The sequence below is a fragment of the Limnohabitans sp. genome (assembly GCF_040401495.1).
Classification (GTDB): Bacteria; Pseudomonadota; Gammaproteobacteria; order Burkholderiales; family Burkholderiaceae_C; genus Limnohabitans.
The window spans coordinates 258,729-346,762 of the sequence record NZ_JBBAOI010000001.1 but is presented as its reverse complement, the minus strand read 5'-3'; the positions used below and the strand labels follow the sequence as shown (position 1 = coordinate 346,762).

General features: G+C 54.8%; 88 protein-coding genes. 55 read left to right on the top strand and 33 right to left on the bottom strand.

The annotated features are described in order from the left end of the window. The 18 genes from AC9UEO_RS01760 to AC9UEO_RS01675 form a co-directional block, all read left to right on the top strand. On the top strand, nt 1-461 hold a 461-nt coding region (locus AC9UEO_RS01760), incomplete at its 5' end, for a YceD family protein (protein ID WP_509529076.1). An 87-nt stretch (nt 462-548) separates the two neighbouring features. Beyond that, complete coding sequence (rpmF, locus tag AC9UEO_RS01755) at nt 549-731, top strand: 50S ribosomal protein L32 (RefSeq protein WP_509529074.1); 183 nt, start codon at nt 549-551, stop codon at nt 729-731. An 88-nt stretch (nt 732-819) separates the two neighbouring features. Next, nucleotides 820-1,854 (top strand): phosphate acyltransferase PlsX, encoded by a 1,035-nt coding sequence (plsX, locus tag AC9UEO_RS01750; RefSeq protein ID WP_509529072.1) that lies wholly within the window; start codon nt 820-822, stop codon nt 1,852-1,854. Nucleotides 1,855-1,863: 9 nt separating this feature from the next. After that, nucleotides 1,864-2,865 carry a beta-ketoacyl-ACP synthase III gene (locus tag AC9UEO_RS01745; RefSeq protein WP_509529069.1) on the top strand — a complete coding sequence of 334 codons (1,002 nt, stop codon included), beginning with the start codon at nt 1,864-1,866 and terminating at the stop codon, nt 2,863-2,865. 1 nt (nt 2,866) lies between these two features. Further along, nucleotides 2,867-3,817 carry an ACP S-malonyltransferase gene (fabD, locus tag AC9UEO_RS01740; RefSeq protein ID WP_509529066.1) on the top strand — a complete coding sequence of 317 codons (951 nt, stop codon included), beginning with the start codon at nt 2,867-2,869 and terminating at the stop codon, nt 3,815-3,817. 5 nt (nt 3,818-3,822) lie between these two features. Continuing rightward, nucleotides 3,823-4,572 carry a 3-oxoacyl-ACP reductase FabG gene (fabG, locus tag AC9UEO_RS01735; protein ID WP_509529063.1) on the top strand — a complete coding sequence of 250 codons (750 nt, stop codon included), beginning with the start codon at nt 3,823-3,825 and terminating at the stop codon, nt 4,570-4,572. Between the two features lie 81 nt (nt 4,573-4,653). Next, on the top strand, nt 4,654-4,893 hold the full coding sequence (gene acpP / locus AC9UEO_RS01730; protein WP_509529060.1) for an acyl carrier protein: 240 nt from the start codon (nt 4,654-4,656) through the stop codon (nt 4,891-4,893). 15 nt (nt 4,894-4,908) lie between these two features. Further along, nucleotides 4,909-6,153, top strand: a complete 1,245-nt coding sequence (gene fabF / locus AC9UEO_RS01725) for a beta-ketoacyl-ACP synthase II (protein WP_509529058.1) — start codon at nt 4,909-4,911, stop codon at nt 6,151-6,153. A gap of 102 nt (nt 6,154-6,255) precedes the next feature. After that, a complete protein-coding gene (locus tag AC9UEO_RS01720; protein ID WP_509529056.1) occupies nt 6,256-7,797 on the top strand; it encodes a DegQ family serine endoprotease in 1,542 nt (513 codons plus the stop codon). A 465-nt stretch (nt 7,798-8,262) separates the two neighbouring features. Next, on the top strand, nt 8,263-10,071 hold the full coding sequence (lepA, locus tag AC9UEO_RS01715) for a translation elongation factor 4 (RefSeq protein ID WP_509529053.1): 1,809 nt from the start codon (nt 8,263-8,265) through the stop codon (nt 10,069-10,071). After that, entirely contained in the window at nt 10,071-11,072 is a 1,002-nt protein-coding gene (gene lepB / locus AC9UEO_RS01710; protein ID WP_509529095.1) for a signal peptidase I, read from the top strand. Before lepA ends, lepB begins: the two co-directional genes overlap by 1 nt. A gap of 2 nt (nt 11,073-11,074) precedes the next feature. Further along, on the top strand, nt 11,075-11,773 hold the full coding sequence (gene rnc, locus AC9UEO_RS01705; protein WP_509529050.1) for a ribonuclease III: 699 nt from the start codon (nt 11,075-11,077) through the stop codon (nt 11,771-11,773). Next, the gene (gene era, locus AC9UEO_RS01700; protein WP_509529049.1) at nt 11,749-12,696 is read left to right on the top strand and encodes a GTPase Era; all 948 of its coding nucleotides are present in this window, start codon (nt 11,749-11,751) and stop codon (nt 12,694-12,696) included. The genes rnc and era overlap by 25 nt, the downstream gene beginning before the upstream one ends. After that, entirely contained in the window at nt 12,659-13,453 is a 795-nt protein-coding gene (recO, locus tag AC9UEO_RS01695; RefSeq protein ID WP_509529047.1) for a DNA repair protein RecO, read from the top strand. Before era ends, recO begins: the two co-directional genes overlap by 38 nt. Then, nucleotides 13,450-14,184 (top strand): pyridoxine 5'-phosphate synthase, encoded by a 735-nt coding sequence (locus tag AC9UEO_RS01690; RefSeq protein ID WP_509529045.1) that lies wholly within the window; start codon nt 13,450-13,452, stop codon nt 14,182-14,184. Before recO ends, AC9UEO_RS01690 begins: the two co-directional genes overlap by 4 nt. Next, a complete protein-coding gene (gene acpS / locus AC9UEO_RS01685; protein ID WP_509529043.1) occupies nt 14,181-14,585 on the top strand; it encodes a holo-ACP synthase in 405 nt (134 codons plus the stop codon). Before AC9UEO_RS01690 ends, acpS begins: the two co-directional genes overlap by 4 nt. 3 nt (nt 14,586-14,588) lie before the next feature. After that, complete coding sequence (gene nagZ / locus AC9UEO_RS01680; RefSeq protein WP_509529041.1) at nt 14,589-15,701, top strand: beta-N-acetylhexosaminidase; 1,113 nt, start codon at nt 14,589-14,591, stop codon at nt 15,699-15,701. A 104-nt stretch (nt 15,702-15,805) separates the two neighbouring features. Then, nucleotides 15,806-16,057, top strand: coding sequence for a hypothetical protein (locus AC9UEO_RS01675; protein WP_509529038.1), 252 nt, complete (start codon nt 15,806-15,808; stop codon nt 16,055-16,057). Here the strand turns inward: AC9UEO_RS01675 and lysS are convergent. Then, nucleotides 16,054-17,586 (bottom strand): lysine--tRNA ligase, encoded by a 1,533-nt coding sequence (lysS, locus tag AC9UEO_RS01670; RefSeq protein ID WP_509529036.1) that lies wholly within the window; start codon nt 17,584-17,586, stop codon nt 16,054-16,056. The two genes, AC9UEO_RS01675 and lysS, sit on opposite strands and share 4 nt — an antisense overlap. A 61-nt stretch (nt 17,587-17,647) precedes the next feature. Between lysS and AC9UEO_RS01665 the strand changes: the two genes are divergently transcribed. Further along, nucleotides 17,648-17,896 (top strand): DUF3297 family protein, encoded by a 249-nt coding sequence (locus AC9UEO_RS01665; protein ID WP_509529033.1) that lies wholly within the window; start codon nt 17,648-17,650, stop codon nt 17,894-17,896. Between the two features lie 2 nt (nt 17,897-17,898). Here the strand turns inward: AC9UEO_RS01665 and accD are convergent, their stop codons facing one another. The 10 genes from accD to leuC all read right to left on the bottom strand — a co-directional run bounded on the left by accD (nt 17,899) and on the right by leuC (nt 28,689). Further along, on the bottom strand, nt 17,899-18,771 hold the full coding sequence (gene accD / locus AC9UEO_RS01660) for an acetyl-CoA carboxylase, carboxyltransferase subunit beta (protein WP_509529031.1): 873 nt from the start codon (nt 18,769-18,771) through the stop codon (nt 17,899-17,901). Nucleotides 18,772-18,830: 59 nt separating this feature from the next. Further along, nucleotides 18,831-19,640 carry a tryptophan synthase subunit alpha gene (gene trpA / locus AC9UEO_RS01655; protein ID WP_509529028.1) on the bottom strand — a complete coding sequence of 270 codons (810 nt, stop codon included), beginning with the start codon at nt 19,638-19,640 and terminating at the stop codon, nt 18,831-18,833. Next, nucleotides 19,637-20,920, bottom strand: coding sequence for a tryptophan synthase subunit beta (trpB, locus tag AC9UEO_RS01650; protein WP_509529026.1), 1,284 nt, complete (start codon nt 20,918-20,920; stop codon nt 19,637-19,639). Before trpB ends, trpA begins: the two co-directional genes overlap by 4 nt. A gap of 42 nt (nt 20,921-20,962) precedes the next feature. After that, nucleotides 20,963-21,637, bottom strand: coding sequence for a phosphoribosylanthranilate isomerase (locus AC9UEO_RS01645; RefSeq protein ID WP_509529024.1), 675 nt, complete (start codon nt 21,635-21,637; stop codon nt 20,963-20,965). Further along, entirely contained in the window at nt 21,634-22,443 is an 810-nt protein-coding gene (gene truA / locus AC9UEO_RS01640) for a tRNA pseudouridine(38-40) synthase TruA (RefSeq protein WP_509529093.1), read from the bottom strand. The genes AC9UEO_RS01645 and truA overlap by 4 nt, the downstream gene beginning before the upstream one ends. Before the next feature lie 5 nt (nt 22,444-22,448). Next, nucleotides 22,449-24,047, bottom strand: a complete 1,599-nt coding sequence (locus AC9UEO_RS01635; RefSeq protein WP_509529021.1) for a type IV pilus assembly protein FimV — start codon at nt 24,045-24,047, stop codon at nt 22,449-22,451. 144 nt (nt 24,048-24,191) lie between these two features. Next, complete coding sequence (gene asd, locus AC9UEO_RS01630) at nt 24,192-25,358, bottom strand: aspartate-semialdehyde dehydrogenase (protein ID WP_509529018.1); 1,167 nt, start codon at nt 25,356-25,358, stop codon at nt 24,192-24,194. Nucleotides 25,359-25,529: 171 nt separating this feature from the next. Then, a complete protein-coding gene (gene leuB, locus AC9UEO_RS01625) occupies nt 25,530-26,603 on the bottom strand; it encodes a 3-isopropylmalate dehydrogenase (protein WP_509529016.1) in 1,074 nt (357 codons plus the stop codon). Further along, nucleotides 26,600-27,259 carry a 3-isopropylmalate dehydratase small subunit gene (gene leuD / locus AC9UEO_RS01620; RefSeq protein WP_509529014.1) on the bottom strand — a complete coding sequence of 220 codons (660 nt, stop codon included), beginning with the start codon at nt 27,257-27,259 and terminating at the stop codon, nt 26,600-26,602. Before leuD ends, leuB begins: the two co-directional genes overlap by 4 nt. An 8-nt stretch (nt 27,260-27,267) precedes the next feature. After that, nucleotides 27,268-28,689, bottom strand: a complete 1,422-nt coding sequence (gene leuC, locus AC9UEO_RS01615; protein WP_509529012.1) for a 3-isopropylmalate dehydratase large subunit — start codon at nt 28,687-28,689, stop codon at nt 27,268-27,270. A gap of 97 nt (nt 28,690-28,786) precedes the next feature. Between leuC and rfbA the strand changes: the two genes are divergently transcribed. From rfbA to AC9UEO_RS01600, 3 genes are read left to right on the top strand one after another with little or no spacing between them, the layout of a single operon-like run. Next, a complete protein-coding gene (gene rfbA / locus AC9UEO_RS01610; RefSeq protein WP_509529010.1) occupies nt 28,787-29,659 on the top strand; it encodes a glucose-1-phosphate thymidylyltransferase RfbA in 873 nt (290 codons plus the stop codon). Between the two features lie 5 nt (nt 29,660-29,664). Continuing rightward, the gene (gene rfbC / locus AC9UEO_RS01605; RefSeq protein WP_509529007.1) at nt 29,665-30,216 is read left to right on the top strand and encodes a dTDP-4-dehydrorhamnose 3,5-epimerase; all 552 of its coding nucleotides are present in this window, start codon (nt 29,665-29,667) and stop codon (nt 30,214-30,216) included. A gap of 54 nt (nt 30,217-30,270) precedes the next feature. After that, nucleotides 30,271-31,590: a UDP-glucose dehydrogenase family protein gene (locus AC9UEO_RS01600; RefSeq protein WP_509529004.1), complete on the top strand. Its 1,320-nt coding sequence runs from the start codon at nt 30,271-30,273 to the stop codon at nt 31,588-31,590. A 1-nt stretch (nt 31,591) separates the two neighbouring features. Here the strand turns inward: AC9UEO_RS01600 and galU are convergent, their stop codons facing one another. From galU to AC9UEO_RS01560, 8 genes are all read right to left on the bottom strand, one after another. After that, nucleotides 31,592-32,461, bottom strand: a complete 870-nt coding sequence (gene galU / locus AC9UEO_RS01595) for a UTP--glucose-1-phosphate uridylyltransferase GalU (RefSeq protein ID WP_509529001.1) — start codon at nt 32,459-32,461, stop codon at nt 31,592-31,594. A 54-nt stretch (nt 32,462-32,515) separates the two neighbouring features. Continuing rightward, nucleotides 32,516-33,826, bottom strand: a complete 1,311-nt coding sequence (locus AC9UEO_RS01590; protein ID WP_509528997.1) for a citrate synthase — start codon at nt 33,824-33,826, stop codon at nt 32,516-32,518. Beyond that, nucleotides 33,813-34,142 carry an FAD assembly factor SdhE gene (locus AC9UEO_RS01585; protein ID WP_509528995.1) on the bottom strand — a complete coding sequence of 110 codons (330 nt, stop codon included), beginning with the start codon at nt 34,140-34,142 and terminating at the stop codon, nt 33,813-33,815. The genes AC9UEO_RS01590 and AC9UEO_RS01585 overlap by 14 nt, the downstream gene beginning before the upstream one ends. Next, on the bottom strand, nt 34,143-34,844 hold the full coding sequence (locus tag AC9UEO_RS01580) for a succinate dehydrogenase iron-sulfur subunit (RefSeq protein WP_509528993.1): 702 nt from the start codon (nt 34,842-34,844) through the stop codon (nt 34,143-34,145). Continuing rightward, entirely contained in the window at nt 34,845-36,638 is a 1,794-nt protein-coding gene (gene sdhA, locus AC9UEO_RS01575; protein WP_509528990.1) for a succinate dehydrogenase flavoprotein subunit, read from the bottom strand. Nucleotides 36,639-36,641: 3 nt separating this feature from the next. Further along, complete coding sequence (sdhD, locus tag AC9UEO_RS01570) at nt 36,642-37,007, bottom strand: succinate dehydrogenase, hydrophobic membrane anchor protein (RefSeq protein ID WP_509528988.1); 366 nt, start codon at nt 37,005-37,007, stop codon at nt 36,642-36,644. A gap of 15 nt (nt 37,008-37,022) precedes the next feature. Continuing rightward, nucleotides 37,023-37,454, bottom strand: coding sequence for a succinate dehydrogenase, cytochrome b556 subunit (gene sdhC, locus AC9UEO_RS01565; RefSeq protein WP_509528986.1), 432 nt, complete (start codon nt 37,452-37,454; stop codon nt 37,023-37,025). A gap of 122 nt (nt 37,455-37,576) precedes the next feature. After that, nucleotides 37,577-38,350, bottom strand: a complete 774-nt coding sequence (locus tag AC9UEO_RS01560; protein ID WP_509528983.1) for a GntR family transcriptional regulator — start codon at nt 38,348-38,350, stop codon at nt 37,577-37,579. Between the two features lie 129 nt (nt 38,351-38,479). Between AC9UEO_RS01560 and AC9UEO_RS01555 the strand changes: the two genes are divergently transcribed. The 4 genes from AC9UEO_RS01555 to AC9UEO_RS01540 are packed head-to-tail and all read left to right on the top strand — an operon-like array spanning nt 38,480 to nt 43,524. Next, nucleotides 38,480-39,466, top strand: a complete 987-nt coding sequence (locus AC9UEO_RS01555) for a malate dehydrogenase (RefSeq protein ID WP_509528980.1) — start codon at nt 38,480-38,482, stop codon at nt 39,464-39,466. Between the two features lie 21 nt (nt 39,467-39,487). Then, entirely contained in the window at nt 39,488-40,465 is a 978-nt protein-coding gene (locus AC9UEO_RS01550; RefSeq protein ID WP_509528978.1) for an HpcH/HpaI aldolase/citrate lyase family protein, read from the top strand. 19 nt (nt 40,466-40,484) lie between these two features. Continuing rightward, on the top strand, nt 40,485-40,922 hold the full coding sequence (locus tag AC9UEO_RS01545) for a hypothetical protein (protein WP_509528973.1): 438 nt from the start codon (nt 40,485-40,487) through the stop codon (nt 40,920-40,922). 16 nt (nt 40,923-40,938) lie between these two features. Beyond that, the gene (locus AC9UEO_RS01540; RefSeq protein WP_509528970.1) at nt 40,939-43,524 is read left to right on the top strand and encodes a bifunctional aconitate hydratase 2/2-methylisocitrate dehydratase; all 2,586 of its coding nucleotides are present in this window, start codon (nt 40,939-40,941) and stop codon (nt 43,522-43,524) included. Here the strand turns inward: AC9UEO_RS01540 and AC9UEO_RS01535 are convergent. The 4 genes from AC9UEO_RS01535 to AC9UEO_RS01520 are packed head-to-tail and all read right to left on the bottom strand — an operon-like array spanning nt 43,514 to nt 47,843. Continuing rightward, nucleotides 43,514-44,032, bottom strand: coding sequence for an ureidoglycolate lyase (locus AC9UEO_RS01535; protein ID WP_509528968.1), 519 nt, complete (start codon nt 44,030-44,032; stop codon nt 43,514-43,516). The two genes, AC9UEO_RS01540 and AC9UEO_RS01535, sit on opposite strands and share 11 nt — an antisense overlap. Then, nucleotides 44,032-45,453 carry a dihydropyrimidinase gene (gene hydA, locus AC9UEO_RS01530; RefSeq protein ID WP_509528965.1) on the bottom strand — a complete coding sequence of 474 codons (1,422 nt, stop codon included), beginning with the start codon at nt 45,451-45,453 and terminating at the stop codon, nt 44,032-44,034. The genes AC9UEO_RS01535 and hydA overlap by 1 nt, the downstream gene beginning before the upstream one ends. A gap of 34 nt (nt 45,454-45,487) precedes the next feature. Beyond that, nucleotides 45,488-46,855 carry a prephenate-dependent tRNA uridine(34) hydroxylase TrhP gene (gene trhP / locus AC9UEO_RS01525; RefSeq protein ID WP_509528963.1) on the bottom strand — a complete coding sequence of 456 codons (1,368 nt, stop codon included), beginning with the start codon at nt 46,853-46,855 and terminating at the stop codon, nt 45,488-45,490. A 10-nt stretch (nt 46,856-46,865) separates the two neighbouring features. Beyond that, nucleotides 46,866-47,843: a GMP reductase gene (locus AC9UEO_RS01520; RefSeq protein WP_509528960.1), complete on the bottom strand. Its 978-nt coding sequence runs from the start codon at nt 47,841-47,843 to the stop codon at nt 46,866-46,868. A 141-nt stretch (nt 47,844-47,984) separates the two neighbouring features. Here AC9UEO_RS01520 and AC9UEO_RS01515 point away from each other — a divergent pair, with 141 nt between their 5' ends. Next, nucleotides 47,985-50,372, top strand: a complete 2,388-nt coding sequence (locus AC9UEO_RS01515) for a UvrD-helicase domain-containing protein (protein ID WP_509528957.1) — start codon at nt 47,985-47,987, stop codon at nt 50,370-50,372. On the opposite strand, the gene AC9UEO_RS01510 is transcribed toward AC9UEO_RS01515, so the two are convergent. Next, entirely contained in the window at nt 50,369-51,145 is a 777-nt protein-coding gene (locus tag AC9UEO_RS01510; protein WP_509528954.1) for a BPSS1780 family membrane protein, read from the bottom strand. The two genes, AC9UEO_RS01515 and AC9UEO_RS01510, sit on opposite strands and share 4 nt — an antisense overlap. Nucleotides 51,146-51,148: 3 nt before the next feature. Next, nucleotides 51,149-52,099: a homoserine kinase gene (locus tag AC9UEO_RS01505; RefSeq protein ID WP_509528951.1), complete on the bottom strand. Its 951-nt coding sequence runs from the start codon at nt 52,097-52,099 to the stop codon at nt 51,149-51,151. 60 nt (nt 52,100-52,159) lie between these two features. Here AC9UEO_RS01505 and polA point away from each other — a divergent pair, with 60 nt between their 5' ends. Then, nucleotides 52,160-54,952: a DNA polymerase I gene (gene polA / locus AC9UEO_RS01500; RefSeq protein ID WP_509528948.1), complete on the top strand. Its 2,793-nt coding sequence runs from the start codon at nt 52,160-52,162 to the stop codon at nt 54,950-54,952. 4 nt (nt 54,953-54,956) lie between these two features. On the opposite strand, the gene AC9UEO_RS01495 is transcribed toward polA, so the two are convergent. Continuing rightward, nucleotides 54,957-55,487, bottom strand: coding sequence for a lytic transglycosylase domain-containing protein (locus AC9UEO_RS01495; RefSeq protein WP_509528946.1), 531 nt, complete (start codon nt 55,485-55,487; stop codon nt 54,957-54,959). A 224-nt stretch (nt 55,488-55,711) separates the two neighbouring features. Here AC9UEO_RS01495 and AC9UEO_RS01490 point away from each other — a divergent pair, with 224 nt between their 5' ends. Beyond that, nucleotides 55,712-56,515: a ZIP family metal transporter gene (locus AC9UEO_RS01490; RefSeq protein WP_509528944.1), complete on the top strand. Its 804-nt coding sequence runs from the start codon at nt 55,712-55,714 to the stop codon at nt 56,513-56,515. A gap of 5 nt (nt 56,516-56,520) precedes the next feature. On the opposite strand, the gene AC9UEO_RS01485 is transcribed toward AC9UEO_RS01490, so the two are convergent. The 3 genes from AC9UEO_RS01485 to AC9UEO_RS01475 are packed head-to-tail and all read right to left on the bottom strand — an operon-like array spanning nt 56,521 to nt 59,388. After that, a complete protein-coding gene (locus AC9UEO_RS01485) occupies nt 56,521-57,363 on the bottom strand; it encodes a sulfurtransferase (protein WP_509528942.1) in 843 nt (280 codons plus the stop codon). 3 nt (nt 57,364-57,366) lie between these two features. Further along, on the bottom strand, nt 57,367-58,263 hold the full coding sequence (locus tag AC9UEO_RS01480; RefSeq protein ID WP_509528940.1) for a DMT family transporter: 897 nt from the start codon (nt 58,261-58,263) through the stop codon (nt 57,367-57,369). Further along, a complete protein-coding gene (locus tag AC9UEO_RS01475; protein WP_509528937.1) occupies nt 58,264-59,388 on the bottom strand; it encodes an aromatic ring-hydroxylating oxygenase subunit alpha in 1,125 nt (374 codons plus the stop codon). A gap of 160 nt (nt 59,389-59,548) precedes the next feature. Here AC9UEO_RS01475 and xseB point away from each other — a divergent pair, with 160 nt between their 5' ends. The 19 genes from xseB to AC9UEO_RS01380 all read left to right on the top strand — a co-directional run bounded on the left by xseB (nt 59,549) and on the right by AC9UEO_RS01380 (nt 75,516). Continuing rightward, nucleotides 59,549-59,806: an exodeoxyribonuclease VII small subunit gene (gene xseB, locus AC9UEO_RS01470; RefSeq protein WP_509528934.1), complete on the top strand. Its 258-nt coding sequence runs from the start codon at nt 59,549-59,551 to the stop codon at nt 59,804-59,806. Next, complete coding sequence (locus AC9UEO_RS01465; protein WP_509528931.1) at nt 59,803-60,711, top strand: polyprenyl synthetase family protein; 909 nt, start codon at nt 59,803-59,805, stop codon at nt 60,709-60,711. The genes xseB and AC9UEO_RS01465 overlap by 4 nt, the downstream gene beginning before the upstream one ends. 22 nt (nt 60,712-60,733) lie before the next feature. Next, nucleotides 60,734-61,345 carry an NnrU family protein gene (locus AC9UEO_RS01460; protein ID WP_509528929.1) on the top strand — a complete coding sequence of 204 codons (612 nt, stop codon included), beginning with the start codon at nt 60,734-60,736 and terminating at the stop codon, nt 61,343-61,345. Nucleotides 61,346-61,480: 135 nt separating this feature from the next. Further along, entirely contained in the window at nt 61,481-62,386 is a 906-nt protein-coding gene (locus tag AC9UEO_RS01455; protein ID WP_509528927.1) for a polyprenyl synthetase family protein, read from the top strand. 2 nt (nt 62,387-62,388) lie between these two features. After that, nucleotides 62,389-63,564 carry a methyltransferase gene (locus tag AC9UEO_RS01450; RefSeq protein WP_509528925.1) on the top strand — a complete coding sequence of 392 codons (1,176 nt, stop codon included), beginning with the start codon at nt 62,389-62,391 and terminating at the stop codon, nt 63,562-63,564. 75 nt (nt 63,565-63,639) lie between these two features. Next, nucleotides 63,640-64,587 carry a chlorophyll synthesis pathway protein BchC gene (gene bchC / locus AC9UEO_RS01445; RefSeq protein WP_509528922.1) on the top strand — a complete coding sequence of 316 codons (948 nt, stop codon included), beginning with the start codon at nt 63,640-63,642 and terminating at the stop codon, nt 64,585-64,587. Then, nucleotides 64,587-65,588 (top strand): chlorophyllide a reductase iron protein subunit X, encoded by a 1,002-nt coding sequence (locus tag AC9UEO_RS01440; RefSeq protein WP_509528919.1) that lies wholly within the window; start codon nt 64,587-64,589, stop codon nt 65,586-65,588. Before bchC ends, AC9UEO_RS01440 begins: the two co-directional genes overlap by 1 nt. Nucleotides 65,589-65,593: 5 nt before the next feature. Then, entirely contained in the window at nt 65,594-67,123 is a 1,530-nt protein-coding gene (gene bchY / locus AC9UEO_RS01435; protein ID WP_509528916.1) for a chlorophyllide a reductase subunit Y, read from the top strand. Continuing rightward, entirely contained in the window at nt 67,123-68,595 is a 1,473-nt protein-coding gene (bchZ, locus tag AC9UEO_RS01430) for a chlorophyllide a reductase subunit Z (RefSeq protein ID WP_509528913.1), read from the top strand. Before bchY ends, bchZ begins: the two co-directional genes overlap by 1 nt. Next, on the top strand, nt 68,592-68,723 hold the full coding sequence (locus AC9UEO_RS01425) for a hypothetical protein (protein WP_509528910.1): 132 nt from the start codon (nt 68,592-68,594) through the stop codon (nt 68,721-68,723). Before bchZ ends, AC9UEO_RS01425 begins: the two co-directional genes overlap by 4 nt. Before the next feature lie 11 nt (nt 68,724-68,734). After that, nucleotides 68,735-68,884: a light-harvesting antenna LH1, beta subunit gene (gene pufB, locus AC9UEO_RS01420; RefSeq protein WP_509528907.1), complete on the top strand. Its 150-nt coding sequence runs from the start codon at nt 68,735-68,737 to the stop codon at nt 68,882-68,884. 33 nt (nt 68,885-68,917) lie between these two features. Then, nucleotides 68,918-69,145: a hypothetical protein gene (locus tag AC9UEO_RS01415; protein ID WP_509528905.1), complete on the top strand. Its 228-nt coding sequence runs from the start codon at nt 68,918-68,920 to the stop codon at nt 69,143-69,145. Between the two features lie 10 nt (nt 69,146-69,155). Next, nucleotides 69,156-69,356, top strand: coding sequence for a light-harvesting antenna LH1, alpha subunit (gene pufA, locus AC9UEO_RS01410; protein ID WP_509528902.1), 201 nt, complete (start codon nt 69,156-69,158; stop codon nt 69,354-69,356). A gap of 102 nt (nt 69,357-69,458) precedes the next feature. After that, nucleotides 69,459-70,292, top strand: a complete 834-nt coding sequence (pufL, locus tag AC9UEO_RS01405) for a photosynthetic reaction center subunit L (protein ID WP_509528900.1) — start codon at nt 69,459-69,461, stop codon at nt 70,290-70,292. 21 nt (nt 70,293-70,313) lie between these two features. Then, complete coding sequence (gene pufM, locus AC9UEO_RS01400) at nt 70,314-71,291, top strand: photosynthetic reaction center subunit M (protein WP_509528897.1); 978 nt, start codon at nt 70,314-70,316, stop codon at nt 71,289-71,291. Continuing rightward, complete coding sequence (gene pufC, locus AC9UEO_RS01395; protein WP_509528895.1) at nt 71,288-72,337, top strand: photosynthetic reaction center cytochrome PufC; 1,050 nt, start codon at nt 71,288-71,290, stop codon at nt 72,335-72,337. Before pufM ends, pufC begins: the two co-directional genes overlap by 4 nt. A 41-nt stretch (nt 72,338-72,378) precedes the next feature. Beyond that, the gene (locus AC9UEO_RS01390; protein WP_509528893.1) at nt 72,379-73,125 is read left to right on the top strand and encodes a hypothetical protein; all 747 of its coding nucleotides are present in this window, start codon (nt 72,379-72,381) and stop codon (nt 73,123-73,125) included. Then, on the top strand, nt 73,118-74,653 hold the full coding sequence (gene crtD / locus AC9UEO_RS01385) for a 1-hydroxycarotenoid 3,4-desaturase CrtD (RefSeq protein ID WP_509528891.1): 1,536 nt from the start codon (nt 73,118-73,120) through the stop codon (nt 74,651-74,653). Before AC9UEO_RS01390 ends, crtD begins: the two co-directional genes overlap by 8 nt. Nucleotides 74,654-74,691: 38 nt before the next feature. Then, nucleotides 74,692-75,516 carry a carotenoid 1,2-hydratase family protein gene (locus tag AC9UEO_RS01380; RefSeq protein WP_509528889.1) on the top strand — a complete coding sequence of 275 codons (825 nt, stop codon included), beginning with the start codon at nt 74,692-74,694 and terminating at the stop codon, nt 75,514-75,516. Here the strand turns inward: AC9UEO_RS01380 and AC9UEO_RS01375 are convergent, their stop codons facing one another. Together AC9UEO_RS01375 and AC9UEO_RS01370 are read right to left on the bottom strand one after the other, a co-directional pair. After that, nucleotides 75,517-76,287 carry an enoyl-CoA hydratase/isomerase family protein gene (locus AC9UEO_RS01375; protein ID WP_509528887.1) on the bottom strand — a complete coding sequence of 257 codons (771 nt, stop codon included), beginning with the start codon at nt 76,285-76,287 and terminating at the stop codon, nt 75,517-75,519. It abuts the gene before it with no gap. Continuing rightward, complete coding sequence (locus AC9UEO_RS01370; protein ID WP_509528885.1) at nt 76,284-77,474, bottom strand: amidohydrolase family protein; 1,191 nt, start codon at nt 77,472-77,474, stop codon at nt 76,284-76,286. Before AC9UEO_RS01370 ends, AC9UEO_RS01375 begins: the two co-directional genes overlap by 4 nt. A 62-nt stretch (nt 77,475-77,536) precedes the next feature. On the opposite strand from AC9UEO_RS01370, the gene AC9UEO_RS01365 reads away from it, so the two are divergent. From AC9UEO_RS01365 to AC9UEO_RS01335, 7 genes are read left to right on the top strand one after another with little or no spacing between them, the layout of a single operon-like run. After that, nucleotides 77,537-79,135, top strand: coding sequence for a 6-hydroxynicotinate reductase (locus tag AC9UEO_RS01365; protein WP_509528883.1), 1,599 nt, complete (start codon nt 77,537-77,539; stop codon nt 79,133-79,135). Next, the gene (locus tag AC9UEO_RS01360) at nt 79,102-80,022 is read left to right on the top strand and encodes a UPF0280 family protein (protein WP_509528881.1); all 921 of its coding nucleotides are present in this window, start codon (nt 79,102-79,104) and stop codon (nt 80,020-80,022) included. Before AC9UEO_RS01365 ends, AC9UEO_RS01360 begins: the two co-directional genes overlap by 34 nt. A gap of 5 nt (nt 80,023-80,027) precedes the next feature. After that, nucleotides 80,028-80,669, top strand: coding sequence for an amino acid synthesis family protein (locus AC9UEO_RS01355; RefSeq protein ID WP_509529091.1), 642 nt, complete (start codon nt 80,028-80,030; stop codon nt 80,667-80,669). A 17-nt stretch (nt 80,670-80,686) separates the two neighbouring features. Next, nucleotides 80,687-81,271 carry an amino acid synthesis family protein gene (locus tag AC9UEO_RS01350; RefSeq protein ID WP_509528879.1) on the top strand — a complete coding sequence of 195 codons (585 nt, stop codon included), beginning with the start codon at nt 80,687-80,689 and terminating at the stop codon, nt 81,269-81,271. Nucleotides 81,272-81,289: 18 nt separating this feature from the next. Beyond that, nucleotides 81,290-81,931 carry a bifunctional nicotinamidase/pyrazinamidase gene (gene pncA, locus AC9UEO_RS01345; protein ID WP_509528876.1) on the top strand — a complete coding sequence of 214 codons (642 nt, stop codon included), beginning with the start codon at nt 81,290-81,292 and terminating at the stop codon, nt 81,929-81,931. A gap of 13 nt (nt 81,932-81,944) precedes the next feature. Then, nucleotides 81,945-82,457 (top strand): (2Fe-2S)-binding protein, encoded by a 513-nt coding sequence (locus AC9UEO_RS01340; protein WP_509528874.1) that lies wholly within the window; start codon nt 81,945-81,947, stop codon nt 82,455-82,457. Further along, nucleotides 82,457-86,095, top strand: coding sequence for a molybdopterin cofactor-binding domain-containing protein (locus AC9UEO_RS01335; RefSeq protein WP_509528871.1), 3,639 nt, complete (start codon nt 82,457-82,459; stop codon nt 86,093-86,095). Before AC9UEO_RS01340 ends, AC9UEO_RS01335 begins: the two co-directional genes overlap by 1 nt. Before the next feature lie 15 nt (nt 86,096-86,110). Here the strand turns inward: AC9UEO_RS01335 and AC9UEO_RS01330 are convergent, their stop codons facing one another. Then, nucleotides 86,111-86,956 (bottom strand): DUF6671 family protein, encoded by an 846-nt coding sequence (locus tag AC9UEO_RS01330; RefSeq protein WP_509528869.1) that lies wholly within the window; start codon nt 86,954-86,956, stop codon nt 86,111-86,113. 9 nt (nt 86,957-86,965) lie between these two features. Beyond that, nucleotides 86,966-87,976, bottom strand: coding sequence for a sodium-dependent bicarbonate transport family permease (locus AC9UEO_RS01325; protein ID WP_509528868.1), 1,011 nt, complete (start codon nt 87,974-87,976; stop codon nt 86,966-86,968). Between the last annotated feature and the right edge of the window lie 58 nt (nt 87,977-88,034).

Sequence of the window (88,034 nt, the reverse complement as noted above, 5' to 3'; positions counted from 1 at the left end):
CGACCCAGAGTACGCCGCTGGCAAACTTGTCAAGGGTGGCTCAGGTCTCATTACCGCCCGCCCAGGGGCAATCGCCCGTGTGTGAGTGGCAGTTGCAAAGCCAACTTCGCCACCCCGACACACTCAAGCAACTGTGGCTAAACCTGAAAGCCAGCCTGTCGGTCGAGCAAACCTGTCAGCGTTGCCTCTTGCCCATGCAGGTCAATTTGGAGGTGGACAGGCATTTCCGGTTTGTGGCTGACGAGGCCACTGCGCTGGCCGAGGACGATGGCTGCGAGGAAGATTTGCTGTCGCCCGCCCCCGAATTGACCTTGCAAACCTTGCTTGAAGACGAGTTACTGCTGGCCATGCCCTTGATTCCTCGACACATCACTTGCGACGAGCCTTTGCCGCAGTCCAGCGACAACGATTTGCCCAATCCATTTGCTGCTTTGGCCAGCTTGAAGCTGGGTAAACAGTGAAAAACCCAGTTTCCGCTATAATCTTTGATTCTTTGCAGCAGGCTCATAGCCTCACCGCACAACCTTTTAGATCTTCAGGAGCCTGTCATGGCTGTCCAGCAAAACAAAAAATCCCCGTCCAAACGCGGCATGCACCGTTCACACAACGCACTCAACGTGCCTGGTTTGGCCCTAGAGCCCACCACGGGCGAGGTGCATTTGCGCCACCACATCAGCCCCACCGGCTTTTACCGCGGTCGCAAAGTACTCAAAACCAAGTCCGAAGCCTGATCGAGGTTTCGCTGAAAAGCCCGTCGCACATCGCATGGCGCGGGCTTTTTGCATTGCACGCTAGATTATTCAAACAGGTGAATCAACGGTGGTGACCTTGGCCGTCGACTGCATGGGGGGGGATCATGGCCCGTCCGTGACCTTGGCCGCTTGCAAGCAATTCTTGCAAAACCATCCTGACGCCCAATTGCTTTTGGTCGGCTTGCCCCAAGCCTTGACCCATTTCCATCATCCTCGTGCAAGCCTAGTCGCTGCATCTGAAGTGGTGACCATGGAAGACCCCCTCGAAGTTGCCTTGCGGCGCAAAAAAGACTCCTCCATGCGCATCGCTATTGAGCAGGTGCGTGACGGCAAGGCGGATGCGGCAATTTCTGCCGGCAATACCGGCGCCCTCATGGCCATTGCCCGTTATGTACTGAAAACCCTAGATGGTATTGACCGCCCAGCGATTGCAGGACAATTTCCTAATGCCAAGGGCGGTGCCACCACCATGCTCGACATGGGTGCCAATGTGGACTGCAGTCCTCAGCATTTGTTGCAATTTGCTTTAATGGGAACGGCCTTGGTTTCTGTTCTCAATGGCGATGAAAACCCCACAGTGGGTTTACTCAATATCGGCGAAGAAGATATCAAAGGTGGCGAAAATACCAAAAAAACAGCTGAATTGTTGCGATCTGCCGCTAAAAGTGGTGATTTGAATTTTTATGGCAATGTTGAAGGCGATGATATTTTCCATGGCACCGTCGATATCGTGGTGTGTGATGGTTTTGTTGGCAATGTCGCCCTGAAGGCCAGTGAAGGCTTGGCAAGCATGATCAGTGGTTTCTTGAAAAAAAGCTTTTCTGTCAACATTTTCACGAAAATTGCAGGCATCATCGCTTATCCTGCGCTAAGTGGCTTTAAAAGGCTGGTTGATCATAGGCGCCACAACGGCGCAGCCTTGCTGGGTTTGCGTGGTTTGGTGTTCAAGAGCCACGGTTCGGCAGATGCTTTGGCTTTTGAGGTGGCCTTGAGCCGTGCGTATGATGCAGCTCATCACCAATTGCTGGCCCGCGTGGAGCGCCGTTTGGCCCATGCCGCACCCTTGCTGGCAGCGGCCATGGCTGCAGAGACCATAGCCTGAAGCTTTGACATGACTGTTTACTCCCGCATTTCCGGCACCGGCAGTTACCTGCCCCCGCGCCGCTTGAGCAACGCCGATTTGGTCGCCCAACTGGCCGCCGATGGGGTGGAGAGCTCCGACGAATGGATCGTCGAGCGCACCGGCATTCGGGCGCGCCACTTTGCCGACACGGGTGTTTTTAGCAGCGATCTGGCCTTTGAGGCCTGCAAAAACGCTTTGCAAGCCGCGGGCAAGCGCCCGCAAGACATCGACCTCATCATCGTCGCCACCTCCACGCCCGACATGGTGTTCCCGTCCACCGCCTGCATCTTGCAGCACAAGCTGGCGCAACTCGATGCCGATGCGGCGGGCATTGCCGGTGCACCTGCTTTTGATGTGCAAGCCGTGTGCGCTGGTTTTGTTTACGCCATGAGTGTGGCCGACGCCATGATCCGCGCGGGCAATGCCCGACGTGCTTTGGTGGTGGGCTCGGAAGTGTTTTCCCGATTGCTCGACTTCAAAGACCGCACCACCTGCGTGTTGTTTGGCGACGGCGCGGGTGCGGTGGTGCTCGAAGCCTCGGACATACCCGGCATTTTGGCCACCGACATCCATGCCGACGGCAAGCATGTGGGTTTGCTGTGCGTCCCAGGCCACGTGCAAAACGGCCACATCTTGGGCGACCCGGTGCTGAAAATGGACGGCCAAGGCGTGTTCAAGTTGGCTGTGGGTGTGCTCGAAGGCACGGCACGTGCGGTGCTTGACAAAGCAGGGCTGACAGATGCCGACCTCGATTGGTTGGTGCCGCACCAAGCCAATATCCGCATCATCCAAAGCACCGCCAAAAAACTCAAACTTCCCATGGAAAAAGTCATTTTGACCGTGGCCGAGCACGGCAACACCTCGGCTGCTTCCATTCCCTTGGCGCTGGACGCTGGTGTGCGTTCAGGGCAAATGAAGCCCGGCCAATTGGTCATGCTCGAAGGCGTGGGTGGCGGTTTCGCTTGGGGCTCGGTACTTTTTCGCTATTGATATGAAGACATTTGCTTTTGTATTTCCGGGTCAAGGCTCACAGTCGGTGGGCATGTTGGATGCGTGGGGCGATAACCCCGTGGTGCGCGACACCTTGGCCGAGGCCAGTGCGGCTTTGGGCCAAGACTTGGGCCAACTCATCCATGCCGGCACCAAAGAAGATTTGGCCCTCACCACCAACACCCAACCGGTGATGCTGGTGGCCGCTGTCGCCGCTTACCGCGTTTGGCGCTCTGAGGGTGGTGCGACCCCAGCTTTTGTGGCGGGCCATTCTTTGGGTGAATATTCTGCTTTGGTGGCCAGCGGCGTGCTCAGCTTGGCCCAAGCCGTGCCTTTGGTGCGGCTGCGTGCCCAAGCCATGCAAGAGGCGGTACCCGTCGGTACCGGTGCCATGGCGGCGGTCTTGGGTTTGCCGTCTGATCAAGTTAATGCCATTTGCCAAGAAGCGCAAGCCAGCTTCGGCGCGGGCAGTTCTGAGGTGGTGCAAGCCGCCAATTTCAACGACCCCGGCCAAACCGTGATTTCCGGCAGCAAAGCAGGCGTGGACAAAGCCTGCGAGATGCTCAAGGCCGCCGGTGCCAAACGCACATTGCCGCTGCCCGTGTCCGCGCCGTTTCACTGTGCCTTGATGAAGCCCGCTGCCGAGCGTTTGCGTGTGGCTTTGGCCAATGTTCCCTTGCAAGCGCCCACCATCCCCTTAATCAACAACATCGATGTGGCCAGCCCCAGCAGCGCTGACGACATCCGCGACGCCCTCTACCGTCAAGCCTTTGGGCCGGTGCGTTGGGTCGAAGTCATTCGTGCCTTGCAGCAGCGCGGCGTGACCCATGTGGTGGAATGCGGTCCTGGCAAAGTGTTGGCCGGTATGACCCCGCGCATTGAGGCCAGTTTGCAAGCCGCCCCCTTGTTTGACCCCGCTACCTTGGTACAGGTGCAAACCCTTCTTTCTTGAAAACCATGACCACGCCAGACACCACCCCTCCTATCGCCTTGGTCACCGGTGCCTCACGCGGCATTGGCGCCTCGATTGCGCTTACCTTGGCGCAACAAGGCTTTCACGTCACCGGCACCGCCACCACGCCTGAGGGCGCGGTCCGCATCAGCGAACACCTGTCGGCGTTTGCCGGTTGCCAAGGCGCTTGTTTGCAAGTCAACGACGCCGAACAGGTGCAAGCTTTGGTCGACGGCATCGTCAAAGCATCAGGCGGCTTGCATGTGCTGGTCAACAATGCCGGCATCACCCGCGACACCTTGGCCATGCGCATGAAAGACGACGATTGGGACGCGGTCATCGACACCAACCTCAAGGCGGTGTTTCGCTTGAGCCGCGCGGTCATGAAACCCATGATGAAGCAGCGTTATGGCCGCATCATCAACATCACCAGCGTGGTCGGCGCCTCGGGCAACCCCGGCCAAGCCAATTACGCTGCTGCCAAAGCGGGCGTGGCCGGCATGACCCGCGCCTTGGCCAGAGAGCTGGGCAGTCGCCACATCACGGTCAACTGCGTGGCACCGGGCTTTATCGACACCGACATGACCGCCGGCCTGCCGCCCGAACAACAACAAGCTTTGCTGGCCCAAATCCCTTTGGGCCACCTAGGAAAACCAGAAGATGTGGCCCACGCCGTGGCTTTTTTGGCCAGTGTGCAGTCGTCTTACATCACTGGGCAAGAGATTCACGTCAATGGCGGGATGTTCATGGCCTGATACCTTGGTATAAGCCATTAGCAAGCCGTTTCGTCCGCGCGGCTAAAATCGTGGACTTCTAACCAACCCTTTGAGGGAAATATGAGCGATATCGAAACACGTGTCAAAAAAATCATTGCCGAACAACTCGGCGTGGAAGAGTCACAAGTCACCAACGAAAAAGCCTTCGTGGCCGATCTGGGCGCTGACTCCTTGGACACTGTGGAACTGGTCATGGCCTTGGAAGACGAGTTTGGCATTGAAATTCCAGACGAAGACGCGGAAAAAATCACCACCGTGCAAAACGCTATCGATTACGCACTGGCGCATAAAAAAGCCTAATTACCGAGGTTTCGCATGAGCCGTCGTCGCGTGGTCGTGACAGGCTTGGGCTGTGTGTCTCCGGTGGGAAACACAGCACAGGAATCCTGGACACGCATTTTGGCCGGTCAATCTGGCATAGACCGCATCACCCACTTTGATGCGTCCGCTTTCGCCTGCCACTTTGCCGGAGAGGTGAAAAACTTCAACCTCGACGCCTATATCTCACCCAAAGAAGCGCGCACCATGGACCGCTTCATCCATTTGGGGGTGGCTGCTGGCTTGCAAGCGGTGGCGGATGCGGGTTTGGCTACCGGTGAAGCGTTGGATGAAGAGGCTTCTCACCGCATAGGTTGCCTGATTGGTTCTGGCATTGGTGGTTTGCCGCTGATTGAAAACATGCGCGATGAACTCATGTCTCGTGGGCCACGGCGCATTTCGCCGTTTTTCGTGCCTGCCTCCATCATCAACATGATCTCCGGCCATGTGTCCATGCGCTGCGGCTTTAAAGGCCCCAATTTAGCCATCGCCACTGCCTGCTCTACAGGTTTGCACAGCATTGGTGAGGCTGGTCGCATCATCGAATACGGCGACGCCGATGTCATGGTTGCTGGTGGCGCAGAAGCCACGGTGTCGCCACTGGGCTTGGGCGGCTTTGCCGCCATGCGAGCCCTTTCCACTCGCAATGACGATCCGCAAAGTGCCTCGCGCCCTTGGGACCGCGATCGCGATGGTTTTGTGTTGGGCGAGGGTGCAGGCGTGGTGGTGCTGGAGGAGTATGAGTACGCTAAAGCCCGAGGCGCACGCATTTATGCCGAATTGATTGGCTATGGCCGCAGTGCCGACGCCGGGCACATGACTGCCCCCAATATGGACGGCCCACGACGCGCCATGCGCAGTGCTTTGGCCAATGCGCAGATCAACGCTGATCAGGTTCAATACCTCAACGCCCATGGCACCTCTACCCCGTTGGGGGACATCAACGAAACCCAGGCCATCAAAGCGGCTTTTGGTGACCACGCCAAGTCCTTGGTGGTCAGTTCGACCAAGTCCATGACCGGCCATTTGTTGGGTGGGGCTGGCGGCATTGAGAGTGTGTTCACGGTTTTGTCCTTGTATGACCAAAAAGCCCCCCCCACCATCAATTTGCACACCCCTGACCCCGAGTGCGATTTGGACTATTGCCCCAACACGGCCCGCGATATGAAAATTGAGGTCGCAGTCAAAAATAATTTTGGTTTTGGTGGAACCAACGGCACTTTGGTGTTCAAACGTCTTTAAAAACGCGAGATTGCCCCGATTTTGCTGAGGTGATGCCGGTACCTGATTACAGATGCTGACTTTTTCAAATACAACCACCTCTATTAGGTTTTGGAGCTAAACATGATGTTGAGCAAATTCAAAGACATGCGCATGGGCTTGTGGATGGGCGCTTTAAGCGTGACGGCTGTGCTTTGGAGTGCGCCTGCACTGCTGCCTTTGCAGTCTGCTTGGGCGCAGTCCAGTGGCGCGGTTCGTACCTTGCCCGATTTCACCGATTTGGTGGAGGCTGTGGGTCCTTCGGTAGTGAATATTCGGACATTAGAAAAAGCCTCTGCCAGTCCTGTGGCGGGTGGCCCCAACAATGGTGGCCCCAATAATGGCGGCCCCAACAGCGGTGGCCCCAGCGACGAAGAGTTGCAAGAACTGTTTCGCCGTTTTTTTGGCATGCCCCCGCCCGGCAAGCCCGGCACACCCGGTCAGCCCAGACAACCTAACCGCCCTCAGCAACAGCAACCCGAAGAGCAACCACGCGGTGTGGGGTCAGGCTTTATCTTGACCACAGATGGCTTCATCATGACCAATGCCCATGTGGTCGATGGTGCTGACCAAGTGATCGTCACACTCACCGACAAACGTGAGTTCACTGCACGCATTGTGGGCGCAGACAAACGCACCGATGTGGCCGTTGTCAAGATCGAGGCCAGTGGTCTGCCCCCTGTGAAAATCGGCGACCCCAACCGACTCAAAGTTGGTGAATGGGTGATGGCCATTGGTTCGCCTTTTGGTTTGGAAAATACCGTCACAGCTGGCATCGTCAGCGCCAAAGGCCGCGACACCGGCGACTATTTGCCATTTATCCAAACCGATGTGGCCATTAACCCTGGCAACTCGGGGGGGCCGCTCATCAATATGCGTGGCGAGGTGGTGGGCATTAACAGTCAAATCTATTCCCGCTCGGGTGGCTTCATGGGCATTTCTTTTGCCATCCCCATCGATGAAGCTGTGCAGGTCAGCACCCAATTGCGCGCTTCTGGCCGTGTTCAACGCGGTCGCTTGGGCGTGGGCATTGGCGATGTGAGCAAGGAAGTCGCCGAGTCCCTCGGCCTTGGTAAACCACAAGGCGCATTGGTCAGCAACGTCGAGGCGGGTTCCCCTGCCGACAAAGCTGGCATTGAAGCTGGCGACATCATTTTGAAGTTCGACGGTAAGAAGATAGAAAAATCGTCTGACCTGCCTCGCGCTGTAGGCGGCACCAAACCAGGCACCGCCAGCACAGTGACTGTGTTCAGGCGTGGTACCACCAAGGACTACCCCATCATGGTGGGCGAGTTTGAGCCTGACCGCACTGCTCAAAAAACCACCCCTGAAAAAACCACTCCGCCGAATGCAACCCAGTTGCTGGGTCTGACGGTCAGTGATTTGACCGATGCCTTGAAAAAAGAACTCAACCTCAAAGGCGGTGTCCGTGTGGATGCTGTGGCTGACCCGGCTTTGAAAGCTGGTATCCGAGAGGGTGACGTCGTCGTGCAGGTTGCCAACACCGAGGTAGCTGATGTGAAAGCTTTCACCCAACTGCTTACGCGCTTGGACAAAAGCAAGCCCATCAATGTCTTGTTGCGTCGGGGAGAGTGGGCGCAGTACACCGTGATTCGCCCGCGCTAAGCCCTTTGAATACAAAGGGTTTACCCTTGACGGTATTTGACGGATTCTCCCAACGCTATAAAAATATATTTTCAGTTTTCAGGTTTACCGCTAGGTCGCTTTTTTTAAATATAAAATCATCTAAAGAATTGATTCTAAAAATCTAAATTGATATAAAAAGACCGTAAATGACCACCATGCGAGATTCAGAAGACTTTCCCCCCAACGATCCACAGCTCACCCACAAGTTGTTCTGTTGTTTTCGCGCTGATTCTGTGGATAAATTGTGAATAATCTATGTGTCGTAGGGTCGCAACGTTGGCTTGAGGGGCTTGTAAGGGCTTTGGGCAAGTGCCTTTTTCCCTACAATGAAACCCCAACTATCGCAGTTGCCATAGATTGTTGGTTCCGGGCGCGTCATAACCTGACGCGCCCTTTTTTATGGTTTTCTCCTCTGTGAATTCAGATACTTAACAGCTTGCCTTGATGAACCACATCAGAAATTTTTCCATCATTGCGCACATTGACCATGGCAAATCCACGCTTGCAGACCGCTTGATTCAGCGCTGTGGCGGCTTGAGCGACAGAGAGATGCAAGCGCAGGTTCTCGACTCGATGGATATCGAGAAGGAGCGGGGGATAACCATCAAGGCGCAGACCGCTTCGCTGCGTTACAAGGCGAAGGACGGAGAAATTTACAACCTGAATTTGATCGACACACCAGGTCATGTGGACTTTTCTTATGAGGTGAGCCGCTCTTTGTCTGCCTGCGAAGGCGCTTTGTTGGTAGTCGACGCCAGCCAAGGCGTAGAAGCGCAGACGGTGGCCAACTGTTACACCGCACTCGACTTGGGCGTCGAGGTGGTGCCCGTGCTCAACAAGATGGATTTGGCATCGGCCGACCCTGAGAACGCCAAAACAGAAATTGAAGATGTGATCGGCATTGATGCCTCGCAAGCGATTCCCTGTTCGGCCAAAACCGGTATGGGTGTGGATGAGATTTTGGAGGCGGTGGTTGCCAGAATCCCGCCACCCAAAGGCAATCCCGATGCGCCCTTACGCGCCATGATCGTCGACAGCTGGTTCGACACCTATGTGGGCGTGGTCATGCTGGTGCGGGTGGTCGATGGCCGCTTGGCCAAAGGTGAGCGCTTCAAGATGATGGCCACCAATGCGGTCTACAACGCCGACAACTTGGGCGTCTTCACCCCTGCCAACGAGTCACGCGATTCGTTGGAAGCCGGTGAGGTGGGTTACATCATTGCGGGCATCAAAGAGCTGCAAGCTGCCAAGGTGGGCGACACCATTACCTTGGAGAAGAAGCTGCCCAATAACCTTGGGCCGGCAGAGCAAGCCCTGCCGGGCTTCAAGGAAATCCAGCCGCAGGTATTTGCAGGCCTGTACCCCACCGAGGCAAACCAGTATGACGCCCTGCGTGATGCTTTGGAAAAACTCAAGCTCAACGATTCTTCATTGCGCTATGAACCCGAGGTCTCGCAAGCCTTGGGTTTTGGTTTTCGATGCGGCTTTTTGGGTCTGCTGCACATGGAAATCGTGCAAGAGCGCTTAGAGCGGGAATTTGATCAAGACCTGATCACCACCGCGCCAAGCGTGGTTTATGAGGTGCTCAAAGCCGATGGCGAGGTCATCATGGTGGAGAACCCCTCCAAGATGCCCGAGACCAGCAAGATGGAAGAAATCCGCGAACCCATCGTCACCGTGCACCTTTACATGCCGCAAGACTATGTGGGCGCGGTCATGACCTTGGCTAATCAAAAGCGTGGTGTGCAGCTCAATATGGCCTACCACGGCCGACAGGTGATGCTGACCTATGAAATGCCGCTGGGTGAAATTGTTTTGGACTTCTTTGACAAGCTCAAAAGTGTCAGCCGTGGTTATGCGTCAATGGACTACGAGTTCAAAGAATACCGCGCTGCAGACGTGGTGAAGGTCGATATTTTGTTGAATGGTGAGCGGGTGGACGCCCTGTCCATCATTGTTCACCGCAGCCAGTCGCAGTACCGTGGCCGCGCAGTGGTCTCCAAAATGCGTGAAATCATCAGCCGTCAAATGTTCGATGTGGCCATACAAGCAGCGATCGGCGCGAACATCATTTCGCGCGAAACCATCAAAGCCTTGCGTAAAAACGTGCTGGCAAAATGCTACGGTGGCGACATCAGTCGCAAGCGCAAACTTTTAGAGAAACAAAAAGCAGGCAAGAAACGCATGAAACAAATCGGATCGGTAGAAGTTCCCCAAGAAGCCTTTTTGGCGATATTGCAGGTGGAAGATTGATCGCCGCCTTCACCGGCTTGGTGCTGGCCGCTTTTGTCGCTTACGCGGGTGCTTGGTACGCCGGCATTGTTGAAGGCAATTTTGCTTTGCTGTTATTGATGGCCACCACCGTCACCGGAGTTTATTGGGTGGCTGAAAAATTGTATTTTTGGCCGAATCGTCAACGCACCGCTCAAGCTTTGCAGGACCAATATGCCAAGCGTGAACAAGAGTTGATGCAACAAGGCATAGCCAAACCGCCAGAGCATCAGCAACTGGCGTCCAAAGTAGAAGAGATCTACCGCCAACCCTGGTGGCTGGATTGGACCGCAGGTTTGTTTCCTGTCATTGCCGCAGTCTTCATCTTGCGTTCTTTTTTGTTTGAACCTTTCAAAATTCCTTCCGGCTCCATGATCCCTACTTTGCATGTGGGTGATTTGATTTTGGTGAACAAATTCCACTATGGCGTTCGCTTACCCGTCATCAATAAAAAAATCACTGACGGCAACCCCGTGCAACGTGGTGATGTGATGGTGTTTCGCTACCCACCCAAGCCCAGCTTAGACTACATCAAGCGTGTCATTGGCGTGCCTGGTGACGAGATCGCTTATATCAACAAGCATCTCACCATCAATGGGCAACAAGTGGGTAAAACCGCCGTCCCAGAATTTTTTGATGCTGACAATATGCGCTACAGCAAGCAGTTCGAAGAGCCCATGCCAATTGGCAGCACACCTGCTGATATGAAAAACCTGCGGACCCACCGTTTGTTGAACGAAGAACGTGCGCCGGCTTTTGTGAGTGGCATAGATGACTTTGCCTACAAAGAAAATTGTACTTACAACGTCGAAGGTTTTATTTGCAAAGTCCCTGCAGGTCACTATTTTCTGATGGGTGATAACCGCGATAACTCCTTGGATTCACGCTACTGGGGCTTTGTGCCCGACCAAAACATCGTGGGCAAAGCTTTTTTTGTCTGGATGAATTTTGGCAATCCCAGCCGAGTTGGTGGTTTTGACTGACGATGACCGAGGTGCATGAGAAGCTGACCACCTCGGGCTTGCAAGACAGGTTAAAGCACCGCTTTGCCGAGCCAAAGTTGCTGGAGTTGGCGTTGACCCACCGCAGTTTCAGCAGCCAACACAATGAGCGCCTAGAGTTTTTAGGCGACTCGGTGCTCAATTTGGCGGTGTCTCGAATGCTCTACACAGCCTTGCGGGATCAACCCGAGGGTGACCTCTCCCGTGTACGCGCCAATTTGGTCAAGCAAGACACTTTGCACCGTTTGGCACTGGACTTGGGCTTGAGTGGCTTGATCCGTTTGGGCGAGGGCGAGATGCGCTCAGGGGGTCAACAGCGCCCCTCTATCTTGGCTGACGCCTTAGAAGCCATCATTGGTGCAGTGTTGATGGATGCGGGGTACGACGCTGCTGAAGGCTTGGTGCTGCGTTTGTTTGAGAAGGTGGCTATTTCCCCGACGATGTCCGCTGCTGCCAAAGACACCAAAACTGAATTGCAAGAGTGGCTACAAGCCCGGCGTATGCAACTGCCCATCTACCGTGTGGCAGGCACCACCGGTGCGGCACACCAACAAACCTTCGATGTCGAGTGCGAAATCGCTGAGATAAAGCAAGCCCAGCGCGGCATTGGTAATTCACGTCGCAGTGGCGAGCAAGCCGCCGCGGCCGCCATGCTCCAATGGCTGCAGGAGCATCCTTTATGACAGAACCTTTGATACCTGCAACGACTGGCAAACAACGCTGCGGTTTGGTGGCTATCGTGGGCAAGCCCAATGTGGGCAAATCCACCTTACTCAACGCCTTGGTAGGTCAAAAAATCAGCATCACCTCACGCAAAGCGCAAACCACACGCCACCGTATCACCGGCATACGCAGCGCAGGGGATACGCAGTTTATTTTTGTAGACACACCTGGCTTTCAAACCGACCACGCTAACGCCTTGAACCGTTCGCTCAACAAAACCGTCATGGGTGCTGTGAGCGATGTGGATTTGGTGTTGTTCGTGGTCAATGCGGGCAGCTTTGCAGCGGCAGATGCCAAAGTGCTGGCACTGTTGCACAAAGGCATTCCGGCATTGCTCATTGCCAACAAGCTCGATAAAGTGCACCGCCGAGAAGACATCGCCCCGTGGTTGCAAGACATGCAAACACGCCACCCGTTTGCGCAGTTCATGCCTATGTCGGCAAAAAACGCCAAGGACGTCGAGCGTTTGCTGACCCAGTGCCAAGCCTACTTGCCTGAACAGCCATGGTGGTACAGCGAGGACGAACTCACCGACCGTAGCGAAAAGTTTTTGGCCAGCGAGATCATTCGGGAAAAACTCTTTCGCTTCACGGGTGACGAATTGCCCTATACATCTACCGTCATCATTGATAAATTCAGCGAGGAGCCGGGCAAAACGGTGTCGCGCATGGTGCGCATTGCTGCCACCATCGTGGTCGAGCGCGATGGCCACAAAGCCATGGTGATTGGCGAGGGCGGCGAGCGGCTCAAGCAAATTGGCACACTCGCTCGCCAAGAGTTAGAAAAACTGATGGACGCCAAAGTCTTTATTGAACTGTGGGTGAAAGTGCGCTCGGGCTGGGCCGATGACGAGGCGCGGGTTCGCAGCTTTGGCTACGAGTAAAGCGGCAACTCTTCGGGTTTTGGATGAACCCGCTTTTGTGCTCCATCACTACGACTGGAGCGAATCCAGCCGCATTCTCGAAGTCTTCACCCGCCACCATGGGCGGGTGGCTTTGGTCGCCAAAGGCGCCAAACGCCCCACCTCCAATTTGCGTGCCGTCTTGCTGCCCCTGCAACCTTTGTCACTTTGTTATGGCGGCGACGCAGAAATTCGCACCTTGAAAAGTGCCGAGTGGGCGGGTGGTCATGTCATGCCCAGCGGCGAGGCTTTGCTGTCGGGCTATTACCTGAACGAACTCTTGTTGCGTTTGCTGGCACGTGACGATGCCCACCCCGCGTTGTTTGATACCTACCGCCAGACCGTGAAGGTATTGGCCAGCGGTTTGGACAACACCATCGCGCCTTTGTTGCGTTCCTTTGAGTTTCTGCTGCTGCGAGATATTGGATTTTTGCCAGACCTGTCGGTGCAAACCTTAACCTTGCAAGCGCTGCAACCAGAGGCCTGCTATGCCTTGTTTGCAGAAGGGGGGCTCAGAGCAGTTGAAGAGGGTGCTGCTTTGCGCGGCAGCCATTGGCTGCAGTTGCATGCTGCGGTTGCCACCGATGCGCCTTTAACTGCCTTGCTGCGGTGTTGCGCCGAGTTCGCACCCGAGTTGCGTAGTGCGTTGCAAACCCAGTTGCGCAACCTCTTGCACTACCATTGCGGCGTCAACAGCTTGCGCACCCGCCAAGTGATGATGGAATTGCAAGCTTTATGAACACCCATTTATCTGTCAACCTGAACAAAGTCGCGCTGGTGCGCAACACCCGTCACTTGGGTATCCCCAGCGTCACCCGAGCGGCCACCTTGTGTTTGCAAGCCGGAGCGCATGGCATCACAGTTCACCCCCGCCCCGACCAACGCCATATCCGCGACAGCGATGTGTTCGATTTGGCTAAATTGCTCAAAGCCTGGCCAGACCGTGAATTCAACATCGAGGGCAACCCTTTTCACAACCTGATGGCCTTGGTGGAACAGGTCAGGCCGCAGCAGGTGACCTTCGTGCCGGATGCCCAAGGCCAGTTCACCTCCGACCATGGTTGGCGCTTTCCCGATGACGCCAAGCGACTGCGACCACTCATCGCACAAGCCCAAGCTTGGGGCGCACGTGTCAGCCTTTTTATGGATGCAGACCCTGCAGCCATGGAGTTTGCAAAGGAAGTGGGCGCTGACCGCGTTGAACTGTATACCGAACCCTATGCCGCTAACCATGGCAGGCCCCAAGGCGCGGCGATATTGGCAAAGTTCGTTCATACCGCTCAGGCAGCGCTTACAGCAGGCTTGGAAGTCAACGCCGGACACGACCTGAATTTGGCCAATTTGCATGACTTTGTGCGGGCAGTGCAGGGTTTGAAAGAGGTATCGATTGGCCACGCCCTCATGGCTGATGCCCTTGAGAGGGGCTACACCGACACGGTGAAAGCTTATTTGGATTGCCTCAAGTCATGAGTCAAATTTACGGCATAGGCACCGATATTTGCGATATCCGTCGCATCCGCGCGGCCTTCGATCGCCACGGCGAGCGCTTTGCCCTCAAGGTCTTGAGCGACGCTGAAATGCAAACCTTTCGTGCTCGCAGTGCTCGTTGGCCAGACCGTGGTGTGCGTTTTTTGGCCACCCGTTTTTCGGTGAAGGAGGCGTTCAGCAAAGCCATTGGTCTGGGGATGCGCATGCCCATGACGTGGCGACATTGCGAGGTAGGACGTTTGCCCAGTGGCCAACCCACCATCGTGCTGCATGGTGCTTTGAAAGAGTGGTGCGCCAAGCGGCAACTGCGTGCCCATGTCACTCTGAGTGACGAAACCGACTACGCCACCAGCCATGTGATTGTTGAACAAACCGCTGCTTAAACCATGACGACTGAGAAACACGCCCCCTTGATTTTGGATATCGCTGGCACTTCGCTCAGCGACACCGACCGCCGCCGCTTGGCGCACCCGCTGTGTGGCGGCATGATTTTGTTTGCCCGCAACTGGGTAGACCGTCAGCAACTCACGACCTTGTGCGCTGATATCAAGCGTGTGCGACCAGATGCTTTGATTTGTGTGGACCATGAGGGCGGGCGTGTTCAGCGCTTTCGTAGCGATGGTTTTACCCATTTGCCGCCCATGGCCGAGTTGGGTCAACTGTGGTTAGAGGATGACAAAGATTTGCCTGGAAGTGGCGCTTTGAACGCCACCAACGCCGCCACCGCCTGTGGCTACATACTTGCATCCGAGTTACGAGCCTGTGGCGTTGACTTCAGCTTCACGCCTGTGTTGGACTTGGACTTCGGTACCAGCGGCGTGATTGGCGACCGCGCTTTTGCGCGGGACCCGCGCATGGTGGCTGTGCTGGCCAAGAGCCTGATGCACGGTTTGTTGCAAGCGGGCATGGCCAATTGCGGCAAGCATTTTCCGGGGCATGGTTTTGTGAAGGCGGATTCTCACACCGATATTCCCGTCGACAAGCGCAGTTTGAAGACCATCTTGCATGATGACGCCTTGCCTTATGCGTGGTTGACCACCAGTTTGACCAGCGTCATGCCCGCCCATGTCATTTACCCCAAGGTGGACGCGCGGCCAGCGGGTTTTTCCAAGCGTTGGCTCAAAGACATCTTGCGCCGCCAACTCGGCTTTGGGGGCGCTGTGTTCAGCGACGACTTGTCCATGGCTGGCGCACGTTTGATCGACGGCAAAGAGGTCAGCTACACCGAGGCCGCCGTGGCCGCTTTGCAAGCGGGCTGTGATTTGGTGCTGCTGTGTAACCAAAGCACCCCAGACAGCCCACAAGCTGGGCTGGCGGTAGACGAGTTGCTGGATGGCTTGGTTCATGCGCAAACCCATAATGCAAACCATTCCAAGTGGCAAGCCAGCGCGGTCAGCGAGCGACGGCGTTTAGCCCTTTTGCCCTCCCCCAAGGCCTTGGATTGGGCCACTTTGATGCAAAACCCCAGCTATTTGCAAGCTTTGAGCCTGTTGCCCTGAAAAAAGAGGGCGCAGACAGAGATCGGCACAAAGCCTGTCAAAGCGGTTAAAATAGACCCTCTTGCCCCGAAGACAACGGGGCTTAGCAGGACTAAAGGATACCCATGGCAACCAAATCTGGCAAAACCTCTGTTGACGAGAGTGGTCTTCGTTTTACCAGTCGTGAGAATGGCTCCCCCTTTGCAGGCATGGGAAAAATGGGCGAAACCATGTCATGCATCAAGTGCGGCATGCACAAACCCCGCCGTCAAGGTAGCCAACAGCGCTTTGCAGGCAGCTTGGCATTTTTCTGCCATGACTGCAAACCGCCAAAACCGGCTGTTCCCGCAACGCCTGCCGCGCCCAAGGCCGCTTAAAGCGCTTCTCGGCGCAGAGCGGGGAACAAAATGACGTCCCGAATGCTGGGACTGTCGGTCAAGAGCATCATCAAACGGTCAATGCCAATCCCACAACCTCCGGCGGGCGGCATACCGTATTCCAAAGCCCGAACGAAATCGTGGTCATAGAACATGGCCTCGTCGTCACCACCGTCTTTGGCGTTGACTTGGGCATGAAACCGCGCCGCTTGGTCTTCGGCGTCGTTCAACTCGCTGAACCCATTACCAAACTCACGGCCCGTGATGTAGAGCTCAAAACGCTCGGTCACCTCGGGGTGGCTGTCGCTGGCACGGGCCAAGGGTGAAATTTCCACCGGATGTTCACAAATGAAGGTGGGCTCCCACAGTTTGTCTTCCACGGTTTCTTCAAAGTACAGCACTTGCAGACCCGCCAAGCTGCGGGTGGAGAGTTTGTGCTTTTCTTCGGTGAAGCCCAGTTTTTTCAAGGCGTTGGTCAACCACGCGGCGTCGTCCACATGGTCGCCAGCCTCGGTGTGCTTCTGAATAGCCTCGCGGATGGTCAGACGGGCAAAAGGCTTGGACAAGTCCACAGGTTTTTTGTCATAGGTCAGCAGCAAAGTGCCCACGGCTTTGTCGGCAGCATCACGGATCAAGCTTTCGGTGAACTGCATCAGGTCTTGGTAATTCCAATAGGCCGCGTAAAACTCCATCATGGTGAATTCTGGGTTGTGACGCACCGAAATACCTTCGTTGCGAAAATTGCGGTTGATCTCAAACACCCGCTCAAAGCCGCCGACCAACAAACGTTTCAAATACAGCTCAGGCGCGATACGCAAAAACATCTCTTGGTCTAGTGCATTGTGGTGTGTGGCAAAAGGCCGTGCGTTAGCGCCCCCTGGGATAGGGTGCAGCATGGGCGTTTCCACTTCCAAAAAGCTGTGTTGCACCATGAACTCACGAATACTGCTAACAGCTTTGCTGCGTGCCATGAAGCGCTGGCGCGAGGTGTCGTCGGTGATCAGGTCGATGTAGCGCTGACGGTATTTGATTTCTTGGTCGTGGATGCCGTGAAATTTATCGGGCAGGGGACGCAGGCTTTTGGTCAGCATGCGAATGCTGCTGACATGCACCGATAACTCGCCGGTTTTGGTTTTGAACACATGGCCTTCAGCGCCCACGATATCGCCCAAATCCCAGTGCTTGAAGTCTTCGTAAATGTCGACACCAATCTCTTCGCCCTTCACATACACCTGCATACGCCCTGTGCTGTCTTGCAGCGTGGCGAAACTGGCCTTGCCCATGACGCGCTTCAACACCATGCGACCAGCAATACGCACCGTGTGTTTTTCTTCTGCCAGCACCTCGGCGGTTTTTGCGCCATGCGCGGTGTGCAAAGCGTCAGCGTGGTGCGCAGGTTTGAAATCATTGGGGAAAGCCACCGGACCGCCTTGGGCCTGGCGAGCACGCATGGCGCTCAATTTTTCGCGGCGTTCTGCGATGAGTTGGTTTTCGTCTTGGGGTTCGGGGGAGGTGGTGTTTTCGGACATGCAAGGATTCTAAGAGTTCGCAGACAATGCAAGCTGTTTAAGCAGAGCACACCGAAACACCATGAGCGACACGCCCACCCGCCCCGAACTCCCTGACCGTTTGTCTATCGATACCCGCAGCCCTCATTACTTGGAGGCGGTTTTTCACCACGACATCGGCATTCGCTTCAATGACAAAGAGCGACATGATGTGGAGGAGTACTGCATCAGCGAGGGTTGGATCAAGGTGCCGGCTGGCAAAACCTTGGACCGCAAGGGCAAGCCCCTGCTGATCACCTTAAAGGGCAGGGTAGAGGTGTATTACCGCTGAGCTTAGGCGACCGAATCCGCCGGTTGCTTGGTCAGCATGGCCAAAGCATTGGCGATGGCTTTGCGTAAATCGCGGCGGTCGCAAATCAGATCGAGCGCACCTTTTTCCATCAGGAACTCTGAGCGCTGGAAGCCTTCGGGCAGGGTCACCCGCACCGTGCTCTCGATCACCCGAGGACCGGCAAAACCAATCAAGGCCTTGGGTTCGGCAATCACCAAGTCGCCCATGAAGGCAAAACCCGCCGACACACCACCCATGGTGGGGTCGGTCAACACGCTGATATAAGGCAGGCCTTTTTGTGCCAAACGTGTGAGGGAAGCATTGGTTTTGGCCATTTGCATGAGAGACAGCAAGCCCTCTTGCATACGAGCGCCACCCGTGGCGGTAAAGCAAATGAAAGGAACTTTTTGTTCGATGGCAGTATGCACGCCACGCACAAAGCGCTCTCCCACCACCGAACCCATGGAGCCGCCCATGAAGTCGAACTCAAAACAAGCGACCACCACATTGATGCTGTGTACCGCACCACCCATGACCACGAGTGCATCAGTTTCGCCCGTGTTTTCAAGCGCCTCTTTCAAGCGGTCTGGGTATTTGCGGCTGTCCTTGAATTTCAGAGGGTCCATGGGCAACACCTCTTGCCCAATTTCATAGCGTCCTTCGGGGTCGAGGAAGGCGTCTAACCGCTTTCTGGCTGAAATGCGGTGGTGGTGGCTGCATTTAGGACAGACGTTTTGGTTTTCTTCCAAATCGTTTTTGTAAAGCACGGTTTCACAACTGGGGCATTTGACCCATAAACCTTCGGGAACACTGCGTCGGTCAGCGGGGTCGGTTTGCTGGATTTTGGAGGGCAGCAGTTTTTCAAGCCAGCTCATCAGATTTCCTTAATCAAAACAGCGAAATGCGTACGGCAAAAGTGCTCAGCCACGGCGCATTATGCGTCCATTGCCTGGCGAATCTCGGCCATGAAGCTGCGGGCGTGCTCGGTCGCTTGTCCGCTGGGGGCAGCTTCCACCAATTGGATCAGCTTGCTGCCAATCACCACCGCATCAGCCACTTTGCCAATGGTTTGGGCGGTGGCCGCGTCGCGGATGCCAAAGCCCACGCCCACAGGGATGTGCACATGCTGGCGAATGCGCGGCAGCATGGCTTCGACCTCGTCGGTGTTCAAAGCGCCCGAACCGGTGACGCCTTTGAGCGAAACGTAATACACATAGCCGCTGGCCACCGCAGCCACTTGTTGCATGCGTTTGTCGGTGCTGGTGGGGGCGAGCAAGAAAATCAAATCCATGTGGTGGGCACGCAAGCTGGCAGCAAAGTCCACGCATTCCTCGGGCGGATAGTCCACGATGAGCACACCGTCCACGCCTGCTTTGGCCGCATCGGCCACAAAACTGTTGACGCCGTGTTTCAGGTTGTAGTTCTCCACCGGGTTGGCGTAGCCCATCAACACAATGGGGGTGGCGCTGTCGGTGGCGCGAAATTCTCGCACCATGGCCAGCACCTCGCCCATGCCCACACCGTGGCGCAGCGCGGCTTCACCGGCTTTTTGAATCACCGGGCCGTCGGCCATGGGGTCGCTAAAGGGCACGCCCAGTTCGATGATGTCGGCGCCGCCTTGCACCAGCGCGTGCATCAGACCCAAGGTGTGCGAGGGCTCGGGAAAGCCAGCCATCAAATAAGGAATCAAGGCTTTGCGGCTAGCGCCTTTGAGGGCGGCCATCACGGGGGCAATGCGGCTCATGCTTTGCTCCCGTTCAATGCCGCCAACGAAATGGCTTGTTCGCCTTTGACGCTTTGGCCTTGGCAGCTGGGTCGGCAAAAGAAATCGGCGTTGGACAAATCTGCCACCGTGCCAATGTCTTTGTCGCCGCGCCCCGACAGGTTCACCAAGATGGATTGTTGCGGTGTCATGGTTTTGGCGAGTTTCATGGCATAGGCCACCGCGTGGCTGGACTCCAGCGCGGGGATGATGCCCTCGGTGCGGCACAGGTAGTGGAAGGCATCCAGCGCTTCTTGGTCGGTGATGCCCACATACTCGGCGCGACCTATGTCTTTCAAAAATGCGTGTTCGGGGCCCACGCCGGGGTAATCCAAACCAGCGCTCACCGAATGGGTTTCGGTGATTTGCCCATTGGCGTCTTGCAGCACATAGGTGCGGTTGCCGTGCAACACACCGGGTACGCCGCGTTGCAGCGAGGCCGAGTGCCGACCTGATTCCATGCCTTCGCCAGCGGCTTCAATGCCGATCAAACGGGTTTTCTCAAACGGGATATAGGGGTAAAAAATACCCATGGCGTTGGAGCCGCCGCCCACACAGGCCAGCACCGCGTCGGGTTGCAAGCCGTGGTGCATGGTGGGCATTTGCGCGATGCATTCCTCGCCAATCACGCTTTGGAAGTCGCGCACCATCATGGGGTAGGGGTGCGGTCCTGCCACCGTGCCAATGATGTAGAAGGTGTTGTCCACATGGGCGACCCAGTCGCGCAGGGCTTCGTTCAAAGCGTCCTTCAAGGTTTTGCTGCCCGACTCCACCGGCACCACGGTGGCACCGAGCAACTTCATGCGATAGACATTCGGGCTTTGGCGTTTCACGTCTTCGCTGCCCATGTAGACCACGCATTCCAGGCCGTAGCGGGCACAAATGGTGGCGGTGGCCACGCCGTGCTGTCCCGCGCCGGTTTCGGCAATGACGCGCGGCTTGCCCATGCGCTTGGCCAGCATGGCTTGACCGATGGTGTTGTTGATTTTGTGCGCACCCGTGTGGTTGAGGTCTTCGCGCTTGAAGTAAATCTGTGCGCCACCCATTTCGCGGCTCATGCGGGCTGCGTGGTAAATGGGCGAGGGGCGGCCCACAAAATGCGCCAACTCGGATTTGAACTCGGCGATGAATGCGGGGTCTTGTTGGTACTGGGCGTAAGCGTCTTTGAGTTCTTCGATGGCGTGGGTCAGGGTTTCGCTGACAAAACTGCCGCCGTAGATGCCAAAGTGGCCGCTGGCGTCGGGTTGTTGGTAGGTGGACATGGTTTTTCCGAAAGGGGTGCAACCCATGGGTTGCTCTAAAAATTAACTGGCAAGTTGCGTGCTACGCACGGCTGCCACGAAGGCACGGATTTTGTCGGCGTCTTTGATGCCTTTGGCGCTTTCCACGCCCGAGCTGACATCAACCGCCAGTGACAGTCCGCGCGAATGCACGGCGCGAATGCCGTCGGCCACGTTTGCAGGTGTGAGTCCACCAGACAAAACGAGGTGAGCATTGACGTTTGTTGGAAGCTGTGACCAATTGAATGAGCTGCCACTGCCGCCATAGGCATCGACCAAGGTGTCGAGCAACAGGGCATGGGCTTGTGAGTAATCGGATGCGTATTTTAAGAGGTCAAAAGGCAACTTGCCCTCAGGGGTTTCCTTGGGGATACGCGCCACCCGAATCCAGCGTCTGCCGAGGTTTTGCGCCACTTCTTGGCAAAAAGCAGGGGTTTCGTCGCCGTGAAACTGTAGCCAAGCGCCAGGTACCTGATGCGCGGCCTGTGCAACTTCTTCAACTGAGGCATTCACAAACAACAGCACCGGCGTGACAAACGCTGGCAGCAATCTGGCCAATTCAGACGCTCTGCGCGGCGAGACGTAGCGTGGGCTGTGGGGGTAGAGCACAAAACCGAGGGCATTGATACCGGCAGCCACGGCAGCTTGCACATCTTGCTCGCGAGTCAGTCCACAAATTTTGATGGGGATGGCGTTCATGGGGTGAGTCCAGGCAAGCTATCGTAAGCCGCGGTGCGATTGGGCAAGCCCCAGGCGTTGTCGTATACCGGCCCCAAAAAATACAAACCGTCAGGAGGAAAAGTAGGTGCTGCCACTTTTCGGCTGTGCGCCTGCAAAACAGATTGCATCCACTCTGGGGCTTGAAGGCCTTGTCCAATGGCGACAAAGCAGCCCATGAGGTTGCGAATCATGTGGTGCAAAAAAGCCGACGCTTGGAAATCAAAACGCCAATAAGCGCTCTCTTCGCTTTGACCGATACGCTGAATGCCAATGTGCATCATGTTTTTAACAGGGCTGAGTGCTTGGCAACTGGAGGCGCGAAAGGAGGTGAAATCGTGTTCGCCAAGCAAGTACTTTGCGGCTTCTTGCATGGGTGCCATTTGCATTGGCCGGTAGACCCAGCCCACCCGTCCGGCTTCTAGGCTGGGGCGAACCGGCGACTGCAAGACGATATAGGCATAGCGTCTTGACAAAGCGCTGCCACGGGCATGAAAGCTGTTGGGAACTTCTTGCGCCCACTGCACCGCGATGTCGCTAGGCAAAGAGGTGTTGGTGCCGCGCACCCAACTTTGCATATCACGGTGGATGGCCGTGTCAAAGTGCACCACTTGCATCAGACCGTGAACACCTGAATCGGTGCGCCCTGCACACAAGGTGCGAATCGGTTGGGTAGCAAAACTTGACATGGCAACTTCAAGCTTGTCTTGTACCGTTAGCCCATTTGGCTGGCTTTGCCAGCCTTCGTAGGTTTGACCCGCATAGCTCAAACCCAGCGCTATGCGCATTGAACTCACGAACGTTCTTGTAACCAGCGCAGGGCCCGTTCGCGGGTTTCACCATGGGTTTGGTCGGCCACCTCTTGCGCCAAAGCGCGACCGGTTTGGCGTTGGCCCAGTTTCCAAAGCTCATCGGCCAAATCGAGACGGACTTGAAAAGGGTCTTCGCTCAAAGGGCTTGTATGGGACATCGAGGTAGCCGGTGCACTTTGTCGGTAAGGCGCGTTGACCGAAGGTGCTGGCGCAGGTGCAACAGGACTTGGTGCTGCGCGAGGAGGGAGCTCTAAATCGAAATCGACCTTCATCTCTGGCGCATTATCCCGCGAAGAGTCTGGGCCAGACTTGAAGTCGAGATCGTTGTCATCATCGGGGTGATGTTGTTGGCGACGTTTTTCGCGAAACAAAGAAATGCTCACCAATACCGCCGCGATGACTGCGATCAAACCAATCAACTCAAACATATAGCGCTTGAGCAAGGCCGCAAAATCTTGGGCACCTGCAGGTAAGTTGGGCAAGTTTGAAGACAGGCCGTCTTGCATTTTTCCAGCAGCTTTGGAGATGGCGTCCAGGTCGGTGACGTTTTTGGATACCTCTTGGTTGCGTTGTGCGGCCTGTTCAGACTCCAAATTTTGTTTGACTTTGTCCGCGTCACCTGCGCCTGGCTTGCTCAGCGTCAGTTGGTCAGACGATTTTTGCGCCTTGTTGTCGACCTGTGCTTTTAAGCCGCCCTTGGATTCACGTTCGCTGGCGTCAGCCAATTTGGTTTTACCGACTTGGCCAGCCAACTGAGAGCGGTAAGCGTCAAAGTCCAAGGCTTGCAAGCGAATGTCTTCACGCGCTTGTTTGCGGTCTATAGAAGTTACTTCTTCTTCGGTGGGCAAGGTGATGAGCGAGCCAGCTTTGAGGCGGTTGACATTGTTGTCGACGAAGGCTTTGGGGTTGTTGCGCAGCAAAGACATCAACATTTGGTCCAAAGACACATCGCCGCCCACAGTGTGCGTCATCATGAGTTGGCTGGCGGTGTCACCACGAACAACTTCAATGGTGTCACCACCCTTGGTCAGAACGCCAGATTCTGGTTTTTTAGCTTTGGGTTTTTCTGCAACAGGTTTGTCGACCTTAGGCTTTGGCTCGGCTTTTGCTGAACGCTCTTTGGCGGGTGAGGGTAAAGGCGTTGGGCGAGGCGGGACTGCCACTGGCGCAGGTTTATCGGCAGGTATAGGAGGCAAGTTGCTGGAAGACGGGGAGTCGTTGCTGGCCACAACCGAAGGCTCAGGGGCTTGTCCATTGCTTAGCGGAAAACCTAGGTTGCGAAAGGCGCGACCCGAGGCCCAGCGAAATTCAAGCAGCAAATCCACATAGGGTTCACTGATGGCTTCTGCACCTTGAAATTGCAGCAAATAAAGATCATCACTTTTTCTTACCAAGGTGATCCGAACATTGTTTAGACCCGCAACACGGCCAATTTTGGCCGCTTGGTAAACCGTGGCATCGGCCAAGTTGGCTTGAAATTCTTGGGCCTCTTGCGCCGATAATTCACTGACTTGAACTTCTAGCTTAAGAGGCTCACCTAGCTTGGATTGGATCTGGGGGCGACCCAGTTGCAGGGCCATTGCATGGCTTGCCCCAATCGCCAGAAAAAGGGTGAATAAGCAACGCAAATTGAACGGCTTTTTTATCAGCTGGAGCATAGAGGTGGTTTTCGTGCAGCCTAAGAAGTGCGTATCATAATGGAAATGAGCGCTTTTTATTGAATTTCAGGCTTTCAACAAAATTCTCAACATACGCCGCAAAGGCTCGGCCGCACCCCACAACAGTTGGTCACCGATGGTAAAAGCACCCACATACTCGGGGCCAAAGGCCATTTTGCGGATACGCCCTACAGGAATACTCATAGAACCGGTCACCGAGACGGGGGTCAAGTGTTGCAAACTTGCCTCACGGTTGTTGGCTACCACTTTCACCCATTCGTTGTCGGCGGCGATCATGGCTTCGATATCAGCGATAGGTACGTTCTTTTTGAGTTTGAAGGTGAGGGCTTGGCTGTGGCAGCGCATGGCGCCAATGCGCACGCAAAAGCCGTCAACCGGCACCGCGGGTTGGGTAAAGCCTGGGCCTTGGCCCAAAATTTTGTTGGCTTCAGCCATGCCTTTCCACTCTTCACGGCTGGTGCCCCAGAATTCGTCGCCCTCAGTTTTGCCAAGCCCTAAATCTTTGTCGATCCAAGGGATGAGCGAGCCGCCCAAAGGGGCGCCAAAGTTCTCGGTTTCAGCGGCAGAAAGTGCCCTTTGTTTGGCGATGACTTTGCGGTCGATCTCCAAAATAGCGCTTTTCGGGTCGTTTAGCAGGTCTTTGACCTCGGCATGCAAGCTGCCAAATTGGTTCAGCAGTTCGCGCATGTGCGCGGCCCCACCGCCAGAGGCGGCTTGGTAGGTTTGGGTGCTCATCCATTCCACCAGACCGGCTTTGTACAAAGCGCCCACGCCCATCAACATACAGCTGACTGTGCAGTTGCCGCCCACCCAATTGAGGCCGCCTTTGGCCAGTGCGTTTTCAATCACGGGCAGGTTCACGGGATCGAGGATGATGACGGCATCGTCCTTCATGCGCAAGGTAGAGGCCGCATCAATCCAGTGGCCCTTCCATCCGGCGCTGCGCAGCTTGGGAAACACCTCAGAGGTGTAGTCGCCGCCTTGGCAAGTGATGATGATGTCGCAGGCCTTGAGCGCATCGAGGTTGTGGCCATCCAGCAACTTGGTTTCGTTTTTCGCCATGGCAGGCGCTGCGCCACCCGCGTTGGAGGTGGAGAAAAACACGGGTTCGATCAAGTCAAAGTCTTTTTCAGCTTGCATGCGGTCCATCAGGACCGAGCCGACCATGCCTCGCCAGCCGACCAGGCCGACGCGGTTTCCTATTTTTTTCATTGGGTTGCCCTTTCAATCAATGTGTTCTTGACCCCCGGCTCGTCTGGCCGGGAAGGGCGCGACGAACCTAAGCCATCAACTGGTTATCTTGGTGGTTTTGAAGTAGGTTTTGACGGTAATCATGGTAAATATTCTAACCTTAGTTCTACTTCAATAATCAGAAATACGACCTCATGGGTGTAGCGCCTTGACCACCGCGTCACCCATTTGCGCCGTACCCACTTTGGTCGTGCCTTCGCTGTAAATATCGCCAGTGCGCAGGCCTTGGGCCAGTACTTTTTTCACCGCGTTCTCGATGCGCACGGCCGCGGCTTCTTGGTTCAGGCTAAAGCGCAGCATCATGGCGGCAGACAGGATGGTGGCCAAGGGGTTGGCCACGCCTTTGCCAGCGATGTCGGGGGCGCTGCCATGGCTGGGCTCGTACAAGCCTTGGTTGCCGGCGTTCAAAGACGCCGAGGGCAACATGCCGATCGAGCCGGTGAGCATCGATGCTTCGTCGCTCAAAATGTCACCAAACATATTGCCGGTGACCACCACGTCAAAGCGTTTGGGCTCTTTGACCAACTGCATGGCTGCGTTGTCCACATACATGTGGTCTAGGGCGATATCGGGGTAGTCTTTGTGCACCTCGGTGACGATGTCTTTCCAAAATTGGAAGGTCTCGAGCACATTGGCCTTGTCTACGCTGGTCACACGCTTGCTGCGCTTGCGGGCAGCTTCAAAGGCCACGCGGGCAATGCGCTCCACCTCGGGGCGGGTGTAGCGCATGGTGTCAAAGGCTTCTTCGGCACCAGCGAAAGCGCCGTCAGGCGACACACGGCGGCCACGCGGTTGGCCAAAGTAAATGTCACCGGTCAGCTCGCGGATGATGAGGATGTCCAAGCCCGCAATCAACTCGGGCTTCAAGCTCGATGCGCCGACCAGCTCGGGGTAGCAAATGGCGGGGCGAAAGTTGGCAAACAGCCCCAAGTTTTTGCGCAAACCCAGAATGGCTTGCTCGGGACGCAAGGGGCGGTCCAAGGTGTCGTATTTCCAGTCGCCCACCGCGCCAAACAAAATCGCGTCGGCTTCTTTGGCCAGCTTCAAGGTGCTTTCGGGCAGGGGGTGACCATGGGCGTCGTAGGCTGCACCGCCTACCAAAGCGGTTTCCATCTCGAACTTCATGTCCAAGGCGTTTAAAACTTTGACGGCCTCGGCGACGATTTCGGTGCCGATACCGTCACCCGGTAATACTGCAATTTTCATAACTTGCTTTCAGTCAGTGTGTGTGCAAGCCAAGGCTTGGCAGCCAAGCGAGCGGCTTCAAAGGAGCGGATTTTGTCGGCGTGGCGCAGGGTCAGGCCAATGTCGTCTAAGCCGTTCATGAGGCAATAGCGACGAAAGGCTTGCACCTCAAAAGGAATTTCTTCGCCTTGAGGCCGCACTACCACTTGGCGCTCCAAGTCCACGGTGAGTTGGTAGCCGGGGAAGGCCAAGCATTCATTGAACAAAGTGTCTATGGCGGCGGTAGGCAAGACGATGGGCAGCAAGCCGTTTTTGAAGCTGTTATTAAAGAAGATGTCGGCGAAGCTGGGTGCCAAGATGGCACGAAAACCATATTGGTCCAAGGCCCAAGGGGCGTGTTCACGAGACGATCCACAGCCGAAGTTTTTACGCGCCAACAAAATGGATGCGCCTTGATAGCGAGCTTGGTTGAGTACAAAGTCTGGGTTCGGCTTGCGGCTGGCAGGGTCTTGTCCAGGTTCGCCTTTGTCAAGGTAACGCCACTCGTCAAACAAGTTGGGCCCAAAGCCTGTTTTTTTGATGGACTTTAAAAACTGCTTGGGGATGATGGCGTCAGTGTCGACGTTCTCGCGGTCCATGGGCGCGACCAAGCCCTTGTGTACGGTAAATTTTTGCATCCTAATTCTCAGCTGAACTGGCGAACATCGACAAAATGGCCATGGATAGCGGCCGCTGCAGCCATGGCGGGGCTGACCAAGTGGGTGCGTCCACCATTGCCTTGTCGACCTTCGAAGTTACGGTTGGAGGTGGAGGCACAACGCTCACCGGGTTCAAGCTTGTCGGCGTTCATTGCCAAGCACATAGAACAACCGGGTTCACGCCATTCAAAGCCCGCAGCTTTGAAAATCTCATGCAAGCCTTCTTGCTCGGCTTGGGCTTTAACCAAACCAGAACCAGGAACCACCATGGCGAGTTTGATGTTCTTGGCGACCTTTTGGCCCAGCTTTTTCACGATGGCGGCGGCTTCGCGCATGTCTTCAATGCGGCTGTTGGTGCAGGAGCCGATGAACACCTTGTCGACAAACAAGTCGTTCAAGGCTTTGCCGGGCTGCAAGCCCATGTAGGCCAAGGCACGCTCAATCGCGTCTCGTTTGTTGGCGTCTTTTTCTTTGTCAGGGTCGGGCACGCGATCAAGCACCGAGAGCACCATTTCAGGTGAGGTGCCCCAAGTCACTTGGGGTGCGATATCTGCGGCATCAAGTTTGACCACCGCATCAAATGCGGCATCGGCATCTGAGTGCAGGGTTTGCCAATAAGCCACAGCTTGGTCCCATTCCACGCCTGTCGGTGACAGGGGGCGTCCTAAGACATAGGCAATGGTTTTCTCATCCACTGCCACCAAGCCCGCACGCGCACCTGCTTCGATGGCCATGTTGCAGACTGTCATGCGGCCTTCCATGCTTAAAGCTCGGATGGCAGGCCCCGCAAATTCGATGGTGTAGCCGGTACCACCCGCCGTACCGATTTGGCCGATGATGGCCAGCACGATGTCTTTGGCTGTCACGCCTTTACCCAAGACACCTTCGACTTGAACCAACATGTTCTTGGCCTTTTTGGCCAGCAGAGTTTGCGTGGCCATAACATGCTCTACCTCGGAAGTGCCAATGCCATGCGCCAGTGCGCCAAACGCCCCGTGGGTGGATGTGTGCGAGTCGCCGCAGACCACCGTCATGCCCGGCAGGGTGGCGCCGGTTTCAGGGCCAATCACATGAACAATGCCTTGACGCTTGGACAGAAAGGGAAAGAAGGCGGCTGCGCCAAATTCGCGGATGTTGTCGTCCAGCGTGGTAATTTGCGCTTTGCTGATCGGGTCGGTGATACCGTCGTAGCCCAAGTCCCAACCAGTGGTGGGTGTGTTGTGGTCGGCTGTCGCGACGATAGAACTGGTGCGCCAAATCTTGCGCTTGGCCACGCGGATACCCTCGAAAGCCTGCGGGCTGGTCACTTCATGTACCAAATGACGGTCTATGTATAAAACGGCCGTGCCGTCTTCTTCAGCGTGGACGACGTGCTCGTCCCATATCTTGTCGTAAAGCGTGCGTCCCATGCGGGTTCCTAGGCTCAAAGTTGGCAAAGATGTTGATTTTAGGCAGTTATCTTGGTTGGATAAACTCCCACACTTCTACTATTTATAAATAACACCTATGAATCAGCGCAAAGGCATTATTTTGGCGGGCGGTTCGGGTACCCGCCTGTACCCTGTCACGCAAGCTGTCAGCAAGCAACTCATGCCGGTGTATGACAAGCCCATGGTCTATTACCCGCTGGCCACCCTCATGCTCAGCGGTATACGCGAGGTGTTGGTGATTTCAACGCCCCAAGACACCCCCCGCTTTACTGATTTATTGGGGGATGGGGCGCAATGGGGTATGCACATCGAATACGCGGTGCAGCCCAGTCCCGATGGTTTGGCGCAGGCCTTCACCATTGGCAAAAACTTTGTCAACCAACAGCCCAGCGCTTTGGTCTTAGGAGACAATATTTTTTACGGTCACGATTTGGTCAAGCAACTGCACAGCGCACATGCCCAGCAACAGGGTGCTACCGTGTTTGCCTACCATGTGCATGACCCCGAACGCTATGGCGTGGTGGCATTTGATGAACAAAAACGCGCCATCAGCATCGAAGAAAAGCCTATTCACCCTAAGTCCAACTATGCGGTCACGGGCTTGTATTTTTATGACGAACAAGTCTGTGACATCGCGGCTAGCATCAAGCCCTCGGCCCGTGGTGAATTGGAAATCACCGATGTAAACAGGCGCTATTTGGAGATGGGGCAACTCGGCGTGGAAATCATGGGGCGTGGTTATGCGTGGTTAGACACGGGCACCCACGAGAGTTTGATGGAAGCTGCCAGTTTCATTGCCACCTTGCAAAAACGCCAAGGTCTGATGGTGGCCTGCCCAGAAGAAATTGCGTTTCACCAAGGCTGGATTGATGCAAGCCGCTTGCAAGCGTTGGCGGCCCCCTTGGCCAAAAATGCTTACGGCCAATACCTTTTGTCTTTGCTGAAATAAACGCCATGGCTTACCACGCAATTCCTACCGCGCTCCCAGGCGTGCTCATTTTGGAGCCCAAGGTCTTTGGCGATTCGCGAGGCTTCTTCTATGAGAGTTTTAATGCTCAAGACTTTGCCAAGGTCACAGACTTGAATGTCTCTTTTGTGCAAGATAACCATAGCCGCTCTGCCCATGGGGTGCTGCGTGGCTTGCATTACCAAATACAACAACCCCAAGGCAAGTTGGTGCGGGTCACCGAGGGCGAGGTGTTTGATGTGGCTGTGGATATTCGCCGCTCTTCACCTCATTTTGGTCAATGGGTAGGCGTGCACCTGAGCGCTGAAAACAAGCGTCAGCTATGGGTACCCCCCGGCTTTGCCCATGGATTTGCTGTATTGAGTTCAAGCGCTGAATTCCTTTACAAAACCACCGATTACTATGCCCCAGCGCATGAGCGCTGCATAGTGTGGAATGACCCCGACTTGGCCATTGAGTGGCCACTTCAAGTTGCCCCTATCTTGGCGGTCAAAGACGCGCAAGCGCCAGTTTTGGCCCAAGCCGAAGTGTTTGTGTGACAAATCGTTGACACATTCAGGGCTTAAGATGAATTCTTTCACTTTGATGACATTATGAAAATAGCTGTATTTGGAACCGGTTATGTGGGCTTGGTGCAAGGCGCAGTGTTGGCAGAAGCTGGTCACACGGTGACTTGTGTCGATATCGACGAAAACAAGTTAGCCCGATTGCGTAAAGGAGAAATTCCTATTTTCGAGCCCGGTCTTGAACCCATTGTCAAAAACAATTTTGCAGAAGGCCGTTTGTTATTTACCTCAGACGCCAAGACTGCGGTTGAGCAAAGCGATGTGCAGTTCATCGCTGTGGGTACACCACCTGACGAAGACGGCAGCGCTGATTTGAAGTATGTGTTGGCAGTTGCCAAAACCATTGCCACCCATATGACGGGATACACCGTGATCGTGGACAAATCCACGGTGCCCGTGGGTACAGCTGACAAGGTAAGCGCCATGGTTACCCAAACTTTGAAAGAGCGTGGGGTAGGTTTTGAGTTTGATGTGGTTTCTAACCCCGAGTTTTTAAAAGAGGGCGCAGCGGTCGCCGATTGCCAACGACCCGACCGCATTGTGATTGGCACCGAAAGTGCTAGGGCAGAAAAATTCCTGCGCGAGTTGTACGAGCCTTTTAACCGCAACCATGACAAAGTGATCGTCATGAATGTTCGCAGTGCTGAACTGACCAAATACGCTGCAAACTGCATGTTGGCCACCAAGATCAGCTTCATGAATGAAATGGCCAATATCGCTGAATTGGTGGGCGCAGACATCGAGTCGGTGCGTCAAGGCATAGGCAGCGACCAACGCATTGGTTATCACTTCATTTACCCAGGGGCTGGCTATGGTGGCAGTTGTTTTCCAAAGGATGTGAGCGCTTTGGTGAAAACTGCCGAAGGCTTAGGCTATGCACCTTGGATACTCAATGCGGTGGAATCTCGCAACCATGCGCAAAAAAATGTGATCTTCGAGAAAATACAACGCTATTTCAAAGATGGCTTACAAAACAAAACCTTCGCACTATGGGGTTTGTCTTTCAAGCCCAATACCGACGATATGCGCGAAGCGCCGAGCCGTGTGTTGATGGAGGCTTTATGGCAGGCCGGCGCTCGTGTGCAGGCTTTTGACCCTGCTGCCATGGAAGAAACCCAGCATATTTATGGCGACCGTTCTGACCTGATGCTGTGCGGCACCAAGGAAGCCGCCTTGCTGGGAGCTGATGCTCTGGTCATCATGACCGAATGGAAAAATTTTCGCGTACCCGACTTCGACCGCGTGAAAACTTCGCTAAAAGCCCCCGTGATTTTTGATGGCCGCAATCTGTTTGAGCCTGGGCGTATGCGCGAACGTGGTTTCGATTACTTTGGTATTGGTCGTTAAATCAGATCGACAGGTTTTGCAGATAAGCCCTGAAATCGGCACCGGTTTCAGGGTGGCGTAAAGCAAATTCCACCGAGGCTTTTAAAAAACCCAACTTGCTGCCACAGTCGTATCGCACACCCTCATAGGCGTAGGCGTAGACCGCTTCAAGTTTGAGCAAGCTTTGGATGGCATCTGTCAGTTGGTATTCGCCACCCGCACCAGGTTTGAGTTGAGAGATGTGTTGAAAAATGCTGGGTGTGAAAATATAGCGACCCACCACACCTTGGTCTGAGGGTGCATTTTGAGGTTCGGGTTTTTCCACAATATCTGACAACTTGGTGAGTCGCTCACCAGCAGAAATGCCCGCCACCACACCATACGACTTGCTTTGCGAAGGCAGGATTTTTTCTACCGCTATCACCGAAGATCGGTAATGCTCGTAGATGCCTACCAACTGTTTAAGTACACCAGGTTGATGGTCCAGCAAATCGTCTGCAAGCACCACCGCAAACGGCTCATTACCTACCAAAGAGGCCGCGCAATTGACCGCATGGCCTAAACCTAAGGCTTCGGGTTGTCGCACGTACACGCAGTTGACATGGGCAGGCTTGATGTTGCGCACCAATTTCAGCAACTCAGTTTTGTGTTTGGCTTCCAACTCATGCTCGAGTTCAAATGAGCGGTCGAAATGGTCTTCAATGCTGCGCTTGCTGCGACCGGTGACGAAAATCATTTCTGTGATGCCAGCTTCCACCGCTTCTTCTACCGCGTATTGAATAAGCGGTTTGTCGACCACACAAAGCATTTCCTTGGGGCTGGCTTTGGTGGCAGGTAAAAAGCGCGTACCCAAACCAGCGACGGGAAAAACAGCTTTTCTCACAACAGTCATGACAACCCCCAAGCGTTATCGAAATGGCTGACTATAACCAGCCAAAATGACACTTCAGCGTTTGTTCAGTGAAGGTACATCACGCTTGACCGCGCCGGTAAATAGCTGGCGGGGGCGACCGATTTTGTACTCAGGGTCGCCAATCATTTCATTGAGTTGCGCGATCCATCCCACAGTACGTGCCAGCGCAAAAATACCGGTGAACAGATTGACTGGGATGCCGATGGCACGTTGCACGATGCCTGAGTAAAAGTCTACATTGGGGTAGAGCTTGCGTGACACAAAGTAGTCGTCTTCTAAAGCAATCTTTTCCAATGCTTTAGCCAGTTTGAACAAGGGATCGTTTTCCAAGCCCAGTTCTTGCAAAACCTCGTTGCAGGTTTCTTGCATCAACTTGGCGCGTGGGTCATAGTTTTTGTAGACGCGGTGACCAAAGCCCATGAGCTTCACGCCAGAGTTTTTATCTTTGACCTTTTCCATGAATTCGCCCACTTTGGCGATGCCGCCATTGGCTTGTATGTCTTCCAGCATGTTCAAACAAGCTTCATTGGCGCCACCATGGGCAGGTCCCCACAAACAAGCTACTCCAGCGGCAATGGCTGCAAAGGGGTTGGTGCCTGATGAGCCGCACAAACGCACGGTGGAGGTGGAAGCATTTTGCTCATGGTCTGCATGCAGGGTGAAGATGCGGTCCATGGCGCGTTCGAGAACTGGGTTGACCACATAGGGTTCGCAAGGGGTGCCAAACATCATGCGCAAGAAATTGCCCGCATAGGACAAGTCGTTTTGTGGGTAGAGGAAAGGTTGACCGATGCCGTATTTGTAAGCCATGGCAACCAAGGTGGGCATCTTGGCGATCAAGCGAATGGCGGCGATTTCGCGGTGTTCAGCGTTGTTGATGTCAGTGCTATCGTGATAGAAAGCAGACAAAGCGCCAACCAAGCCAGTCAGCACTGCCATGGGGTGAGCGTCACGACGGAAACCGCGAAGGAAAAATTGCATTTGCTCATGCACCATGGTGTGGTGCGTGACGGTTTGTGTGAATTCATGCTTGCGTTGAGCGTTGGGTAATTCCCCGTACAACAGCAAATGGCAGGTCTCTAAAAAGTTGCAGTTGGTCGCCAATTGCTCGATGGGGTAGCCACGGTAGAGCAATTCGCCTTTGTCGCCATCGATATAGGTGATGGCCGACTGGCAGGACGCGGTGGATAAAAAACCTGGGTCGTAAGTGAACATGCCTGTTTGGCCATACAGCTTACGAATATCCATCACATCGGGACCAATGGAGCCGTTGTAGACGGGGATATCGATACTGGGTGTGCCGTTGCTGAAAGACAGGGTGGCTGAATAGTTAGCGAGTTTCATTTTTCATTCCTGTTGAATTTGGTCGTTCTGCCTGCATCAGGCAAAGTAAAGCTCTCACATCTTCTTGTTGAGCGATTGTTTGGGTGTGGGGCCTTCCCAAAAAAACATCCAATAAATCGTTGTCTGCCAATTCCATCAATGCGTACATGCTGCGCGCTTGACCCACGGTCATCGTGCTCGCATATCGGTTGAAAAACTTTTCGATGAACAAATCGTTCTCCAGCAAACCGCGCCGACAACGCCAGCGCAATTTGCTGAGCGCTGCTGCTGACAGCGGTGCCTGCTTGGGCAGGACATCAAAAGGCACTTCATCCATTTAAACCGTACGGCTCACCATCAACTCTTTGATCTTGCCAATCGCCTTGGTGGGGTTCAAACCCTTGGGGCAAACATCGACACAATTCATGATGGTGTGGCATCGGAACAAGCGGTAAGGGTCTTCCAAATTGTCTAACCGCTCTGCAGTTGCGTGATCGCGGCTGTCGGCGATGAAGCGATAGGCTTGCAGTAAACCGGCGGGGCCGACGAATTTATCGGGGTTCCACCAAAACGAGGGGCAGCTGGTCGAGCAACTTGCACACAAAATGCACTCGTACAAACCGTCGAGCTCTTCACGTTCCTTGGGCGACTGCAAACGCTCTTTTTCAGGCGGCAGGGTGTCATTCACCAAATAGGGCTTGATAGAGTTGTACTGGTTGAAGAACTGCGTCATGTCAACGATCAAGTCGCGAACCACAGGCAAGCCAGGCAGGGGCTTTAACGTGATGACGCCAGGCAGCGTCAGCATGTTGGTCAAACAAGCCAAACCATTTTTGCCATTGATGTTCATGGCGTCAGAGCCACACACACCTTCTCGGCATGAACGTCTGAACGAAAGTGTGGGGTCTTGCGCTTTGAGTTTCATCAAGGCGTCTAGCAACATGCGCTCATGACCGTCGAGTTCAACCTCGATGGTTTGCATATAAGGCTTGGTGTCTTTTTCGGGGTCGTAGCGGTAAATTTTGAAGGTGCGTTTCATTTAGAAGGTCCTGACTTTAGGAGGAATGCTTTCGGTGGTCAGTGGTTGCAATTTGACAGGCTTGTAGGTCAAGCTGTTGCTGTCGCTGTGCCAGAGGCTGTGCTTTAACCACTCTTCGTCATTGCGGCCGTTGGGGTGTTGCGGTGTGTCTGCATAGTCATCAACAGTGTGAGCGCCACGGCTTTCACGTCTGGCAGCAGCAGACACCATGGTGGCTTGGGCGCACTCGATAAGATTTTCCACCTCCAAGGCTTCCACACGCGCCGTGTTGAAGATCTGTGACTTGTCTTGCAAACCAATGGCTTGAACACGTTCACGCAAAGCTGCGATTTTGCCAACGCCTTCATCCAAGCTGGCTTGGGTGCGGAACACGCCTGCATGCTGCTGCATGGTGGCGCGTATATCGTTGGCCACATCTTGAGCGTATTCGCCGCTGGTGGCGTTTTGCAAACGCGCTAAACGTGCCAAAGTGCGGTCGGCCGCATCGGCGGGCAAGGGCTTATGGTTTTTGTTTTTCTGGTGAAAGTCGACGATGTGATTGCCCGCCGCTTTGCCAAACACCAGCAAATCAAGCAGCGAGTTGGTGCCCAAACGGTTGGCACCATGCACCGACACGCAAGAGCATTCCCCCACCGCGTACAAGCCATTCACCACCGCGTTGTGGTCGGTCGCGGTTTGCGTGACCACTTGGCCGTGGATGTTGGTGGGAATGCCGCCCATTTGGTAATGGATGGTGGGCACCACAGGAATGGGCTCTTTGGTGATATCGACGTTGGCAAAGTTGTGGCCAATCTCGTAGACAGACGGCAGGCGCTTCATGATGGTGTCGGCACCGAGGTGATCAAGTTTCAAATGCACATAGTCTTTGTTGGGGCCGCAACCGCGGCCTTCTTTGATCTCTTGGTCCATGCAGCGCGACACAAAGTCACGTGGCGCCAAGTCTTTCAAAGTGGGCGCATAGCGCTCCATGAAACGCTCGCCGTTACTGTTGAGCAAAATCGCGCCTTCGCCACGGCAGCCTTCTGTGAGCAACACGCCAGCACCAGCCACGCCCGTAGGGTGGAACTGCCAAAACTCCATGTCTTCCAAAGGGATGCCCGCGCGTGCCGCCATACCCAAACCGTCGCCGGTGTTGATGAAGGCGTTGGTAGAAGCGGCAAAAATGCGGCCTGCACCACCGGTGGCAAGCAAAACGGTTTTGGCTTCCAGGATATGCACGTCCCCAGTTTCCATCTCAAGGGCGGTAACGCCAACCACATCACCCTCAGCGTCACGGATGATGTCTTGCGCCATCCACTCCACAAAGAAGTTGGTGTGGGACTGGATATTTTGTTGGTAAAGCGTGTGCAGCATCGCGTGACCTGTGCGGTCGGCTGCCGCGCAAGCACGTTGCACTGATTTTTCGCCATAGTTGGCAGTGTGGCCACCAAAAGGGCGTTGGTAAATCGTGCCGTCGGCGTTGCGGTCAAACGGCATGCCCATATGCTCTAGCTCATACACCACCTTGGGCGCTTCGCGGCACATGTATTCAATCGCATCTTGGTCGCCCAGCCAGTCAGACCCTTTGACGGTGTCGTAAAAGTGAAAATGCCAGTTGTCTTCAGACATATTACCCAGCGACGCACCAATGCCGCCTTGCGCTGCCACGGTGTGAGAGCGGGTTGGGAATACTTTGGACAGCACGGCCACATTCAGGCCAGCGCGGGAGAGTTGCAGCGATGCACGCATGCCAGAGCCACCGGCACCAACGATGACCACATCAAAGCGGCGGCGGGGAAGAGAAGAGCGTGTCATCAATCAAAGTCTCCAAAGAACCTGAACTGCCCAACCCATGCAAGACAGCAACCAAACCAAGGTGAAAACTTGCAAACCCAAGCGTATGCCGACGGGCTTGACGTAATCCATCCAAATATCGCGCATGCCCACCCACACGTGGTAAGTCAGAGCCAAAATGACGGTGAACGTCAAGGCACGCATCCACTGAGGGTTGAAGATGCCAGCCCATGTGTCGTAGCCGATGGGACCGCGTGAAAAAATGAGTTGTAGCAGCACCAACAGGGTGAACAATGCCATCAAGGAGGCGGTGATGCGTTGCGCTAACCAGTCGCGCAAACCGTAATGAGCGCCAACCACCAAACGCTTTGAGCCAATCGAATCTGTCATGGTGTGTTCCTGAAATCAATAAACGCCAAACAGCTTTGCACCCAGCAGCACAGTCAAACCTAGGCTGAGTACCAACGTGAAGACTGCGCTGCTTTGGCTGAATGCTTTGTCTACGCTATGGGTTGCATCCATGTACAAATGGCGCAGACCCGCAATCAAATGGTGCAAATAGGCCCAAACCAAGGCCAGCGTCACCAAGCTGATGAACCAAGCGGGGTAAATGCCCACGCCAACGTTGAAAGCCGCTTTGAACTTGGCAAAGGAAATCTCGGAGGAAATGGACTTGTCAAAAAGCCAAATAATGAAGGGCAACAGCAAAAACATGAGTGCGCCACTGATGCGGTGCAATATGGACACCCACCCAGCGGCAGGCAATCGGTAAGAAGGCAAGTCCGCAAACGCGTTGATATTGCGGAATTCAGGCCTTGGTTGAACGGGGTCGGTCATAGGTAGGGCTTTCAGACTTTCGGGAGGGCGCTTGAAGTTCGAAGGGTTGAGTTAAATGCCCTGTGGTTTTCATTCTATTGCAATGCACAAAAATGAATGCCAACACAGGCTGACAAGGGGATTCAGTTCAATTCATTGTCGTAATAGTGGGTATCTGTTCGGTAAAGGCCACGTCGCCACTCCATGGGGGTGTCGTGGTAGGTAAAGGCCAGTCGCTCCACGCTCAGCAAGGGCATGTGTGTATCAATTTGTAGCAACTTTGCCTCTTCATCGCTGGGGTTAACGGCTCTTAAACGCTCTTGTGCTCGCACCATGCGGATGCCAAATTCAGTTTCAAATAAAGCGTACATGGGGCCTTGGTCGGCGCTCAAGCGTTCGGCGGTCAAGCCTTTAAAGGGGCCACCAGGCAACCAAATATCTTCCAAAATGGTGGGTACTCCGCCAAAAGACAGCACCCTTCTAAGTTGCAACACAGCCTCGCCGCCGCGCAGGCGCAGGGCTTTGGCCACATCGTTATTGGCCCTGGTGCGTTTGCAGTCGATGATCAGTCGCTGGGCGGGGCCTTGGCTGTTGAGGTCGCCATGGTCGGGTTTGAGTTTGAGGAATCGGTACTGAACCTGTTGCTCAGCATGGGTGGCAACAAACGTGCCCTTGCCTTGGCGACGTATCAACAAATTGTCTTGCGCCAATTCGTCAATGGCTTTGCGCACCGTACCTTGGCTGACTTTATAGCGGGCCGCCAATTCGAATTCGCTGGGAATGGGTTCGCCCGGCTTCCACTCGCCGCTTTGCAAGCTTTGCAAAACCAGCGCCTTGATCTGCTGATAAAGTGGACTGAAGGCAGGTGCAATCCCTGCAACAGGTGCAGAGGAAGCGAGGCTGGTTTCAGAGCTCATGGGAAAGAGAAATCTGGTTTGTCAGGAAAAAAGGAAAAGTAGACGTTATCATATCTTCTATAAGACACATGTCTTGCAGTTGACGCCTTTGAATTTGCATATTTTTTTCAATTTATCCCGGAGATTGTCATGAATAAACCCCCCGTACGCGTCGCCGTCACTGGCGCAGCAGGCCAAATTGGTTATGCCTTGTTGTTTCGCATAGCCTCTGGCGAAATGCTCGGCAAAGACCAGCCCGTTATCTTGCAACTGCTTGAAATTCCTGACGAAAAAGCCCAGAAAGCCCTCAAAGGCGTGATGATGGAGTTGGAGGACTGTGCCTTCCCGTTGTTGGCGGGTATGCAGGCTCATGCCGACCCCATGACCGCTTTCAAAGACACCGACTACGCCTTGCTGGTGGGTTCGCGCCCGCGCGGCCCAGGCATGGAGCGAGCAGAACTTTTGGCCATCAATGGCGCGATCTTCACCGCGCAAGGCAAGGCTTTGAATGCAGTCGCATCGCGCAATGTGAAAGTGCTGGTGGTGGGCAACCCCGCCAACACCAATGCTTATATCGCCATGAAATCGGCACCAGATTTGAAACCTGCCAACTTCACTGCCATGCTGCGCTTAGACCACAACCGTGCCTTGAGTCAAATTGCCGCCAAAACCGGCAAGCCTGTGGCGAGTATTCACAAGCTATGTGTGTGGGGCAACCATTCGCCCACCATGTACGCAGATTACCGCTTTGCCACCATTGATGGTGCCTCTGTCAAAGACATGATCAACGACCATGTTTGGAATGAAACGGTGTTTTTGCCCACGGTCGGCAAGCGTGGTGCGGCCATCATTGAAGCGCGTGGGCTGTCATCTGCTGCCTCCGCTGCTAACGCGGCGATTGACCATATGCGTGATTGGGCACTGGGCACCCATGGCCAATGGGTCACCATGGGTATTCCTTCACAGGGTTGGTATGGCATTCCTAAAGATGTGATGTTTGGTGTCCCTGTCACTTGCGACAACGGCGAATACAAAGTAGTTGAAGGCTTGGCTATTGATGCCTTCAGCCAAACATGTATTGATAAAACCCTCAAAGAGCTGACCGACGAGCAAGCCGGTGTGGCCCATTTGCTTTAACAAGGACGGGTTTACACACACATGAAACATCCGCGTGAGGTCTTGCTGGGTGCGCAAGCCGCTGCGATGGTTTTACCTGTCTGTGACCACTACAGTGGTGTGGAAGTGCGTATGCGAAAAAGCCTGCAGTTACAGGCCGATCTTCACCAAGAGTTTGGCGTGGGCGTGATGGACGTCACCCTTGATTGCGAAGATGGGGCGCCCGTGGGCGGCGAGGCTGAGCATGCCACCTTAGTCGCCGAATTGGCCATGGCCGCTGCACCCCATGCCCGCGTGGCGGTTCGTGTGCATCCCCTGGGCCATCATGCTTTTGAGCAAGACCTTGCTATTTTGTTAGGACAAGCCAGCCCACGTTGGTGTCACATCATGCTGCCCAAGGTGGAGTCTGCAGCAGACTTCCTCAAAGCTGTTAAAGCCATCGACGCAGCCGGTGGAGAACATTTGCCATTGCATGCCCTGATTGAGTCACCGCTGGCAGTACACAACGCTTTTGAGATTGCCGCACATCCCCGCGTTCAATCCTTGAGTTTTGGGTTGATGGATTTTGTTTCTGCCCACGGTGGCGCAGTGCCTGCCTTTGCCATGGGTGTGGTGGGACAGTTCAGTCACCCTTTGGTGGTTCGCGCAAAACTAGCGATTGCCAGTGCTTGCCATGCCCATGGCAAAACGCCATCGCATTGCGTGGTCACCGAATTCAACGATGTCCAAGTCATACAAAGCGCTGCAAGTCGGGCAGCCCATGAGTTTGGTTTCACCCGCATGTGGAGCATTCACCCTAGCCAAGTGCGTCCTATTTTGGCCGCTTTTTCGCCCTCCGTTGACGAGGTCGAGCAAGCTGCTGATATTTTGCAAGCAGCCGTCCAAGTCGACTGGGCGCCTATAAAAAAAGGCGGTCAGTTGCATGACCGCGCCAGTTATCGCTTTTTTTGGTCCGTGTTAGAAAGAGCTCATGCGACAGGCCAAGCTTTGCCTGAGCATGCGCTGGTGTATTTCCAATAATGAACAAAAGGGGCGCGTCATGAGAAAACTTTTACCTGTGACTGTCTGTGTGGGTTTGACGATATTTTCCATATCCGTGCACTTGGCTGCCCAGGAGGTGTCCAAAGAGGTGCTGTCGATTGCCGCCAAAGTGCACACTGGTGCACTTGTTTGTGAAGGCCGGCAGATGATCATGTTGTGGCCCGACACTGCATTGCCTGGAAGGTTTATCCTGAAGATGAACAAACGTGTTTACCGCATGACGCCGGTACCCACGGCCTCAGGTGCGGTACGTCTTGAAGATGACAAAACTGGCGCTGTCTGGATTCAAACCATAGAAAAATCCATGCTGATGGATTCTGTGCACTCGCAACGCTTGGCAGATGAATGCCAAAGCCCTGCGCAAAAAACCGCAGCCAAACAAATACCTGCTTCTGCTCGCCCCGATTTGCTAGAAGCCAATTCAAATAACCGCTAATTTTTTGGAGCTTGCAATGTTAAAAACCTACCGTGATCATGTGGCCGAACGCGCTGCCTTGGGCATTCCCCCTTTGCCTTTGTCGCCCAAGCAAACGGCCGAACTCATTGAGTTGTTGAAAAACCCGCCCAAGGGTGAAGAAGCCACCTTGGTGGACCTCATCACCCACCGCGTGCCCGCTGGTGTGGACGATGCGGCCAAGGTCAAAGCCAGCTATTTGGCGGCCGTCGCCCATGGCACAGAAAAATGCGCCTTGCTCAGCCCCGAAAAAGCCACTGAATTGCTGGGCACCATGCTGGGGGGCTTCAACCTCACGCCACTCATTGATTTGCTCGACAACAAAGCCTGCGCCCCCATAGCAGCCGAAGGTTTGAAGAAAACCTTGCTGATGTTTGACCAGTTTCACGACGTCAAAGAAAAGGCCGACAAAGGCAATGCCTTGGCCAAGGCGGTGGTGCAATCGTGGGCCGACGCCGAGTGGTTCACCAGCCGCCCCGAAGTGCCCCAAAGCATCACGCTATCTGTGCTCAAAGTCACGGGCGAGACCAATACCGACGACTTGTCACCCGCTCCCGATGCGTGGAGCCGCCCTGACATCCCTTTGCATGCCTTGGCCATGTTGAAAAACAAGCGCGACGGCATCACGCCCGAAGAAGACGGCAAGCGCGGCCCGATCAAGTTCATCGAAGACCTGCGGGCTCGCGGCCATTTGGTGGCCTATGTGGGCGATGTGGTGGGCACGGGTTCCAGTCGCAAATCGGCCACCAACAGCGTTTTGTGGTTCACCGGTGAAGACATTCCGTTTGTGCCCAACAAGCGTTTTGGCGGTGTGTGTTTGGGCAGCAAGATTGCCCCGATTTTTTACAACACCATGGAAGACGCGGGTGCTTTGCCCATCGAGCTCGATGTGAGCCAAATGAACATGGGCGATGTGGTTGAGTTGCGCCCCTACGAAGGCAAGGCTTTTAAAGACGGCAAAGAAATCGCCAGCTTCACGGTGAAAAGCGATGTGTTGTTTGACGAGGTGCGTGCTGGTGGCCGCATTCCCTTGATCATTGGACGTGGCCTGACCGCCAAAGCGCGTGAAGCTTTGGGCCTGCCGCCCTCCACCTTATTCCGTTTACCAGCCGTCCCCCAAGGCCACGGCAAAGGTTTCACGCTGGCGCAAAAAATGGTGGGCCGCGCCTGCGGTTTGCCAGAAGGTCAGGGCGTGTTGCCTGGCACCTATTGCGAGCCCCGCATGACCTCGGTGGGCTCACAAGACACCACCGGCCCCATGACCCGCGACGAGTTGAAAGACTTGGCGTGTTTGGGCTTTAGCTCTGATTTGGTGATGCAGTCGTTTTGCCATACAGCGGCCTACCCCAAGTCGGTGGACGTGAAGATGCACCACGAATTGCCCGAGTTCATCAGCAACCGCGGTGGCATCAGCTTGAAGCCTGGCGACGGCATCATCCACTCGTGGCTCAACCGCATGTTGTTGCCCGACACCGTGGGCACCGGCGGCGACAGCCACACCCGCTTCCCCGTGGGCATCAGCTTCCCAGCAGGTTCGGGTTTGGTGGCGTTTGCTGCGGCCACCGGCGTGATGCCTTTGGATATGCCCGAGAGCGTGTTGGTGCGCTTCAAAGGCCAGATGCAACCCGGCGTCACCCTGCGCGATTTGGTGCATGCCATTCCGTTGTACGCGATCAAAAAGGGTTTGTTGACAGTGGAGAAAAAGGGCAAGAAAAACATTTTCTCGGGCCGCATTTTGGAAATTGAAGGCCTGCCCAATTTGAAGGTGGAACAAGCCTTTGAGTTGTCCGACGCCTCTGCCGAGCGCAGTGCCGCTGGTTGCACCGTGCACCTGAACAAAGAGCCGGTCATCGAGTACATCAACAGCAATATCGTGTTGCTCAAGAACATGATCGCCCAAGGTTATGCCGATGCACGCACCATTGGCCGCCGCATCCAAGCCATGGAGGCGTGGCTGGCCAACCCGCAACTCTTGCAAGCCGACAAGGACGCCGAGTACACCGAGGTGATCGAGATCGATATGAATGAGATCAAAGAGCCCATCGTGTGCTGTCCCAATGACCCCGATGACGCGAAAACCTTGAGTGATGTGGCCGGTGCCAAGATCGACGAGGTGTTCATTGGTTCGTGCATGACCAACATCGGCCACTTCCGCGCGGCCTCCAAATTGTTAGAGGGCAAGCGCGACATTCCGGTGAAGTTGTGGATGGCGCCACCCACCAAAATGGACGCGCAGCAACTCACCGAGGAAGGCCATTACGGCGTGTTTGGCAATGCCGGTGCGCGCATGGAAATGCCCGGTTGCAGCCTGTGCATGGGCAACCAAGCGCAGGTGAAAGAGGGCGCAACCGTCATGTCCACCAGCACCCGCAACTTCCCCAACCGTTTGGGTAAAAACACCAACGTGTATTTGGGGTCTGCCGAGTTGTCAGCGATTTGCTCCAAGCTCGGGCGCATACCCACCCAAGCCGAGTACTTGGCCGACATGGGGGTGATCAACGCCGATGGCAGCAAGATTTACAAGTACATGAACTTTGACCAAATAGAGAGCTTTAAAGAAGTGGCCGATACGGTCAAAGCTTGAACAATGCGGTGTCGATTTGCAGGTGCAGGAGATCAATGGCGTGTTCCACGCAATTGACCTCACCCACAGGACTCGTTCTGTCTATCACTAAAAAGTCACCATCCTGCAGTGCTAACAGGGGGTGATGCCAAGTGCCTTTGGCGTAATTCACGCCTTGTTGCGCAGTGGCTGAAAAGCACTTCAGGGTGGACATGTCTGGGGTATCGCCACCCAAGGCCACCACCACCAAATAAGCATGGCCAGATAAGGGCATGAAAGCTTGTGAACCAAAAGGATGTTTCTCCAGCACAGTCAGTAGCAGCGGTAACGGACGCGCCTTTGCTCTGAAAATGCTGATGGCGGGTTGACCGCCGTCTTGCGTCAAATCAATTTGCGCCAGTCGGTGAAACCGCTGAGCGAAGCCTTGGTTGATGGTGAAGTTCTGTGCGTTGTCGCTGGCTTCAATCACATCGCCAAACGGTTTGAACGCCTTGGCGGTGAGTGGCTGAATTTGCAACAAGGGCGTCATTAAAAACCCTGCACCTGACCTCGAGGCACAAAGCGTCCCATGCCTTCTCGGCCCTTCCATTCTTTGCCATCCACAATCAAATTACCGCGCAAGAACACTTTCTCCACGCGACCTTGCAAAGTACGCCCCTCTAACAAGGTGTAGTCCACATTGCTGTGCAGGTCTTGGGCGCGTATGGTTTGTTGAACTGCGGGGTTGAACAAGACCACGTCGGCATCACTGCCCACGGCAATCGTGCCTTTTTTGGGGAAAAGACCAAACAATTTAGCTGGGGATGTTGCGGTGAGTTCCACAAAACGGTTGAGTGAAAACTTACCCTTCATGACGCCAATGTCAAACAAACTCACCAAGCGGGTTTCGATGCCAGGTGCGCCGTTGGGGATCATCGAAAAATCATCTTTGCCCATTTGCTTTTGCTTTTGGTAGCCCAGATGACCTTCCTTCATGCAAAACGGGCAATGGTCGGTGGCAATCACTTGCAAGTCGTCATAACGCAACGCTCGCCATAAATGTTTTTGGTCCTCGTTGGTGCGTAAAGGCGGTGTCATCACATACTTGGCGATTTCAAAGTCATCGCTGCTGTAGACCGACTTATCGAACAGCAGGTAATGCGGACAGGTTTCGGCAAACACCGCAATACCTTCTGCTCGTGCTTGAACAATATTTTTCAAAGCTTGGTTGCTGGACACATGCACAAAGTAAATCGGCGCTTGTGCCAACTCGGCCAAGCGAATGCCACGGTGCGTGGCTTCACCTTCCATGATGGCAGGACGCGTCATCTCGTGGTAGCGCGGTGAGGTGTGGCCTGCAGCCAATGCCTCTTTGATAAGTAAGTCGATGACGGTACCGTTTTCCGCATGCAGTGCCAACATGCCGCCGTCTGCGCCTACTTGTCGGAGCATGCGAAAAATGGCGGCATCGTCGGCCATCATGACACCAGGGTAAGCCATGAACATTTTGAAACTGCTGACACCCTCATGGTGCATGGCGTAGCGAACATCTTTCAACACCTGTTCATCCACGCGGGTGACGATGACGTGCAGGCCGTAGTCGATGTTTACTTGCGACTCTGCGCTGCGTTGCGCTCTGGCGATGGCGCCCAAAGGCGAGTCCTCAGCTGTTTGCAGCGCAAAGTCGACCACCGTGGTGGTGCCCCCAAAGGCTGCGGCTTTGGTGCCGCTGGCAAAAGTGTCGCAGGTCATGGTGGGGCCGACCACGTTCTCCATGTGCACATGGGTGTCCACTCCGCCGGGCAAGACATACAAACCCGTGGCGTCTACCACCTGCACATCCTCACCCACTTCCATGTGTTGGCCGATGGTGTGAACAATGCCATCTTTTAACAGCACATCAGCCACGTAGTCGTCACTAGCGGTGATGACGCGACCGTTGCGAATCAGGGTGGGGCTGGGCTGGGTCAAGAGGAACTCCCTGAAAAAAAGAGTGAACGCTGGTCTACAGCAAGCGAGCCAACAAGGCACCGTCAGCGGGTGTTTGCATGGGAATCCACACATGCGTGGGGCTGCCTGCTGCTACCTCAATGGACGCCCCATTTTTGTCTTTCATCTCTTCAAGCTTGACAGTACGGTTACCGCTGGGGTGAATGATTTCAATCATGTCACCCACAGAAAATTTATTTTTAGTTTCTATCTCTGCCCAGCCGTTGGCTACGGCGCGGACTTCGCCAACAAACTGACTGCGGTGACCCACCGAGTGGCCGGTTTCGTAGTTTTGGTAGTCGTTGGCGGGTCGACGGTCCAGCAGACCCGCGGTATAGCCTCGGTTGGCCAAACCATCGAGCTCGGTAATGAGTTCGGGGTTGAAAGGACGTCCAGCTACTGCATCGTCAATCGCTCTGCGATACACCTGTGCTGTGCGGCTAACGTAATACAAGCTCTTGGTGCGTCCCTCTATTTTGAGGGAGTCAACCCCAATCTTGGCGAGTCGCTCTACATACTCCACGGCACGCAAATCTTTGCTGTTCATGATGTAGGTGCCATGCTCGTCTTCCATGATGGGCATGAGCTGACCAGGACGGCCTTTGTCTTCCAGCAAATAAATGTTGTCCGCTGCAGGATGACGTACACCATCGCCACAAGCTGAAAAGCTTTGCTCAGCTTCTTGTTGCGACTTGGCAAAGTCGAAGTCTGCCTCCATGGGAATCGCCATGGCTTCACCGGTGTTGGGGTTGGTGGTGCTGGCTTGCGTGCTGTAGCTCCAGCGGCAAGCATTGGTGCAAGTGCCTTGGTTGGGGTCGCGGCGGTTGAAGTAACCCGACAGCAAGCAGCGACCAGAGTAAGCAATACACAAAGCCCCATGAACAAATACTTCAAGCTCCATGTCGGGACATTCTTGACGGATTTTTTCAATCTCGTCCAAGCTGAGTTCACGCGACAAAATAATGCGTGTCACGCCCACCTTTTGCCAAAATTTCACTGCGGCCCAATTCACTGTATTGGCTTGCACCGACAAATGGATGGGTACTTCAGGCCACTTTTCTCGCACCATCATGATGAGACCGGGGTCGGCCATGATCAGACCATCGGGCTTCATGGCAATCACGGGCTCAATGTCGCGCATATAAGTGCGCACCTTGTCGTTGTGCGGCAGCAAGTTGCTGGTGACGAAAAATTTCTTGCCCCGCTGATGGGCTTGAGCGATGCCAATGCCAATTTGCTCTAAGCGAAATTCATTGTTGCGAGCGCGAAGTGAATAGCGTGGTTGACCGGCGTAGACAGCGTCTGCTCCAAAATCGTAGGCAGCACGCATTTTGTCCAGTGAACCGGCGGGCAAGAGAAGTTCAGGGGCTTTGAGAAGTGTCATAGGTTTGAGCTTACATCAGCAGGTGTTCGCCGTCATTGGCGCCACCCAAAATCACATAGTTCACTTTGCGGATATCCAGTAATTTGGTCCCACCCGCGTAAGAAATTGAGCTTTGCAAGTCTTCTTGCATTTCGCGCAGGGTGTCTTGGAGTTGGCCTTTGATGGGTTCCAAGATGCGTTTGCCTTCTACATGCTTGTATTCGCCCTTGTTGAAGTCTGAGGCAGAACCGTAATATTCTTTGTACAGCCTGCCATCGACTTCCACCGTTTGCCCAGGGCTTTCTTCGTGACCGGCCAGCAGGGAGCCAATCATCACCATGGAGGCACCAAAACGTATGCTTTTGGCGATGTCACCGTGTTCGCGGATGCCGCCATCGGCAATGATGGGCTTGGTGGCCACCCTAGCGCACCACTTCAGGGCTGACAACTGCCAGCCGCCAGTACCAAATCCTGTTTTGAGCTTGGTGATACAAACCTTGCCAGGCCCTATGCCGACCTTGGTCGCATCTGCGCCCCAGTTTTCCAAATCGATGATGGCCTCGGGTGTTCCTACATTACCCGCAATGACAAAAGCAGCAGGCATTTTTTCTTTCAGGTGTGCAATCATGCGCTGTACATTGTCCGAGTGACCATGGGCAATATCGATGGTGATGTAGTCAGGGGCCAGTCCCTGCGCGAGCAGCTGCGCAACGGTGTCGTAGTCAGCTTGTTTCACACCCAAAGAAATCGATGCAAATATATTTTTGGCTTGGCAATCTTTGACAAACTGCACATTGTCCAAATCGAAGCGATGCATCACATAAAAATAGCCACTCTTGGCCAACCACTCGCAAATGCTTTCATTCACCACGGTTTTCATGTTGGCGGGTACCACCGGCAAGCGAAAACTGCGTTGACCTAAAGTGACCGAGGTATCGCACTCTGAGCGACTTTGCACGCGACATTTGCGCGGCAGCAAAAGAATATTGTCGTAATCAAAAATTTCCACGTTCCAAGCTCCAAAAATGACAGGATTGAGCGCTTGGGGCTTGGTCGGTATAGCTGATGGGAACTAACCGAGCAGCAAGATTCTTGGGCTCGGTGATTGATTCTACGCAGAATCCAAACTTGGCCTGCCTACAATCGAGCAATGCATTCTTTCGACCCTTCTCCCGCTGCAGTTGCGCTTTCTTTGCACAGTCCTTTGTTGCAGGGTTTGAATGATGAGCAATTAGCAGCTGTCACCTTGCCTGCCGAGCACGCACTCATACTGGCAGGCGCTGGTTCTGGAAAAACCCGTGTGTTGACCACCCGCATTGCATGGCTGCTGCAAACTCGCCAAGCCAGTGCAGGCAGTTTGATGGCCGTGACATTCACCAACAAAGCCGCCAAAGAAATGCTCACCCGTTTGAGTGCCATGTTGCCAGTGAATGTGCGGGGTATGTGGATTGGCACTTTTCACGGCCTGTGCAACCGTTTTTTGCGAGCCCATTGGAAGATGGCCAATTTGCCCCAGTCATTTCAAATCTTGGATACCCAAGACCAGTTGTCTGCGGTGAAACGTTTGGTCAAGCAGCACAATATTGATGATGAACGCTTTCCACCTAAGCAGTTGCAGTGGTTTATAGCTGGTTGCAAAGAAGACGGTCAACGTCCCAAGGACGTGCAAGTGCGCGATGCTGAGACACGCCAAAAGGTAGAGATTTACCAACTTTATGAAGACCAATGTCAGCGCGAAGGGGTGGTGGACTTTGGCGAACTGATGTTGCACAGTTATGAGTTATTGCGTGATAACGACGCATTACGCGAGCATTACCAACAGCGCTTTACCCATATATTGATCGATGAATTTCAAGACACCAACCGACTTCAATACGCTTGGATCAAGTTGCTCAGTGGCCCACGAAGTGCCGTGCTGGCCGTGGGCGACGACGATCAAAGTATTTATGCTTTTCGCGGTGCACGTGTGGGCAATATGGCCGACTTTGTGCGTGAATTTCATGTGCAGCACCAAATCAAATTGGAGCAAAACTACCGCAGCCACAGCCATATTTTGGACACTGCCAACGAACTCATCAAGCACAACAAAACTCGCTTAGGTAAAAACCTTCACACTACCCAAGGCGCAGGAGAACCGGTGCGTGTGATGGAGTCTACGGGTGACTTGGCCGAGGCGCATTGGATGGTGGAGGAAATCAAACAGCTTTTGCGAGATGGCCGAGACGGCGATGGCAGCAAAGGCGTTGCCACCCGAAACGAGGTGGCTGTGCTTTACCGAAGCAATGCCCAAAGCCGCGTGATTGAAACTGCGCTTTTCAATGCTGCCATGCCTTACCGCGTTTATGGCGGCTTGCGGTTTTTCGAACGGGCAGAAATCAAGCATGCTTTGGCGTATTTGCGCTTGCTAGAAAACCCGCGTGACGACACCAGTTTTCTTCGTGTTGTCAATTTCCCGCCGCGTGGCATTGGTGCACGCAGCATCGAGCAATTGCAAGACGCAGCTCGCGCAACTGGTTGCGCCTTGCATGATGCGGTGAGCACCATCGCAGGCAAAGCGGGCGCCAATTTGTCGGCTTTTGTTGCCAAGATAGATGTCTTGCGCGAACAAACCCAGGGTCAAACGCTGCGGCAAATCATCGAGTTGGTGTTAGACCACAGCAAGCTGATAGAGCACTACCAAGCAGAACGTGAAGGTGCTGACAGGGTGGAGAACTTGCAAGAGTTGGTTAATGCGGCAGAAAGCTTTGTGACGCAAGAGGGCTTTGGTAAGGACGCGGTGGCTTTGCCCGTAGACGAAGCCATGCAAAGCCAAACGGATTTTGCAGTGGCCCAAGCTGCACGCGGGGAGGCGATTGCCCCCAACGAAGAGACCGGTGAAACTTTGTCGCCTTTGGTGGCGTTTTTGACCCACGCAGCCTTAGAGTCAGGCGACAACCAAGCGCAGGCTGGCCAAGACGCTGTGCAGTTGATGACCGTGCATGCGGCCAAGGGTTTGGAGTTTGATTGTGTCTTCATCACGGGCTTGGAAGAGGGTTTGTTCCCCCATGAAAACGCCATGAGCGACTTTGAGGGACTCGAGGAAGAACGTCGTCTTATGTATGTGGCCATCACCCGTGCTCGCAAGCGGCTTTACCTTAGCCATTCGCAAACCCGTATGCTGCATGGTCAGACCCGCTACAACATCAAGAGCCGTTTCTTTGACGAGATGCCTGAGCACACGCTGAAATGGTTGACGCCCCAAACAGGTTTAGCGCCTGCGATGTGGGGTTCGCGGCCAGCAGGTTTTGGTCAAGCCGATAACAGCCGTGCGGCTTACTACACCCAAACGCCGCCCTCTGTTCCTCAGCGTGCACAAACCCAAGCCAGTGGTCCCAATGCCTGGGTACGTGCTGGGCTGCAAGTGTTTCATACCAAGTTCGGTGAAGGGGCCGTGTTGTCGGTTGAGGGGGTGGGAGAGGATGCCCGCGCGCAGGTGAAATTTGCACGCCACGGGGTGAAGTGGTTAGCCTTGTCAGTAGCCAAGTTAACCCAGGTTTAAGCTAGCAGTGGTTCGCTGGTAAAGCAGTCTCTGAAACTGAAATAGCAAGATGTGAAAAACATCGCCGATAACATCAACATGGCGGGTAATAACAGCATCAGTGTGAGTTGACCATCGTCTGTCAGCATGCTAAGGACGCTCAATAACAGACTGGTGGTCACGAAAATCAAAGCCCAAGTCAAACCAAAAAGGGCAAAAGCCCGCCAGTTGCTGACGCATGCAACGATGCTAAAGAACAGGCTTTTCGCGACAGGTTCTTTATGCCAATGAATCAGCGCCGGAGCGTGCCAGAACAAGGCCGATAGCGGCAAGTACAACACCAACGAAAACATCACGGCATCTTGAAAATGGCCGTCAGTGGCGATGGTTTCATTGATTTCGCCGCCTAATAAGTACATGCGGGCAAATTCACCCCCATCAAACAAAGACGACAAAGCCAGTATCAAGCAAAACAGCATGGCATAGCAAAAGCCAATCAGCAGCAAGCGTTGGGACTGAAAAGCACCTTCACGAAAGCCAATGAACAGAACGGAGGGCATGGGAAATTTGCCGAGCACGGCTTCACGAGACGCTGCCATCAAACCCAGCGACATCGTGGGTAACAGGATCAAACCGGCAAATGCGCCTACATAGGGAAGCAAGGAGGTAAGAGACACCAAACCCAGAAAAACAAAAAACAAACCACTCAGTGCCAAGGGTTGACGCCAAAACGTGCGTATGCCTTCCTTGACCCAGGACACTCCGGTGCGTGCTGTGACGATTTGAAGCTTCATAGGTCAGAGTGTGACAGGGTGGTGCAATCGTTCAAGCAACACACGTTCAAAATGGTCAGGGTCATGGGCTTGGAGCAGGCTGGCCTCTCGGGGTAAATGAAAATCCCATAAACGGGAAATCCAAAAACGCAGCGCTGCAGCACGCAGCATGGGGTTGAATAGCGCTCTCTCTGCTCCAGACAGAGGACGAACCGATTGATAGCCTTGCAGCATAGAAGTCAATCGATCTGCGAGAAAAGCCCCGCTTGCCAAATCAATGCTCCAGTCGTTCAAGCACACGCCCAAATCAAACAACCAACTGTCCACGCCAGCGAAATAAAAATCAAAAACACCACTTAACCGATCGTCAACAAACATCACATTGTTGCGAAAGGCATCGGCATGAACCGCGCCTTTGGGCAAAGCTGTGTAGGCAAAAGACGATTGAATATGGTTTTGAAAAGCCAACTCATGCTGCAAGATGGTTGCTTGCGCCTCTGACAGAAAGGGCAATATGGCTGGAGCCGTTTGGTTCCACCAAGACAGGCCTCGCAAATTGGGTTGTTGGTACTCGTAATTGCGCGCAGCCAGATGCATCTGCGCCAAGCTTTCTCCCATGGCGTGGCAATGCGCAGGGCTGGGCTCGAGTTGTGAGCTTCCTGCCAAACGATTGACAACAGCAGCTGGTTTGCCGCCCACGCTTAGCAAGATGTCTCCCTGGGAATTGGCTTGCGGTGCTGGCACGGCAATGCCTTGATCTGCCAGATGCTTCATCAAGTGCAAATAAAAGGGGAGTTGTTCGCGGGTAAGTCGCTCGAACAAGGTCAGCACATACTCGCCTTGGTCAGTGGTCAAAAAGTAATTGGTGTTTTCAATCCCGCTGCTGATGCCCTCCAAAGACACCAACTCGCCAAGAGACAGGTCTGCCAATAAATTGCGGGCTTGCTGCTCAGAAACTTCAGTGAAAACGGCCATGGTGAATTAGGTTGAGCAGCGACTGGGAGAAGATGGCGGATTGTAGGCACAATCCTTCCCATGCAAGACACACCCACCCTGTTGCTGGTTGACGGTTCCAGCTATTTGTACCGCGCCTTTCACGCCATGCCCGATTTGCGGGTGGACCGCAACGACCCCGCCAGCCAGGCCACGGGTGCGATTCGCGGCATGGTCAATATGCTGCAAAGCCTGCGCCGCGAATACCCCAGCCACCATGCGGTGTGCGTGTTTGACGCCAAAGGCCCGACCTTTCGCGACGACATCTTCCCCGCCTACAAAGCCACGCGCTCGCCCATGCCCGACGATTTGCGCAGCCAAATCGAACCCATCCACCGCTTGGTGCGCCTCATGGGTTGGCCGTTGCTGGATGTGCCGGGCGTAGAAGCCGACGATGTGATTGCCACCTTGGCCCACATGGCCAGCGCGCAGGGCATGAGCGTGGTGGTCTCCAGCGGCGACAAAGACCTGAGCCAACTGGTGAACGAGCGCATCACCATCATCGACACCATGAATGGCAAGAAGCGCGATGTGGCCGGTGTGACCGACGAGTTTGGTGTGCCGCCGTCCCTCATGATTGATTACCAAACCTTGGTGGGTGACACCGTGGACAACGTGCCCGGTGTGGCCAAGGTGGGCCCCAAAACCGCCGCCAAATGGTTGCTGGAATACGGCTCGCTGGATGCGCTGATGGCGCGCGCCGATGAGATCAAAGGCGTGGCGGGTGAAAACCTGCGCCAAGCACGGGATTGGTTGCCCACCGGCAGACAACTCGTGACCATGAAAACCGATTGTGATTTGAGCGCTCACATTGCAGGCCTGCCATCGCTGGACGGCGTGGTGATGCAAGCGCCCGACCAAGTGGGCTTGATTGATTTTTACAAGCAGTACGGCTTCAAAGGCTTGGTCACCTCAATGGAAGGCGGCGAGGGCGCTGAGCCTGCCGCCAAACACTCCCGTGGCCCCTTGAGCGAATCGGGCGTGGGCGAGGTGGGTGTGTTGTTCGATGCACCCGCACCCGCAGTGAGCGCCGAGGTGCATTACGACACCGTGCTTGATTGGGACAGTTTGGATGCATGGCTGCAAAAAATAGAAGCCGCCGAATTGGTCGCCTTGGATACCGAAACCACCTCTTTGGTGGAGATGCAAGCGCAGATCGTGGGCATCAGTGTGTGCATCACTGCAGGCGAGGCCGCCTACATTCCCTTGGGCCACAACGCCGCCGATGCGCCCACGCAACTACCGATGCAAGAGGTGCTGGCCAAGCTCAAGCCTTGGTTGGAAAACCCTGCCAAACACAAGCTGGGTCAGCATGTGAAATACGACCGCCATGTGTTGGCCAACCATGGCATCGAGGTGCAGGGCTATGTGCACGACACCATGCTGCAAAGCTATGTGCTGGAGGTGCACAAACCCCACGGCTTAGAGAGCTTGGCCGACCGACACCTGGGTCGCAAAGGCTTGTCGTTTGAGGACCTGTGTGGCAAGGGTGTGCACCAAATTTCATTCGCCCAAGTGGATGTGGCCAAGGCTTCGCACTATGCGTGTGAGGACGCCGACTTCACCTTGGCCGTGCACCAGCGCTTGTGGCCGTTGTTGCAAGCCGATGACAAGCTGCGGTTTATTTATCAGTTGGAGATGGACAGCAGCGAGGCGCTGTACCGCATCGAGCGCAATGGTGTGTTGATTGACGCGCCCACTTTGGCCGCGCAAAGCCACAGCCTGGGCCAGCGCATCATGCAGCTCGAGCAAGAGGCGTATGTGATTGCGGGTCAGCCTTTTAACTTGGCCTCCCCCAAACAGTTGGGCGAAATCTTTTTTGACAAACTCGGTTTGCCGGTCATCAAAAAAACCGCCACGGGAGCCCGCAGCACCGACGAAGAAGTGCTGGAGAAACTCGCCGACGACTACCCGCTGCCTGCGAAAATTTTGGAGCACCGCTCGCTGTCTAAATTGAAAGGCACTTACACCGACAAACTGGCGCAATTGGCCAACCCGCGCACGGGGCGTGTCCACACCCATTACGCCCAAGCGGTGGCGGTGACGGGGCGCTTGTCCAGCAACGACCCGAATTTGCAAAACATCCCCATCCGCACGCCCGAGGGGCGCCGTGTGCGCGAGGCTTTTGTGGCGCCCGCTGGCAGCGTGATTGCCAGCGCCGATTACTCGCAAATCGAGTTGCGCATCATGGCCCACATCAGCGACGACCCGGCCCTGCTCAAAGCCTTTCACGACGGCTTGGATGTGCACAAAGCCACGGCCGCCGAGGTGTTTGGCCTGACCCCCGACACGGTCAGCAGCGAGCAGCGCCGCTATGCCAAGGTGATCAACTTTGGCTTGATCTACGGCATGAGCGCCTTTGGTTTGGCCAAGGCACTGGGCATCGACAACACAGCGGCCAAAAACTACATCGAGCGTTACTTCCAGCGCTTTGCCGGAGTCAAGCGCTACATGGACGACACCCGCGCCCAAGCCAAAGCCCAGGGCTATGTGGAAACGGTGTTTGGCCGGCGTTTGTATTTGCCTGAAATCAACTCACCCAACGGCCCGCGACGTGGCGGGGCTGAGCGCGCCGCCATCAATGCGCCCATGCAAGGCACAGCGGCCGACCTCATCAAGCTCAGCATGGTCAAGGTCCAGCAGGTCTTGGATGCGCAAAAGCGAGGCACCCGCATGATCATGCAGGTGCACGATGAACTCGTGTTTGAGGTGCCCGAGGCAGAGGTGGAATGGCTCAAAACCGAAGTACCACGCATCATGGCCAGCGTGGCGCAACTCAAAGTGCCGCTGCTGGCAGAGGTGGGGGTGGGCGCCAACTGGGACCAGGCGCATTGAAGCTCTAACGTGCTAACGGAGGCACCGCCATGGCGATATTTTGGATAGCGCCGCTTCTGACCATTTCGTTGTAGACCAAGACTTGGTAGCGGTAATTTTTGTCGGGCGTGACCGAGTGGTAGGCCGCAATGCCAAACCAGTTGAGGCCATAGCGCGAGATTTGTTTGCGCAACAGCCATGCCCCCACATAGGTATTGACACAGCCATCCATCAAATGGCTTTCTTTGATGCCATGGTTTTGCAGAACGGGAAGGTGAATAGAGTTGATTTGGGCAACGCCAATATCACGGGTGCCATTCATGTTGACATTGATGGCCTTGGGGTTGAGCCGACTTTCCACCATCAGAATGGACCTCAACAAATAGGGGTTGACGCCGTGGTACTGCGCAGCGCCCACAATGCATTTGTTCAATGGCTTTAAACCATTGGGCGAACTGGATGTAGCCATGGCGCCCGTCATGCTGCCAGCCAAAAGCAAAGCGACTGCGGTCAGCCAAACATTTTTCGAATAACCGAAAATGAATGATAAATTCATCATTAAATCCTCAAAAAACAATACTTAAAGTTACTTTAATTGATTTTTGGGTAAAAAGTGAATTCTTTGATACCTATTTTTTGAGAAATTTGCCGAATTACGACACAAAAGTACTTTAAGTCTAGAAAATAGGCTAAATGGTCAGCCTTTGGCTGGGGCGCATAATGACGCTTTATGTTTACCCATCATCGTTCGATGGGTTTTTGTCACTTTATAGACCAGTCATGGCAATCACTTTTTGGACCATCATGGCGGGCACCTTGTTCGCCGGCGTAGGCAGTGTTTTGCTTGCTGCTCTGCTGGCTCGGGCTTTGTTGGCCCGTTTCACACAGCATTTGCTAAGTCTTGCCGCGGGCGCCTTGTTGGCCACTGCTTTTTTGCATTTATTGCCAGAAGCTTTCGAGTCTGACTCAGCGCCACACAGCTTGTTTTTGACCTTGCTAATGGGCTTGGTCTTCTTTTTTCTGTTGGACAAGGCCGAGTTATGGCACCACGGCCATGAGCATGGACAGGGTCACCATGGCATCCATGACCAAGTGGATGACCATTCACATGACCACCCATCTCAAGAGGGATTGACTGGCAGTTGGGCAGTGTTGACGGGCGACAGCGTTCACGCCTTTGGTGATGGTGTGTTGGTGGCGGCAGCCTTCATGACCAATTTCAGCTTAGGTGTGGCGGCGTCAGTTGCGGTGCTGACACATGAAATTCCCCACCATATGGGCGACTTGGCTGTCTTACAACGTGGTTTAGGTCAGGGGCGAAATGCTTTACTGAAATTGTGCTTGGCAGGTGGCGTGACGGTGGTGGGCGGCATCGCAGGCTTTTTCCTGATTGAGGGTCACGAAGCTTGGCTGCCGTTTTTACTGGTGATCGCCAGCAGCAGCTATGTGTATGTGGCCTTGGCCGACCTGATACCTCAGTTGCAAAAACGCCTGTCAGCGGCTGCGACTGCGATGCAAGTGCTTTGGTTGTTTTCAGGCATTGCCATAGTGACCGCTGCGGTGCAGTGGATGCACGAGCATTGAGCTTTTTAGCCCTTTGCGCAGGGCAAACCTGACGTGTTGCACCACTCGCTCCAGCTGCCGGCGTAAAGCGCAGTCTTGCCCAAACCGGCAACCTCCATGGCCAGCACGTTTGGGATGGCGCTGATGCCACTGCCGCAGTGGTGGACCACGCTGCTGGGGTTGCGACCATTGAGCAAGGCCTCAAACTCGGCTTTAAGTTCGGCAGGCGACTTCATCAAGCCATCTGCATTAAAGTTGCTGTTGAAGGGGCGATTCAATGCACCTGGTATATGTCCAGCCACGGGGTCGAAAGGCTCGCTCTCACCTTTGTAGCGTGCAGGCGCTCTGGCGTCCACAATGGACTGATCAGGGCGCCCTAAATGGGCAGCAACATCGGCGGTGTGCTTGAGCTCCACCAAAGGCGCACGCAAGACAAATACCGCGGTGGCAACAGGCAAAGCAGGTCCTGCGGCCAAAGCTCCGCTGGCAGCCACCCATGCGGGCAAACCGCCATCGAGCACCGCCACTGCCTCGTGGCCGCACCATTTGAGCATCCACCATAAACGGCCACAGAAATTCATACCTTGGCGGTCATAGACCACCACTTGAGTGTGTTCGCTGATGCCGCAAGCGCCTAGCCACTGGGCAAAATGTTCACGCGAGGGCAACGGGTGACGCCCGCCGTTAATAGCCAGTGTTTGATCGTGGGTAGATAAATCAAGGTTGATGTCGGCAAACAAGGCGCCAGCAATATGTTGGTCTTCAAACTGCTGTCGACCTGCTTCGGGCTTGGCCAAGTCGGCGCTGCAATCGATGACAACGGCTGCAATTGACTTCAACTGTTGCACAGAGATCAAGGCGGTGTACATGGTTCAGTGCTCCTCAGCAGGTGAATCGGGAACTGCGCGGGTGCGCAGAACGGTGGAGGCGATGCCACTGGCAATGATTAGCCACATGCCCAACCAACCGATGGTGGGTAATTGTTCCTCAAACAAAAACACTCCGTACAGGGCAGCAAACACAATGCCTGCGTATTGCAAATTGGCCACCACCAAGGTTGCGCCACGTGAGTAAGCGCGGGTCAGGCACATTTGCCCCAGCGACGCCAATACCCCGATGGGTAAAAGCCATACCGCATGGTCCCAGTTCCAAGGCGAAACGCCGAGAAACACCATGCCAGTACCGCCGGCAAGTGTGGTGCCCAGGGCGAAATAAAACACCACCCGCACCACAGGTTCACCAGCCCGTCCCAGTGCCATCACATGCATATAAGCGAACGCAGAAACAAAACCCGACATCAAGCCTACCAAGCCGGCAAACACTTGGTCTTGCTCGATGGTGGGTCGCAGCATCATCACCACCCCGACAAAACCGCTGAGTACTGCCAACACCAAAGGGCCTTGGCGGCGCATGTCCACGCTAGAACCCGCGAGGGTGCCCATCAAGGTGCCGCCTACCAAAAAAGCGGCAATCCAGACACTGCTCATGTAGTTCAGTGTCATGGCAGTAGCCAAGGGTAATTTGCCTAAGGCATAAAACCATGCACCCAGCGAAAACACCCCCACCACATTGCGCCAAAAATGCATTAATGGGACAGGTGTGTAAAGTGAGGTGCCAGCAAAACGGGCGAACAATCCCATCATCAAAAGGCTGATGATGCCGCGGTAAAACACCAATTCGCAAGCGTGAAAATAAGCCGAGGCAAATTTGACGCAGACCCCCATGCTGGCCAGAAATGCGGAGGCCAACAGCATCCAAAGCGCTTGCATTTAGTTAGGGGTGTCCATTCTGCGGCGGTACCACTCGTGGAAATGTTGCATCCCGTCCTCCATAGGGCTTTGGTAGGGACCCACTTGATTCTCACCGCGTTGCATCAGTGCCAAGCGACCTTGGTCCATGCGTTCGGCAATTTCATCGTCTTCCACACAGGTTTCCATGTAGGCTGCACGTTGAGCTTGCACAAAGCCGCGCTCGAAAGCGACGATTTCCTCAGGGTAAAAGAACTCCACCACATTCATGGTTTTGCGCGGACCCATGGGGTGCAAGGTAGAGACGGTGAGCACATGGGGGTACCACTCCACCATGATGTGGGGGTAGTAGGTCAGCCAAATGGCGCCATGCTGTGGGACAGAGCCTTGGTTGTAGTGCAGCAAGGCGTTGTGCCAGCGCTCGTAAATGGGGCTACCGGCTTTGCCCAAACGGTTGGCAACACCCACAGTCTGCACCGAGTACTCGTCCTTCAATTCCCATTGCAAATCATCGCAGGTAACAAAGTTGCCAAGCCCTGGGTGGAAGGGGCCGACGTGGTAGTCCTCAAGGTAGACCTCGATGAAGGTTTTCCAGTTGTAGTTGCAGACATGCATTTCGACATGGTCAAGGGCGTAGCCAGTGAAGTCGAGTTCGCTGCGTGGCCCCATACCCGCCAAGTCGGCCAGCACATCGCGGCCATTGGCTTCGAAAAGCAAGCCATTCCATTCTTGTAGAGGGTAGTTTTGCAGGTTCAGGCAAGGGTCTTGCTGAAAATGCGGCGCGCCTAGCAGTTGCCCTTGTCCTGAATATGTCCAGCGGTGCAAAGGGCAGACCACATTACCGCCCATGCTGCGTGTTGGGTCGTTGAGGTTGCCTCTTCCTTTAAGCATCACCGCTTGACGGTGGCGGCAGACGTTAGAGATGAGTTGTATGCCTTGCGGGGTATGCACCAAAGCACGACCCTCATTTTCGTGGGCAAGCGCATGGTAGTCGCCGACCTCAGGCACGGACAAGGCATGACCGACATAACGCGGGCCACGTTTAAACAGGTGTTCGATTTCACGCTGGTACAGCGCTTCATCGAAATAGCTCGACACTGGAAGTTGGCCACAGGCCTGCTGCAGTTGAAGACTTAAATCAGACATGGGCGACCTGACCTAAAGACTCCCCACAGGGAGAGGGATAAAAAACTGGGGGTACCCAGGCGGAAGCGGATTGTAGCCTCGACTTTTAGCAATATTTACAAATTTTCAAGATTAAATCGCCCATCTACAATGGATCGACTCTTATTCAATACAGTGTGGCATGACCAAATCCAAACCCTCTTCTTTGCCTGATGCTGCTGTGCAAGCCCTTCCCGAAAGCTATGAAGCGGGTTTGAAGGAACTGGAGGGCTTGGTGGCGCACATGGAGTCGGGGCAATTGCCTTTGGCGCAATTGCTGCAAACCTACCAACGCGGTGCTTTTTTGTTAAGCCACTGCCGCGCCCAACTGCTGGCAGTGGAAGAACAAATCAAAGTGTTAGAAGCAGGTACCTTGAAACAATGGAGTGGCAGCGAATGAAAGCCTTCAATTACAACCAATGGAGCCAGACCCATTTAGCAGCCATAGAAATGGCCTTGGAAGATGGGGTGCCTGCTTATGCACCTGCAGGCTTGGGGGATGCCATGCGTTACGCAGTGCTCGACGGCGGAAAACGTTTGCGCCCACTTCTGGTTTTGGCGAGCATGGAGGCGAGCGCAGCAGGCCAACAAGTGCCATGGATGGAAGACGCGGCGATGCGTGCAGCGTGCGCGGTGGAGTTGATCCATGCCTACAGTTTGGTGCATGACGACATGCCTTGTATGGACAACGATGTGCTGCGCCGTGGCAAACCTACGGTGCATGTGAAGTTTGGACAGGCGCAGGCTTTGTTGGCCGGCGACGCTTTGCAATCGCTGGCTTTTGAATGCCTGACACCGGACGACAGCGATATTCCAGAAGCTGTTCAGACCAGGCTTTGCGGCTTGCTTGCACGCGGTGCTGGCCACGCAGGCATGGCGGGTGGTCAAGCGATCGATTTGGCGAGTGTGGGTGTGGCTTTAGATGCTGAAGCTTTGCGTCATATGCACCGCTGCAAAACCGGTGCTTTATTGGAAACCAGTGTGCTAATGGGCGCAGTCTGCGGCGACGCGACACCCCGTGCTTACCAAGCCTTGCAAAGTTTTGCCCAAGCCTTGGGCCTGGCGTTTCAGGTGGTGGACGATATCTTGGACGTCACGGCTGATTCGGCGGTGCTGGGTAAAACATCTGGCAAAGATGCAGCCGACAACAAACCCACCTATGTATCGATGCTGGGTTTGGCGGGTGCTCGGCAAGAAGCCAAAGCTTTGGCCGATCAAGCCCAAGCGGCCTTGATCAAAAGCGCTTTACCCAACACACAAGCTTTGCGGGCCTTGGCTGATTGGGTCTTGCACCGCCAACATTGACCATGGATGAAAGGGGTCAAGCATGGCTTTGCTGATACTCGGATTGTTACTGTTCTTAGGGGCGCATTCCACCCGCATCTTTGCTGAAAACTGGCGTCAAGCCACCTTAGAGCGCTTGGGCGAAAAAGCTTACAAAGGGGTTTACACCTTGGTGTCCTTGGTCGGCTTTGGCTTGATGATGTATGGTTTTGATCAGGGGCGTTGGGACAGTCCTGTGCTTTGGTCACCCCCCATATGGGCCAAGCATGGTGCGGCCGTATTGATGTTGCTGTCTTTGGTGTTGTTGGCCTGTGCACATGCACCACGCAATGCTGTCAAGGCCAAGTTGCACCATCCCATGGTGTTATCGGTCAAGGTATGGGCTTTGGCACATTTGCTGGCTAACCCGCGTTTGGCTGATGTGGTGTTGTTTGGCGCTTTTTTGCTTTGGTCGGTGCTTAACTTTCGAGCCGCCCGCAAGCGTGACCGCTTGGCGGCTGCAACTGCGACTGTTGGCGAAGGAAGTGGGGCGCTTGAGCCAGAGGTTTCCTCCGCTGCCACTTGGCGGGCAGTTGGCATAGGCGTGGTGGTTTGGGCAATTTTGTTGTCCCGAGGCCATGCGTGGTTGTTTGGCGTCAGTCCTTTGGGGATGTGAGTCATAGACCCCCTGGGAAACCCTAGGCACATATAAATCCAGATTGACAATTCATAGTGTCATGTTAAATTGACACTGTGGACATTGTCTCGATGGGTCGATGCGATGGTTGCCACGCCAGCTTAAGGGGCTGCCATGAGCATGCAACAACGCATTGAAACCGCGCTAGAACTGCATTTTTCCCATATTCAAGCCATGAGTGCGCCCCCGCGCCTGATGGGGGCCATGCGCCACGCTGTGTTTCCAGGGGGTGCGCGTATTCGCCCGCAGCTGTGTTTGGCAGTTGCCAAAGCCTGTGGTGACGATGCACCAGCGCTCTCAGACGCCGCTGCCGTGGCGATTGAACTCATGCACTGCGCTTCCTTGGTGCACGACGATATGCCGTGTTTTGATGATGCGGACACAAGGCGCGGTCAAATCACAGTGCATAAGCTTTATGGCGAGCCTTTGGCCCTGCTAACAGGCGATGGTCTGATCGTGATGGCTTACCAAGTGATGGCGCGAGCAGGAAGACTTCATCCCGCTCGACTGGCCGACCTGATTTCCACCATCAGCGATGGCGTTGGAGCCCCAGACGGCATCGTCGCAGGACAAGCTTGGGAGTGCGAAACCAAGGTGGCGCTCAGCCAATACCAGCGCGCCAAAACAGGTGCTTTGTTTGTCGCTGCCACTTGCGCTGGCGCACAAGCTGCAGGCGTGGAGACAGCACCTTGGCGTTCTTTGGGGGAAGCGCTGGGTGAAGCCTATCAAGTGGCTGATGACATCCGTGATGTCATGGGTCAAGCCGAGAGTTTGGGTAAGCCTGTTGGCCAAGACGCGCAGCATGGTCGACCCAGTGCCGCAGCCGATTTAGGTTTGGCTGGCGCTTTGGCCTATTTCCATAAATTGATGGATGCCGCGGTGGACGCTGTGCCTGCATGTGCACATCGTCAAGCCATGCAGCAGTTGGTGCGCATGGAGTCCGAGCGCTTGGTGCCGCAGTCGTCTTATGAGCAAATTCAAAGACATGTCGCGGTCACTCAGCACAAAGCCAACGCTTGATCTTGTCTTCCAAAAGTATGAAAAGCCTAGACCTCGCCAAGGGCAGCTTTGCGACTGGGCAGGCTCGTTCGGGTTGGCGCAGCCAGTTTGACAGGTGGGTAGATGGTTGGATGACTTCGCCTGGCTTTTACCGCTGGGCTATTGGCAACCCTATCACCCGATGGGTAACCCGGCGACGTGCAGCACAGTTATTCAATTTGATGGCGGGGTTTGTGCACTCGCAGGTATTGCTGTCATGTGTGCGCTTGCGCCTGCTCGAGAGCTTGCGGGATGGACCTAAATCTCTCCTCGTCTTGGCCAAAGAATGCAAGATGGGTCCAGCAGCCTTGCAACGTCTGTTGCACTCTGCAATTTCTTTGCGCTTATTGGAGATGCGCGGGGCTGACCTCTATGGCTTAGGCGCATTAGGCGCACCCGTCGCAGCCGACGTGGGATTGCGTTTAATGATCGAGCACAACGCTGTTTTATACGAGGACATGCGAGACACAGTGGCTTTGTTGCGCGATGAAATTCAGCCGCACATGCAAGCTTATTGGCCTTACATGAATGGCGACAAACCACCTTCGTGGGAAGCTGAAAAAGTCGCACGTTATTCGGAGCTGATGGCGACCTCGCAGCGTTTTGTGATCGAGGAGCTTTTGGCTTCTTACGATTTTTCGCAACACCGTTGTGTCATGGATGTGGGTGGCGGTAAAGGGGGTTGGGTCTCGGCCTTGGGTCAACACAACGCCCAACTGCAGCTCATGTTGTTTGATTTGCCGCCCGTAGCCGCGCTAGCGCAGGCACGCTTTGAGGCCAACGGCTTGGGCGCTAGAGCCACTGCGCATGGTGGCAGTTTCATCAGCGACGCCTTGCCCAAGGGCGCAGATTTGGTGACCTTGGTGCGTGTGGCGCATGACCATCCCGACGCTACCGTCAAGGCTCTACTCAAGTCCATTTACCAAGCCCTTCCTGCGGGGGGCATGCTGTTATTGGCCGAACCCATGGCCGAGGCCACGGGCGCACATTCCGTGGGAGATGCTTATTTCCACTTTTACTTGCTGGCCATGGGCAGTGGCCGTTTGCGCTCCCCGGCTGAGCTTAAATCTCTGCTGAAAGAGGCTGGTTTCTTGTCTGTGGTGGATATTTCCAACCCCATGCCTTTGCACACCCGCTTGCTGCTGGCGCAGAAAAATTAAGTGTTTTCCCTAGGTGGGCACTAAAAACGTCAATATAAGTTGACACAAATCATTGTCAACCTAAAAATACAAACTATGAAAGCCCAAGCCATCGTTTTTGACGCTCCCCGACAGTTGTCGGTCAAGCAACTTGACTTGCGCGAACCGGGTGCAGATGACCTCGTGGTGGATGTCGCCTACAGCGGCATCAGCACGGGTACCGAGCGCTTGCTTTGGACCGGCACCATGCCAGCTTTCCCAGGTTTGTCTTATCCCTTGGTCCCTGGTTACGAAACGGTCGGCGTGGTCAAACATGCGCCCCCATCGTCTCCTGTGAAAGAGGGTCAGTGGGTGTTTGTGCCGGGCTCTTACACCTTCACAGGCGCACAAAATCTGTTTGGTGGCGCAGGTGCCACCATGGTGGTGCCACACAGCAGAGTTATTCCCGTTGACGAAAGCTTGGGTGCCAATGCAATTTTGTTGGCCTTGGCTGCCACCTCCTACCATGCGGTCTCCATTGGCGGCAAACGTGACCCCATCATTGCGCCCGACCTGATCGTGGGTCACGGCATCATGGGGCGTTTGCTGGCGCGTTTGGTGGTGGCTGCAGGCTTGCCAGCACCTACCGTCTGGGAGACCAATGCCGTCAGACAAGCGGGCGGCCAAGGTTACAAAGTCATCCACCCCGATGAAGACACACGCAAAGATTACCAAGCCATTTACGACGTGAGTGGCGACAGCACTTTGCTCAATGGCTTGATTTCCCGTTTGGCTCACGGTGGCGAGGTGGTGCTGGCTGGTTTTTACACGCAAGATTTGTCTTTTGCCTACACACCGGCATTCATACGGGAAGCACAAATTCGTGTCGCCACCGAGTGGAAGAAACCCGACTTATTAGCCGTCACCGAACTCATTCACAACGGACGCTTGTCCTTGGAGGGTTTGCTGACCCATAGCCAAACGCCTGAAAAAGCTCTTGAAGCGTATGAAGTTGCCTTTGGCGACCCCCACTGTTTGAAGATGGTCATGGACTGGAGAAATTGATGAGTACTGCCAACGAAAAACCTGTTCAATTCGTCGATCGCTTACGCCAAGAGGCGTTTGTTGAACCTGACGCGGTTCACACCGGTGAGGTCACCAAAGAAACCCAAATCATCGCCATTTACGGCAAAGGCGGCATTGGCAAAAGCTTCACGCTGGCCAACCTCAGTTACATGATGGCCCAGCAAGGCAAAAAGGTGTTGCTCATCGGTTGCGACCCTAAGAGTGACACCACCAGTTTGCTGTTTGGTGGCAAGGCCTGTCCCACCATCATCGAGACATCTTCCAAGAAAAAACTCGCTGGTGAAGAGGTCAAGATTGGTGACGTGTGTTTCATTCGAGACGGCGTCTATGCCATGGAACTCGGTGGTCCCGAAGTCGGTCGCGGCTGCGGTGGGCGCGGCATCATCCACGGTTTTGAAACCCTTGAAAAACTCGGTTTCCACGAGTGGGGTTTTGACTTTGTGTTGCTCGACTTTCTTGGCGACGTGGTGTGCGGCGGCTTTGGTTTGCCGATTGCCCGCGACATGTGTCAAAAGGTGATCGTTGTGGCCTCCAACGACTTGCAGTCGCTGTATGTGGCCAACAACGTGTGCAGCGCGGTCGAGTACTTTCGCAAACTCGGTGGCAATGTCGGCGTGGCTGGCATGGTCATCAACAAAGACGACGGCACCGGCGAAGCCCAGGCCTTTGCCACCAATGCAGGCATTCCGGTGTTGGCCGCCATTCCGGCCAACGAAGACATCCGCCGCAAAAGCGCCAGCTACGAAATCATTGGCACACCCGACAGCAACTGGGGCCCCTTGTTTGCAGAGTTGGCACAAAACGTGGCCGACGCGCCACCGGTGCGCCCCAAGCCGCAAACCCAAGACGAGTTGCTCGGCCTGTTCAGCGCCGACGTCACAGGACGCGACTTTGTCATGACGCCCGCCACCGAAGTCGATATGACCGGCAAAACCGTTATCGACCGCCCCACCCTCGAAGTGGTTTACGACGAAGTGTGAATGCCATGAGCGACATCATTCCCATCACCCCCTTGCCCAACGCTGCAGCTGCCAGCGCAGATGGTTTGGGCTGTCATGCGGGGAAAGACCAAATGCTGGATGCGGCGGCTAAAGCGGGCAAGAGCGAAGTACTGGCGCAGTACGCAGCCGACTACCCCAAAGGCCCACATGACCAGCCGCAAAGCATGTGTCCCGCGTTTGGTTCCTTGCGTGTGGGCTTGCGAATGCGCCGTACCGCCACCATCTTGAGCGGCTCGGCTTGTTGCGTGTATGGCCTCACATTCACCTCGCATTTCTATGGTGCACGCCGTACCGTGGGTTACGTGCCATTCAACTCGGAAACCTTGGTCACAGGTAAGTTGTTCGAGGATATCCGCGAAGCGGTTTATGCCCAGGCAGACCCCGAGAAGCTTGACTGCATCGTCATCATTAACCTGTGTGTGCCCACCGCCAGCGGTGTGCCGCTTCAGTTGTTGCCCAAAGAAATCAATGGTGTTCGCATCATTGGTATCGATGTGCCAGGGTTTGGTGTTCCCACCCATGCCGAGGCCAAGGACGTGCTGGCCGGTGCCATGTTGCACTATGCCCGCCAAGAAGCCATGGCTGGCCCAGTTGCCGCACCGCGTCAAGGTAGAAGCGCCAAGCCCACCATCACCTTGCTGGGTGAGATGTTCCCCGCCGACCCCATGATCATTGCGCAAATGATTGCGCCCATGGATTTGGCGGTCGGCACTGTCGCACCCACCCGCGAATGGCGCGAGCTGTATGCGGCACTGGACTGCAAAGCCGTGGCAGCTATCCATCCTTTCTACACCGCAAGCATTCGTGAATTTCAATCGGCAGGCCGCCCCATCGTGGGTTCTGCCCCCGTGGGCATCGAGGGAACCCATGATTGGTTGGGTTCTATAGGCTCGGCTTGCGGGGTAAGCCAAGACAAGATAGACGCAGCCCGCAACCAAACCTTGGGTGCCATGCGCGGGGTTTTGGCCTCGCAAAAAATCAATGGCCGCATCACCCTCAGTGGCTATGAAGGCTCCGAGTTGTTGGTGGCACGATTGCTGATTGAGTGCGGCGCCGACCTGCGCTATGTCGGCAGTGCCTGTCCTGCCACGCCTTGGAACCAACACGATGCCGACTGGTTGAAAGCCAAAGGCGTGCATGTGCAGTTCCGTGCCTCGCTCGAGCAAGATTTGGCCGCCATGCACGAGTTCAAACCCCAGTTGGCCATTGGCACCACACCCGTGGTGCAAGCCGCCAAAGAGCTGTGCATCCCCTCTTTGTACTTCACCAACCTCATTTCTGCACGCCCTTTGATGGGTGTGGCCGGCGCTGGTTCTCTCATCCAAGTGGTCAATGCAGCCATTGGCAACCAAGCCCGTTTTAATGAGATGAAAGCCTTTTTTGGAACGGTGGGTCAAGGCGATGAAGCAGGCGTCTGGGAAGACGTGCCTGTCATGCATCCCGATTTCAAAAAAGAAGTGCGCCGACAGTTCGAGAAAAAGCAGAAAAAACGCAAAGCCGAGGAGATGGGCTGATGTTTGTACTCGACCATGATCGTGCTGGCGGCTATTGGGGTGCGGTGTATGTCTTCACCGCCATCAAGGGTTTGCAAGTTGTCATCGACGGGCCTGTAGGCTGCGAAAACCTGCCCGTCACATCGGTGCTGCATTACACAGACGCTTTGCCCCCGCACGAGTTACCCATTGTGGTGACAGGCTTGGCTGAAGAGCAGTTGGGCCGCGAAGGCACCGAAGGCGCCATGAAACGCGCCCACCAAGTGCTTGACCCCGACTTGCCTGCAGTGGTCGTCACCGGTTCTATTGCCGAAATGATTGGCGGCGGTGTTACACCTGAAGGCACCAACCTGATGCGCTTTTTGCCGCGCACCATTGATGAGGACCAGTGGCAATGCGCCAACCGTGCCATGTACTGGTTGTGGACCGAATACGGCATGAAAAAAGTGCCCAAACGGGTTCGCAAAGAGGGTGAAAAACCTCGGGTGAACATCATTGGGCCTTGCTACGGCACGTTCAACAGCCCCAGCGACTTAGCGGAAATTCGCCGCTTGGTGCAAGGTATTGGCGCTGACATCAACATGGTGTTTCCATTGGGCAGCCATTTGGCCGAGGTATCGCAGTTGGTGGAAGCCGACGTCAATATTTGCATGTACCGCGAATTTGGTCGCATGTTGTGCGAGGCGCTGGACCGTCCTTATTTACAAGCCCCCATAGGCTTGCACAGCACCACCAAGTTTTTGCGCAAGTTGGGTGAATTGCTGGGTCTCGACCCCGAGCCGTTCATACAGCGTGAACGCCACACCACCATCAAGCCAGTGTGGGACTTGTGGCGCTCGGTCACCCAAGATTTTTTCGCAACAGCCAGTTTTGCAGTGGTGGCCACCGACACCTACGCACGCGGCATTCGCAATTTTTTGGAAACTGAAATGGGCATGCCCTGCAAATTTGCAGTGTCTCGGCTCCCAGGTCAAAAAACCGACAACGCTGCGGTGCGCGAACTTGTTCACAAACAAATGCCGCTCATTTTGTTTGGCAGTTACAACGAGCGCATGTACTTGGCGGAGGCGGGTAGCAGTGGCCCCATGAAAGCGTCTTTCATTCCAGCCTCTTTCCCCGGCGCCATCATTCGCCGGCACACGGGTACCCCGTTCATGGGTTACAGCGGTGCCACCTATTTGATCCAAGAGTGTTGCAACTGTCTGTTTGATGCTTTGTTCCACATCCTGCCCTTGGGAACCGATATGGACAAGGTCGACGCCACTTTGGCCCGTGGCATTACCGGCGCTCAAAACAACACACCTTGGGACGATGCGGCGCAGACCCAATTGCATGCTTTAGTGGCTGGCCAACCCGTGCTGGTGCAAATTTCTGCCGCCAAGCGCCTGCGCGATTTGGCCGAGGGCAAGGCGCGTGACAAAGGTGAAGAACTGGTCACCTTGACCCATGTGCAGCAAGCCGGTGCCGAGCTGGGCTTGGGAGAGCCCGCATGACACAGTTTTCTACCCCACACGGTTCAGGCGCTTTTGCGCTGGAACCCTACCCCATGTCGTGGCATCTGCTGCGGCTGCCTAGGTTGCGCAGGTTGGGCGCAGCGTTGGCCTTGCGGCCATTTTGTTGAAGGAGCATCGCATGTCAAACCATCCGAATTCCATATCCGGACTGACTGACGAAGAGGCTCAGGAGTTCCACCATTACTGGATTCAGGGAACCGTTGGCTTCACAGCTGTTGCTGTGGTGGCTCACATCCTGGTCTGGGCATGGCGGCCCTGGTTCGTCTGAGGTAGATTTTTTTTCACCGAACGGAGTTAAACCATGATTTCTCATACTTCTCATGTCAGCCATAAGCCTCACGGCTTGGACGACAAGATTGCGTTTGTTCTGATCTTTGTGCCTTGTTTTGTTGTGCTTTTATCTTTTGCGGTTTTTGGCCAACTGGTCGGACTGCAATGGAAGAGTTGGCTGCCTGGCGCGGAGAACATGACCAATGTCTTTGGGGGTGTGAAGGCATCGGTTTATACGTTCATGTCCCACATCATTTAGGAGAACCATTATGTGGAGAGTTTGGAGACTTTACGACCCATTGCGTGCAATGGTCGTCCAAGGTATTTTTCTGTTTGGTTTGGCAGCGATGATTCACCTCATTTTGCTCAGCACCAACAAATTCAACTGGCTCGACGGCGCAAAGAAACCCGCAGCAGCATCGGCACAAAATTCGCCTATGCCCGCCGCAGTTCCTGCAGCAAAGTCCTGAAATTTGGCAGTACCGCAGGTGCTGCCAAGTCCGAAAAGACTTTCAGCATCTGCAATTTAATTTTTTCTTTTCATCCATCACTTGCGGCAGGAGGGCTTAAACATGGCCATGCTCAGCTTTGAAAAAAAATACCGAGTGCGCGGCGGAACGCTGCTTGCAGGTGACTTGTTCGATTTTTGGATAGGTCCGTTTTATGTCGGTTTCTTCGGCATCACGACCATCTTCTTCTCATTTCTTGGTACGGCCATGATTTTGTGGGGCGCAGCGCTTGGCCCCACTTGGAATTTATGGCAAATCAGTATTGCCCCCCCCGATCTGTCTTACGGTTTGCGTTTTGCGCCTTTGCAAGAGGGGGGCTTGTGGCAAATCATCACCGTTTGCGCCCTAGGTGCTTTCGTTTCATGGCTGTTGCGCGAAGTTGAAATTTGCCGCAAATTGGGCATGGGCTTTCATGTTCCCTTTATGTTTGGCGTGGCGATTTTGGCTTACTTCACCCTGAATGTAGTGCGACCTGTTTTGATGGGTGGCTGGGGTCACGGTTTTCCTTACGGTATTTACAGCCACCTCGATTGGGTGTCCAACGTCGGCTATCAATACCTGCACTTTCACTACAACCCCGCACACATGTTGGCGGTGAGTTTTTTCTTTGCGACGACCTTGGCTTTGTCCTTGCATGGTGCTTTGATTTTGTCTGCCACCAACCCAGGTGCAGGCCAAGTGGTCAAGACGCCTGAGCATGAAGACACGTTTTTCCGCGACATCATTGGTTATTCCATTGGCACCTTGGGTATCCATCGTTTAGGGGTATTTTTGGCCTTGGCTGCGGTGTTGTTCAGTGCGCTTTGTATTGTTATCAGCGGACCCTTCTGGAGTCGCGGGTGGCCTGAATGGTGGGGCTGGTGGTTAAACCTGCCGATTTGGTCTCAGTGGCCTTAATGGAAAAAGAGGAGCACACACATGGCTGACTATCTCAATCTTTTCACCACCGTACAGGCCAGTGGCCCGGTGCATCATGGTGTGGGCTTAGGCCCAGACAACAGTCCACGTACTGGTCATCCTGCGATCTATTGGATCTTGGGCAAGATAGGTAACGCGCAACTTGGTCCCATTTATTTGGGCGGCTTGGGACTGGCTTCGCTGATCTGCGGCTTAATTGCTTTCAACATTATTGGCATGAACATGTTGGCCTCGGTCAATTACGACCCAATACAGTTTGTGCGCCAACTGTTTTGGCTGGCCTTAGAGCCACCCCCCCCACAGTACGGCTTATCGTGGCCACCTTTGAACCAAGGCGGATGGTTTCTCATTTGCGGTATTTTCTTAAGCGCTTCGGTGTTGTTGTGGTGGGCGCGAGTTTACCGCCGCGCCATACAACTTGGCTTGGGCACACATGTGGCTTGGGCTTTTGCTGCAGCTTTGTGGCTGATGTTTGTCTTGGGCTTTTTCCGCCCCATTCTCATGGGCTCTTGGGGTGAGGCCGTGCCTTATGGCATCTTCCCTCACCTTGATTGGACGGCAGCTTTATCTATTCGTTATGGCAACCTTTTCTACAACCCCTTCCACGCCTTGAGTATTGTGTTCTTGTATGGCTCGGTGCTGCTGTTTGCCATGCATGGTGCCACCATATTGGCGGTGACACGTTTTGGTGGTGAACGAGAAATTGAACAAATCGTCGATCGCGGAACCGCTTCTGAGCGTGCAGCCCTTTTTTGGCGCTGGACCATGGGCTTTAACGCCACCATGGAATCCATCCATCGCTGGGCGTGGTGGTTTGCGGTTTTGTGTCCCATCACAGGTGGCATCGGTATTTTGCTGACAGGCACTGTGGTGGACAACTGGTATTTGTGGGCCATCAAACATGGCGTTGCACCGGCCTATCCCAATGTTTTCCCTCCGGTCATTGATCCAGCCCTGAGTTTGGGAGTAAAACCATGAAGTCCCTTCCCTTTATACGACGCTTGGCGGCTTACGCTGCTGGCCTGTCTGCGGTCTTGTTGCTCACCGCTTGTGAGCGACCTTTTCAAGACAGTGTTCAACATGGCTACCGTGGTACCGGCATGGTGCAGGTCTACAACCCTCGCATGTTGGCTGTGAAAACAGAGGCGAATCAAGCACCAGTAGCCTTGCCTGCAGCCTCAGGTGAGGGCCCTAAGGCAGCGCAAGCCTACAAAAATGTCAAGGTCTTGGGCGACTTAAGCGTTGCACAGTTCAACCGTCTCATGGTCTCCATGACTGCATGGGTGTCGCCCAATGAAGGCGGTTGCGTCTACTGCCATAACCCTGCCAATTTTGCAGAGGATGAGAAATACACCAAGGTGGTGGCGCGTCGCATGTTGCAGATGACTCAGTACATCAACAGTGAATGGAAACCCCACGTTGCGCAAACAGGCGTGACTTGCTACACCTGTCACCGTGGACAACCTGTTCCCAATGCCGTTTGGTTTACCGCCAACCACCAGCCCTACGGTTCTAACTTCATGGGTGACAAAGCCGGACAAAACGAACCTGCAAGGGTGGTGAATTTGTCTTCTTTGCCCAATGACCCGTTCACGCCGTTTTTGCTTGGCGATCTCAACATTCGTGTCAATGGCCCCACCGCATTGCCTTCGGGTAACCGTCAGTCCACCAAGCAAACCGAATGGACCTATGGTTTGATGTCGCATATGTCAGAGTCTTTGGGCGTGAACTGTACCTATTGTCACAACTCACGATCATTCCAGAGCTGGGAAAACAGTCCACCACAACGGGCCACGGCATGGCATGGCATACGCATGGCGCGTGACCTGAACAAGGGCTATTTGGAACCGCTGACCGCTACTTTCCCTGAGCATCGCAAGGGTGAGTTGGGTGACGTGGCCAAAGTCAACTGTGCCACCTGCCACCAAGGCGCCTACAAACCCCTCAACGGCGCACCCATGCTCAAAGACTATCCCGAATTGGCTGCGCCCTCGGGCAAACCCGCCCAAGTGGCAGCCAATTAATTCCGCCCACCAGCAGTCAACCCCAACGGCATGAGACACCCATGGTCAATCAAGATCCCGTGTCTTTTGCTGTCTCGGGGGTGGTTGTGGTTATTTTGGTGGATTACTTAAGAGCTCACCAAGGCTGGGGTTGGTTGCGATTGGTTCAAGGCGCTTCTGCGTTCAAAGACACCCCTGGATTGCTTTTCACCAAAGTCATGGGCAGTGGCCACCAAGGTGGTTTCAGCTTACGACCCAGTGCTTCTCATCAAGGCTTGATTTGTGTGTTTGACCATGCAGACCATGCAGACCAATTTTTAGAAGGCCCTTGGTTGGCGGCTTACCAAGAGCGAGCCAAGCAATGCCAAGCCAGTTTATTGGCCATCACATCTTGCAAAGGCGCATGGGATGGGCGTGCTTTTGAGGTCACGCCTGTCGACAAGCTGGGTCACTATGCCTTTGAACCCCACAATCCTGCCATGGCCGCCATCACCAGAGCCAGCATTCGCCCTGCTAAAGCAGTGGCGTTTTGGCGCTATGCACCTGCGGCACAGGCCGATTTAAGTCAGGCACCAGGTTGCTCTGTGGCCATGGGCTTGGGTGAAGCGCCGCTGGTTCGTCAATGCACCTTCAGCGTGTGGCGTGACACCCAAGCCATGCTCGACTATGCCCACACGGGAGCCCACCAACAGGCTATTGCGGCTGCCTACAAAAATGATTTTTTCTCCGAGTCAATGTTTGTGAGGATGCGCTTGCTGCGCACTGTGGGTGAGTGGGTCATGCCTCAAGAGGTGGTGGCGCATGGCTGAACACAAAGTGGTCGTGGTCGGCGCTGGCATGGCAGGCTTGGTCAGCGCTTTGCAACTGGCAGCGCAGGGTTTGTCGGTGACTGTCGTTGACAAGGCAGATCAAGTCGGCGGAAAAATGCGACAACTCATGCCTAACGGGGTTGCTGTCGACAGTGGCCCCACGGTGTTCACCATGCGCTGGGTGTTTGACCAGATCATGGCCTCGGTAGGAACACGCTTGGAGAGTGAATTGACTGTCCAGCGCTTAGATGTCTTGGCTCGCCACTTTTGGGAGGACGGTTCGCAACTCGATTTGTACGCAGATCCGCAAAGATCGGTGGATGCAGTGGCGCGTTTTGCCGGTCCTGAGCAAGCCAAGCATTTCGTGGAGTTTTGCAAAACCACCCGTGCGGTCTATGACGCCTTGGAGGGGCCTTTCATCCGTTCACCATCTCCCACCATGGCGCAGCTGATGTCGGGATTGGGTCCGCGTGGTTTGGCTACCCTCGCATCGGTGGGTCCCATGCGCACCTTATGGGAGAGTTTGGGCAAACATTTCACCGATCCCCGCATGCGTCAACTGTTTGCCCGCTATGCCACTTATTGCGGTTCCTCGCCATGGCAAGCACCTGCCACCTTGATGCTGATTGCGCAAGTAGAAATGGACGGCGTGTGGGCGGTAAAAGGGGGCATGCATGCTCTGGCGCAATGTCTGCAGCGTTTGGGACAAGCCAGAGGTGTGCGATTCCTCTTGGGCCAAGAATGCGAGCGCATAGAACTTTCACAAGGCCGCGTCTCCGGTGTGCGTTTGCAAAGTGGCGACAGCTTGCAAGCAGACAGCGTGATTTTCAACGGCGACATTGCCGCTTTGCGCCAAGGCTTACTCGGGCCTGGTGTCAAAGCAGCTGTAGCGGGTAAAAAACAAGCTCGCTCCCTGTCTGCCGTCACATGGTCTATGCACACGGTCACATCTGGCGTGGCCTTAGACAGACACAATGTTTTCTTCAGATCCGATTACAAACAAGAGTTTGAAGCTATTTTTGAGCAGGGGCGCTTGCCAGCGCAACCCACAGTTTATGTGTGCGCCCAAGACCGTGGAACAGGCGAATCAGTGAATGGGGCTGAACGCTTGCTGTGTTTGGTCAATGCACCTGCCAATGGCGACAAGCGCAGTTTCACTCCCCAAGAATTGGCCGATTGCACCGCCAGCAGCCAAGACCTGTTGTCGCGTTGTGGCTTGTCATTACAGTTGGAGCTTTCTTCATCATGCATTCGCACCACACCTCAGGACTTTCACCAGCTGTTCCCAGCCACGGGCGGGGCCTTGTATGGCCAAGCCACACATGGATGGATGGCGGCGTTCGCCCGTTCGAACGCCAAGGCACAAGTACCGGGTCTGTACTTGGCGGGGGGCAGCGTGCATCCGGGGCCGGGGGTGCCGATGGCGGCCATGTCGGGCCAACTGGCGGCCGCGGCGCTGATGGACAACCTAGGTTTGACCAAATCGTCCCCCCAACGGGCTACCTCTGGTGGTACCTTGACGCATTAAGCGACGATGGCCAACATGGCCTGACCATCATTGCCTTTGTGGGCAGTGTGTTTTCCCCTTATTACGCATGGGCTAGGCGCAGCGGCAACGCCAACCCCGATAACCACTGCGCCTTGAATGTGGCGCTTTATTCGCGACATGCCAAACGCTGGACCATGACTGAGCGAGGTGCGCAGCACTGTCACCGCGATGCGCAGCAATTCACCATAGGACCTAGCCAGCTTCGCTGGGACGGGCAGTCGCTGGTCATCGATATCAACGAGGTGGGCGTGCCTTTTCCGCACCGTGTCAAAGGGCAGGTGAGGGTGCAGCCGCATCGCTTGTTCAACTTCAGTACTGCCATTGATACCCAAGGCTTGCACCGCTGGGGACCGATTTCACCCCGTGCGCGGGTGGAAGTGAATATGTTGAGCCCTGACCAAAAATGGACAGGCACGGGGTATTTGGATTCCAACGAAGGCGATGAACCGATAGACCGTTCTTGCCGCGAATGGGATTGGTCACGCAGCCCTCTGAGGGACGGCAGTACAGCTGTGATTTACGACATCCTAGGCAAAACAGCAGATGACGACAAATTGCTAGCACTGCGCTTCACGCCGCAAGGCGAGGTATTGCCCTTTGTGGCGCCGCAGCGGCAAAGCATGCCCTTGACCCTTTGGCGATTGGGCAGGCGTATGCGCAGTGACGGCGTCGTCCATGTGGCCGAGCAGCTGGAGGACACACCGTTTTACCAACGCGCCTTGTTGCATAGCCATTTGCTAGGTGAATCGGTGCAAAGTTTCCATGAAAGCATCACCATGTCTCGCTTGGTGTCACCTGTGGTGCAAGCCATGCTGCCGTGGCGCATGCCAAGAAGGGCATGATCATCGCCCTTTGAACACGGGCTTTCTTTTCTCGGCAAACGCCTTCAAACCTTGCGCAAAATCTTCAGTACGACTACTTAGTAATTCACGCTCGCGCAGTGCAGCTTCATCGTAGTGACCTGCGGCAATTTCGTTAAGCGAGCGCTTCATGGCTTGTACAGCCAGCGGGGCCAAGGCCAGCACATCGTTGACGAGTGATTGAAGTTTCGTTGGAAAATCTACTGCTGAGTAAAAGCTTTCAAACAATCCCAAGGCATGCAAGTCGGCCGAAGAAAAAACCCGTGCAGTTAGAAAAGCCCGCTTCGCAGCGGCAATGCCAAACTGGCTGACATAGCGTTGCAATCCGCTGGGGTAATAGTGCAAACCCAGTGCGGCAGCGGGCATGCGCCACTCTATGCCCTCTAGCGCTAAGCGCAAATCGCAGGCCAGCACCAAGTCGGTGGCGCCACCATAGATGCTGCCATTCAATGCGCAGATGGTGATGGGACGTAGCTGGTTTAAAGCCTCAGGCACTTTTTCAAAAGCGGTAGAACCGTGATCGGCATCGCTGAAGCCACCAATGTCATAGCCCGCGCAAAACACAGGCTTGGGGTGGCCTTGGGTATTGGCGGTTAGCACCACCAACCGAACAGCCGTGTCTTGGTTGATCTGATCGAAATACTGCAACAGCAAGGCCAGATCGGTGTTCTCCAAACGGTTGCGCTGAGCCGGACGATTCAAGGTGATGGTGGCGACACCGTCTGCGATGTGCAGCAGGGGGGCGGTGCTCAATGCACCACCACAGGTACTTGGGTAGCAGGTGGTGTGTTGCGACTGCGGTGGCAGCGTACCAAGCCGTCAATCATCACCATACCAATGCCAGGGATATCGCCCAGTTGCACGCTTTCCAAAAGTGTACGACCAGCGGTTTCTTGCGCACGGTCCATGAACACCAAGTCGGCGGCACGGCCCACTTCAATCAAGCCGCAATTCAAGTTGCGAATGCGTGCAGTGTTTCCCGTGGCAAAACAAAACACCAACTCGGCAGGAATATTGGCAAGGCTAGACAGCAGTGCGATCATGCGCAAAATGCCCAAAGGTTGCACGCCAGAACCCGCTGGTCCGTCGGTGCCCAAAATCACGCGGTGGGGACATTTCAATTCCTGCGCCGCTTTGGCAGCGGTAATCGCCACACGCTCGTTGCCGTTATGCACGATCTCAATCGCGCGGCTGGACTTCTCGCACAACTCGCAGACATGCGCCTCTGACAGCGAAGTGTGGCCACCGTTGATATGTCCTATCACATCCGCGTCGGCTTCAAGCACCACATCTTTGTCAATCAAGCCCGAGCCAGGAATGGAGGGCCCTCCTGTATGAATGGTGCTTTGTATACCGTGCTTACGTGCCCACGCCACCATTTCTTTGGCCTCGTAGCCCGCTTTGACCGAACCTAAACCCACCTCGCCCAACAGCGTCACGCCTGCTGAGGCGAGTTCGGCGAAATCGTGTTCGGTCATGCCCTTTTCAATAATGGGCGCACCCGCAATCACTTTCACGCCGCCGGGGCGAAAGTTGCTAAAAGCACGTTGCGCGGTAATGGCCAGTGCCTTGAGACCCACAATGTCTTTGGGGCGTCCGGGTAAATGCACCTCACCGGCCGACACCATGGTGGTCACGCCGCCGTTCATGGTCGAGTCAATCCAGCCGATTTGGTTTTGCCTTGGTGTCCAGTCGCCAAACACGGGGTGCACATGGCTGTCGATCAAGCCAGGTGCCACGCAGGTCTGTTGGACATCGATGGTGGTTTTGGCACCCTCGGTGTCCACGTCCTTGAAGCGTCCCACGGCCGTGATCAGCCCATCCATCACCACGATGGTGTCAGCTTGCAAAATGGGTTGATCGATGTCGCCCGAGAGCAGCAAACCAATATTTTTGATGACGACCTTGCCTGAGGCTTCTTCGATGGTGGCGGTGGCCATGGGTGTCTCCTGAATGCTTGCGTTGGAAAATGATTCTGCCACGCGTCCAAGCATAATAGGGCATGGCCTCAACCAGCAACACCCATACCGATGGACTACCCAGCACTGACGCAGGCCAACCCTTGGGTTTGCAAAGGGTAGAACCGCGTCACGGGCCGGTGCGCGAGGGCAAGGTCGAATGCAACGCCTGTCCAGTGCTGTGTCATATTTCTGAAGGGCGTGTCGGTGCCTGTGACCGCTATGCCAACCACGACGGCGTGCTGGTGCGCTTAGACCCTGTGGTGTTTTTAAGTCAACAAGCGCAAAGCGCTGAACCACTCACTTTGCAAGCGCGGCCAGACAGTCAGACGTCCCCCCAAACCTTGACCGCCATCGATAGTGCCGAGCGCGGTGTGTTTGTCACCGGCATTGGTGCCTCCACCACCTACCCCGATTACAAACCTGCGCCGTTCATCGTCGCAGCCAAGTCCAAGGGTGTTGACATGGTGACCGTGGTCACCGAAGGCATCTTCAGCTATTGCAGCTTGAAGGTGAAGATTGACACCGACAGGTATTTGGGCGATGAGCGTGCCGCTGTGTTCTACCAAGGTGAAGAGGTAGGTCATGTCACCACCGCCGAGTACGGCTCGCAAATGCTCAGCTTGGGCGGCGTGCATCACCTGACGGGAGGGGGCAAAAAGCAAGGACGCATGGCGCTGGAGTTGATGCATCTCTTGGGCAACCATCAAGCGGCAGAGGTGCAAGTAGAAAACGGCGCCAAGGTGGTGCTGCAAGCGGGTCGTGCACCAGTGGTGGACGGCGTGACCGAGCAGCGTATGCGTGTGGGCTGCGGTTCGGCGGCCGTAGGAATGTTTGCACGCCAATGGCTAGGTCTGTGCGACGAGGTGGTGGTGGTAGACGACCACATCACCGGCGTGCTCACCGAACACCAAGCGGGGCGCTGTTTGCACATGCGTCCCAGCGGTGTCAAGATCAAAGGGCGCAAGTCCACCCCAGGGCGCTACTTTCAGGTGGCCGCGGCAGGTACTGGTTGGGGCGGTACCAACATCAGCGACCCACTGGCTATTTTGGATGCTTGGAATCCTTCTGAAGCGTGGTCGGGTTTGCGCCTTCTCATGACGTCCACCACCGGCGAGCACTCGGCTTGGTTTGTATTGGATGACCATCTGCAACCCCAGCCAGCACCCATGCCCGCTGAGGTGCAGCAGGTGGTGGAACGTATTGGCGAGAATTGCGAACCGTCTTTGGTGTCGGTGCTGTTCTTGGGCGGCGCGGGTGGTAGCCTGCGCTCAGGTGTCACTGACAACCCCATTCAACTCACCCGTGCTGTGAAAAAAGCTTTGGTCAATGTCACCTGTGGCGGCGCACCTGCGTATGTGTGGCCGGGCGGTGGCATCACCCTCATGGTAGATGTGTTGCGTATGCCTGCCAACAGCTTTGGTACCGTGCCCACACCGGCCATCGTGGCGCCCATCGAGTTCAGCATGAAGCTGGAAGATTACCAAGCCTTGGGTGGTCACATGGGTTTTGTGCGTTCTCTTGATGACAGCTTGCTCAAAGGTGCTTGGCACAACGACGGTGCTCCCACGCAACTGAAGTGGGAGACACCGCCTGCGGGTGTCAACCCATGGCCCTTGGACAACCCGCCGATGTTGGGCTGACAACAATGCAAGCAACACGCCAAGCTTTGTCAGACGGTCGTTGGCATTTTCAGCATGGCCCTATTGACATCGTGTTGCAAGCCGTAGGCGATTCAAGGGCTTGCCAACACGCGGTGGAATCTGCGTGGCAGCGTTTTCAAACGGTTCTGCCCGAACTGGTAAGTGAATTGCGGCTTTTGCGACGGCCTGTCTCCTTGCTACTCGAGACCAGCCTGCAAGGCGTGGTGGCGCAACGCATGCAGCTGGCCGCACAGACTGTGGCCTGGGCTGCAGCCGATGGTTTTATCACCCCGATGGCGGCGGTGGCCGGTTCGGTAGCGCAGGAGTTAATGACACATCTGGCACAAGACGGTGTGCACAAAGCTTATGTGAACAACGGCGGCGATATTGCTTTGCATTTGCAAGAAGGGCAGAGTTGGCGCATAGGCGTGGTGAGTGATTTACAACAAGCTTTGCAATCAGGTCTTCAATCTGAGCTTATCAGTGACGGCCACTTTTCGATTGACTACGACATGCCTGTACGTGGTGTTGCTACCAGCGGTTGCAGAGGCCGCAGTTTTTCATTGGGCATTGCCGACAGCGTCACGGTTTTGGCGGCGACTGCAGCGCAAGCGGATGTAGCAGCGACCTTGATTGCCAACGCCGTCAACTTGGACCATGCCGGCATCGTGCGTCAACCTGCCAATAGCTTGCGTGACGATACCGATTTAGGCGAACGAATGGTGACAGTTGAGGTGCCAACATTGCCACTCGCACAAATACAGCTTGCTTTGCAACTCGGGCTAGACTGTGCCCATGCCATGCAGGTGCGTGGTCAGGTGTATGCGGTTTATTTAAGTTGCCAAGGCCTTATGGCAGTGGCACAACCCTTGGAGTGTTTGGTGTGACTGCACTGATTGATGTTCGACGGGTCTTCACCCACGTGGAAGACATACACCACGAGTTTGGCCCCAAGCCCGATACACCCTTGGTGCGCGGCTCGATTGCCGCGGTGTTGCGCAACCCTTATGCAGGCAGTTTTCACGCCAATATTTTGCCGATGATGGAAGCCTTGAATCCTTTGGGTATTGAATTGGCTCAGAAGTTGTGCAAAGCCATGGGCGTGTCGCCCGAGGCGATTCAGGGCTATGGCAAAGGCGCCATCGTGGGTGCGGCTGGCGAGTTAGAGCATGGCGCTTTGTGGCATGTGCCTGGCGGCTACGCCATGCGTGAATTATTAGGCTGGAAAGGCGACCGTGCGGCTTACCTTGCAGGCAAAGGCGGCGTCAGCTCTGGTCAACCCGGTAACGCTTTGGCGATTGTGGCGTCCACCAAAAAAGTGGGGCCGCCAGGTGCCAGCTTGGATGTGCCCATGACACACATCAACGCAAGCTATGTTCGCAGCCACTTCGATGCCATCGAAGTGCGTGTGCCCGGTGCGCCGCGCAGCGATGAAATCATCGTCATTTTGGCCATGAGCACAGGCGCTCGTGTGCATGCCCGTGTGGGAGGCTTGGCCGCACAAGACATCAGTCAATGGAATGGGTTGCGTTAATCACGCAGGAGCAGAAGATGAAATCAGATATTCGAAAAATCATTGTGCAAGTCGACGAAGTGTTGCAAGAGGGAGGACTAGCGGTCAACCCACCCACACGTCGCGCCTTGGCCATGGCGGTGATTGCCAACCCCTATGCAGGTAAGTTCAGCGAGAACTTAGACTTACTGATTGACATCGGTGAAGAGCTAGGCGGCTTACTTGGCGAGCGCTGTGTCAAAGCTTTAGGCATCAAGCCTGAAGACGCCCACAGTTACGGCAAAGCCGCTATCGTGGGAGAGGCGGGAGAATTGGAGCACGCCGCGGCCATTCTTCACCCCAAGTTGGGTGCGCCTTTGCGCAAAGCAGTCAGCAAGGGTGCGGCGTTGGTGCCTTCGGCCAAAAAACAAGGCACGCTGGGAACCGCGATTGATGTGCCCTTAGGTCATAAAGATGCAGCTTTTGTGCGCAGCCACTTTGACGCCATGGAAGCACGTGTCAATGATGCGCCACGTGCCAACGAAATTGTGGTGGCGGTGGTGGTCACCGACAGCGGCCGTCCGCATCCGCGCATTGGTGGCTTGCAAGTGCATGAAATCACTGGCACTGACGGTTTACGTTAATTTTTGGAGTTCTTCACCATGTCCCGAATAAGCCCAACAACGGATTCAGCGCTCATCGTGGTCGATGTGCAAAATGGTTTTTGCGATGGCGGCAATTTGGCTGTTGCCGGCGGGGCGCAAGTGGTCCCCATCATCAACCGCATAGCGCCCGCCTTTGCCAACATCGTCATCACCCAAGACTGGCATCCCGCAGGCCATGCTTCTTTTGCAAGCGCACACAGTGGCAAAGCCGCGTTTGAAACCACCGAGATGTTTTATGGCACCCAAGTCCTGTGGCCAGACCATTGCGTTCAAGGTACACACGACGCAGCGCTGCATGCCGACTTGCATTTGCCCACAGCGCAACTCATCATTCGCAAAGGCTTTCACGACGGCATCGACAGCTACTCGGCCTTCATGGAGGCCGATCGCAAAACCCAAACCGGCTTGGAAGCGTATTTGAAGCAGCGCGGTATTCGCAGCGTGTATGTGGTGGGTTTGGCCACCGACTTTTGCGTGGCATGGACCGCAATGGACGCAGGTTCTGCGGGCTTTGAAACCTGCGTCATTGAGGACGCTTGCCGCGCTATCGATATGAACGGCTCGCTGGCCGCGGCTTGGGCACAAATGCAAGCGCAAGGCATACAGCGTTTGCAGTCTGCAGATTTGCAGCTACCTTAAGACAAACTGCGCGATGAAAGCAGTGGCCGCGCACAAATACCCAACGGTGAAATTGACCGTCAACGGGAAAATCCAGGCCACTGCCTTGACACGCCACACCACGGTATTGCATTACTTGCGCAATGACCTCGGGCTCAATGGCCCGAAGTTTGGTTGTGGCTTAGGCCAGTGTGGTGCTTGCACCGTCTTGGTCGATGGCGTGCCAGCACGTGCTTGCGTCATACCTGCGATAGAAATGCAAGACAGGGCCATTACCACACTAGAGGGATTGGGAAATGCCAGTAAACCCCACGTGGTGCAACAGGCTTTTATAACGACACAAGCTGCACAGTGCGGCTATTGCTTGAATGGCATGGTGATGATGACGGTGGCGTTGTTAGAGCGTCACCCTCGACCCAATGACGATCAGATCAAGGCTGCTTTGTCGGGCAATTTGTGTCGCTGCGGCACCCATGTAGAAATCATTGCGGCAGTTCACTGTGCGGCTGATTTGCTGGCGCAAACCGCGGCGCAAGGCTCTGTGTGATGCGAGCGCTTTGGGTTAAACAACGAAGCGATCTCTTTAGCGCCCGAGGTGTTTTGCTGGTGCTTCGTTCCCCGCTACCGCAGCCCGCACCGGTGGCAGGGCAGCCTAGTTTTGTCGCAAGTCTTGCCAGCGAGGGGGATGAATGTTTGTTGGCTTTGTGGGATGACGCCAGTGTCACCGCTTTGCATGGCCATGTTGATCTTGGCACGGGCTTGCGTACTGCCTTGGCCCAACTGGTGGCAGAAGAGTTGAACATGCAGGTTAGCAAAGTGCATCTCCTGATGGGCCACACCGCGTTTTCGCCCAACCAAGGCGCCACCATTGCCAGCACGTCCTTGCAAATCCATGCTGCACCTTTGCGTGCCGCCGCTGCGCAAGCACGTGATTGGTTGTGCGCCAAGGCTGCCGAGAATTTGAAATGTGATCCTCAGCAACTGCGTTTGCAAGACGGCATGTTGATGTCCAATGACCATGCCATCAGCCTGCAAAGTTTGTTGGCCGAACAACAAGTGCTACTGCGTCTTGATACCCAAGCCAAATTAAAACCCAGCGATCAACACCACACCGTGGGTCAAAGCACGCCACGGGTAGACATGGCCGCCAAGGTATTTGGTGATTTAATTTACGTCCACGATATGCGCATGCCCGGTATGTTGCATGGTCGCGTAGTGCGTCCACCTTATGCAGGCGCAGACCACGGCGACTTCATAGGCAACACTTTGGCGCAGGTCGACCGTGATTCCATCGCCCATATCGATGGCATACGAGCTGTGATGGTGCAAGGTGACTTTGTGGGCATTGTCGCCGAGCGTGAAGAGCAAGCCGAGCAGGCCATGCATGATTTAGTGGTGCTGTGGAAGCCTTGGCCGGGCATGCCCGACGTGCAAGACTCGGCTGACGCCATTCGCCGCAACCAACGTACCACCCGCGAGTTGGTCAACGAAGGCGATGTGGACGCTGCCTTGTCCGATGCTGATCAACTGCTGCAACGCGAATATGTTTGGCCTTACCAAATGCATGCGTCCATTGGCCCCTCTTGCGCTGTGGCTTGGTGGCTGCAAGGGTCTGATTCGCAAACGCCCCAAGTGCAGTTGCGTGTGTGGGCAGGGACGCAAAACCCCCATGTATTGCGTGCTGACTTGGCCTTGTTGTGTGGCGTGGGCGACCCTGAAGTGGAGGTGGTGCGCATGGAGGCTGCCGGTTGCTATGGACGCAACGGCGCAGACGATGTGGCGGCAGATGCCGCGCTGTTATCCAAAGCGGTCGGCGCGCCGGTTCGCGTGCAACTTTCTAGAGAGCAAGAGCATGCATGGGAGCCCAAAGGTGCGGCCCAACTTATGCAAGTGCGTGGTGGCTTGTCCGCCAATGGCCAGCCCACTGGCTACGATTTTCAAACCTCTTACCCTTCCAATGGCGCACCCACCCTAGCCTTGTTGCTCACCCGCACCATATCGCCTGCTGCGCGCTCCTATGAAATGGGTGACCGCACTGCACGCCCTCCATATGACTACGCTGACTTGCGTGTGACGGTACACGACATGGCACCACTGTTGCGGGCCTCGTGGTTGCGTGGCGTATCGGCCCTGCCCAATTCATTTGCGCATGAAAGCTTCATAGACGAGCTTGCCGCTGCCGCCAATGCCGATCCTCTGCAATACCGCCTGCAGCTGCTCTCTGACCCACGTGCCAAAGAACTGCTGCAAGCCACGGCCGATCGCGCTGGGTGGCAAATGCATCAGTCACCCCAACAAAAACCTGCGCATGGCGATTGGTTGCAAGGTCAGGGCGTGGCCTATGCCCGATATGTGCATAGCAAATGGCCGGGCTTTGGTGCCGCATGGTCCGCATGGGTCGCCGATGTAGAAGTCCATCGAAACACTGGTGAAGTGCAGGTCAAGCGTGTGGTGGTTGGGCACGATGCAGGCTTGGTGGTCAACCCGCGAGGTGTGGAGCAACAAGTCCATGGCAATGTGCTGCAAACCACCAGCCGTGCCTTGCTTGAAAAAGTTGAAACGGATGCCAAAGACGGTCGGGTGGTTAGCCAAGATTGGGGCAGCTACCCGATTTTGAATTTCCGCCAAGTACCGGTCATTGAGGTGGTGCAAATGCCTCGCCCAGGCGACGATGTGCCTTTGGGTGCGGGCGAGTCCTCCTCTGTGCCTGGCACGGCGGCTATTGCCAACGCTATTTTTGATGCCACTGGCATTCGTTTTCGAAATCCACCATTCACCCCCGAGGTGGTACGCGCAGCTTTGCATCCCTTAGGAGCTCCAACGCCTGCACCTGCACCCATGGCTGATACCGTGTTGAAACCACAAAGAAGCACACAGTCTGGCGTGTTGCAAGGTTGGCGCAAACGTTGGCAGCAAGTCACTGGTTTGGCTTTGGGTATGTTCGCTCTCAGCGCGGCCATCGTGGGTTGGCGTGCTGCCTTGCCCACGGTGAACTTCACGCCAGCCAACTACAGCGCCGATATGCTGCAACGCGGTCAGCAGTTGGCGGCTTTGGGTAACTGCGCAGCTTGTCATACGGCTGAGGAGGGCATGGCCAATGCGGGTGGCCGCCCCATGCAAACCCCTTTTGGTAAGGTTTTTTCAACCAACTTGACCCCTGATGTAGACACGGGCATAGGCGCATGGTCTTACCAAGCTTTTGAGCGCGCCATGCGCCAAGGCATTTCTCGCGATGGTCATGCGCTGTACCCGGTTTTCCCCTTTACCTCGTTTGCCAAAACCAGCGATGCCGACATGATGGCTTTGTACGCTTGGTTGATGTCGCAGCCTGCAGTGACATCGCATACACCTGAGCCGCAGATGCAGTGGGGCTTGGGTTGGCGACCGCTGATGGCCTTGTGGAATGGTTTGTTTCATGCGCCAACGCAGTTCCAACCTCAAACCATGCAAAGCGAACAGTGGAACCGAGGGGCTTATTTGGTAGATGGACTAGGGCACTGCGGCGCATGCCACACACCTCGCAATGCGTTGGGGGCCGAGCGCAACGCGGACGCCTATATGCAAGGTGCGATGCTGGACGGGTGGCAAGCACCTGCGCTTAACCAATTGAACCCCTCACCTGTGCCTTGGAGTGAAGCAGAATTTTTTCGCTATTTACGACAAGGCCATACAAAGCAGCATGGAATAGCTGCTGGCCCTATGGGCTTGGTGGTGCGCAACTTGGCTTTGGTACCAGATAAAGACATACGCGCCATGGCGGTGTATTTGGCCTCTCTGCAACCCCTCACAGGCGGAGATGAAGCACAGCTCGAGACTTTGGCCGCCAAGGTGGTGACCGATGCTGCAAAGCAAGCCCCGCCGCCAGACGTAGCCCTACGCTTATTCCAAGGCAGTTGCGGTGCTTGTCACCACGATGGGGACGGACCGCAGTTGTTGGGCGTGAACCGCCCTTTGGCACTCAACACCAACGTGCACAGCGACCGCCCCGATAACTTGCTGCGCATTGTGTTGGAAGGTATTCAGGCACCAGCATCCAAAGACATTGGTTTCATGCCGTCTTTTGCGAATACCTTGAGTGACAAACAGTTGGTGATGTTGGTCGATGGAATGCGGGCTCGTTATGCGCCGGATAAACCGCCTTGGCAGAACACAGCGCAGACCTTGGCCAACATGCGCAGTCGGTAGTTGTTTGCTGCTGCATCATGGGTTGTAAATTTCGCCACGCGTGTGAGCGGTTGATTCCCCTGCACTTACAGACTGGTGTGTTTCGTAATGGCAGTGTCTGCAATGCCAAGTCTCGTAAGCAGGCAAATGTTTAGCTGAGCCCCATGTGTTGAGAAGTATCCCTGCTTCTGTTGTGACCTTCCAATACCCTGGTACCCCGCACTGGGGGCAAAGCGACAAAATTTTGCGAGCGAGGTCTTCTGTCGCTTGTGCAATCAAGTTTTGCCTTGTGGGATTAGCGAATGCACGCAAATCGTTTTCAACAAAAACCTTGCCATTGGTGGACTGTTGCTGTGCTTCGATATAAGCAAATGTTAAGTTATCCAAGGTATGCAACCCTTTAACAACGCGCGGGTCATTTTCATGCTCCGGTCTGAGCATGAGCTGATGTTGCGCAAAACCAGCGTCTTGGGCAAATTGAAGTAATTCATCAATATTTCTGACAAACTTTCCCATGCTCATGGCACTGCCTTTGGCTATCCCTACAACTTCAACTCCATGAAGATCATCGAGAAAAATAACCATCTCAATATTCCAAGGCATGAACCCAGAAAACGGATCAGCTACAAACGAGCCTTCACTGGCAACACCAATCGTGTTGCCGCTGAAATCAATGCCAATTTGCGCTTTTCTACGCACAGATTGCAGTTGAGTTCCTTGAGGCTTGAGCGTGCGGTCAAATGTGCCCAATTCATCTGTATCAAAAGACTGCACAAGTTCAATTTCACAGCCCAGAGTTCGTTTAAGAATGGGGGCGATGATGGACTCTTTGCCATGCTTTGTTAACAAAGAAATTCTCTTGCGGTCATAACTTATCTTCATAATGCTCTCCTAAACAAAAAAATGGTTAGCAACCCACGCGTAGGTTGGAATACCCACTAAAAGGTTCAATGGGAAAGTGATACCCAATGACAAGCCGAAGTAAATAGAAGGCTTGGCCTCTGGAATAGCGGTTCGCAAAACTGTCGGAACGGCAATGTACGAAGCACTAGCAGCCAAAACCATCAAAAGTATGGCGTTACCTTTGGATAAATCAGCCATGACGGCTAACGCAAGTGCCAATCCAGCATGCACCACTGGCGCCACCACAGCATAGACCAGCAATGCAGGCGACACTGCTTTGAGTTGATGCAAATTTCTAGCGGTCAGTAAGCCCATATCTAGCAAGAAAAACGCGAGCATGCCTTTGAACAAGTCGCTGGAGAAAGGCTGCATTGCTGCTTGACCGGATTCGCCTGTCAGCATGCCAATTGCCATAGCGCCTAGGAGCAGCAATTGAGCGCCGTCTGTGAATGACTCATGAAGAATTTTTTTCACAGAAACTGCTTGCTTCGGCGTTCCAAGAGATAGGCAAGCCAAGCCTGAATTCATGACCACGGTGGAAGTCCCAAGGCTTTGCTGTCGGATATAACTGGCCATCAACACGGCCAAAATGATGGCGGGTGACTCCATCAGCGCCATGGCCCCGGCCATATGGCCACCGTATGCAATACTTTGATTTTCCAGATATTGAACGGCTGTGACAAAGGTTACTGCGCTGACAGAGCCGTAGGTTGCTGCCACGGCAGCTGCGTCAAAGCCAGACAAAAATCGCTTGAGCAAATTAAATCCTATCAAGGGTATGAACACTGCCAAAGCCATGGCGGCTCCCAAGCTGGACAACACTTCAGGGGTTAAACCAGATTGCGCCAGTGCAAATCCACCTTTGAGGCCTAAGGCCATGAGCAAGTACAGCGACAAAAACCTAGAAATTGCAGGCGGTATTTCTAAGTTGGATTGAACTGTCCCAGCAAGAGCGCCAAAAACAAAAAAAAGGATGGCTGGATCAAGAAAACTGTGCATTTAGGAATTCCTTTGGGTAGATCCTAGGCCGCACAATACTTTTTGTAAAATTGATTTT

What these genes read in the sequence shown, in the direction of transcription:
- rpmF (WP_509529074.1), top strand. Translation starts at nt 549, where the DNA reads ATGGCTGTCCAGCAAAACAAAAAATCCCCGTCCAAACGCGGCATGCAC.
- AC9UEO_RS01745 (WP_509529069.1), top strand. Translation starts at nt 1,864, where the DNA reads ATGACTGTTTACTCCCGCATTTCCGGCACCGGCAGTTACCTGCCCCCG.
- fabD (WP_509529066.1), top strand. Translation starts at nt 2,867, where the DNA reads ATGAAGACATTTGCTTTTGTATTTCCGGGTCAAGGCTCACAGTCGGTG.
- fabG (WP_509529063.1), top strand. Translation starts at nt 3,823, where the DNA reads ATGACCACGCCAGACACCACCCCTCCTATCGCCTTGGTCACCGGTGCC.
- acpP (WP_509529060.1), top strand. Translation starts at nt 4,654, where the DNA reads ATGAGCGATATCGAAACACGTGTCAAAAAAATCATTGCCGAACAACTC.
- fabF (WP_509529058.1), top strand. Translation starts at nt 4,909, where the DNA reads ATGAGCCGTCGTCGCGTGGTCGTGACAGGCTTGGGCTGTGTGTCTCCG.
- AC9UEO_RS01720 (WP_509529056.1), top strand. Translation starts at nt 6,256, where the DNA reads ATGATGTTGAGCAAATTCAAAGACATGCGCATGGGCTTGTGGATGGGC.
- lepA (WP_509529053.1), top strand. Translation starts at nt 8,263, where the DNA reads ATGAACCACATCAGAAATTTTTCCATCATTGCGCACATTGACCATGGC.
- rnc (WP_509529050.1), top strand. Translation starts at nt 11,075, where the DNA reads ATGACCGAGGTGCATGAGAAGCTGACCACCTCGGGCTTGCAAGACAGG.
- era (WP_509529049.1), top strand. Translation starts at nt 11,749, where the DNA reads ATGGCTGCAGGAGCATCCTTTATGACAGAACCTTTGATACCTGCAACG.
- recO (WP_509529047.1), top strand. Translation starts at nt 12,659, where the DNA reads ATGACGAGGCGCGGGTTCGCAGCTTTGGCTACGAGTAAAGCGGCAACT.
- AC9UEO_RS01690 (WP_509529045.1), top strand. Translation starts at nt 13,450, where the DNA reads ATGAACACCCATTTATCTGTCAACCTGAACAAAGTCGCGCTGGTGCGC.
- acpS (WP_509529043.1), top strand. Translation starts at nt 14,181, where the DNA reads ATGAGTCAAATTTACGGCATAGGCACCGATATTTGCGATATCCGTCGC.
- nagZ (WP_509529041.1), top strand. Translation starts at nt 14,589, where the DNA reads ATGACGACTGAGAAACACGCCCCCTTGATTTTGGATATCGCTGGCACT.
- AC9UEO_RS01675 (WP_509529038.1), top strand. Translation starts at nt 15,806, where the DNA reads ATGGCAACCAAATCTGGCAAAACCTCTGTTGACGAGAGTGGTCTTCGT.
- lysS (WP_509529036.1), bottom strand. Translation starts at nt 17,586, where the DNA reads ATGTCCGAAAACACCACCTCCCCCGAACCCCAAGACGAAAACCAACTC.
- AC9UEO_RS01665 (WP_509529033.1), top strand. Translation starts at nt 17,648, where the DNA reads ATGAGCGACACGCCCACCCGCCCCGAACTCCCTGACCGTTTGTCTATC.
- accD (WP_509529031.1), bottom strand. Translation starts at nt 18,771, where the DNA reads ATGAGCTGGCTTGAAAAACTGCTGCCCTCCAAAATCCAGCAAACCGAC.
- trpA (WP_509529028.1), bottom strand. Translation starts at nt 19,640, where the DNA reads ATGAGCCGCATTGCCCCCGTGATGGCCGCCCTCAAAGGCGCTAGCCGC.
- trpB (WP_509529026.1), bottom strand. Translation starts at nt 20,920, where the DNA reads ATGTCCACCTACCAACAACCCGACGCCAGCGGCCACTTTGGCATCTAC.
- AC9UEO_RS01645 (WP_509529024.1), bottom strand. Translation starts at nt 21,637, where the DNA reads ATGAACGCCATCCCCATCAAAATTTGTGGACTGACTCGCGAGCAAGAT.
- truA (WP_509529093.1), bottom strand. Translation starts at nt 22,443, where the DNA reads ATGCGCATAGCGCTGGGTTTGAGCTATGCGGGTCAAACCTACGAAGGC.
- AC9UEO_RS01635 (WP_509529021.1), bottom strand. Translation starts at nt 24,047, where the DNA reads ATGGCCCTGCAACTGGGTCGCCCCCAGATCCAATCCAAGCTAGGTGAG.
- asd (WP_509529018.1), bottom strand. Translation starts at nt 25,358, where the DNA reads ATGAAAAAAATAGGAAACCGCGTCGGCCTGGTCGGCTGGCGAGGCATG.
- leuB (WP_509529016.1), bottom strand. Translation starts at nt 26,603, where the DNA reads ATGAAAATTGCAGTATTACCGGGTGACGGTATCGGCACCGAAATCGTC.
- leuD (WP_509529014.1), bottom strand. Translation starts at nt 27,259, where the DNA reads ATGCAAAAATTTACCGTACACAAGGGCTTGGTCGCGCCCATGGACCGC.
- leuC (WP_509529012.1), bottom strand. Translation starts at nt 28,689, where the DNA reads ATGGGACGCACGCTTTACGACAAGATATGGGACGAGCACGTCGTCCAC.
- rfbA (WP_509529010.1), top strand. Translation starts at nt 28,787, where the DNA reads ATGAATCAGCGCAAAGGCATTATTTTGGCGGGCGGTTCGGGTACCCGC.
- rfbC (WP_509529007.1), top strand. Translation starts at nt 29,665, where the DNA reads ATGGCTTACCACGCAATTCCTACCGCGCTCCCAGGCGTGCTCATTTTG.
- AC9UEO_RS01600 (WP_509529004.1), top strand. Translation starts at nt 30,271, where the DNA reads ATGAAAATAGCTGTATTTGGAACCGGTTATGTGGGCTTGGTGCAAGGC.
- galU (WP_509529001.1), bottom strand. Translation starts at nt 32,461, where the DNA reads ATGACTGTTGTGAGAAAAGCTGTTTTTCCCGTCGCTGGTTTGGGTACG.
- AC9UEO_RS01590 (WP_509528997.1), bottom strand. Translation starts at nt 33,826, where the DNA reads ATGAAACTCGCTAACTATTCAGCCACCCTGTCTTTCAGCAACGGCACA.
- AC9UEO_RS01585 (WP_509528995.1), bottom strand. Translation starts at nt 34,142, where the DNA reads ATGGATGAAGTGCCTTTTGATGTCCTGCCCAAGCAGGCACCGCTGTCA.
- AC9UEO_RS01580 (WP_509528993.1), bottom strand. Translation starts at nt 34,844, where the DNA reads ATGAAACGCACCTTCAAAATTTACCGCTACGACCCCGAAAAAGACACC.
- sdhA (WP_509528990.1), bottom strand. Translation starts at nt 36,638, where the DNA reads ATGACACGCTCTTCTCTTCCCCGCCGCCGCTTTGATGTGGTCATCGTT.
- sdhD (WP_509528988.1), bottom strand. Translation starts at nt 37,007, where the DNA reads ATGACAGATTCGATTGGCTCAAAGCGTTTGGTGGTTGGCGCTCATTAC.
- sdhC (WP_509528986.1), bottom strand. Translation starts at nt 37,454, where the DNA reads ATGACCGACCCCGTTCAACCAAGGCCTGAATTCCGCAATATCAACGCG.
- AC9UEO_RS01560 (WP_509528983.1), bottom strand. Translation starts at nt 38,350, where the DNA reads ATGAGCTCTGAAACCAGCCTCGCTTCCTCTGCACCTGTTGCAGGGATT.
- AC9UEO_RS01555 (WP_509528980.1), top strand. Translation starts at nt 38,480, where the DNA reads ATGAATAAACCCCCCGTACGCGTCGCCGTCACTGGCGCAGCAGGCCAA.
- AC9UEO_RS01550 (WP_509528978.1), top strand. Translation starts at nt 39,488, where the DNA reads ATGAAACATCCGCGTGAGGTCTTGCTGGGTGCGCAAGCCGCTGCGATG.
- AC9UEO_RS01545 (WP_509528973.1), top strand. Translation starts at nt 40,485, where the DNA reads ATGAGAAAACTTTTACCTGTGACTGTCTGTGTGGGTTTGACGATATTT.
- AC9UEO_RS01540 (WP_509528970.1), top strand. Translation starts at nt 40,939, where the DNA reads ATGTTAAAAACCTACCGTGATCATGTGGCCGAACGCGCTGCCTTGGGC.
- AC9UEO_RS01535 (WP_509528968.1), bottom strand. Translation starts at nt 44,032, where the DNA reads ATGACGCCCTTGTTGCAAATTCAGCCACTCACCGCCAAGGCGTTCAAA.
- trhP (WP_509528963.1), bottom strand. Translation starts at nt 46,855, where the DNA reads ATGACACTTCTCAAAGCCCCTGAACTTCTCTTGCCCGCCGGTTCACTG.
- AC9UEO_RS01515 (WP_509528957.1), top strand. Translation starts at nt 47,985, where the DNA reads ATGCATTCTTTCGACCCTTCTCCCGCTGCAGTTGCGCTTTCTTTGCAC.
- AC9UEO_RS01510 (WP_509528954.1), bottom strand. Translation starts at nt 51,145, where the DNA reads ATGAAGCTTCAAATCGTCACAGCACGCACCGGAGTGTCCTGGGTCAAG.
- AC9UEO_RS01505 (WP_509528951.1), bottom strand. Translation starts at nt 52,099, where the DNA reads ATGGCCGTTTTCACTGAAGTTTCTGAGCAGCAAGCCCGCAATTTATTG.
- polA (WP_509528948.1), top strand. Translation starts at nt 52,160, where the DNA reads ATGCAAGACACACCCACCCTGTTGCTGGTTGACGGTTCCAGCTATTTG.
- AC9UEO_RS01495 (WP_509528946.1), bottom strand. Translation starts at nt 55,487, where the DNA reads ATGAATTTATCATTCATTTTCGGTTATTCGAAAAATGTTTGGCTGACC.
- AC9UEO_RS01490 (WP_509528944.1), top strand. Translation starts at nt 55,712, where the DNA reads ATGGCAATCACTTTTTGGACCATCATGGCGGGCACCTTGTTCGCCGGC.
- AC9UEO_RS01485 (WP_509528942.1), bottom strand. Translation starts at nt 57,363, where the DNA reads ATGTACACCGCCTTGATCTCTGTGCAACAGTTGAAGTCAATTGCAGCC.
- AC9UEO_RS01480 (WP_509528940.1), bottom strand. Translation starts at nt 58,263, where the DNA reads ATGCAAGCGCTTTGGATGCTGTTGGCCTCCGCATTTCTGGCCAGCATG.
- AC9UEO_RS01475 (WP_509528937.1), bottom strand. Translation starts at nt 59,388, where the DNA reads ATGTCTGATTTAAGTCTTCAACTGCAGCAGGCCTGTGGCCAACTTCCA.
- xseB (WP_509528934.1), top strand. Translation starts at nt 59,549, where the DNA reads ATGACCAAATCCAAACCCTCTTCTTTGCCTGATGCTGCTGTGCAAGCC.
- AC9UEO_RS01465 (WP_509528931.1), top strand. Translation starts at nt 59,803, where the DNA reads ATGAAAGCCTTCAATTACAACCAATGGAGCCAGACCCATTTAGCAGCC.
- AC9UEO_RS01460 (WP_509528929.1), top strand. Translation starts at nt 60,734, where the DNA reads ATGGCTTTGCTGATACTCGGATTGTTACTGTTCTTAGGGGCGCATTCC.
- AC9UEO_RS01455 (WP_509528927.1), top strand. Translation starts at nt 61,481, where the DNA reads ATGAGCATGCAACAACGCATTGAAACCGCGCTAGAACTGCATTTTTCC.
- bchC (WP_509528922.1), top strand. Translation starts at nt 63,640, where the DNA reads ATGAAAGCCCAAGCCATCGTTTTTGACGCTCCCCGACAGTTGTCGGTC.
- AC9UEO_RS01440 (WP_509528919.1), top strand. Translation starts at nt 64,587, where the DNA reads ATGAGTACTGCCAACGAAAAACCTGTTCAATTCGTCGATCGCTTACGC.
- bchY (WP_509528916.1), top strand. Translation starts at nt 65,594, where the DNA reads ATGAGCGACATCATTCCCATCACCCCCTTGCCCAACGCTGCAGCTGCC.
- bchZ (WP_509528913.1), top strand. Translation starts at nt 67,123, where the DNA reads ATGTTTGTACTCGACCATGATCGTGCTGGCGGCTATTGGGGTGCGGTG.
- AC9UEO_RS01425 (WP_509528910.1), top strand. Translation starts at nt 68,592, where the DNA reads ATGACACAGTTTTCTACCCCACACGGTTCAGGCGCTTTTGCGCTGGAA.
- pufB (WP_509528907.1), top strand. Translation starts at nt 68,735, where the DNA reads ATGTCAAACCATCCGAATTCCATATCCGGACTGACTGACGAAGAGGCT.
- AC9UEO_RS01415 (WP_509528905.1), top strand. Translation starts at nt 68,918, where the DNA reads ATGATTTCTCATACTTCTCATGTCAGCCATAAGCCTCACGGCTTGGAC.
- pufA (WP_509528902.1), top strand. Translation starts at nt 69,156, where the DNA reads ATGTGGAGAGTTTGGAGACTTTACGACCCATTGCGTGCAATGGTCGTC.
- pufL (WP_509528900.1), top strand. Translation starts at nt 69,459, where the DNA reads ATGGCCATGCTCAGCTTTGAAAAAAAATACCGAGTGCGCGGCGGAACG.
- pufM (WP_509528897.1), top strand. Translation starts at nt 70,314, where the DNA reads ATGGCTGACTATCTCAATCTTTTCACCACCGTACAGGCCAGTGGCCCG.
- pufC (WP_509528895.1), top strand. Translation starts at nt 71,288, where the DNA reads ATGAAGTCCCTTCCCTTTATACGACGCTTGGCGGCTTACGCTGCTGGC.
- AC9UEO_RS01390 (WP_509528893.1), top strand. Translation starts at nt 72,379, where the DNA reads ATGGTCAATCAAGATCCCGTGTCTTTTGCTGTCTCGGGGGTGGTTGTG.
- crtD (WP_509528891.1), top strand. Translation starts at nt 73,118, where the DNA reads ATGGCTGAACACAAAGTGGTCGTGGTCGGCGCTGGCATGGCAGGCTTG.
- AC9UEO_RS01370 (WP_509528885.1), bottom strand. Translation starts at nt 77,474, where the DNA reads ATGGCCACCGCCACCATCGAAGAAGCCTCAGGCAAGGTCGTCATCAAA.
- AC9UEO_RS01365 (WP_509528883.1), top strand. Translation starts at nt 77,537, where the DNA reads ATGGCCTCAACCAGCAACACCCATACCGATGGACTACCCAGCACTGAC.
- AC9UEO_RS01360 (WP_509528881.1), top strand. Translation starts at nt 79,102, where the DNA reads ATGGCCCTTGGACAACCCGCCGATGTTGGGCTGACAACAATGCAAGCA.
- AC9UEO_RS01350 (WP_509528879.1), top strand. Translation starts at nt 80,687, where the DNA reads ATGAAATCAGATATTCGAAAAATCATTGTGCAAGTCGACGAAGTGTTG.
- pncA (WP_509528876.1), top strand. Translation starts at nt 81,290, where the DNA reads ATGTCCCGAATAAGCCCAACAACGGATTCAGCGCTCATCGTGGTCGAT.
- AC9UEO_RS01340 (WP_509528874.1), top strand. Translation starts at nt 81,945, where the DNA reads ATGAAAGCAGTGGCCGCGCACAAATACCCAACGGTGAAATTGACCGTC.
- AC9UEO_RS01335 (WP_509528871.1), top strand. Translation starts at nt 82,457, where the DNA reads ATGCGAGCGCTTTGGGTTAAACAACGAAGCGATCTCTTTAGCGCCCGA.
- AC9UEO_RS01330 (WP_509528869.1), bottom strand. Translation starts at nt 86,956, where the DNA reads ATGAAGATAAGTTATGACCGCAAGAGAATTTCTTTGTTAACAAAGCAT.
- AC9UEO_RS01325 (WP_509528868.1), bottom strand. Translation starts at nt 87,976, where the DNA reads ATGCACAGTTTTCTTGATCCAGCCATCCTTTTTTTTGTTTTTGGCGCT.